The 82225-nt window shown below is 71.5% G+C and carries 89 protein-coding genes; 46 read left to right on the plus strand and 43 right to left on the minus strand.

Translation table 11 applies throughout. The features are described 5' to 3' along the window. The 5 genes from QM638_RS17355 to QM638_RS17375 all read right to left on the minus strand — a co-directional run. Positions 1-423, minus strand: a 423-nt coding sequence (locus QM638_RS17355) for an ATP-binding cassette domain-containing protein (RefSeq protein WP_415143917.1), incomplete at its 3' end; no start/stop codon positions are given. 2 nt (positions 424-425) lie between these two features. Continuing rightward, the gene (locus QM638_RS17360) at positions 426-1208 is read right to left on the minus strand and encodes an ABC transporter permease (protein ID WP_415143919.1); all 783 of its coding nucleotides are present in this window, start codon (positions 1206-1208) and stop codon (positions 426-428) included. Continuing rightward, positions 1205-2014: a molybdate ABC transporter substrate-binding protein gene (modA, locus tag QM638_RS17365; protein ID WP_415143921.1), complete on the minus strand. Its 810-nt coding sequence runs from the start codon at positions 2012-2014 to the stop codon at positions 1205-1207. The genes QM638_RS17360 and modA overlap by 4 nt, the downstream gene beginning before the upstream one ends. 11 nt (positions 2015-2025) lie before the next feature. Beyond that, complete coding sequence (locus tag QM638_RS17370; RefSeq protein WP_415143923.1) at positions 2026-2415, minus strand: TOBE domain-containing protein; 390 nt, start codon at positions 2413-2415, stop codon at positions 2026-2028. A gap of 25 nt (positions 2416-2440) precedes the next feature. After that, entirely contained in the window at positions 2441-3742 is a 1302-nt protein-coding gene (locus QM638_RS17375; RefSeq protein WP_415143925.1) for an SLC13 family permease, read from the minus strand. A gap of 126 nt (positions 3743-3868) precedes the next feature. Here QM638_RS17375 and QM638_RS17380 point away from each other — a divergent pair, with 126 nt between their 5' ends. After that, entirely contained in the window at positions 3869-4597 is a 729-nt protein-coding gene (locus QM638_RS17380; RefSeq protein ID WP_415143927.1) for a DUF4245 family protein, read from the plus strand. On the opposite strand, the gene QM638_RS17385 is transcribed toward QM638_RS17380, so the two are convergent. Then, on the minus strand, positions 4570-4848 hold the full coding sequence (locus QM638_RS17385; protein WP_415143929.1) for an exodeoxyribonuclease VII small subunit: 279 nt from the start codon (positions 4846-4848) through the stop codon (positions 4570-4572). The two genes, QM638_RS17380 and QM638_RS17385, sit on opposite strands and share 28 nt — an antisense overlap. 2 nt (positions 4849-4850) lie before the next feature. Then, positions 4851-6089 (minus strand): exodeoxyribonuclease VII large subunit, encoded by a 1239-nt coding sequence (gene xseA, locus QM638_RS17390; RefSeq protein WP_415143931.1) that lies wholly within the window; start codon positions 6087-6089, stop codon positions 4851-4853. A gap of 440 nt (positions 6090-6529) precedes the next feature. On the opposite strand from xseA, the gene QM638_RS17395 reads away from it, so the two are divergent. Further along, positions 6530-7528, plus strand: coding sequence for a 4-hydroxy-3-methylbut-2-enyl diphosphate reductase (locus tag QM638_RS17395; protein WP_415143933.1), 999 nt, complete (start codon positions 6530-6532; stop codon positions 7526-7528). Positions 7529-7548: 20 nt separating this feature from the next. Beyond that, positions 7549-8172 (plus strand): L-threonylcarbamoyladenylate synthase, encoded by a 624-nt coding sequence (locus tag QM638_RS17400; protein WP_415143935.1) that lies wholly within the window; start codon positions 7549-7551, stop codon positions 8170-8172. A 45-nt stretch (positions 8173-8217) separates the two neighbouring features. Here the strand turns inward: QM638_RS17400 and QM638_RS17405 are convergent, their stop codons facing one another. Then, on the minus strand, positions 8218-8688 hold the full coding sequence (locus QM638_RS17405) for a DUF6542 domain-containing protein (RefSeq protein WP_415143936.1): 471 nt from the start codon (positions 8686-8688) through the stop codon (positions 8218-8220). After that, positions 8685-9746 carry a DNA recombination protein RmuC gene (locus QM638_RS17410; protein WP_415143939.1) on the minus strand — a complete coding sequence of 354 codons (1062 nt, stop codon included), beginning with the start codon at positions 9744-9746 and terminating at the stop codon, positions 8685-8687. Before QM638_RS17410 ends, QM638_RS17405 begins: the two co-directional genes overlap by 4 nt. A gap of 148 nt (positions 9747-9894) precedes the next feature. On the opposite strand from QM638_RS17410, the gene QM638_RS17415 reads away from it, so the two are divergent. After that, positions 9895-10506: a LysE family translocator gene (locus tag QM638_RS17415; RefSeq protein ID WP_415143941.1), complete on the plus strand. Its 612-nt coding sequence runs from the start codon at positions 9895-9897 to the stop codon at positions 10504-10506. Between the two features lie 90 nt (positions 10507-10596). On the opposite strand, the gene QM638_RS17420 is transcribed toward QM638_RS17415, so the two are convergent. From QM638_RS17420 to QM638_RS17430, 3 genes are all read right to left on the minus strand, one after another. Beyond that, the gene (locus QM638_RS17420; RefSeq protein WP_415143943.1) at positions 10597-11472 is read right to left on the minus strand and encodes a diacylglycerol/lipid kinase family protein; all 876 of its coding nucleotides are present in this window, start codon (positions 11470-11472) and stop codon (positions 10597-10599) included. A 104-nt stretch (positions 11473-11576) separates the two neighbouring features. Then, positions 11577-12491, minus strand: coding sequence for an NADP-dependent oxidoreductase (locus QM638_RS17425; protein ID WP_415143945.1), 915 nt, complete (start codon positions 12489-12491; stop codon positions 11577-11579). Between the two features lie 84 nt (positions 12492-12575). Next, entirely contained in the window at positions 12576-13349 is a 774-nt protein-coding gene (locus tag QM638_RS17430) for an exodeoxyribonuclease III (RefSeq protein ID WP_415143947.1), read from the minus strand. A gap of 44 nt (positions 13350-13393) precedes the next feature. On the opposite strand from QM638_RS17430, the gene QM638_RS17435 reads away from it, so the two are divergent. The 6 genes from QM638_RS17435 (at position 13394) to QM638_RS17460 (ending at position 18064) form a co-directional block, all read left to right on the plus strand. Further along, positions 13394-14227 carry an ABC transporter ATP-binding protein gene (locus tag QM638_RS17435; protein WP_415143949.1) on the plus strand — a complete coding sequence of 278 codons (834 nt, stop codon included), beginning with the start codon at positions 13394-13396 and terminating at the stop codon, positions 14225-14227. Beyond that, complete coding sequence (locus QM638_RS17440; protein ID WP_415143951.1) at positions 14224-14997, plus strand: ABC transporter permease; 774 nt, start codon at positions 14224-14226, stop codon at positions 14995-14997. Before QM638_RS17435 ends, QM638_RS17440 begins: the two co-directional genes overlap by 4 nt. Positions 14998-15020: 23 nt before the next feature. Beyond that, on the plus strand, positions 15021-16112 hold the full coding sequence (locus tag QM638_RS17445) for an ABC transporter substrate-binding protein (protein WP_415143953.1): 1092 nt from the start codon (positions 15021-15023) through the stop codon (positions 16110-16112). A gap of 58 nt (positions 16113-16170) precedes the next feature. After that, positions 16171-17244 carry a redox-regulated ATPase YchF gene (gene ychF / locus QM638_RS17450; protein ID WP_415143955.1) on the plus strand — a complete coding sequence of 358 codons (1074 nt, stop codon included), beginning with the start codon at positions 16171-16173 and terminating at the stop codon, positions 17242-17244. 131 nt (positions 17245-17375) lie between these two features. Then, entirely contained in the window at positions 17376-17657 is a 282-nt protein-coding gene (locus QM638_RS17455; RefSeq protein ID WP_415143957.1) for a type II toxin-antitoxin system Phd/YefM family antitoxin, read from the plus strand. After that, a complete protein-coding gene (locus QM638_RS17460; protein WP_415143959.1) occupies positions 17654-18064 on the plus strand; it encodes a type II toxin-antitoxin system VapC family toxin in 411 nt (136 codons plus the stop codon). The genes QM638_RS17455 and QM638_RS17460 overlap by 4 nt, the downstream gene beginning before the upstream one ends. Here QM638_RS17460 and QM638_RS17465 read toward each other — a convergent pair. After that, positions 17982-18221, minus strand: a complete 240-nt coding sequence (locus QM638_RS17465) for an NUDIX domain-containing protein (RefSeq protein ID WP_415143961.1) — start codon at positions 18219-18221, stop codon at positions 17982-17984. The two genes, QM638_RS17460 and QM638_RS17465, sit on opposite strands and share 83 nt — an antisense overlap. Before the next feature lie 62 nt (positions 18222-18283). Here QM638_RS17465 and QM638_RS17470 point away from each other — a divergent pair, with 62 nt between their 5' ends. The 3 genes from QM638_RS17470 (at position 18284) to QM638_RS17480 (ending at position 20329) form a co-directional block, all read left to right on the plus strand. After that, positions 18284-18523: an AbrB/MazE/SpoVT family DNA-binding domain-containing protein gene (locus QM638_RS17470; RefSeq protein ID WP_415143963.1), complete on the plus strand. Its 240-nt coding sequence runs from the start codon at positions 18284-18286 to the stop codon at positions 18521-18523. Further along, positions 18520-18951, plus strand: a complete 432-nt coding sequence (locus QM638_RS17475) for a type II toxin-antitoxin system VapC family toxin (RefSeq protein ID WP_415143965.1) — start codon at positions 18520-18522, stop codon at positions 18949-18951. Before QM638_RS17470 ends, QM638_RS17475 begins: the two co-directional genes overlap by 4 nt. Before the next feature lie 682 nt (positions 18952-19633). After that, a complete protein-coding gene (locus QM638_RS17480; protein ID WP_415143967.1) occupies positions 19634-20329 on the plus strand; it encodes a class I SAM-dependent methyltransferase in 696 nt (231 codons plus the stop codon). 88 nt (positions 20330-20417) lie between these two features. Here the strand turns inward: QM638_RS17480 and QM638_RS17485 are convergent, their stop codons facing one another. After that, positions 20418-20873, minus strand: a complete 456-nt coding sequence (locus QM638_RS17485) for a winged helix-turn-helix transcriptional regulator (RefSeq protein WP_415143969.1) — start codon at positions 20871-20873, stop codon at positions 20418-20420. Positions 20874-21006: 133 nt separating this feature from the next. Between QM638_RS17485 and QM638_RS17490 the strand changes: the two genes are divergently transcribed. The 4 genes from QM638_RS17490 to QM638_RS17505 all read left to right on the plus strand — a co-directional run bounded on the left by QM638_RS17490 (position 21007) and on the right by QM638_RS17505 (position 25376). Then, complete coding sequence (locus QM638_RS17490; protein ID WP_415144085.1) at positions 21007-21651, plus strand: dihydrofolate reductase family protein; 645 nt, start codon at positions 21007-21009, stop codon at positions 21649-21651. Between the two features lie 308 nt (positions 21652-21959). Further along, on the plus strand, positions 21960-22463 hold the full coding sequence (locus tag QM638_RS17495; protein WP_415143971.1) for a HEAT repeat domain-containing protein: 504 nt from the start codon (positions 21960-21962) through the stop codon (positions 22461-22463). 131 nt (positions 22464-22594) lie between these two features. Further along, positions 22595-23842, plus strand: coding sequence for an MFS transporter (locus QM638_RS17500; protein ID WP_415143972.1), 1248 nt, complete (start codon positions 22595-22597; stop codon positions 23840-23842). 148 nt (positions 23843-23990) lie between these two features. Continuing rightward, on the plus strand, positions 23991-25376 hold the full coding sequence (locus QM638_RS17505; RefSeq protein ID WP_415143974.1) for an NAD-dependent succinate-semialdehyde dehydrogenase: 1386 nt from the start codon (positions 23991-23993) through the stop codon (positions 25374-25376). Between the two features lie 79 nt (positions 25377-25455). Here QM638_RS17505 and QM638_RS17510 read toward each other — a convergent pair whose 3' ends face one another. Continuing rightward, entirely contained in the window at positions 25456-25896 is a 441-nt protein-coding gene (locus QM638_RS17510; protein ID WP_415143976.1) for a DUF6918 family protein, read from the minus strand. 68 nt (positions 25897-25964) lie between these two features. Further along, positions 25965-26309 (minus strand): cupin domain-containing protein, encoded by a 345-nt coding sequence (locus QM638_RS17515; protein ID WP_415143978.1) that lies wholly within the window; start codon positions 26307-26309, stop codon positions 25965-25967. Positions 26310-26411: 102 nt separating this feature from the next. On the opposite strand from QM638_RS17515, the gene QM638_RS17520 reads away from it, so the two are divergent. The 3 genes from QM638_RS17520 to QM638_RS17530 all read left to right on the plus strand — a co-directional run bounded on the left by QM638_RS17520 (position 26412) and on the right by QM638_RS17530 (position 30207). Next, entirely contained in the window at positions 26412-27737 is a 1326-nt protein-coding gene (locus QM638_RS17520; protein WP_415143980.1) for a TIGR01777 family oxidoreductase, read from the plus strand. Positions 27738-27827: 90 nt separating this feature from the next. Then, entirely contained in the window at positions 27828-28172 is a 345-nt protein-coding gene (locus QM638_RS17525) for a non-heme iron oxygenase ferredoxin subunit (protein ID WP_415143982.1), read from the plus strand. A gap of 352 nt (positions 28173-28524) precedes the next feature. Further along, positions 28525-30207, plus strand: a complete 1683-nt coding sequence (locus tag QM638_RS17530) for an FAD-binding dehydrogenase (RefSeq protein ID WP_415143984.1) — start codon at positions 28525-28527, stop codon at positions 30205-30207. A 45-nt stretch (positions 30208-30252) separates the two neighbouring features. On the opposite strand, the gene QM638_RS17535 is transcribed toward QM638_RS17530, so the two are convergent. After that, positions 30253-30579 carry a DMT family transporter gene (locus QM638_RS17535; protein WP_415143986.1) on the minus strand — a complete coding sequence of 109 codons (327 nt, stop codon included), beginning with the start codon at positions 30577-30579 and terminating at the stop codon, positions 30253-30255. A gap of 76 nt (positions 30580-30655) precedes the next feature. On the opposite strand from QM638_RS17535, the gene QM638_RS17540 reads away from it, so the two are divergent. Together QM638_RS17540 and QM638_RS17545 are read left to right on the plus strand one after the other, a co-directional pair. Then, positions 30656-31216 (plus strand): TetR/AcrR family transcriptional regulator, encoded by a 561-nt coding sequence (locus QM638_RS17540; RefSeq protein ID WP_415143988.1) that lies wholly within the window; start codon positions 30656-30658, stop codon positions 31214-31216. Between the two features lie 10 nt (positions 31217-31226). Further along, positions 31227-31931: a YoaK family protein gene (locus QM638_RS17545; RefSeq protein WP_415143990.1), complete on the plus strand. Its 705-nt coding sequence runs from the start codon at positions 31227-31229 to the stop codon at positions 31929-31931. A 32-nt stretch (positions 31932-31963) separates the two neighbouring features. On the opposite strand, the gene QM638_RS17550 is transcribed toward QM638_RS17545, so the two are convergent. From QM638_RS17550 to QM638_RS17630, 17 genes are all read right to left on the minus strand, one after another. Continuing rightward, positions 31964-32662 (minus strand): aspartate/glutamate racemase family protein, encoded by a 699-nt coding sequence (locus QM638_RS17550; protein ID WP_415143992.1) that lies wholly within the window; start codon positions 32660-32662, stop codon positions 31964-31966. Between the two features lie 7 nt (positions 32663-32669). Next, positions 32670-34226 (minus strand): NCS1 family nucleobase:cation symporter-1, encoded by a 1557-nt coding sequence (locus tag QM638_RS17555; RefSeq protein WP_415143993.1) that lies wholly within the window; start codon positions 34224-34226, stop codon positions 32670-32672. Between the two features lie 138 nt (positions 34227-34364). Continuing rightward, complete coding sequence (locus QM638_RS17560; protein WP_415143995.1) at positions 34365-35243, minus strand: GntR family transcriptional regulator; 879 nt, start codon at positions 35241-35243, stop codon at positions 34365-34367. Between the two features lie 411 nt (positions 35244-35654). Further along, a complete protein-coding gene (locus QM638_RS17565; RefSeq protein WP_415143997.1) occupies positions 35655-36134 on the minus strand; it encodes a nucleoside deaminase in 480 nt (159 codons plus the stop codon). Then, positions 36131-38995: a molybdopterin-dependent oxidoreductase gene (locus QM638_RS17570; protein ID WP_415143999.1), complete on the minus strand. Its 2865-nt coding sequence runs from the start codon at positions 38993-38995 to the stop codon at positions 36131-36133. Before QM638_RS17570 ends, QM638_RS17565 begins: the two co-directional genes overlap by 4 nt. After that, positions 38992-39828, minus strand: a complete 837-nt coding sequence (locus tag QM638_RS17575) for an FAD binding domain-containing protein (protein ID WP_415144001.1) — start codon at positions 39826-39828, stop codon at positions 38992-38994. The genes QM638_RS17570 and QM638_RS17575 overlap by 4 nt, the downstream gene beginning before the upstream one ends. After that, the gene (locus QM638_RS17580) at positions 39819-40667 is read right to left on the minus strand and encodes a MurR/RpiR family transcriptional regulator (protein ID WP_415144003.1); all 849 of its coding nucleotides are present in this window, start codon (positions 40665-40667) and stop codon (positions 39819-39821) included. The genes QM638_RS17575 and QM638_RS17580 overlap by 10 nt, the downstream gene beginning before the upstream one ends. Positions 40668-41007: 340 nt before the next feature. Continuing rightward, a complete protein-coding gene (locus tag QM638_RS17585) occupies positions 41008-42300 on the minus strand; it encodes an allantoate amidohydrolase (RefSeq protein WP_415144005.1) in 1293 nt (430 codons plus the stop codon). After that, a complete protein-coding gene (locus tag QM638_RS17590; protein WP_415144007.1) occupies positions 42297-43583 on the minus strand; it encodes a pyridoxal-phosphate-dependent aminotransferase family protein in 1287 nt (428 codons plus the stop codon). Before QM638_RS17590 ends, QM638_RS17585 begins: the two co-directional genes overlap by 4 nt. After that, positions 43580-44917 carry an allantoinase AllB gene (gene allB, locus QM638_RS17595; protein ID WP_415144009.1) on the minus strand — a complete coding sequence of 446 codons (1338 nt, stop codon included), beginning with the start codon at positions 44915-44917 and terminating at the stop codon, positions 43580-43582. The genes QM638_RS17590 and allB overlap by 4 nt, the downstream gene beginning before the upstream one ends. 2 nt (positions 44918-44919) lie before the next feature. After that, positions 44920-46479: a nucleobase:cation symporter-2 family protein gene (locus QM638_RS17600; protein WP_415144011.1), complete on the minus strand. Its 1560-nt coding sequence runs from the start codon at positions 46477-46479 to the stop codon at positions 44920-44922. Between the two features lie 136 nt (positions 46480-46615). Further along, a complete protein-coding gene (gene pucL, locus QM638_RS17605; RefSeq protein ID WP_415144013.1) occupies positions 46616-47506 on the minus strand; it encodes a factor-independent urate hydroxylase in 891 nt (296 codons plus the stop codon). After that, a complete protein-coding gene (gene uraH, locus QM638_RS17610; RefSeq protein ID WP_415144015.1) occupies positions 47506-47823 on the minus strand; it encodes a hydroxyisourate hydrolase in 318 nt (105 codons plus the stop codon). Before uraH ends, pucL begins: the two co-directional genes overlap by 1 nt. Continuing rightward, the gene (gene uraD / locus QM638_RS17615) at positions 47820-48362 is read right to left on the minus strand and encodes a 2-oxo-4-hydroxy-4-carboxy-5-ureidoimidazoline decarboxylase (RefSeq protein WP_415144017.1); all 543 of its coding nucleotides are present in this window, start codon (positions 48360-48362) and stop codon (positions 47820-47822) included. Before uraD ends, uraH begins: the two co-directional genes overlap by 4 nt. A gap of 70 nt (positions 48363-48432) precedes the next feature. Next, the gene (locus QM638_RS17620) at positions 48433-50076 is read right to left on the minus strand and encodes an AtzH-like domain-containing protein (RefSeq protein WP_415144019.1); all 1644 of its coding nucleotides are present in this window, start codon (positions 50074-50076) and stop codon (positions 48433-48435) included. Continuing rightward, positions 50073-51170, minus strand: a complete 1098-nt coding sequence (locus QM638_RS17625) for an acetamidase/formamidase family protein (RefSeq protein ID WP_415144021.1) — start codon at positions 51168-51170, stop codon at positions 50073-50075. Before QM638_RS17625 ends, QM638_RS17620 begins: the two co-directional genes overlap by 4 nt. Positions 51171-51300: 130 nt before the next feature. Beyond that, a complete protein-coding gene (locus tag QM638_RS17630; protein WP_415144022.1) occupies positions 51301-51690 on the minus strand; it encodes a YidH family protein in 390 nt (129 codons plus the stop codon). 51 nt (positions 51691-51741) lie between these two features. On the opposite strand from QM638_RS17630, the gene QM638_RS17635 reads away from it, so the two are divergent. The 5 genes from QM638_RS17635 (at position 51742) to QM638_RS17655 (ending at position 56444) form a co-directional block, all read left to right on the plus strand. Further along, a complete protein-coding gene (locus QM638_RS17635; RefSeq protein WP_415144024.1) occupies positions 51742-52602 on the plus strand; it encodes a thioesterase family protein in 861 nt (286 codons plus the stop codon). A gap of 41 nt (positions 52603-52643) precedes the next feature. Continuing rightward, the gene (locus QM638_RS17640; protein ID WP_415144025.1) at positions 52644-53339 is read left to right on the plus strand and encodes a (deoxy)nucleoside triphosphate pyrophosphohydrolase; all 696 of its coding nucleotides are present in this window, start codon (positions 52644-52646) and stop codon (positions 53337-53339) included. A gap of 65 nt (positions 53340-53404) precedes the next feature. Then, positions 53405-54328, plus strand: a complete 924-nt coding sequence (gene mshB, locus QM638_RS17645) for an N-acetyl-1-D-myo-inositol-2-amino-2-deoxy-alpha-D-glucopyranoside deacetylase (RefSeq protein WP_415144027.1) — start codon at positions 53405-53407, stop codon at positions 54326-54328. Then, a complete protein-coding gene (locus tag QM638_RS17650; RefSeq protein WP_415144028.1) occupies positions 54325-54681 on the plus strand; it encodes a DUF6113 family protein in 357 nt (118 codons plus the stop codon). The genes mshB and QM638_RS17650 overlap by 4 nt, the downstream gene beginning before the upstream one ends. A 26-nt stretch (positions 54682-54707) precedes the next feature. Further along, positions 54708-56444, plus strand: coding sequence for a VanW family protein (locus tag QM638_RS17655; protein ID WP_415144030.1), 1737 nt, complete (start codon positions 54708-54710; stop codon positions 56442-56444). Between the two features lie 48 nt (positions 56445-56492). On the opposite strand, the gene QM638_RS17660 is transcribed toward QM638_RS17655, so the two are convergent. Further along, positions 56493-57038: a YbaK/EbsC family protein gene (locus tag QM638_RS17660; protein WP_415144032.1), complete on the minus strand. Its 546-nt coding sequence runs from the start codon at positions 57036-57038 to the stop codon at positions 56493-56495. 249 nt (positions 57039-57287) lie between these two features. On the opposite strand from QM638_RS17660, the gene QM638_RS17665 reads away from it, so the two are divergent. After that, positions 57288-58628, plus strand: coding sequence for a hypothetical protein (locus tag QM638_RS17665; protein ID WP_415144034.1), 1341 nt, complete (start codon positions 57288-57290; stop codon positions 58626-58628). Between the two features lie 22 nt (positions 58629-58650). Here the strand turns inward: QM638_RS17665 and aspS are convergent, their stop codons facing one another. Both aspS and QM638_RS17675 read right to left on the minus strand, forming a co-directional pair. Next, positions 58651-59964, minus strand: a complete 1314-nt coding sequence (aspS, locus tag QM638_RS17670; protein ID WP_415144036.1) for an aspartate--tRNA(Asn) ligase — start codon at positions 59962-59964, stop codon at positions 58651-58653. A gap of 350 nt (positions 59965-60314) precedes the next feature. After that, on the minus strand, positions 60315-61157 hold the full coding sequence (locus tag QM638_RS17675; protein ID WP_415144038.1) for a GNAT family N-acetyltransferase: 843 nt from the start codon (positions 61155-61157) through the stop codon (positions 60315-60317). Positions 61158-61275: 118 nt separating this feature from the next. Here QM638_RS17675 and fdxA point away from each other — a divergent pair, with 118 nt between their 5' ends. The 4 genes from fdxA (at position 61276) to QM638_RS17695 (ending at position 64888) form a co-directional block, all read left to right on the plus strand. After that, entirely contained in the window at positions 61276-61605 is a 330-nt protein-coding gene (gene fdxA / locus QM638_RS17680) for a ferredoxin (RefSeq protein WP_415144040.1), read from the plus strand. Then, positions 61602-62714 (plus strand): succinyldiaminopimelate transaminase, encoded by a 1113-nt coding sequence (dapC, locus tag QM638_RS17685; RefSeq protein WP_415144042.1) that lies wholly within the window; start codon positions 61602-61604, stop codon positions 62712-62714. The genes fdxA and dapC overlap by 4 nt, the downstream gene beginning before the upstream one ends. 130 nt (positions 62715-62844) lie before the next feature. Further along, on the plus strand, positions 62845-63756 hold the full coding sequence (locus QM638_RS17690; protein ID WP_415144044.1) for a LysR family transcriptional regulator: 912 nt from the start codon (positions 62845-62847) through the stop codon (positions 63754-63756). A 190-nt stretch (positions 63757-63946) separates the two neighbouring features. Further along, positions 63947-64888 (plus strand): TauD/TfdA dioxygenase family protein, encoded by a 942-nt coding sequence (locus tag QM638_RS17695; RefSeq protein ID WP_415144046.1) that lies wholly within the window; start codon positions 63947-63949, stop codon positions 64886-64888. 48 nt (positions 64889-64936) lie between these two features. Here the strand turns inward: QM638_RS17695 and QM638_RS17700 are convergent, their stop codons facing one another. From QM638_RS17700 to QM638_RS17710, 3 genes are all read right to left on the minus strand, one after another. Next, positions 64937-65791, minus strand: coding sequence for a hypothetical protein (locus tag QM638_RS17700; RefSeq protein ID WP_415144048.1), 855 nt, complete (start codon positions 65789-65791; stop codon positions 64937-64939). A gap of 24 nt (positions 65792-65815) precedes the next feature. Then, positions 65816-66754, minus strand: coding sequence for a 2,3,4,5-tetrahydropyridine-2,6-dicarboxylate N-succinyltransferase (gene dapD / locus QM638_RS17705; RefSeq protein WP_415144050.1), 939 nt, complete (start codon positions 66752-66754; stop codon positions 65816-65818). A 200-nt stretch (positions 66755-66954) separates the two neighbouring features. After that, positions 66955-67518, minus strand: a complete 564-nt coding sequence (locus tag QM638_RS17710) for a DinB family protein (protein WP_415144052.1) — start codon at positions 67516-67518, stop codon at positions 66955-66957. 360 nt (positions 67519-67878) lie between these two features. On the opposite strand from QM638_RS17710, the gene ileS reads away from it, so the two are divergent. The 7 genes from ileS to QM638_RS17745 are packed head-to-tail and all read left to right on the plus strand — an operon-like array spanning position 67879 to position 74989. Next, positions 67879-71202 carry an isoleucine--tRNA ligase gene (gene ileS / locus QM638_RS17715; protein ID WP_415144054.1) on the plus strand — a complete coding sequence of 1108 codons (3324 nt, stop codon included), beginning with the start codon at positions 67879-67881 and terminating at the stop codon, positions 71200-71202. Positions 71203-71209: 7 nt separating this feature from the next. Beyond that, positions 71210-71947, plus strand: a complete 738-nt coding sequence (locus tag QM638_RS17720; protein WP_415144056.1) for an AzlC family ABC transporter permease — start codon at positions 71210-71212, stop codon at positions 71945-71947. Next, a complete protein-coding gene (locus QM638_RS17725; protein WP_415144058.1) occupies positions 71944-72255 on the plus strand; it encodes an AzlD domain-containing protein in 312 nt (103 codons plus the stop codon). Before QM638_RS17720 ends, QM638_RS17725 begins: the two co-directional genes overlap by 4 nt. 56 nt (positions 72256-72311) lie before the next feature. Then, positions 72312-73379 (plus strand): succinyl-diaminopimelate desuccinylase, encoded by a 1068-nt coding sequence (gene dapE / locus QM638_RS17730; RefSeq protein ID WP_415144060.1) that lies wholly within the window; start codon positions 72312-72314, stop codon positions 73377-73379. Next, entirely contained in the window at positions 73376-74101 is a 726-nt protein-coding gene (locus tag QM638_RS17735; protein ID WP_415144062.1) for a TIGR00730 family Rossman fold protein, read from the plus strand. Before dapE ends, QM638_RS17735 begins: the two co-directional genes overlap by 4 nt. Continuing rightward, positions 74098-74562: a DivIVA domain-containing protein gene (locus QM638_RS17740; RefSeq protein ID WP_415144064.1), complete on the plus strand. Its 465-nt coding sequence runs from the start codon at positions 74098-74100 to the stop codon at positions 74560-74562. Before QM638_RS17735 ends, QM638_RS17740 begins: the two co-directional genes overlap by 4 nt. Positions 74563-74569: 7 nt before the next feature. Continuing rightward, positions 74570-74989 (plus strand): hypothetical protein, encoded by a 420-nt coding sequence (locus QM638_RS17745; protein WP_415144066.1) that lies wholly within the window; start codon positions 74570-74572, stop codon positions 74987-74989. A gap of 71 nt (positions 74990-75060) precedes the next feature. Here QM638_RS17745 and QM638_RS17750 read toward each other — a convergent pair whose 3' ends face one another. Then, on the minus strand, positions 75061-75372 hold the full coding sequence (locus tag QM638_RS17750) for a hypothetical protein (protein ID WP_415144067.1): 312 nt from the start codon (positions 75370-75372) through the stop codon (positions 75061-75063). 77 nt (positions 75373-75449) lie between these two features. Here QM638_RS17750 and QM638_RS17755 point away from each other — a divergent pair, with 77 nt between their 5' ends. The 3 genes from QM638_RS17755 (at position 75450) to QM638_RS17765 (ending at position 77841) form a co-directional block, all read left to right on the plus strand. Next, on the plus strand, positions 75450-75638 hold the full coding sequence (locus tag QM638_RS17755) for a hypothetical protein (RefSeq protein ID WP_415144069.1): 189 nt from the start codon (positions 75450-75452) through the stop codon (positions 75636-75638). 484 nt (positions 75639-76122) lie between these two features. Next, the gene (locus QM638_RS17760; protein WP_415144071.1) at positions 76123-76290 is read left to right on the plus strand and encodes a DUF3117 domain-containing protein; all 168 of its coding nucleotides are present in this window, start codon (positions 76123-76125) and stop codon (positions 76288-76290) included. Positions 76291-76335: 45 nt separating this feature from the next. After that, positions 76336-77841: a leucyl aminopeptidase family protein gene (locus QM638_RS17765; protein WP_415144073.1), complete on the plus strand. Its 1506-nt coding sequence runs from the start codon at positions 76336-76338 to the stop codon at positions 77839-77841. A gap of 64 nt (positions 77842-77905) precedes the next feature. Here QM638_RS17765 and QM638_RS17770 read toward each other — a convergent pair whose 3' ends face one another. Then, positions 77906-78553: an O-methyltransferase gene (locus QM638_RS17770; RefSeq protein WP_415144087.1), complete on the minus strand. Its 648-nt coding sequence runs from the start codon at positions 78551-78553 to the stop codon at positions 77906-77908. A gap of 244 nt (positions 78554-78797) precedes the next feature. On the opposite strand from QM638_RS17770, the gene sigE reads away from it, so the two are divergent. Together sigE and QM638_RS17780 are read left to right on the plus strand one after the other, a co-directional pair. Continuing rightward, positions 78798-79394 carry an RNA polymerase sigma factor SigE gene (gene sigE / locus QM638_RS17775; RefSeq protein ID WP_415144075.1) on the plus strand — a complete coding sequence of 199 codons (597 nt, stop codon included), beginning with the start codon at positions 78798-78800 and terminating at the stop codon, positions 79392-79394. Further along, complete coding sequence (locus tag QM638_RS17780; RefSeq protein ID WP_415144077.1) at positions 79391-79882, plus strand: hypothetical protein; 492 nt, start codon at positions 79391-79393, stop codon at positions 79880-79882. The genes sigE and QM638_RS17780 overlap by 4 nt, the downstream gene beginning before the upstream one ends. 45 nt (positions 79883-79927) lie before the next feature. On the opposite strand, the gene QM638_RS17785 is transcribed toward QM638_RS17780, so the two are convergent. Further along, complete coding sequence (locus tag QM638_RS17785; RefSeq protein WP_415144079.1) at positions 79928-80173, minus strand: helix-turn-helix domain-containing protein; 246 nt, start codon at positions 80171-80173, stop codon at positions 79928-79930. 99 nt (positions 80174-80272) lie between these two features. Between QM638_RS17785 and QM638_RS17790 the strand changes: the two genes are divergently transcribed. After that, positions 80273-80938, plus strand: a complete 666-nt coding sequence (locus QM638_RS17790) for a hypothetical protein (protein ID WP_415144081.1) — start codon at positions 80273-80275, stop codon at positions 80936-80938. Next, a partial coding sequence (locus tag QM638_RS17795; RefSeq protein WP_415144083.1) for an AAA family ATPase occupies positions 80935-82225 on the plus strand: 1291 nt, incomplete at its 3' end. The genes QM638_RS17790 and QM638_RS17795, both read left to right, overlap by 4 nt.

Here is an 82225-nt window from a genome sequence, read left to right on the forward strand (position 1 = left end):
CCGCTGGGCCTGGCCGCCGGAGAGCTGGGCGGGGCGGCGGCGAGCGAGGTCGCCGACACCGAGCGCGTCGAGCCGCTGTCGGGCCGCGGCGCGGGCCGCCGCCCGGTGTACTCCTGCGGCGCGGGGGGCGAAGGCGACGTTGTCCAGCGCGCTGAGATGCGGGAACAGCAGCGCCTCCTGGGCCAGCAGCGCGACCCCACGCGCGTGCGGAGGTACGCCGGCCAGCGACCGCCCGCCGAGCACCACCTCGCTCTGCGCCGGTCTCAGCAGTCCGGCGAGCACGCCGAGCACGGTGGACTTCCCGGCGCCGTTCGGGCCGAGCAGTGCCACCGTCTCGCCGGCGGCGATCTCCAAGGCGACGTCGACGTGCCGCTCGGGGACGACCGCATGCGCGCGCAGTCGGGCGGGGGGCGGGGTCGGCACTCTCACACCGCCGACCGGGACTGCCGGGCCAGGCCGATCACGACCACCGCGACCACCACCAGCACCAGGGAGAGCGCGACGGCGGCGTCCGGGTCGGTGACGCGCTGCAGGTAGATCTGGATCGGCAGGGTGGCGGTGGTGCCCTGCAGGCTGCCGGCGAAGGTGATGGTGGCGCCGAACTCGCCCAGACAGCGGGCGAAGGCGAGCACCGCGCCGGAGAGCAGGCCGGGCAGCACCAGCGGCAGGGTGACCCGGTAGAAGATGGTGGTCGGGCGCGCGCCGAGGGTCGCCGCGACCACGTCGTAGCGCTGGCCCGCGGTGCGTAGGGCACCCTCGAGGCTGATCACCAGGAACGGCAGCGCGACGAAGGTCTGGGCCATCACCACCGCGGTGGTGGAGAAGGCGATCTCGATGCCGAGCACGTCGAGGGTGTGCCCGAGCAGGCCACGCCGGCCGAAGGTGTAGAGCAGCGCGATGCCGCTGACCACCGGCGGTAGCACCAGCGGAAGCAGCACCAGCGAGCGCACCACCGACTGGCCGCGGAAGTTCGTCCGGGCGAGCACCATCGCCATCGGTGTGCCGAGCACGATGCAGACACACGTGCTGGCCGTCGCCGTACGCAGGCTCAGCCAGAGCGCGTCGAGGGCGGAGGAGGAGGTGATCAGCGAGCCGAAGCTCGACCACTCCACCCGGCTGATCATGGCGACCAGCGGCAGCAGGACGAACGCCCCGCCGACCGCGGCCGGGAGCCACAGCCAGCGGGGCAGACCCAGCGGTGGGGTCACGGCTTGCCGAAGCCGGCGTCCTGCAGCACCTTCTGCCCGGCGTCGCTGAGCACGAGGTCGACGAACTCGGAGCCCAGCTCGCTCTGCTCGGAGTCGGCGACGGTGGCGATCGGGTAGGTGTTGACGACCTTGTCGGCCTGGGAGATCTCCACGCCCTCGACCTTGTCGCCGGCGGCCTTGACGTCGGTGACGTAGACGACGCCGGCGTCGGCCTCACCGGACTCGACCTTGCCGAGTACGTCGGTCACCGACTGCTCCTCGCTGACCGGGTCGATGGTCACCCCGGTCGCGTCCTCCATCTGCTTGGTCGCCGACCCGCAGGGCACCTCCTCGGCGCAGATGACGACCTTGGTGCTCGACTTGCCGAGGTCGGCGAAGTCCGTGACCCCGGCGGGGTTGTCCGGCGGGGTGGCGATCTCGAGCACGTTGGTGGCGAAGTTCTGCGGGTCGACCGCGTCGTCGCCGAGCTTGTCCATGTTGTCGGTGTCGGCCGAGGCGAACACGTCGGCGGGCGCGCCGGCCTGGATCTGCGCGACCAGGTCGGAGGAGCCGCCGAAGCTGAACTTGACGGTGACACCGCTGTGGGCGGCCTCGAACTCCTTGCCCAGTTCGGTGAAGGTGTCGGTCAGGGAGGCGGCGGCGAACACGGTCAGCGTCCCGGTGGCGCTGCTCGTGCTGGCGCTGCCGCCGCTCGAGGAGGAGTCGCCGGAGTCGTCGTTGCTGCCGCAGCCGGCGAGCGGTAGGGCGAGCAGCGCGGCCACCACGGCGGCGGTGCGAGCGACCCTGATCTGTTTCACTGTCTTCACTTCTGTCTCCTTCACGGTCGCTCTACGACGACGTTGGTGGACTTGATCGAGGCCACCGCCGTGACCCCGGGCTCGAGCCCGAGGTCATCGGCTGCCTCGCTGCTCATCAGCGAGACGATCCGGTACGGACCGCAGATCAGCTCGACCTGCGCCATCACGGTGTCCTTGGTCACCTTGGTGACCAGGCCGAGCAACCGGTTGCGAGCACTGACCGACTGTGCCCGTTGTGGATCGGGGGCGGTGGCGAGCTCGGCCGCGAGGCGGGCCAGGTCGGCACCGGCGACGACCGTCCGCCCCTCCTCGCTGAGTGCGGAGATCCGACCCGCCTCGACCCAGCGTCGCAACGTGTCGTCGCTGACCCCGAGCAGGTCGGCTGCCTCCGCGATCCGGTAGCTCGCCATGCGGCGGATCATGCCGCAACTGCGGCTAGGTTGTCAGCCAAAGCGCCGCAGTTGCGGCAAACAGCGCGACCGGGGTCAGGGTGAGCGAGACCCGATGGAACTGACGCTGGCTCGGTTCGATGCCGCCGGCGACCAGCGTGCGCCGCCACAGCAGGTTCGCCAGCGAGCCGGTCCAGGTCAGCCCCGCGCCGACCGTGAGGCCTACCAGCGCGGCCAGCACGGCGTCGGTGCCGAGCGGGGCGACGGCGGGCAGCAGCAACAGGGTCGCGGAGAGATTGGTCAGCGCGGTCGCCGCGACGCTCGCCAACGCCGCGACCACCAGCATGTCCCACAGCCCCGTGCCGCCGGGCAGCAGCCGGCCGACCAGATCGCCGAGGAAGCCGTCGGTCAGCCCCGCCACCACCACGCCGAGCCCGAGCACCAGCAGCAGGAAGCCGGGGTGGGCGGCTCTCACCTCGCCGCGCACCGTGACCAGACCGCGGCGCCGGCCCCACCAGACGAGGGTGACGGCGGCGGCCGCGGCGGGCCAGAACGGCTCGATCCCGAGCGGAGAGCCGGCGGCGAACGCCGCGAGCATGGCGAGTACGACGAGCAGTGGAACCCGCTTCGCCGGCGAGGGCTGCGCCGGGTCGGTCGAGTCGACGAGTGCCGGGTCGGCCGGGTCGGTGTCGACGAGCCGTCGGGCCGCCGGCGGGGCGGGCGGCACCAGATCCGCGGCGAAGAGCAGTCGCAGGCCGGCGTACTCGACGACCAGGACGGCCAGCAGCGGCAGCGCCATCCGGGCGGCGAAGCCGGTGAAGCTGAGGTGCAGGTAGGGCATCGCCAGCAGGTTGGTCAGGTTCGAGACCGGCAGCAGCAGCGAGCCGGAGTTCGCCAGCCGAAGACAGGCGTAGGCGGTGGGCCGTGGCGAGAACCGCAGCCGGCGGGCGGCGAGCACCGCGACCGGCGTCAACAGCACCACGGTGGCGTCCAGGCTGAGCACGGTGGTCACCACCACGGCGAGAGCGAAGACGCCACCGAACAGGACGCCCGGACGCCCGGTCGCGCGCGCCTCGATGGCTCGGGCGGCGAGGTGGAACAGCCCCGCGCGGCCGCAGACGCCGGCGACCACGACGATCATGGCCAGGAAGCCGACCACCGACAGCAGCGGACGCACCGCGTCCCAGGCCTGGTGCGGGCCGAGCGCACCGACGGCGATCGTGACCGCCGCTGCGAGGACACCCGCGGCGGCCTCGGTCCGCGGCCGCGGATGACGATGTGCGACCACGAGCAGCAGGGCCAGCATCGCCAGGGTGACGGCATCGCTCACTGCCGAGGGGAGGGGCACCGGGCCATTGTCCGACAGCTCCGACAGCATGGACGGGACGGTTCGACGGCGCCACCCGACAACACCGCCGAGAGCGCCGTGCCCCGCGATGTCCGGCGGGCTGGGGCGGGATGGGACCATGAGGGGGTGAACCACCCCACCGACGAGTCCACCGATCGGCAGGAGGGCGAGGGTGCCGGAGCTGCCGGCCGACCCGGCGAGCCCGCCGGGCAGGAGCCCGAGCAGGGCAGCCGGCGCTATCCGAGGACCTTCGGCGGACTGATCGGCTCGATGATCGTGCTGGTGGCGCTGGTGGTGCCGATCGTGTTGGTGACGCACTGGTGGGGGGACGCCAACCGTGACCAGGCCAACCGCGAGGCCGGTGTGAGCGGTCCCGGCGAGGACTGGCGCAGCGCCGTGCTCGCCGTACAGCAGGCCCGGTCCGAGGACGACGGCAGCACGGTGCTCACCCCGGTCTATCCGCGCAGCCTGCCATCGGGCTGGTATGCCAACACGGTGCCGTCGTACTCACCCGGCACCCATCCCTCGTGGGGGATGAACTTCACCGACGGCTCCTCGGGGTACGTCGGGCTGGTGCTCGCCCACGGCAGCGCGCGCAACGTCGCCACCGGGACCATCGACGCCAACCCGGTCAAGGGCCGGACCGTGACCATCGACACCGAGGTCGGCTCGACCTGGACGACCTGGTCCGACGGGGGCGGCGACCACGGATACTCCACCACGGTGGCGGGCGACACCCTGCTGCTGTGGGGCCCCCGCGAGGCCGATCTGCGCACGTTCCTCGGGCTGCTCACCACCGAGCCGCTGGCCGATGCCGGCCGGTCCGCTCAGCCGTCCGCGTCGGCCTCCGGCTGAGCCTCCGGATCTGTGTCTGGGCCCGCATCGTCGGGGTCGGGGTCGGGGTCTGGGTCGATCGCCGCGTCCAGCCGGCGGCGGGCGCCGTCCAGCCAGCTCTGACACAGCGTGGCCAGCCGCTCGCCGCGCTCCCACAGGGCCAGTGACTCCTCCAGGGTGGTGCCGCCGGTCTCCAGGCGGCGGACCACCTCGATCAGATCCTCGCGGGCCTGCTCGTAACCGAGCTCCTGGGAAGGCCCCTGGTCGCTCATCCTCACGCCTCCTCGATCGTCTCGATCTGCTCAACCTGCTCGACGTCCGCGTGGATCCTGCCATCGGCGACCCGGACGCTGACCCGGGCGCCCGGGCTGACCTCGTGCGTCGTGGTCAGCACGTGGCCGTCGGCGTCCTGCAGCACCGCGTAGCCGCGCCGCAACGTCGCGTACGGCGAGAGCGCGCGGGCCCGGGCACGGTGGTGTCCGATGTCGTCGGCGGCCCGGTCGAGCAGGTGGGCGATGGACCGTCGGGCGCGGTCGCGCAGGCCAGCCACCTGCTCGCTGCGCTCGACGATCAGCGACCGCGGGTCGGCCAGTGCGGGCCGGCTGCGCAGTGCGTCGAGCCCGGCCTGTTGCTGGGTCAGGTAGCCGCGAAGCGCGGCCCGGGCTCGCTCCCGGACGGTGGCGAGGCCGCGCAGCTCCTCGGCCATGTCCGGCACGACCAGCTTGGCGGCATCGGTAGGCGTGGAGGCCCGGACGTCGGCCACCAGATCCAGCAGCGGGCTGTCCGGCTCGTGGCCGATCGCGGAGACGACCGGAGTGGTGGCGGCGTGCACCGCCCGGATCAGGTGCTCGTCGGAGAACGGCAGCAGGTCCTCCACCGACCCGCCGCCCCGCGCGATCACGATCACGGCCACCGCCGGGTCGCGGTCGAGGCGCTGCAGCGCCTCGACGACCTCGCCGGCGCTGCGTGGCCCCTGCATGGCGGCGTACGCCGTGGTGAGGGTGACGGCGGGCCAGCGGCGCCGGGCGTTCTCGGTGACGTCACGCTCCGCCGCGGATCCGGGCGCCGTGACCAGACCGACCGCGCTGGGCAGGAACGGCAGCCGGCGCTTGAGCTCGGCGGCGAACAGGCCCTCGGCGGCGAGCAGCTGCCGCCGTCGCTCCAGTCGGGCCAGCAGCTCGCCGAGGCCGACCATCCGCAGCTCGCGGGCCTGCAGCGAGAAGGTGCCGCGGTTGGCGTAGTACGACGGCTTGGCGTGCACCAGCACGCTGGCACCCTCGACCAGCGGCGGGTTGAGCGAGTCGACCACGGCGCGGTTGCAGGTCACCGTGACCGAGATGTCGGCCACCGAGTCGCGCAGCGTCAAGAAGACCGTCGCCATGCCCTGCCGCCGATTGATCTGGGCGACCTGTCCCTCGACCCAGACCGCGCCGAGCCGGTCGATCCAGCCGGCCACCGCGCTGGCGATCTGCCGCACCGGGGCGGGCGCGTCCGGCGAGGTGAGTAAGGCCATGGCCTCGACCCTAGCGACCCCGAGCGCCGCTCGGCGGAGCGTCCGCTGCGTTGCGGGCGCTCGAGGACCGCTTCGCTCTCAAGGTCGCCTTCGCGCCCGCGCCTTGCGGCCGCACGCGCCGGGCGACGCTCGGACCTGGGGAGTGTCGGCTGCGTTGCGGGCGCTCGAGGACCGCTTCGCTCTCAAGGTCGCCTTCGCGCCCGCGCCGACCGCGCTTCGCGCGGTTGCTCTCTCGCTCGGCACACGTGATCGAGCAAGCTCGCCACGCGGCCTCGCTCGGTCGCCTTGCGGCCGCACGCGCCGAGCGACGCTCGGACCTCGGGGGCTGCCGACCCGTTGAACGCTACGCTGCTGCGCAGCCGTTGGTTCCGACGCGCGGGGCACCGCCCGTCTCATCGGTGCGCCCCACACGGACCACGCTCGATCCGTAGACTGGCCACATGAGCACCGACCTGGGCACGCCACGCGTTCTCTCCGAGACCGAGAAGGCGGTCCTGCTCGCCTCTCCGCGTGGCTATTGCGCCGGGGTGGATCGTGCGGTGATCACGGTCGAGCAGGCGCTGGAGCTGTACGGGCCGCCGGTCTACGTGCGCAAGGAGATCGTGCACAACAAGCATGTGGTCGACGACCTGCGCGACCGCGGCGCCATCTTCGTCGACGAACTGACCGAGGTGCCGGAGGGATCCACCGTCGTGTTCTCCGCGCATGGGGTCGCGCCGACGGTGCACCAGGAGGCGGAGCAGCGTCGGCTCAAGGCGATCGACGCCACCTGTCCGCTGGTCACCAAGGTGCACCAGGAGGCGCGCCGCTTCGCCCGCGAGGACTTCGACATCCTGCTGATCGGGCACGCCGGTCACGAGGAGGTCGAGGGCACGATGGGCGAGGCGCCGGGCCGGATCCAGCTCGTCGAGAGCCCCGAGGACGTGGACCGCATCGTGGTGCGCGACCCGGCCCGGGTCTCCTGGCTGTCGCAGACGACGCTGTCGGTCGACGAGACGCTCGCCACCGTCGAGGCGATCCGGGAGCGGTTCCCGGAGCTGATCGACCCGCCCAGCGACGACATCTGCTACGCCACCCAGAACCGACAGCTCGCGGTCAAGGAGCTCGCCGCCGGCGTCGACCTGGTGCTGGTGGTCGGGTCCGGCAACTCCTCGAACTCCGTCCGGCTGGTGGAGGTGGCCAAGGAGGCGGGGGCCCGCACGGCGTACCGGGTCGACGACGCCTCCGAGATCCAGGACGAGTGGTTCGATGGCGTACGCCGAGTCGCGGTGACCTCCGGCGCGAGCGTGCCGGAGCGCCTCGTCGATGGTGTGTTGCTCCAGCTCGCCGAGCGTGGCTATCCCGATGCCCGGGTCGTGCGCAGTGCGGAGGAGTCGCTCATGTTCGCCCTGCCCAAGGAGCTGCGGCGCGACCTGAAGGCCGCCACGGCCCGATCCTGAGGACGCAAGGAGAGCATGGGATGGCTCGCTATCTCGACGTTCACCCGGTCAATCCGCAGCCCCGACTGATCCGCCAGGTCGTTGAGGCGCTCGGTGAGGACCAGCTGATCGCCTATCCGACCGACTCCGGCTACGCCCTCGGCTCCCGGGTCGGGAATCGATCAGGCCGGGACCGGATCCTCGCCATCCGGGGCCTTGACGAGCGGCATCACTTCACCCTGGTGTGCAAGGACTTCAGCCAGCTCGGTCAGCTGGTGCACGTGAACAACAGCGCGTTCCGGGCGATCCGGGCCGCGACGCCCGGCCCGTACACGTTCATCCTGCCCGCCACCCCGGAGGTGCCGCGACGGCTGCTGCACCCGAAGAAGCGCACGGTCGGCGTGCGCATCCCGGAGCACGCGGTGGTTCGGGCGCTGCTGGACGAGCTGGGCGAGCCGTTGCTGAGCTCGACCCTGATCCTGCCCGGCGACTCCGAGCCGCAGACGCTCGGCTGGAACGTCAAGGAGGAGCTCGACCATCAGGTCGACATCGTGATCGAGGCGGGGGAGACCCCCGCCGAGCCGACCACCGTCATCGACTGGTCCGAGGGCGATCCGGTGGTGGCGCGGGAGGGGGCGGGGGACCCCGCCCGCTTCCTCTCCTGACCCGCCGAGCGCCGCTCGGCGGAGCGTCCGCGGCGTGGGCGCCCCTCAGACCGACAGAGCGTCGTCGGGCTCGGTCCTGGAGTACGCCGGAGCCGCGGCAGCGCGCTCGGCAGCGGCTCGCCCGGCCAGGACATGACGGCGCATCGCCAGGCAGCCCAGGCAGAGCCCGTAGCCGACGAACAGGCTGATGCTGTGATGCCCCAGGCCGCTGACCACCGCCTGCACCACGCCGTCGTCCGGCAGCGCGATCGTGGCGGGCTGGGTGATGGCCAACAGGATGAAGAGCGCCACCATCAGCAGTGGCGGGAGCACGCCGACGACGAAGAAGTCGATGGCGTCGACGAGCAGGGCCAACAGCACGCAGACCACGACGAAGCCCAGGTCGAAGACGACACCGACCCGGTCACCGATGAACAGGTCGATGCAGGCCAGGCTGAGGGTGAGCGCGACACCGAGCACGACCACCCGGCGACCGGGTTCGTGCCCTTCCTCCCACACCGTGCGTGCATGGCTCATGTCGACTCACAGTCCTCAAGTTCCACGCTCACCGTAGAGCCAGCCTCCGGGCCACTGTCGGCGACGCGCCGATCGACCGCACGAAGCGTGACCGGTCGGGGTGAGCCGAGCTCGTCCTCGCTGACCCCCAGCTCGGCCAGCCGCCGCGCCGGGACCAGCACTCGATGCTCCAGCGACCCCAGCGACTGGTTGAACCGGGTCACGGTGGCGTTCAGCGACCGCCCGAGGGCATCGAGGTGGCCGGAGAAGGTGAGCAGCCGCTGATGCAGGTCCCGTCCGAGCTGGTGGATCTCGCCGGCGCGCTCGGCGAGCGCCTCGTGTGACCAGCCGTGCGCGATGGTGCGCAGCAGCGCGATCAGGGTGGTCGGCGTGGCCAGCACGACCCGCCGCGCCGCCGCATACTCGATCAGGCCGGGGTCACCGTCCAGCGCCGCCGCCAGCACCGACTCCGCCGGCACGAAGAGCACCACGAACTCGGGGCTCTCGCTCAGCGCGCGCCAGTAGGCCTTGGAGCCGAGCTGGTCCACGTGGCCGCGCAGCTGGCGAGCATGGCGAACCACCAGGGCCGCCCGCTCGGCCTCGTCGGTGCTGGCCTCGGCGTCCAGATGCGCGTCCAGCGGCACCTTGGCGTCGACCACGATCTGCCGTCCGCCGACCAGGTGGACCACCAGGTCGGGTCGCTGCTCGCCGTCGCGCAGCTGCATCTGCTCGGTGAAGTCGCACCGGTCGACCAGGCCGGCCAACTCGACCGCACGCCGCAGATGCAACTCGCCCCATCGGCCGCGGACCTGGGGCTTGCGCAGCGCCGTCGAGAGCGACCGGGTCTCGGTGCGCAGCTGGTCGACCTGGGTGTCGAACTGACCCTGCCAGCGAGCACGGGCCGCCTCCAGATGCTGCATCTGGTCGCTGAGCCGATCCAGGCCGAGCATGACCTCGGCCTGGTCGACGAGCCCCGCGGTCGCGGCATCGACGGTCCGGGCACGCCACCACAGCGCGCCGAGGAGCGCACCCAGCACGAGGCCGATGAGCAGACCGAGCAAGACGCCGACAGTGAGCATGTGCTCACCCTCGCAGCCGGCACCGACAGTATGGATGGGGATAGCCACCGAATGGGATGGGGATAGCCACCGACTCGCCGCTGGAGACGGCTCATCGGCACCGCGATGAGCCTTGTCGGTCGCGTCCACCGCATGGCACCCTCGCGCCATGGGACCGACCTTCCTGATGACCTCGCTCATCGTGGTGCTCCTCCCCGGGGCAGGGACGATCTACACGCTGGCTGCGGCGCTGGGCAGGGGCACCCGGGCCGGCGTCCTGGCGGCGTTCGCCTGCACGCTCGGCATCGTGCCGCACCTCCTCGCCGCCATCACCGGCCTCGCTGCGCTGCTCCAAGCGAGCGGGGTGGCCTTCACCGCCCTCAAGTACGCCGGCGTCGCCTACCTCCTCTACCTGGCCTGGGGGACCTGGCGCGACACGGGAACGCTTCGGCTCGAGCCGGCGGCGGCCCCGCGCTCGGTGGCTCGGGTGCTGGCCACCGGGATCACCGTCAATCTCCTCAACCCGAAGCTGACGGTGTTCTTCTTCGCCTTCCTGCCGCAGTTCGTTCCTGCGGGATCGGCGAACGCACTGCCGCACATGCTCGTCCTCAGCGGCGTCTTCATGGCCATGACCTTCGTCGTCTTCGCCGGGTACGCCGCGGTCGCCGGCGTGCTGCGTGAGCGGGTGCTCGGCAGCGCGACGCTGATGCGCCGGCTGCGCAGGCTCTTCGCCGCCGGATTCGCCGGCCTGGCCGCGCGTCTCGCCGTAGAGCCGAACTGAGTCCGGACCCGCGACCTGCTCGATGGGTTCGATGACCGCGAGAGGCATCGGCTCCGGACGGTGGGAGCGCCGTACGGTCGGCGGCGTAGGTCAGGGCACGATCAGTCGGTACGCCGCCGGCCGGATCCGCCACTCGGCCGCGCGGACGGGTCCGCTGACCTCGCCGTCGGCGCTGCACCAGAACTCCTCGCCGCTGACCGTGACCTCCCTCGCCCGCAGGGAGAGCACGTCGTCCCTGCTCGGATGCCGGCCCCGGACGAGGTCGGTGAGGTAGCCGGTCAGTCCGCGGAGGCCGCGCGGGGTGGAGAGCACCACGTCGAACCGGCCATCGTCCGGACGCGCGTCGGGGGCCAGTTCGGTGCCGCCACCGACCTGGTCGGCGTTGCCGACGACGAGCTGGCGTACGCCGGGGCCGTCGTGCAGCAGCCGTGCGTCGGCCTCTACGCGCAGCCGAAGGGACGGTGGGCGGACGGCGCTGCGCACCGCGCCGATCGGATAGCCGATCCGGCCGAATCGCTCCTTCCAGCGCTCGCCGCGGCGGGCGGCCTCCGCGCCCAGACCGAGATGGACGCTGTTGACCACGATGCCGTCGTCGGCGTCCACGACGAGATCGGTCGGCCGCTCCCGTCCGGCCAGGACGACCCGGGCGGCCTCGACGACGTCCAGCGGGATCCGGTTGCCGCGCACGAAGTCGTTCCCGGTCCCCATCGGCAACAGGCCGATGCGCCGGCGGTCGAGCTCTCCGCGGCGGTGCAGGGCGGCGAGGGTGGCGTGGACGGTGCCGTCGCCGCCGGCGATGACCAGGGTGGGCTCGTCGCACCGATCGAGGACCTCGTCGAGCTCGTCGGGCGAGGAGGTCTGCTCGACCCGTACGGACGCGCTGCGGCGCAGGATCTCCAGCGCCTCGTCGAACTCGTCGCCGGCCGAGCCGGCGTCGGGCTGGGTGAGCACCACCAGGTCCGTCATCCGAGCACCCTAGCCTCGGTCTGCGGCTCGCGCCGGAGGCGGTCCGGACCTCACGTCGCGGCGACCGCGTCTGACCGGGTTCCACCGCTCCCGGGCGGAGCGGATCAGGGAATGACGACGATCTTGCCCGGGGCGTGGGACGACTCGACCGCCTCGAACGCGGCGACGATCTGGTCGAGTGGGAACGTGCGAGCCACCGGGAACCGCAGGCGCCCGGCGGCGATCTCCTCGGCCAGGCCGGCGAGGTTCTCGGCGGTACGCGCCTCCCGCTCGGCGTTGCCCACGCCGAGCTCGTCCACCGCGTCGTAGGCCGCGATGGCGACCATCCGATCGGCCGGGACGCTCAGTTCGACACCGGCGTCCAGCGCGTCGCGCCCGTGGCAGTCATAGACGACGGTCACCGCACCGAGTGCGCGCACCCGATCGGCCAGGCCGGCACCGTAGGCGACCGGCACGACGCCGACGGAACGCAACAGATCGTGGTTGGCCTCGGAGGCCGTGCCGATCACCGTCGCCCCGGCGGCCACGGCGAGCTGTGCGGCCACGAAGCCGACGCCACCGGCGGCGCCACCGACCAGCACGGTGTCGTCCGCACCGACCGGCGCGGTTCGCAGGATCGAGACCGCGGTGAGTCCGGCGACGTTCAGACCACCGGCCGCCTCCACGGGCAGCCCGGAGGGGCGGCGGGTGAGATCGGACGCGTGTGCCACGACCTCGTCCGCGGCGGCACCGGCGGCGCGGCCGAGGACCTCATCACCGACCTGCACCGCCGAGCCGTCCCAGTAGGTCGCGCCCGGGCCGAGGGCCGTCACGGTGCCCGCGACATCCGAGGCGATCCGGCGCGGGAACGGGGCGTCGGTGGGGATCGACCCGCTGCGGACCTTGGCGTCGAAGGGGTTCAGCCCCGCCGCGTGCACCTGCACGACCACGTCGCCCGGCCCCGCCGAGGCCGTCGGGACCTCGGCGACGTGAAGGACCTCCGGTCCGCCGTACTGGTCGTACTGAGCTGCCCGTGCCATGCCGTCTCCTTCGCTCGGTTCCTCTGTGCAGGCTACGTCGGCACTCCCACCCGTCCGCGACTCCGATCGGGATCTCTGATGGGTCTAGTCCAGGTCGACGACCACCGGTGCGTGGTCCGAGGCGCCCTTGCCGGCCCGCTCCTCACGGTCGATGAACGCCCCCGTCACCCGCTCGGCGAAGGACGGTGAGCCGAGCACGAAGTCGATCCTCAGGCCCCGGTTGCGCTCGAAGCGCTGACGGAAGTAGTCCCAGTAGGTGTAGACCTCGGGACCGGGCGCATAGGGCCGCACCACGTCACGGAAGTCCGCCTCGATGGCGAAGAAGGCCGCTCGCTCCGCGGGCGTGAGGTGGGTGGAGTTCTTGAACTGGCTGGGGTCGAAGCAGTCCTCGTCGTACGGGCAGACGTTCCAGTCGCCGACCAGTGCGCTCGGCTCGTCCTGCCAGGCCCGGGCCGCCTCCTTGAGCGCGGCCAGCCAGTCCAGCTTGTAGGCGTAGTGCGGATCGTCGGGCTTGCGGCCGTTCGGGACATAGAGCGACCAGATCCTCAGCCCGCCGCAGACCGCACCCACCGCGCGCGCCTCGGACTCGGCCGGCTCGCCCCAGCCGGGCATGCCGTCGAAGCCGACCTGGACGTCTTCGATCCCCACCCGGGAGATGACGGCGACTCCGTTCCACTGGTTCACCCCGGCGGCTGCCACCTCGTAGCCGAGCGCCTGCAGGCCCATTGTCGGCAGCTGGTCGACCTTGGCCTTGGTCTCCTGGACCGCCAGCACGTCGACTTCGTGCCGAGTCAGGAAGGACTCGACCCGATCGATCCGGGAGCGGATGGAGTTCACGTTCCACGTTGCGATGCGCACCCCACGCAGCCTAGTGGTGGCCACCGACAGGCAGACTTGCCCCCATGACCGAGACCGCCGCCGCATGTGCCATCGAGGTCAGCGGCGTACGGCGGGTCTACGCCGAGCCCGGTCAGCCCAGGCTCCGCGACGGACTGGTCGCGCTGGCCGACGTCGATCTGCGGGTCGGTGCGGGCGAGTTCGTCAGCATCATCGGTCCCAGCGGCTGCGGGAAGTCCACGCTGTTGCGGTTGGTGGCGGGCCTGGAGCGGCCCGATGCCGGCAGCATCAGGCTCGGCGGGCGTACGCCGCAGCAGGCGGCGGAGGCGAAGATGCTCGGCTTCGTCCCGCAGACCCCGGCGCTGCTGCCCTGGTTGAGCGTGCTCGGCAACGTGACGCTTCCGGGGAAGATCAACCGGCGCGCCAACACCCGCGGGGCACCCGACACCCGGCGCGCCGAGATGGAGAGGCTGCTCGTGCGCGCGGGGTTGGGCGAGGCGATGCACAAGCGCCCGGCCGAGATCTCCGGCGGCATGCGGCAGCGGACCGCGATCGTGCGGGCGCTCGGCCTGCGTCCCGACGTCCTGCTGCTCGACGAGCCGTTCTCGGCGTTGGACGAGTTCACCCGGGAGTCGCTCCAGCTCGAACTGCTGCGGTTGTGGGACGAGCTCGGCGCGACCGCGCTCTTCGTCACCCATTCGATCAGCGAGGCCGTCCGGATGGCCGATCGAGTGGTGGTGATGGCGCCCAAGCCCGGCCGGATCACCGACATCGTCGAGGTCGACCTGCCCCGGCCGCGTACACCGGAGCTGATCGCCTCGGCCAGGTTCCACGAGCTCGAGCTGCGACTGCGCGAGCTCCTCGCCGACGCCTTCCGCGCCGGCCAGGAGGTCCGGTGAGCAGGTGGCGGTGGCTCCGGCCGGCGTACTGGCTGCCCCTGGTGGTGATGCTGGTCGTGCTCGGCGTCGGCTGGCACTTCGGCGCCCGGCGGTGGCCCTATCTGCTGCCGCCGCTGCGCGAGGTCGGCACCGAACTGCGCCAGGATCCCGGGTTCTTCCTGCGCAACGCGCTCGTCACCCTGCGCGAGGCGGTGGCCGGACTGGGCATCGGTTTCGGGGCGGCCTTCCTGCTGGCGGTGGTGGTCAGCGAGCTGCCGCTGGCCCGCCGGGCGATCATGCCGGTGGCGGTGGTGCTCAGCGTCACCCCGCTGGTGGCGATCGCGCCCGTGCTGGTGGTCGCCTTCGGCTTCGGGATCATGCCCAAGCTGGTGTTGGTCGCGCTGATCTGCTTCTTCCCGATCCTGATCAACGTCGCCACCGGGCTGCGCGCCGTGCCGGAGCCGATGCTGCAGGTCTACCGGACCATGCACGCCTCGCGCTGGGAGCTGTTGCGCCATCTGCGGGTCCCGAACGCCCTGCCGTATGTCTTCGCGGCCCTGCAGATCGTCTTCCCGCTCTCGGTGATCGGCGCGGTGGTCGCCGAGCTGTCCGCGGCCGGGTATGCCGACGGCCTGGGTACGACGATCCAGGTAGCCTCGTCTCGCAACAACCTCCCGTTGGTGTGGGCGGCGATCGGAGTTCTCGCCGTCATGGGTGCCCTCCTGCTGCTGCTCGTCACGGTCGTCGAGCGGCGTGTCCTGACCTGGCACGACTCCGGCCGCGCCAGGTGACCGACTCGTCCAAGGAACCTGCGATGACGCTTCTTCGACCCCTGCGCGCTGCCGCCGCCGTCCTGCTGCTGACCGTGCTCGCCGGCTGCGGCTCCTCCTCGAGCCAGGAGTCGGCCGGCACCCACGGCTCGGCCGTCTCGACGAAGCGCTGCGCCGAGAACGAGAAGGCCGGCGCGCTGACCTATCTGACCAGCTACAGCTACCAGGCCTCGGCCTCGATCCTGGAGGTGCTGGCAGCCAAGGAGCTCGGCTACTTCGACGACCTGTGCCTCGATGTCGCGATCAAGCCGGGCTCCGGTGACACCCCGCAGAACGCCAAGCTGCTCGCCGCCGGGAAGGTGCAGTTCACCGGCCTGGCCGAGCAGGACGTGATCGACGCCAACGCCACCGACACCCCGGTACTCGGGCTCGCCTCGTACGCCGATGCCGGGCTCGACGTGCTGATGACCGGCAAGGACATCAGCGACCTGACCCAGCTCGACGGAGCGACGCTGGGGGAGAAGGGGTCGGTCCCGGTCTCGGTGCAGGCGATGATGATCAAGGAGGCCGTCGACTGGTCGAGCTTGAAGCTGGTCAAGGTGGGCTATGACCCCTCGGTGCTCGCCCGCGGTCAGGTGGACGCGCTGACCGGGTTCGCCTCGAACGAGCCGCTGCAGCTCGAGGCCGATGACTACCCGGTCAAGGTGTGGCAGCCGGCCGACTTCGGCGTGCCCGGCTCCATCGTCACCCTGGCCACCAGCCCGGACTTCGCCTCGGCGCACCCCAGCGTGGTGCAGGACTTCCTGCGGGCTGCCTTCCGCGCCTACCGGTACTGCGCCCAGAAGGCGCACGTCGCGCAGTGCGTCGGCTTCGTCGGCGACTACGAGGGCGAGCAGAGCTTCGATCGGACACACGAGACCAAGGTGTGGCAGACCGAGGTCAAGGTCGGCGTCGACAACCCGGTGCCGGGGCGGTGGGGGAGCGTCGACCTCGGCAACGTCCGAGCGCTGGCGGGGATCATGCGCACCTACGCCGACTCCTCGGCCTCCGACGCGGACGCGGTGGCGGGCTTCGACAACTCCTACGCCGCCTCGGTGGTGCGCAAGGACGGGTCGGTGATCTGGCCGGCCGGGTGAGCAGCGCCGCCGGTGAGGGTTTCGGCCGGGGCGGCGTACGCACCTAGGATCGTCCCTCGTGGCGCTCACCATCGGCATCGTGGGACTTCCCAACGCGGGCAAGTCGACCCTCTTCAACGCACTGACCAGGAACGACGTACTCGCGGCGAACTACCCGTTCGCCACCATCGAGCCCAACGTCGGCGTGGTCGGGGTGCCCGATCCGCGGCTGGCCACGCTGGCCGAGATCTTCGGCTCGGAGCGGATCCTGCCGGCCACCGTGGAGTTCGTCGACATTGCCGGGATCGTGCGCGGCGCCAGTGAGGGCGAGGGGCTGGGCAACAAGTTCCTCGCGCACATCCGGGAGTCGTCGGCCATCTGTCAGGTGACCCGGGTCTTCCGGGACGAGGACGTCACCCATGTCGACGGCGAGGTCAACCCGGGCAACGACATCTCCACCATCTCCACCGAGCTGATCCTGGCCGACCTGGAGACGGTGGACAGGGCGATCCTTCGGCTGGAGAAGGAGTCCCGCAAGGTCAAGGAGCTGGCCGCGAACCTGGAGGCGGCCAGGGCGGCCAAGGATGCCCTGGAGGCCGGTACGCCGATCATCGCCACCGACATCGACCGCGCGCTGCTGCGCGAGCTGTCGCTGCTGACCGCCAAGCCGTTCATCTACGTCTTCAACTGCGACTCCGACGAGCTCGGCGACGAGGAGCTCAAGGCGAGGATGCGCGAGCTGGTGGCTCCGGCCGAGGCGATCTTCCTGGATGCCAAGTTCGAGTCCGAGCTGATCGAGCTCGACGAGGACGAGGCGACCGAGTTCCTCGCCGAGGCGGGCATCGCCGAGCCAGGGCTGGAGGTGCTGGCCCGGGTCGGGTTCGACACCCTCGGGCTGCAGACCTACCTGACCGCCGGCCCCAAGGAGTCCCGCGCCTGGACCATCCCCAAGGGCGCCACCGCGCCCGAGGCGGCCGGTGTGATCCACACCGACTTCCAGAAGGGTTTCATCAAGGCCGAGATCGTCTCCTTCGAGGATCTGGTGGAGGCGGGCTCGATGCTCAAGGCGCGCGAGGCCGGCAAGGTCCGGATGGAGGGCAAGGACTACGTGATGGCCGACGGGGACGTCGTGGAATTCAGGTTTAACGTGTAGCTGAGCTCCGGTTCGAACTCTGGGTGATTCGTTGCTCGACTCTTGGGGGCGGCGTACGGGCATTTTTCGCTCGGTCTGGGGGTGGGCCAATGACGCCGTCTGGCCGTAGCGCGCGTACTACGTTTGGTGGTATGGGCATCAACGAGCCCCGGACCGAGAGTCTGTCGCAGCGCGAGTTGCGCAACGAGTCCGGTCGGGTCCTCCGCGAGGTGAGCGAAGGTCGGTCCTTCGTTCTGACCAACAGCGGCGTACCGGTGGGTCGGATCGTGCCGATCGACGCACCCGCGCCTGCGCTGACCATTGCTCGTCCGGCGAGGCGTGAGGGCGGATGGGCGGCACTCGCCATTGAGCGGAAGGCCGCCACGCGGAGCCTTGCTGAGACTCTCGACGACTTGCGCGAGGACCGACTGTGACCTCGAGCTCGGTCGTCTACGTCGATACCTCTGCTCTCGGTGCGCTGCTGATCGACCGGCCCGAGAGCCTTGCCCTGGTGGACTGGCTCGATCAGGCAACGGCCACGCTTGTCTCAAGCGATCTGCTCGAGATCGAGTTGCGCCGTATCGCCGTCCGCGAGAGTCTCGACCAAGCCGACGTGACCCGTGTACTCGACGGAGTCGCCCTCGCGGCCCTCGACCGAGCCGTCTACCGTGGCGCCGGATTCCTACCCATGCCGTACCTGCGAACCCTCGACGCCCTGCATCTGGAGGCCGCCATGCGGATAGATGCCGATGCCATCCTCACCTACGATCGCAGGCTCGGTGAGGCGGCCCGGTCCGCCGGGCTCGATGTGATTGCCCCCGGCACGACAAACGCGCGCTGATCCAGACAGCCCTACGTGCGGGCACGCGCCCGACCTCTTCTTGCATCTCTCGGAGAACTGCCTTCGTTGGATCGGCTGCCTCATCCGGCTCGATGTGACCGCCGATTCCTCCCCACGAGTCGTTGACCGCGCGCGAACCTCGGCGATACAGCAGCACGTGCTCGGAAGGAACAGGTGCCCCCGACTCCGCGGATGGGACTCGAGTGGTAGGATAATCCCATGGAGGCCACGATCGATTCCGGAGGGCGGCTTCTGTTGCCCAAGAGCATTCGTGACTCGTTGGGGCTCGTCCCGGGTTCGAAGGTGGATGTCTCGCCTTACGGCAGCGGTGTGCAGATCACGCCGGGCGGTCGAACCGCCCGACTGGAGCGGGATGCTGGTGGTCGACTGGTCTCTCGTGCTGAGACCGTCGTCACGGACGACCAGATGTTCGCGCTGATCGATTCGGGACGACGTTGACCGACGAGTCGCGTTGTGCCGTCGACACGAGCGTGGCCGTACCGCTGCTCGTCGCATCGCATGAGGCGCACGAGGCGGTCAGGCGGTGGGCGACGGAACGTTCCCTCCTCCTCAGTGGGCATGCCCTTGCCGAGACCTACTCCGTGCTGACTCGTCTGCCTGGCGATGCACGCGTGAGTCCCTCGGATGCCGTGGTGCTGATCGACGAGAACTTCGTGGGGAACCTCGCGCTTCCGCCCGACGCGGCCTCCGGGACCCATCGGGACCTCGCTCGTCTTGGCATCTCGGGCGGGGCGACGTACGACGGCCTGGTCGCATTGGCCGCTCACCAACACGATCTCGTGCTCGCGACGCGGGATGCGCGCGCCCGATCCACCTATGAAGCCGTCGGCGTGCGGGTCACGCTGATCGCTGGCGGCCCAGAGTGAATGGCGACGTGGTGGAATTCCGCTTCGGAAGGTCGTGACGTTCGCGCGCTACGACGGCTGGCGTGACGCCTGCATCGCCGCGGGTTCGGCTCCGGTTTCTAAGATCCTGACGTGGAGCGTCCGAGCAAAGAACACATCCTCGGTCAGATCCGCCGCCTCGCCGCGGAGAATGCAGGCAGGCCGCTTGGCAGGGAGCGCTTCGAGGCCGCCCGAGTAGCGCGGTCGGCTCGGTGCAGGTCACCGCGGCCAGCGCCAGGATCTCGCTGACGGGGTCCTTCGTGCCGCCTACACTCTGGTAGGCAACGACCACTTCGTGACCGAGTTGGATTGAGAGGGGCACGACGATGATCCAGAGCGACGGGCCGTGCGGGTTCTTCCGTCAGCTCAGCCGGCAGCGGGTGGAGCAGCACGGGCGCACCGTTCTGCCCGCCAAGGTCCTGGCGTAGCTGTCCGCAGATAGTCCGCAAGGCGTTCGGTGGCAACCCGTGTCTGCCAACTCCAGTCGTCAGGGCCCTACGGCGATCGTGCCGGGGCGGTTCGACTCGACGGCCGGCGACGCGGCCGCTCTCGGTCTCGCGGCCAGCCATCCATCCGTCCGCTTCGGTCGCCGTGATTGCCGGCGCCGGTCACGTGCTGCCTTCTGAGCAGCCGGACACTCGGCGTGCCTTGACCATGGAGTGGCTTGCCCGCGTCGATCGGAGGACTCGATCTGCTGCCGGTGTGGTGGGTTCGACCGATGTCTGAGGACTGGCTGTCGGACACGCGGACGTCGTACGACGCCGACGCCGCCGGCCATGTCGAGAAGGTACGAGGCCTGCTGGACGGCAATCCGTACCTTCGCGCGAGCCTGGCCCTGTTCGCCGAGTTGGTGCGAGATGCCGGAGGCGGACTCGTCGCCGACGTCGGCTGTGGCCCGGGTTACGTGACTCGGCACCTCCGAGGCCTCGAGGTGGAAGCGTTCGGCGTGGATCTCTCGGCCGAGATGATTGCCATCGCTCGGCGCGAATATCCTGACCTGCGATTCGAGGTCGGCACGATGACCGACCTGGGTTGGGACGAACACTCGATAGCCGGACTCCTGGCGTTCTGGTCGGTGATCCACGTACCTGACCAAGCCATCCCCGGCGTGTTCGGGCAGTTCCATCGTGTCCTGCGACCTGGAGGTCCATTGTTGGTCGGCTTCCATGCCGGACGAGGCAAGTCCCATACGTCCCGCGGCTACACGGGGCGGGCGATCAACGTGGACAGCTACCGACGGGAGCCGCGCGAGGTCTCCGCCTGGCTGCGAGATGCGGGCTTCGTCATCGAGGCCGAGCTCGTCTTGAGACCTGATGACGAGCTTCCGGGTGCCGTGGTCTTCGCGCGCAATGGCGGTTGACCCGGGGTGCCACTGGCCCATGCCATGGGAAGGTGGTCGAGTTCGGTCGCGGCGCTCGGGTGTCGGTGCGTCGGCCCTGGCGCCAGGATCATGGCCCGCTTGCCTCCATGGCAGCCTCGAACGCCTGTTGGAGGCGTGCGGAGGCGAGCGGGCGCTCGGGGTGGGGTCGGGGGACGCCGAGGTGGATCTCCCTGAGCTGGTCGATGAGATCGTCGACGAGATCCGGAGACTCGGCCAGGATGCGGGCTCGGACGGTCAAGGCGTGCGACGTAGGGCGGTGATGCATGCCCCAGGTCCCCAGCGCCACCATCACGGGGACGGTCTGAATACCCGCCTCGGTCAGTGAGTACGTTGCCCGCTGGCCCCGCGTCGCGCCGTCCCGAGTGAGCAGCTCGTTGTCGACCAGATTCCGCAGGCGGGAGGCGAGGACGTTCGAGGCGATGCCCTCATCGTTGCCGGCCAGGAGTTCACGGAAGTGTCGGCGACCGCCGAACACGATGTCGCGGAGCACGATGAGGCTCCACGCGTCGCCCAGCACCTCCACCGCCGCATTGATGGCGCACCCCGATCGCGGCTCTCCCCTCGCCAACTGACCTCCCAAGTGGTTGCAGATAAGGATCACTCTACGTTACGGTTCGACTGCTCTCATTTTGCAACCACATGCCTTCGGAGTCGTCATGTCCCGTACTCGAGTCCACAATCTCTTCGTCTCCTCGGATGGGTACGCCGCCGGTGACCACGTGACGCTCGAGAGGCCGATTGGCGGAGCCGAGGCGCTCTTCGGCAAGTTCGACGGACGCGTCATCCACGGTGTTCACGGAGTCGATGAGCCGGTGACCGTGGACCGCGCCATGTTCAGCATGTGGGGCCAGGGTGTCGGGGCCGAGATCATGGGTCGCCGTAAGTTCGGACCGCAGGCGGACGACTGGCCCGACGACGGGTGGCAGGGCTGGTGGGGAGACGCGCCACCCTTCCGTACGCCGGTGTTCATCCTGACCCACTACCCCCACGACACGCTGGAGTTCGCCAACGGCACGCGCTTCCACTTCGTGGATGCGCCGCCGGAGGAGGCGCTTCGTCTAGCCCGGGAGGCGGCCGGCGGGTTGGATGTCCGGATCGGCGGTGGCCCGTCGACGGTGCGCGAGTTCTTGCAGGCCGATCTCATCGACTTCCTGCACCTGGTGATCGTTCCGATCGTGCTCGGCTCCGGTGTTCGGGTCTGGGATGATCTCGTCGGCCTGGAAGAGCGGTTCAGCGTTGAGTCGATCAGTGCGTCCAGTGGGCTGACGCATCAGTTGTGGAACAGGAATCGCCAGGTGTGAGGAGCTCGCGGTGGCGCGTGTGCGTCGCGCTGACCGAGGTTGCTCCGTACCCGGAACTCGATGGAGCTCCGCATCAACGTATGACGACCCGACCGCCGCGCCACGACGTCTACGATCGGGCTCATGGCCGGGCGGAGGAGGGAGTACGCCGACCTGTCGGACCTGGCACCGGCCGACTGGCCCGGCTATCTCGAGGAGCGTTCGGGGCTGCCCGGCCCGCGGGCGAATCTTGCCCTCGCGGCCGCCGTCGCTGCTCGCGCGGACCAGCCGAGCATCAGCGCTCTCGTCGCCGATGGGGCGAGTATCAGATGCTCTGTGCTGCGACCGCGTTGGCGAGCCGGGCCGACGAGGCGTCCTGCGAGTCCCGTTCGCGTGCTCTCGCCGTCGACGGGCGTTGGCGGGTGCGCGAGGGGGTGGCCACCGGGCTGCAGCTCCTCGGAGATCGCTCGCGGGCGGCGCTGACCAGGATCGTGCTCGATTGGGTCGGTGATCCCCATCCCCTGGTTCAACGCGCGGCGCTCGCCGCCATCTGCGAGCCTCGATTGCTCAAGGACCCGGGGGCCGCTGCGGTCGCGCTGCAGGTCTGCGACCTCGCCACGAGGAGGCTTCGATCGCTGTCCGCCGACCGTCGCAGGCAGCCGGATGCACGCACGCTTCGGCAAGCGCTCGGCTATTCCTGGAGTGTTGCGGTGGCCGCAGCGCCCGAGGACGGACTACGGCTGTTCCGGAGGCTGGACACCGGCGATCCCGACGTCGCCTGGATCGTCCGTGAGAACGGCCGGAAGAAGAGGCTGGCCACGCTTCTCACCTGAGCCGTCTCTCGGGATCACCCTGCCTCGGGTCGGAATCGTCGCCGGGATCACCTCAATTGTGGAGAACGGGTTGCCGGTTGGCCTGAGGGCACCTACCGTTCCGCCATGGCCGTCCTCGGGGGGTTCAGGTCGTGAACGCGTCGGCGTTCGGTCGCGACCGGCAGGTCCAGGGTTTCATCGCGTGCGCGGCGTTCTCGCGTGCCGGTGACGCCGCCTGGACCGTTGCCCTGATCTGGACTGCTGTCCACCTGGCCTCGCCGGCCACCGCGGGCGCCGTCCTCGCGGCCGGAACGATCCCACGCGCGCTCGTCCTGCTCTACGGCGGGGTGGTGGCGGACCGGGTCGACTCGTTGCGGCTCCTGCGGATCACGAACCTCGCCTGCGCGACCGTGCTGGGGGTGCTGGCCGTCGTCGCGTGGACCAGCGGGCTGACGGTGCCGGTGCTCGTCCTCGGTGCGGTGCTCTTCGGCATCGCCGACGCACTCGCCAACCCGGCGTTGTCGACCGTGCCGCGCCAGCTCGTCGCACCGGAGGAGCTGGCGGAGTACTCCGGTGTGTCCTTGGGCGTGCAGCGCACCGGGGCGATGATCGGGGCGGCGCTCGGCGGCATCCTCGTCGCCACCTGGGACGCGGGTGTCGGTGCCGCCGTCGACGCGGTGAGCTTTCTGGCGATGGCCGGCCTTCTCGCCGTGGTGCGGCCACGCTATCCGCTGAGCCGCAGCACCGGCGGGTCGGCCTGGCAGGGCATCGTCGCGGGCTTCCGTCATCTCGCCGAGTCACCGGCCACGCGAACGGTGGTGCTCAGCCTGATGGGCCTCAACCTCGCCGTCGACCCCGCCCTGGACCTCGGCATCGGTCTCCGTGCCTCGCACCAAGACTGGGGTGCCCATGCGGTGGGCTTCTCCGAGGCGCTCTTCGGTGTCGGCGCGATCCTCGGGTCCCTGGTGATGGTCCGGATCAAGCCGCGGCGGATCGGCCTGTGGGGCTTCGGCCCGATGGTCGCGCAGGGGCTGGCGATCATGGCCCTGGGATACGGGGGCCGAGCGTTCCTCTTCGGCGTGTGTGTGCTGATCGGCCTGCTGGTCGGCGCATCCTCGGTCTCCCTCAACGCGCTCTTCCAGACCGTCGTCGACCAGGCCTATCTCGGTCGGATGTCCGCCATCCAGTCGCTGGGCGACGACGTGTTCATGCCGGTGGCCAACGTCGGCTTCGGTGGGCTCGCCGGGGTCTCGATGGCGACCCCTTTCGTCGTGTTCGGTGCCGCGATGGCCGCCGTGATGTCGCTGGCGCTCGGCAGGCCGGCGATCCGCGGCGCGCGCATGCCCGACGCCGATCCCCAGGACGAGGCCGGGGAGGAGCAGCCTGCCCCGACGGGCTGACCCGCGCCAGTCGCCGGGCTGCCAGGATAGCCACGGCCACGCCTCGGGGCTCGACCCCCTGGCAGCCCGGTTGTCCGGCAGGGCAGAGTTGGCCTGGGGCCGTCAATGAGGACGGCCGCTTCAGCACAGGCAGCAGAGCGAGGGAGCCATGAGCACACAGACCACCACGCCGACGTACCAGATCACCAACCCAGCCACCGGCGAGGTCGTCGAGACGTTCGACTTCGCCACCGACGCGGAGGTGGAGCAGGCGCTGGCCGACTCACAGAAGGCCTTCGCGCAGTGGCGCGAGCGTCCCATCGAGGAGCGCGCCGCCATCACCAAGCGGGTCGGCGAGCTGTTCATCGAGCGCTCCGGTGAGCTCGGCGAGATCATCCTGCTGGAGATGGGCAAGCGACTCAGCTCCGGCGTCGGCGAGGCCGAGTTCAGCGGCGAGATCTTCGGCTACTACGCCGACAACGGGCCCGCGCTCCTGGCCGACACCGACCTGCCCGGCCACGAGGGCAAGGCCCGGGTGCAGCGACTGCCGATCGGCACGGTCGTCGGCGTGATGCCGTGGAACTACCCCTACTATCAGGTGGCCAGGTTCGCCGCCCCGAACCTGGTGGCCGGCAACACCATCATCCTCAAGCACGCCGAGAACTGTCCACGCTCGGCGCGTGCCATCGCCCAGATCATGGCCGATGCGGGTGTGCCGGAGGGCGTCTACATCAACCTGTACGCCACCCACGAGCAGATCGCCTCCATGATCGCCGACAAGCGGGTGCGCGCGGTCTCGCTGACCGGCTCCGAGCGGGCCGGCACGGCAGTGGCCGAGAACGCCGGACGCAACCTGAAGAAGGTCGTCCTCGAGCTCGGTGGCTCCGATCCGTACATCGTCTTGGACAGCGACGACGTGGCCGGCGCCGCCGAGGTCGCCTGGGAGACCCGGATGGAGAACACCGGCCAGGCCTGCAACTCCAACAAGCGGATGATCGTGATGGACGAGGTGTACGACGACTTCGTCTCGGCCCTGGTCGAACGTGCCTCCGCGATGACGCCGCGCACCGGCCCGGACGACGGCGACACCGCCTACAGCCCGATGGTCTCGCGCAAGGCCGCGGAGAACCTGCGTGCCCAGCTCCAGGACGCGGTCGACAAGGGGGCGACCCTGCACATCGGCGGTGAGCTCGGCGACGGTGCCTTCTTCTCGCCCGCCGTGCTGACCGGGGTGACGCCCGAGATGCGGGCCTACACCGAGGAGCTGTTCGGTCCGGTCGCGGTGGTCTACAAGGTCACCAGCGACGAGGAGGCGGTCGACCTGGCCAACGTGGTCGACTTCGGCCTCGGTGGCGCGGTGTTCAGCCGCGACGAGGAGCGTGCGGCGAAGGTCGCCGAGCGGCTCGAGGTCGGCATGGCGAACGTGAACACCCCCGCGGGCGAGGGTGCGGACCTGCCCTTCGGCGGCACCAAGCGCTCCGGCTTCGGTCGTGAGCTCGGCCCGCTGGGCATCGAGGAGTTCCTCAACAAGCGACTCTTCTACATCGAGCGCTGATCCTCGAACCGGTCGCGCTGGGGAGATCCGTAGCGGTCCACCCAGCGCGACCGAGGTCGGCGCTCAGCCCGACTGGTGCTCAGGAGGCGTGTCGCTGCAGCGCCCGGCCGAGTCGCGGGAGCGCCGCCTCGACATGGCCGCCGGCCTTGCCGCGCAGGGCGCCGTACGCCTTCTTGAGCGGCTCCTTCGAGCTCGACTCGGCACGGGCGTCGGTGACGGCGAGCAGGGCCGCCGCGGCCTCCGGTCCGCGGCCGGCGAGGTAGCCGCCGAAATCGCCGCCGCCCGAGCTCTGGAACCCATCCCAGAACGGGTCGAGCGCGGCGGCGAAGCCGGGCAGCAGGCTGCCCACCGCACGCGGAGCCAGGTCGGGCACGACCTTGCGGGCCGCGGCGTAGGCCGCCTTGACGGCGGTGCCGGAGATGCCCTTCTTGTCGCCGACCTCCTGACCGACGACCTCGACGAGGTCGGCGGTCACCGCGGGTCGGACGTCGTCGGCAAGCAGCTGGTCGGACAGGCTCATGGTTCTCCTCGCGAGTGGGTGGACGGCGGGGACAAACCTAGAGCACCGACCTAGGTCGTGCGGTGGGATCAGGGCGCCAGGTAGACCTTGCGCAGGGTCTCGGTGATGGTCCAGGTGGTCCGCTCGCCGGCATGGAGCCGTACGACGACCCCGGGGGCGAGCGCAACCCGCTCGCCGCCCTCGAAGGTGACGCTCCCGCGGCCGGCGACGACCACGAACACCTCGTCGACCTCGGTGTCGGTCACGGTGCCCTCGGTCAGCGACCAGACCCCGACCTCGATCCCGGTCAGCGCATCCCCGATCTCGCCGAGCTCGACGGCGGCCGCGGCCGGCGTACCGGCCAGCACCGTGTCCGGGTCTAGCGGCAGGTCGTCGAGGGAGATGGCCAGGGCGTCGACATAGCGGTCGGTCATGGGCCGAATCGTGTCATCGGGGTGGGCCGTCGGTCGAGTCGGCCGGCCGCACCCGGCCGCACCCGGGTCGAGGCTCGGGAGCGCTGTGCCATGCTGGCGGACGTGCAGGTTCACCAGCGCAGCACTCATGTCGAGGTCCCGTTCGCCGAGGTGGCCGAGTGGCATCGGCGGCCGGGTGCGCTGTCGCGGCTGCTGCCGCCGTGGCAGCCGGTGCGGGTGCTGGCCGAGACGGCCGACCTGCGCGGTGGTCGAGCCGTGCTGGGTCTGCCGGGCGGCGTACGGTGGCTGGCCGACCACGACCCGGCTGCGTACGCCGAGTCGTCGCAGATGCTCACCTTCGTGGACCGGGCCACCACCTGGCCGCGATGGGTGCACTGGGTGCACCGGCATGCGCTGACCGCCACCCCGGACGGCACCCGTGTCCTCGACACCGTCGAGACCAACCTTCCGGGCCGCCTGGTGCGGCCGACTCTGCGCTACCGAGCCACCGAGCTCGCCGATGACCTGGCCGCCCACGCCAGGCCGTACGCCGACCGGCGGCTCACTGTCGCGCTGACCGGTTCCTCGGGGCTGGTGGGGAGCGCGCTGACGCCGTTCCTGACCGGTGGCGGGCATCGGGTGATCCGGCTGGTGCGCCGGTCTCCGCGTGGCGCCGACGAGCGCTACTGGGACCCCGCGGAGCCGGCCGCGGACCTCTTCGACGGAGTCGACGTCGTCGTCCACCTGGCCGGCGTGAGCATCGCCGGACGGTTCACCGCCGCGCACAAGGAGGCCATCCGGGACTCGCGGATCGGGCCGACCGCGGCGCTGGCCCGACTGGCGGCGACCTCGGGGCTGACCGGGTTCGTCTCCGCCTCCGCGGTCGGGATCTACGGCGCCGACCGGGGCGATGAGGAGCTCACCGAGAAGAGCGAGCGCGGCCAGGGTCTTCTCGCCGACGTGGTCGCGGACTGGGAGGCCGCCACCGAGCCGGCGACCCGGGCGGGCCTGAGGACGGTGCAGGTGCGCACCGGGATCGTGCTCTCGCCGCGAGGCGGCGTGCTGCGGCTGCAGCGGCCACTGTTCGCGCTGGGTGTCGGCGGGCCGCTGGGGTCGGGCTGGCTGCCGTGGATCGGCATCGACGACCTGGTCGACGTCTACCACCGCGCGATCCTCGACCAGACCCTGACCGGACCGGTCAACGCGGTGGCACCGTATCCGGTGCGCGGCACCGAGTACGCCCGCGCGCTCGGCCGGTCGATGCACCGGCCGGCGGTGCTCGCCGTACCCTCCATCGGGCCGCGGCTGCTGCTTGGCGAGGAGGGCGCCCGCGAGCTGGCCCTGAGCAGCCAACGAGTGCGGCCGACGGCGTTGGAGGCGGCCGGGCATCCGTTCAGGTCGCCGGATCTGGACCAGACGTTCGGCCATCTGCTCGGCACCGCACGATGAGGGCGACGGAGCGTCTCGGTTGCGCCCGCTCCGGCGCCTGGCGGGGCTCCACTACCCTTGGTCGTTGTGCCATCTGTTCAGGAGGAACCCGTGACCGAGCCCGATGGCGGGATCCGCGTCGCCGCACTCGATGACATCTCCGAAGGCGAGGGACTGGCGATCTCCAGCGAGATCACCGGCACCGAGGACGACATCGCCATCCTGCGCGATCTGGACGGTTCCTGCTGGGCGCTGAACGACACCTGCACCCATGCGCAGGCCTCGCTCGCCGACGGGTGGGTGGAGGACGGGTACGTCGAGTGCCCGGTGCACTCCTCCCGGTTCTGTCTGCGCGATGGCCACGTCGACGGTCCGCCGGCCACGGTGGACACCGTGCCCCATCGGGTCGAGGTCCGTGAGGGCGAGATCTACCTGTTCCCCAACCAGCGGCCCTGACCTCCATCCTCACGCCTCGCACCACCGCGCTCCCGCGCCGACGGCCGAGCAGAGGCAAATGGTTCTGGCTGGCCGGCCGAGCAGAGGCAAATGGCCCCGGCGGACCGGGCGAGCAGAGCCAAATGGGCAGGCAAGAGCCACCCGGCTGCGTCTGTAGCAGCCGTTTGGCTCCGCTCGCTGTCTGTGGCGCGACCGTTTGGCTCTGTTCGCCGGGTGTGGGGGCGACCGTTTGGCTCTGCTCGCCGGGTGTGGGGTGACCACTTGGCTCTGTTCGGCGCTCTTGCTGGGTGCTTCTGGTTGTTGCTCTTGGTTGGTGCTTCTGTTGGGTGGTGGGTGCCCCTAGGATCGGCGCATGCCGGTGACTGAGGGGTCAACCAAGGCCGACGTCGTGGTGGTGGGGGCCGGGCTGGCCGGGCTGGCTGCCGCGGCGGAGGCGGCCGACGCCGGCAGGAGCGTCGTGCTCCTCGACCAGGAGCCGGAGCAGAGCCTGGGCGGGCAGGCGTTCTGGAGCCTGGGCGGCCTGTTCTTCGTCGACAGCCCGGAGCAGCGCCGGATGGGGATCAAGGACTCCGTCGAGCTCGCTGGTCAGGACTGGATGGGCAGCGCCCAGTTCGATCGCGAGGAGGACTACTGGCCACGGCAGTGGGCGCATGCCTATCTCGACTTCGCGGCGGGGGAGAAGCGGGCCTGGCTGCGTGAGCAGGGTCATCGGGTCTTCCCGGTGGTCGGCTGGGCCGAGCGCGGCGACGGTCGCGCGGACGGCCATGGCAACTCGGTGCCCCGCTTCCACATCACCTGGGGCACCGGGCCGGGGGTGGTGGCGCCGTTCGAGCGACGGGTGCGGGCGCACGCCGACGGCGGTCGGCTGCGGTTCGGCTTCCGGCACCGGGTCGACGAGGTGCTCGTCGAGGACGGTACGGCGGTCGGGGTCCGCGGCGCCGTACTCGAGCCGGTGCCGGAGACCTTCGAGCGTGGCCGGGCCAGCTCCCGGATCGAGGCCGGCGAGTTCGAGGTGCGTGCCCAGGCGGTGATCGTGACCAGCGGCGGCATCGGCGGCGACCACGATCTGGTCCGCAGGGCCTGGCCGGCCCGTCTCGGTACGCCGCCGACCTCGATGGTCTCCGGCGTGCCCGCCCACGTTGACGGCCGGATGCTCGCGATCAGCGAGGCCGCCGGCGCCCGGATCATCAACAGCGACCGGATGTGGCACTACGTCGAGGGTGTCCGCAACTGGGACCCGATCTGGGCCAACCACGGCATCCGCATCCTCCCCGGCCCCTCCTCGCTGTGGCTCGACGCCGCCGGCAATCGGCTGCCCGCCCCGAACTTCCCGGGCTTCGACACCCTGGGCACGCTGCGGCACCTGCGCACCACCGGTTACGACTACTCGTGGTTCGTGCTGACCGAGAAGATCATCCGCAAGGAGTTCGCGCTCTCCGGCTCGGAGCAGAACCCCGACCTCACCGACAAGGACGTGCGCGGCGTGATCGACCGGGCGCGCAAGGGTCCGGGGCCGGTGGAGGCGTTCAAGCAACACGGCGAGGACTTCGTCGTCGCGGGCGACCTGACCGAGCTGGTGGCGGGGATGAACCGGCTGGCACAGGTCGAGCCGACCGGACCGATGATCGACGAGCAGGCACTGCGCCGGTTGATCGAGGCCCGCGACTCCCAGATCGCCAACTCCTACGCCAAGGACGCCCAGATCACCGCGATGTACGCTGCCCGGCACTACCGCGGCGACAAGCTGTCCCGGGTCGCCGCTCCGCACCGACTGCTCGACCCCAAGGCCGGCCCGTTGATCGCGGTCAAGCTGCACATCCTGTCCCGCAAGACCCTGGGCGGCCTGGAGACCGATCTGTCCGGCCGCTGCCTGCGAGCCGATGGCTCGCCCTTGCCGGGGCTCTACGCGGCCGGTGAGGTCAACGGCTTCGGTGGCGGCGGGATGATGGGCTACAACGCACTGGAGGGCACCTTCCTCGGCGGCTGCCTCTTCTCCGGGCGTACCGCGGGCCGGGCCGCCGCGGCCGCGCTCTGAGCGACGCGGTGGGGCGGAGCGCCGGGGGAGAGGCGGCGACCGGGATCAGTGCGCGCCGGTGAGGTTGAGGCCGACCACGCCCAGGATGATCAGCGCCACCGAGGCCATCTTGACCAGCGACATCGGCTCGTCGAGGAAGATCGCGCCGACGACGGCGACCGCTGCGGTGCCCAGGCCCGCCCAGATCGCATAGGCGACCGAGACCGGCATCGCCTTGACCACCACGGTCAGCAGCCAGATGGAGAGCCCGTAGCCGACCAGCACCACGACGCTCCAGCCGACGTCGGTGAAGCCCGCGGTGCGAGGAAGGACGGTGGTGGCCGCGACCTCGGCCGCGATCGCGACGAAGAGCAGGGGAATGGCGAGCAGCATGGGAATGACCTCGGTGGCGTAGCGATTGCTACAGCCAAATGTAGCACTCGCTACACCCGCTTGGCATACTGGTTCCATGACGCGACGCGAGGAACTGCTCGGGCAGGTCACCGACCACGTCTTGGAGCACGGCCTGATCGGGCTGACGCTGCGGCCGGTGGCGACCGCGATCGGCACCAGCGACCGGATGCTCATCTATCACTTCGGCAGCCGGGACGAGCTCGTCGCGGCGGTGGTGGTCGAGGCGAGCGAGCGGGGCATCGTCGCCGTACGACGCCTGCCGGCCGCGGCCGACGTGCGCTCCGGCGTCAACCGGCTCTGGCAGGCCTATCAGGGCGGCGTGCTGCACGACTGCCTTTCGGTCTACTGCCAGGCCGCGGCCACCGGCCTGATCGGGATCGAGCCCTACCTGTCGACCGTGCGGGCGTCCAACGGCCGCTGGGCCGCCGCGCTGGCCGAGTATCTGGTGGCCTGCGGTGCTCCGGCCGACCGGGTGGGCCGCATCGTGACCCTGGTCGACTCCGGCCTGTACGGCTTCAAGCTCGACCTGACCACCGACCGGCCCGACGAGCTCGCCCGCGGTGTGGACGATCTCGCCGTCGCGGCCCAGGCCATCGCCGACGACACGACTCGGTGAGAATGGCTGCGTGACCCGACGACTGCGCGCCGTTCCGGCCGAGCGAATGCACCTCTGGCTGATGCTGGTGCTCACCTTCACCACCGGCATCAACGACGCGGTCGGATATCTGGGCCTGGACAAGGTCTTCACCGGGAACATGACCGGCAACGTGGTGGTCCTCGGGATGGCGTTGGCCGGCGGCAGCGGCCTTCCGGTGCTCGGTCCGGCGCTGGCGCTGGTCGGCTTCATGGCCGGGGCGGCGCTGGGCGGCCGGGTGCTGAGCCGGGCGCCGGCGTGGGATCGGCGCACGACCGGGCTGTTCGCGCTGGTCGCCGTCGTCATGGTCGCGCTGTCGGTGCTGCTGTTCGCCGCCGGCGCCGAGCCCGGCCGCGGGGTCATGGTGACCACCACCACCATCGCCGCGGTGGCGATGGGGACGCAGGCGGCGGCCGCGCGTCACCTCGCGGTGAAGGACGTGACGACGGTGGTGGTGACCAGCACCATCACCGGGCTGGCCGCCGACAGCCCGTTCGGCTCGGGCAAGGCGCCCTGGCGCGGCGGTGGCACCCTGCGCCGACTCGGCGCGGTGGTGTTGATCCTGCTCGGCGCGCTGTTCGGGGCGCTGCTGCTCAAGTCCCACCTCGGGCTGGGCCTGCTGGTGGCCGGAGTGGTGATCGGCGGCGCCACCCTGCTCGGCGCCTGGCATGCCCGGGTGGCCGCCGAGCCGTCGTGAGCGGCCGCGGGTCGCCGGAGGCCGGGCGGAGATCAGGCGAACGACTTCCCCGGCGGTGCGGCGTACTCACCGGAGCTGCTGGTGGTCAACCCGAGGCGCACCAGCTTCTCGACCTCCGCGGTGGCGGCCGCGACGCCGTCGACCACCGGCACCCCGAGCTCGGCCTGTAGCTTCGCGCACAGGTCCGCCATCCCGGCGCAGCCCAGGACCACCGCCTCCGAGCGATCCTCTTCGAGTGCGACGCGGCAAGCGGTCGCGATCCGCTGGTACGCCGCCGGGTCGCTGTCCAGCTCCACGACCGGGATCTCGCACGCGTGGACGCCGCCGATCAGCTCGGCCACCCCGTAGTCGCGCGCGATCGACCAGGTATGCCCCACCACCCGCGACAGGGTGGTGACCACCGAGAACCTCCGGGCCAGGTAGCCGGCCGTCCGCATCGCCGCCTCGGCGATCCCGACCACCGGAGCGGTGACCAGCTCGCGGGCGGCGTGCAGGCCGGGATCGCCGAAGCAGGCGATGACGTAGCCGTCGTAGGCCCGCAGCGAGCCGAGGGTGGCCAGCAGGTGCGGGGTGGCGACGGCCTCGTCGTAGTGACTCTCGATCGACTCGGGCCCGGCGGCGGGGTTGACCGCGTCGACGAGCACGCCCGGGCTCACCGAGGCCCGGGCGCACTCGCCGATCAGCGTGGTCATCCGTGCCGTGGTGTTCGGGTTGACGACCAGGATCCGCACCGTCGGCTCACGCCTCCGCCGCGCTCGGGCCGAGGCGCGCGGCCCGGCGCGTGCCGCTGCCGGCGACGTCGAAGGCGAGCGCGATCAGGTAGTACGCCGCGAACCCGGCGCCGCAGCCGACGAACCAGCTGTACTTGCTCAGCCAGTCGATCGGGGAGGAGCCGTCGCCGAGGAGGCTCCACACCTTCGGCACCACGACCGAGCCGATGGACAGGACGGCCGCGACGATCAGCGCGCGGACCGCTGCCGGGTTGGTGCCGTTGCGATACCAGTACTCACCGTCGGGCTCCATGGTGAACAGGTCGTCGACCACGATCCGCTGCTGCCGGATGAGATAGAAGTCGGCGATCAGGATCCCGAACAGGGGTCCGATCAGCGCGCCGAGGATACCGAGGGTCCAGAAGATGGCGTCGTCGTTGTTGTACCAGTTCCACGGGGTCAGGATCACCGAGCCGACCGCGGCGATCATGCCGCCCATCCGCCACGAGATGCGCTGCGGACTGACGTGGGAGAAGTCGAAGGCCGGGCTGATGAAGTTCGCCACGATGTTGATCCCGATGGTGGCGATCACGAAGGTCGCGCCACCCAGCACGATGGCGAAGGTGCTGTCGATCCTGCTGACCGTGTCGATCGGGTCGGTGATCAGCTCGCCGTACAGCGGCACGGTGGCGGCCGCGGTGAGCACGGTGAGGAGGGAGAAGAGGATGAAGTTGACCGGCAGCCCGAGGAGGTTGCCGCGCCGCACCGAGCCGAAGCTCTTCGCGTAACGGGAGAAGTCGCCGAAGTTGAGCATCGGCCCGGAGAAGTAGGACACCACCGCCGCGACCGCGCCGCACAGCGCCCACACCAGGGACCATCCGGTGAGCTGGTCGGCGGAGAGGTTCAGGTCGATGTTGAAGTCGACCTTGAACAGCATGTACACGCACAGCGCCATCATCACGACGTAGACGGCGGGCCCGGCGAAGTCGACGAACCGGCGGATCATGTCCATCCCGCGCCAGAAGAGCAGTGCCTGCAGGATCCAGAGGATCGCGTAGCTGAGGTAGCCGAGCAATGACAGACCGAGGAAGGTGTGCTCGGTGAGCGGCTGGGCGAAGCCGGGCCACAGCTTGAGGAAGACGATGTTGAGCGACTCCGCTGCCAGGTAGGTCTGTACGCCGTACCAGGCGACCGCGATGAGCCCGCGGACGATGGCCGGGATGTTGGCGCCCAACACCCCGAAGGAGGCTCGGCTCGCGACCGGGTAGGGCACCGCGGCGAGCTGGCTGGGCTTGGCGACCAGGTTGCAGAAGAACTGGACGATCACGATGCCGGCGATCAGGCAGCAGAAGACCTGCCAGGCGTTGAGTCCGATCGCGAAGAGCGCGCCCATGGTGACGTAGCCGCCGACGCTGTGCACGTCGGACATCCAGAAGGCGAAGATGTTGTAGCTCCCCCAGGTCTGCTCCTCGAGCGGCGCGAGGTCCTCGTTGGTGAGTCGGGGGTCGTAGGCACGCTTGCCGACGCCGCGGCCGGGCGGGTAGCCGGCGGCCTCGACGAGATCGGCGTCCGGGGGCTGGTTCATGGCCACTCCTGCGGGTGAGGGGATCGATGCGCAGGAGGCTAGGAACGCGGTGTTTCGCCTGACCGGCCGCCGTGTCAGGGCGGTGTGACGGGAGAAATATAGTTCCCGGGCCGAGGGGGCGGTGAGGCGACGCGGCCGTCACGAGCCGGGTTGGCGGAAGACCTCCGGGTCGTCGCGGAAGGTGGCGATCGCCCTCTTGAGGTGCTCGTAGTGCCGTGCCGACTCGACTACCAGGCGGTCGGCGTCGCGGGCCATGAACGAGTCCAGCATCCGGTCGTGATCGTCGTGGAACATCTGTCGTCCCTGGGTGGAGACACGGGACATCGGCCGGGCCGGCTCGGTGATGTTCCACGCCCCCTCGTACATGTGCAGCAGCCGTTCCATCCCGGCCGGCGCGATCAGGTGCATGTGGAAGTGACGCGACTCCGCGTGATAGCCGCGCTCGTCTCGCTCGGCGACGGCCCGGGCGAGCGCGGCGTGGGAGCGACGCGCGCGGTCGTCGTCCTCGGTGGTGGCGCGAGGTACGGCGGCCCGCAGCGCCGCCGCCTCCAGCGCTGCTCGCACGTCGTAGAGCTCGCGGAACTCCGAGAAGGTCACCTTGGCCACCGAGTAGCCGACATGCGGCACATGGTCGACCAGTCCCTCGCCGTGGAGCGTCTTGAGCGCCTCGCGCACGGGGATCTGACTGACCCCGAAGAAGGAGGCGACGGCCTCGATCGGGATGAGTGTTCCCGGCGGCTCGTCGCCGCCGAGGATCGCTCGGCGCAGGTCCTCGATCACGCGCGGCTGCTCGCCCGCGCCGGCCGAGTTGACCAGTCGCGCGGTGAAGATCGACCGACGACGTGCGCCCTGCATCGTCGTCAGCTCCCGCCGCCGGTGGGGACGGTCGACGCTGGCGGTTGGGCGGCGTCGGCCGCGATCGATGGGGCCGCGATCGATGGCGCCGCGCGGGTCGGGAGAGCGGTCGGTGAGATCATCGAGCTCCTTCCCGGCGGCGTTGCGTGCCTGAGTCGGCACCGTAGGAGGCGGCCGTTTCGGTCGCCATGGCGTGGGTGTTTCGGTGCGGTTAAGCCGGGTCTCGACACGCTCGGCTCGCTACTCGACCACGGGGATCTTGCTGGCTCGCTGCTCGCCGGGTCAGGCTGTCGTCGGTCGGGTAGCCCTCGTGCGGGACGAGCGAGGGCGTATCGAGACCGCGCCACTTCGCCTGCGGGGTGCCGGGGGCGTACGGCGTGCCTGGGGCTCGCTACTCGACCGACGGAGGAGACCCCGCTTGGTGGAGCCGGTGAGGCCATCACGACAAGGTCTCGAAATGATCACGAAACGATAACGACGGCCCTCCGGTCGCTGCGGGTCCGAGGGGACACCGCTGGTGCGCCGTGCGCGAAGCTATCACGTCTCGGCGCCGCGCGGATCCCTGGGCGGGGCTCAGTAGTCGGTCCGGTCCGCGTGGGCGCGCCAGGCCTCGAACGGCGTCTCGCAGCCGGGCAGCCGAAGCTCCTCGACCCGGGTGGGCCAACCGGCGGTGTCCGAGTGCGGGCCGAGGCCGAACAGGTCGTAGAACGCCCGGTCGTCGAAGCCGCCGGCGGCGGCGTCGTCCCGGTCGGCTGCGTACACCACCCGGTCCAGACGCGCCCACAGGCTGGCGGCGAGACACATCGGGCACGGCTCGCAGGAGGTGAACAGGCTGCAACCGGCCAGGGAGAAGTCGCCGATCGCCGTACCGGCCGCGCGGATCGCCACCACCTCGGCATGGGCGCTGGGGTCGAGGGTGGCGGTCACCAGGTTCCGTCCGGTCGCCACCAGGTCGCCGTCGCGGGCCACCACCGCGCCGAACGGGCCGCCGCCGGCGGCGACGTTCGCCTCGGCCAGCTCGATCGCCTGGGTCAACCACTCTTCGTCGGTCATGCTCGCTTCCTCACCTCTCCGGTTCTCTGCACCACGTCGATGCCGCTCTCGATGTCGCTCTCGGCGTCCATCCCCGTGTCTACCTCGTTGTCTGGCGCAGACCGTGCCGACGGACGCCGGTCCGCGCGTCGGTCCCGCTCTCGCAGCAGGCGCCAGAGCCGGTCACGGGTGATCGGCAGCTCGGTGGGTCGGACTCCGGTCGCATCGGCGATCGCGTTGGCCAGCGCCGGCGCCACCGGGTTGTACGGCGCCTCCGACATGGACTTCGCGCCACGCGGCCCGAGCCGGTCATAGGTGTCGGCGAAGAGCACCCGCGTCGGCGGCACGTGGCCGATCTGGGGGAGCCGGTAGTTCCGGAACGACCGGGTGAGCACCTCGCCGTCCTGCACGACCAGCTCCTCGGCCAGGGCGCTGCCGAGGGCCTGGGCGACACCGCCCTCGACCTGGCCGCGGAGCTGCTCGGGGTTGATCACCGCACCGGCGTCGACCGCCTGCACCGAGGTCAGGATCTCTACCTCGCCGGTGCGCGGGTCCACCGCCACCCGGAATCCGTGCACGTTGAAGGCCACCGATCGGTTGCTGCCGTCCTGGCGGGCGGTCGCGGTGGCCGGCAACGGCTTGCCGGTGTCCAGATCGGCCCGGAGAGCGGCGGCGGCCTGCTGCACCGCCAGCCCGGCCACCACCGATCCGGCCGAGCCGAAGGCGCCGGTGTCGTAGTCGCACGCATCGGTGTCGCCGGCCTCCAGCCGGATGCGCGCGGGGTCGACGCCGAGCTCGGTCGCGGCCAGCTGGACGTGCACGGTGGCGGTGCCGTTGCCGAACTCCGCGGTGCCGGCGCGCACGGTGAAGCTGCCGTCGGGATGCGCGGTCACCGAGGCGGCGGCGTGGTGACCGCGCGGTGGGATGGTGGCGATCATCGCCAGCGCCGTACCCTCGCCGACCAACCAGCCGGCCGGCGTCGCGGCCCCGTCGTCGGCCTCCTCGTCGGCGCGGGCCTCGGCGAGGGCGTCGGCCACCAGGTCGAGGCACTCCGCCGCGCCGTAGCTGCCGAAGGACAGGTCGTCGTCGGCGGGGCCGTTGACCACGAACTCGTCGCCGGGGGTGACCACGTTGCGCCGGCGCAGCTCCATCGGGTCCAGGCCCAGCCGGCCGGCCAGCTCGTCGATGGCCGACTCGATCGCGAACATCACCTGGCCGAGCCCGTAGCCGCGGAACGCGCCGGACGGCAGGTTGTTGGTGTAGACGGCCTCGGCGTCCACCCGCTTGTTCGGGCAGCGGTAGCCGGCCACGGACTCGTGGACGCCGTGGAACATCACCCCGGGCGCGTGGTTGCCGTAGGCGCCGGTGTCGGTGGTCACCTCGAGCCGTACGGCGCTCAACCGTCCGGCCTCATCGGCCCCGAGCTCCACCTCGACCCGCATCGGATGCCGGCAGGGGGTGGCCGCGAACTGCTCCTCCCGGGTCAGCTGCCACTGCACCGTGGCGTCGACGCCCTGCTCGGCCAGCCGCAGTACGGCGAGCGCCACCACGTCCTCGGTGAGCAGCTCCTGCTTGCCGCCGAAGCCGCCGCCGACCCGGCCGGCGAGGACCCGGACCCGATCGGTCGGCAGGTCGAGGAGCCGGGCCAGCTCGGCGCGCACCAGGAACGGCACCTGGGTGCTGGTGCGCACCACCAGCCGGCCGTCGGCGTCCAGGTGCGCCCGGGCGGCGAGCGTCTCGAGATAGGCATGACTGACCCGGGCGGTGCGCCATACGCCGCGCACCCGGGCGGTCGCCCGTGCCAGGCCGCCCGCCACGTCGCCGACCTCGCCGTGGGTCTGCGCCGCCACGTTGCGTCCCGGCTCGCTGATCCGGGATCCGACCGGGTCCTTCTCGCCGTGCAGCAGCGGAGCGCCCGGACGCCTGGCCTCGTCCGGGTCGAAGACCGCCGGCAGCGGCTGGTAGCTGACCTCGACCAGCCGGGCCGCCGCCCGTGCCGCCGCGAGCGTGTCGGCCACCACCACCGCCACCCGCTGGTCACGGTGACGCACCACGTCGTCGAGCATCCGGGTGTCGTCGGGGTCGTCGAGCCGGTTCTCATGGCGTGCGGTGGAGTAGAGCGTGGCCGGCACGTCGCGATGGGTGAGCACCAGCCGCACGCCGGGATGGGCGAGCGCTGCGCGCGTGTCGATGGCGGTGATCCGGGCGTGGGCATGCGGCGAGCGCACCACCGCCACGTGCAGCAACGGCCTGTCCGTCGGCGCCGGCTCATCGAGGGTGAAGGGCTCGCGGCCGGCGACGATGCGGTCCGCGGCCGGGGCCGGCAGCGCGGCGCCGAAGGCAGCCCCGGTGGCATCCGACCCGACGTTGGTCACCCCGGCCAGGGCGTCGCGTACGGCGCGGTAGCCGGTGCAGCGGCACAGGTTGCCCTTGTAGGTGCGCTCCACCGGGGAGCGCGCCTCATCGGTCGCCCCGTCGGTCGCCTCATCGGTCGCTCCATCGGTCGCTCCATCGGTCGCTCCATCGGTCGCTCCATCGGTCGTCCGGTCGATTGCCGCGCGCGCCGCGGTCGCGGTCACCACGAACCCCGCCGTGCAGTATCCGCACTGGAAGCCGGCCGCCGACCGGAACGCCCGCTGCACCTCGGAGAGCTCGCCGGAGGGAGCCAGGCCGGCGGCGGTGACGACGTCGTGTCCGACCGCCCGCATCGCCGGCGTGATGCAGGAGTGCACCGCGCGGCCGTCCAGCAGCACCGAGCAGGCGCCACAGTCGCCGGCGTCGCAGCCCAGCTTGACGCTGAAGGTGTCCTGCTCGCGGATCCAGGTGCGCAGGCACTGGCCCGGGCGAGGCAGGCCCGGGACCGGGACCGAGTCGAGTCTCATCGGCGCGGCCCCGAGTGTTGCGCGGCCAGGTCGGCGACGACCCGCTCGACGAGCAGCCCGGTCATCGCGGCCCGCCAGTCCGCGGCACCGTGCTGGTCGTCGTACCACGCGACGGCGCGGAGCGCCTCGGTGAGGGCTGCTGGGGTGATCGCCGCCTCGCCGCCCTGGACCGGGAGGCGAAGGAGCACCGGTCGTGGTGTGCTCGCGGTCAGGGTCAGGACGACCGCGTCCGGGTCGCGCCGGCCGACCACCACCGCCGCCGAGCGGCCCCGTTCGGTCAGCGAGGTCCGCGCGAAGGCGACCGGAGCCCGCAGCGCGCTCGCCGGCACCTCCACCGCGCGGAGCAGCTCGCCGGTCGCCAGGCGGGTGCGGCCCGGGCCGCTGACGAGACTCGCGACCGGCTCGGTGCGCTCGGCGGCGAGGCCGGGTCCGGTCCGGATGACCGCCGACGCCCCGAGCCCGGCGAACAGCGAGATCATCGCCCCGGCCGGCAGCCCCAGGCAGATGTTGCCGCCGACGGTGGCGGACTCCTGGACCTTCGGCGACATCAGCAGCGCATCGGCACAGGAGCGGACCACGTCCGCCGTCGCCGGAGGCCAGGGGGCACGTTGCAGGGTGGCGATGGTGCAGGTGGCGGCGATCCGCAGCCCACCGTCGGGCAGCGGCTCGACGTCCGGCCAGCCGAGTGCGGTGAGGTCGACCAAGCCGCGCAGGTGCTCCTGCGGCTCGCTGAACAGCCAGGTGCCGCCGGCCAGGAAGGCCTCGCCGGTCGCGAGCTCGAGGTCGGTCTCCCCGCGCGGCGTGCGCCAGTCGGTCACGGTGGTCAGGTCCACGTCTCGACCTCCCGCAGCCGCTCGTAGCTTCCGCTGATCGCCGAGACCCGGTCCCGGCCGGCGCGGCCGAGCTCGTGCAGCACCCCGTCGGCGATCACCCCGACCAGGCTCATCGCCGCGGCGTAGGAGTCGAAGGCGAGCAGGCCCTGGACCGGACAGGTCAGGGCGACGTCGGCGCGGGCCAGATGCATGGTGGCGGTCGGATCGGCGATCAGCACGACCTCGGCCCCGGCGGCACCCGCGGCGGTGACGAAGTCGCCGAACTCACGAGGCCGGCGGCGGAAGCCGATGGCCACCACGACATCACCGGTCCCCAGGTCGGCGAGCTCCTCGCCGACCATCTGGCCGGGCAGCGGTGCCAGCGCCACCGCCGGTCGTGCCTGGACCAGCTGCTGGCGCAGGTGCAGCGCGACCGGGTGGCTGTTGCGCCAGCCGGCGACGAGCACTCGGCGGGCGGAGGCGAGCGCGGCGACCGCGTCCGGGAGTCCGGGCTGGGTCAGCGCAAGACGGATCGAGTCCGCCTCGGCCCGCACCTGGGCATGCAGGTCCGGTGCTCCGTCGACCCGGCGCGGCTCGCCGGCGGTGCGCAACGAGCGCAGATGGTCGCGGACCTCGTCGAAGTCGACGAATCCGAGTGAGCGGAAAAGCCGCGACATCGTCGCCTTGGAGACCCCGGCCAGCACCGCCAGCTCGGCGGCGCGGTAGGTGGCCAGATCGTCGAGATGCTCCAAGAGCGTGTCGGCGGCCCGACGCTCCTGCGGCGAGAGCCGGTCGTGGTGCGCGGCTATCCGCTGGTCGATCCGGCCGCTCGGCGGCGGCGTGGCGTACGGCGCGCTCATCGCGCCCCCACCGGCACCGGCTCGCTGGTCGAGCAGCCGTCGCGAGGGACCAGCGACGGCGTATCGAGTCCGTGGGCGTGGTGGGTGGTCTCGATACGCTCGCTGGCGCTCGCTACTCGACCAACGGCAGTCGCCGCGCGGTTCGCGCTCGCTGCTCGACCAACGGCAGTCGTCGCGTGGTTCGTGCTTGCTGCTCGACCAACGGCAGTCGTCGCGTGGTTCGTGCTTGCTGCTCGACCAACGGCAGTCGCCGCGTGGTTCGCGCTTGCTGCTCGACCGAGGGTGCCTTCGCTGGTCGAGTAGCCGTCGCGAGGGACGAGCGACGGCGTATCGAGACCGCTCATCGGCGCTCCCGGACGATCCGGGCGACCTCGAGGACCGCCTGCTCGAAGGCGTCCAGCCCCCGTGCGACGTCGATGGACCGCACGTCCTCGGCCGGGTGATGGCTGATCCCGTCGTGGCACCGCAGGAACAGCATCCCGATCTCGGTGACCGCGGCCATCGCCATCGCGTCGTGGCCGGCCCTGCTCCACAACCGGATCGGCTCCGCCCCGGCCGGATAGCTGTCGTCGGCGGCGACGATCCCGGCGGCGACGGCCGCCTGCAGCCAGGGCGCACAGGGCGCGGCGAAGGCGCGGTGGTGCTCATGGGCCTCCAGCCGCAGTCCGCGTGCGGTGCACGACCGCTCGATCTCGGCGTACATCCGCTCCCACATCGCGTCCCGCTCGGCGTCGGTGGCCGCGCGCAGGTCGAGGCTGAAGTCGGCGCGGCCGGGGATGACGTTGACCGCTCCGGGCCGGACCTCGATCCGGCCGACGGTCGCCACCACCCCCTGGGGGCCGGTGGCACGGGCCAGTCGTTCGATCAGGGTGATCGCCTCGCTGGCGCCGACCAGCGCGTCCCGGCGACGGGCGTACGGCGTCCCGCCCGCGTGCCGAGCCTCGCCGAGGACGCTCACCCGGAACCGCCGCGCGCCGGCGATGGTGCTGACCACCCCGAGCGACCGGTCGGCCGCCTCCAGTTCGGGGCCCTGCTCGATGTGTGCCTCCAGGTAGCCGACCAGCTCCTCGGGCCGTCGAACCGCCTCGCCGACCCGGCGCGGATCGAGGCCGAAGTCGCCGAACGCGGCGTGCAGCGTGGTCCCGTCCTTGTCCCGCAGGTCCCACCAGTCCGGATCCCACTGACCCGAGGCGGCCTGGGAGCCGAGCAGCGCCTTGCCGAACCGTGCGCCCTCCTCGTCGCTGAAGCCGTAGACCTCGAGCGCGAACGGGAGCTCGGCCGAGCGCAGCCGGTCCGCGACCGCGACGGCCATCACCACGCCGAGCATGCCGTCGTAGGAGCCCGCGTCCGGCACGGTGTCGAGATGGGAGCCGAGCACCAGCGCCGGCAGCCCGTGGCGCGGCCCCTCCCGGCGGCCGACCAGGTTGCCGGCCGCATCCGTGCGCGTGGTCAACCCGGCCTGTCGCATCCAGTCGGCGACCCGGCCGTTCGCCTGTCGGTGCTGTGGCGAGAGGTAGACCCGCTCCAGGTGGTGCGGACTGGCCGAGTACTGGTCGAGCTCGGCGCAGCGGTCCAGCACCGCCTGAGCGGCGTCGATCCGGTCGGTCGGTGGGGTGTGTCCGGTGGTCGTCATCCGGCGTACACCTCGCTGGCCGCGGCCACCCCGCCGCCGGCGCTCACCGGCACGCCCTCGGCCCGCAGCACCTGCTCCAGCGCCGCGAGGGTGAGCAGTACGGCGTCCTGGCGGGCGTTGTAGCCCATCGTGCCGATCCGCCACACCCGTCCGGCCAGTGGGCCGAAGGAGGTGCCGATCTCGATGCCGAAGCAGGTCAGCATCGCCGCCCGCACCCGGTCGCCACCGGTGCTGCCGAGCGTCTCGGGGATCTCCACCGCCACCACGTTGGTCATCTTGTGGGCCACGTCGCCGAAGACCCCCAGGCCGAGGCCGCGTACGCCGGCGAGCATCGCCTCGCCGTGCCGCCGATGGCGGTCGATCGCCGCCGGCAGGGTCTCGGCCACCAGCAGCCGCGCCGCCTCCCGGGCGGCGTACAGCATGGTGGTCGCCTCGGTGTGGTGGTTGAGCCGCCGGGGACCCCAGTAGTCGATGATCTGGGCGAGGTCGAGGTAGTTCGACGCGATCGGCGTACCGGCCGGCGGCGCCGAGTCGTCGTCGGCGGTGCGGATCCCGGCCTCGACCCGCTTGCGCCGTTCGATCGCTGCCACCGCGGCCGGGGAGAGGGTGATCGGGGCGCTGCCGGACGGTCCGCCGAGGCACTTCTGCAGACCCGCGGTGGCCACGTCGATGCCCCAGGCGTCGGTCTCGAACGGGTTGCCGCCGATCGACGCGGTCGCGTCGACGTAGAGCAGCGCCTGGTAGCGGTGGGCGAGCTCACCGAGATCGGCCAGCGGCTGGCACATGGTGGTCGAGGTGTCGCCCTGGACCACGGCGATCAGCCGCGGCCGGACCCGCCGGCAGGCCTCCTCGACCAGCTCGACCGGCACCACCTCGCCCCAGGGCACCTCGACGGTGTGCACCCGCGCCCCGCAGCGGCCGGCGATCTCGACCAGCAGCTGGCCGAATCGGCCGAAGACCACGACGAGCACGTCGTCGCCGGGCTCGATCAGGGAGACCAGCGCCGCCTCGATGCCGGCTCGGGAGGTGCCGTCGACCAGGAAGGTCTGCTCGTTCTCGGTGGCGAAGACGGTGCGGTAGAGCGCCATCACCTCGGTCATCGCGGCGGTCATCGCGGGGTCGAACTGGCCGACCATCTGGGTGGCGGCGGCGTGCAGCACGCGCGGGTCCACCGTGATCGGCCCCGGGCCCATCAGCAGGCGGGCCGGCATCGAGATCGGCATCGAGATCGGCGGCGAGATCGGCGGCGTCGGGTCGGTCGGCACGGCACTCACAGGGCTCACAGGGGCGTCCTCCTCAGTTGCTGACCCCAGTCGTGGTCGGGGCGCTCGACGTCGATGGCGTTCCCGCGGACGATCGACCGAGTGACCCGGCCGCCGTAGCGCAGGCCGTCGTAGGCCGAGATCGGGTTGCGGTGGGCGAGCCGGGTCGCCTCGATGCGGAACTCCACACCGGCGTCGTAGATCGCCAGGTCCGCGTCGGCGCCGGCCTCGATCCGGCCCTTGTGTCCCAGGCCGACCAGGTCGGCGGTGTTCCGCGACATCCACCGGCTCACCGCGTCCAGCCCGATGTTGCGCCGGCGCGCCTCGGCGGCTACCGCGGAGAAGCCGACCTGGAGCCCGGAGACGCCGCCCCAGGCCTGCTGCAGGTCGCCGCCGCCGGCGGACTTCTCCGCGGCGGTGGCCGGGGAGTGATCGGAGACGATGGTGTCGATCACCCCGGCGCGCAGGCCGGACCAGAGCTCCTCCCTGTTGCCGGAGTCCCGGATCGGCGGGCAGCACTTGAACTGGCTGGCGGCGTCCGGGATCGTCTCGGCGGCGAAGCAGAGGTAGTGCGGGCAGGTCTCCACGGTGACCGGCAGTCCCTCGTCGCGAGCCTGCTGGATCATCTCCAGGGCCCGTGCGCTGGACAGATGCAGGATGTGCACCCGGCAGCCGGTCTCGCGGGCGCCGTCCAGCACCCGCCGGATCGCGACCAGCTCGACGTGGTCGGGCCGGGAGACGAGGAAGTCGGCGTACGCCCGCGACGCCGGATGCGGCGCCGCGGCCAGCGCCGCCGGATCCTCGGCGTGCACGATCATCAGCCCGCCGAAGCGCGCCACCTCGCCCAGCGCGGCGGTGAACTCGGGCGGCTCCAGCGGCGGGAACTCCTCGACCCCGGAGTGGGCCAGGAAGCACTTGAACCCGAACACACCCGCCTCCCAGAGCGGCTCCAGGTCGGCGAGGTTGCCGGGTACGGCGCCTCCCCAGAAGCCCACGTCGACCATCAGCTCGCCGCGGGCGGCGGCCTGCTTGATCGCCAGGTTCGCCGGCGTGGTGGTCGGCGGGATCGAGTTGAGCGGCATGTCGATCAGGGTGGTGGCGCCGCCGAGGGCCGCGGCCTCGGTGGCCGAGACGAAGCCCTCCCACTCGGTGCGGCCCGGCTCGTTGATGTGCACATGGGTGTCGACGACGCCCGGGACGACGTAGGCGGTGTGGGGGGCCTCGAGCACCAGCCCCTCCACGTCGGCGTCGAAGGGCTCGACCGCCTCGATGCGACCATGGTGGAGTCGCACGGTGGCTGGTTCGAACCGCTCTCCCAGGAGTACCCGGCTTCCGCGGACGGCGTCGACACGCATCGTTACTCGTGCACCTCTTCCTTCTTCTCCGCCGTCTCCGCCGTCTCCGCCGTCTCGGCGTCCCGGGTGGCTGGGGTGGCTGGGGTGGCTGGGGTGTCTTGGATGTCTTGGGTGTCTTGGATGGCCCCGACGCCCGGGGCGCCCGGGACCGGACGGCCGGCGACGAAGGCCCCGTCGCGCTGCAGCACCTCGGCCTCGTCGCGCCGCACCTGGACCGCCGGCCCGGCCGTCTCGGGCAGGCTGCCCGCCGGCGGAGCGCCGGGCAGGAGATGGTTGAAGAACAGGTTGAGGGCGAAGGCCATGATCGCGGCGGCGCTGATCTCGGAGTCGAAGATCGTCTGCCACCAGGCGGGGAAGGAGCCCCAGAAGTCGGGGTAGGCGATCGGGATGACGCCGAAGCCGATCGAGACCGCCACGATGATCAGGTTGTTGTTGCCGTCGTAGGCGACCTTGCCCAGGGTCCGGATGCCGCTGGCCGCCACCGTGCCGAAGAGCACGACGCCGGCGCCGCCGAGGACGGCGGAGGGCAGCACGTTGACGACCGCGGCGAGCCAGGGCGAGAGACCGAGGACGAAGAGGACGAGGCCGCCCGCGGCGACCGCGAACCGGCTCTTGATCCCGGACATCGCCACCAGCCCGACGTTCTGGGCGAAGGCGGTCGCGGGGAAGGAGTTGAAGATCGGCGCGATGGCCGAGGAGACCATGTCGGCGCGCAGGCCGTCGCCGATGCGGCGGTTGTCGACCCGGGTGCCGACGACCTCGCCGACGGCGAGGATGTCGGCGGTGGTCTCCACCATGATCACCAGGACGACGATGACCATCGAGACGATCGCGCCGGCATCGAGGATCGGCGAGCCGAAGTGGAACGGGGACGGGATGGCCACGACGTCGGCGTCGCCCAGTCCGTCGAAGCTGGTCTTGCCAGCGATCAGCGCCACGACGGTGCCGAAGACCAGGCTGAGCAGGATCGCCATCCGGGATGCCCGGCCGGACTTGGAGAGCACCAGGACGGCGGCGAGGGTGATCGCGGCGAGCACGATCGCCGAGGTGGCCGCGGAATCACCGCTGTCGGTCACCCAGCCGGCCGCGGTCGGCAGCAGCGAGATCCCGATGACGGTGATCACCGAGCCGGTGACCACGGCCGGGAAGAACCGCACGATCTGGGAGAAGAACGGGCTGATCGCGAAGCCGACGACGGCGGCCACGATGATCGCGCCGAAGACGACCCGCAGCCCGCGCTCGCCGCCGCCGTGGTCGCCGATGATGGTGGTCATCGTGGAGACCGAGGCGAACGAGATGCCCTGCACCAGCGGGAGCTGCGAGCCGACGTACGGCACGCCGAGGGTCTGCAGCATGGTGGCGAGGCCGGAGATGAACAGTGCGGAGGCGACCAGCAGCGCCTGCTCGCTGCCGGAGAGGCCGGCGGCGCTGCCGATGATGTAGGGCACGGCGATGACGCCGCCGAACATGGCGAGGATGTGCTGGATGCCGTAGCCGAACAGGGTCGGCAGCGGCAACGTCTGGTCTTCGGGCCTGGTCGGCTCGACGAGATGGGCGGACATGGCGGCTCCTGGTGGAGGCGTGGGACGCGGTGGGGGAGAGGAGGCGTCGCTGCCTCGTGAAGGATGCGGCGGGCCGGTCGGCGGCGTGGCCTGACCGGGGAACGGCGACGGGGACGGGGACGGGGTGGGCGGTGGCTCAGGCGAAGGCGGGCACGCTCGCCCAGGCGCGCGGCTCGGCGGGTGCGCCGTCGCGGCACAGGGTGGCCTCGATCAGGCCGTAGGGCCGGTCGGCGGCGTGGAAGACCTGGCCCGGGTTGTCCAGGCCGAACGGATCCAGGTCGACGAGGAAGTGATGCTTGTTGGGGCAGCTGATCTTGAACTCGGCGATGCCGTCGAACTTCTCCATCACCGCCCTGCCCATCGCGTGGATGGTCTGCTGCAGGGCGAGCGAGTGTACGTCGGCGAAGGTGCTCAGCAGGATCTCGCCGATCTGTGCGTAGGCGTCGTTCCAGTCCGCGGGTGGCTCACTCCACCGCCACCAGGCGGTGATGCTGGTGGCCAGGATCCGATCGGTGGTCTCGGCAAGGGTGGTGTAGCGGTCCCGGGGGAACCCGGTGAACTCGCTGCCGGTGGACTTGAGCACCACCAGACCGGTGATCCCGGAGACGACCAGCCGCTCGGTGCCGACGCTGTTGACCACGGCGGTCCGGACCGACTGGCCGGAGCGGACGAAGGAGTGGTCGTTGGTGGGGATCCGGTCCCAGGCGTACTGCTCGGCCTTCATCACCGAGCCCTCCACCCAGGGTTGCTCGGCCCAGTAGTCGGCGAGCGCGATCAGGAAGGCCTCCGGGGAGCCGACGCCGAGCTCGCGGGCCTTGGCGTAGACGACGTTCTTCTGGGTGTCGGTGGCGTGCACGTGGGCGTTGTCGCCCTCGGTGAAGGCGCTGGCGAAGTCGCCGCGAAGCTGCGAGGAGACGTTCAGGTCCTCGATCGCGTGCGCGCCCTCGGCCGCGCCGGTCGCGGGACGGGTGACGTGGACGAGGCGGACCTCGGCCTTGCCGTGCTGGTTGGTTCCCAGTGTGATCATCAGCTGCCTCGATACGTGGTGTAGGCGAACGGGCTGAGCAGCAGGGCGACGTGATGGTGCTCGTCCTGCGTGAGATGGAAGCTGACCGTCACCTCGGGGTAGAAGGTCTCCCGCGACTGTGCGGCGAACCAGGGCCCGGTGGCGAAGGTGAGGGTGTGGATCCCGGGCCCGAGCCCGTCGGTGACCCGGGCGCGACCGTCGGCGTCGGTCTTCCCGGTCTTGGTCGAGCCGTCCGGCAGCGTCAGCGTCACCTGGAGGCCGATCGCCGGGCGCCCGAGCGCGGCGTCGAGGATGTGGGTGCTCACCGAGGTCGTCACGAGAAGATCCCTCTCAGTCTCAGCAGGGCGATCTCACCCAGCTGGGCGGCGGTCACCGAGGACTCGGTGACCGGGTCGTTGCCCAGCCGCTGCTCGAGGATCTCGACGAGCTCCGCGGTGCTGCGGCCGGCGGCGCGGACCAGGTAGATCCTGCCGAACCGCTCCTCGTAGGCCCGGTTGCCGCGGCGCAGCCGGGCGGCGAGATCCTCGTCGGTGAGGTCCACGCCCGACTGCTCCGAGCTCGACATGGCCACGCTCGCCGCGGCCGGTGCTCGCTCCGATGAGTCCGTTGATGAGCTCTCTCGTGACCCCTCTCGTGACAGGGACTCGCCGATCCGGGGGTGGTCGGCGAGTGCGGAGTCCACCTCGGCCATGGTCCAGGTCGCCGCCTGGGCCTCGGCCGTCGCGAGGAGGGTCGCCAGGTCGGCGTACGGCCGTGCGGCGAGGAGCGCGTCGACGAACGAGTCGATCGCGGCACAGGGCCTGATCAGCGCCTCAGCCGCTCGATCGCTCATCTCGTTGAACTCCGTGACATCCATCGGTGTGCCTCCGGAGAACGACGCTAATGAAACGATCGTTCGGGAAGATGAAACCGGCGTTTCTTTCCTGTTACGCAAGCCCCGGCGTGGCGAGCTCGACCGCGAGATCGAGCAGGTCCGCGTCGCGCCCGGGTGCCGCCAGCAGACAGGCCCCGGCGGGCAGCCCGGTCCCGGTGTGCAGTGGGATGCTCACCGTCGGCAGGCCACCGAGTCCGGCCAGGCAGGTCAGCCGCAGGGTGGCGTCGCGGGCGAGCTGGACCTCGGCCGGGGTGGCGGTCGTCGCCGGTGCGACCGAGCCGGTGCTGGGCAGCAGCCAGATGTCCTCGCCGACCAGGTCGCGGATCCGGGCACCGGCCTCGGCGGCCGCCCGGCCGGCACGGGCACCCTGCTCGGCGTCGATCCGGGCGGCGGTCTCGAACCGGCCGCGCACGTCCGCGCCGACCGTGTCCAGCCGGGTCGCCAGCCACGAGCCGTGACTCTGCCAGGCCTCGTAGGCCTGCCGGGTGGTGAACGCGGTCAGCCAGTCGGTCAGCTGCTCGGCGAGGATCGGATCGTGCTCGGTGGTCGGCGCGAACCGGTCCCCGGTGGTCGTCCGCCACTCCTCGAGGGTACTGGCCACCGACGACTCGGCGAGCTCGAGCAGGCCGGTGACGGCGAGCAGCCGGCCGCCGGTCGGTGACGCCCCCGCCGCGGGCAGCAGCGCTCCACCGACCGCGCGCAGCTCGTCGGCCGATCGGGTCAGCCAGCCGATCGCGTCGAAGCTCGGCGCCAGCGGCAGCAGTCCGGCGCGGTCGATCGCGCCGTGCGTCGTACGGATGCCGTACAGGCCCTGGTAGGCGGCCGGGACGCGGATCGAGCCGCCGGTGTCGGTGCCCAGTCCGATGCTCGCCTGTCCCAGGCTGACGGCGCTCGCCGAGCCGCTGGAGGAGCCACCGGAGATCCGGTACGGCGCCTTCGGGTTCGGCGGCGTCCCGTAGTGGACGTTGGCGCCGGCCAGGCTGTAGGCGAACTCGTCGGTGCGGGCGATGCCGCGGATCGAGGCTCCCGACTCCAGCAGGGTGCGCACCGCCGCGGCGTGCACCGGCTCCGGCCTCGCCTGGGCGAGCCAGGCCGGGTTGCCGGCGCCGATCGGATGTCCGGCCACGGCGTAGAGGTCCTTGACCGCCACGCTCTCCCCGGCCAGCGGGCCGTCCTCGGCGCCGGCGAGCAGCGGATCCCCGACCACCCGCCAGATCCGGGTGTCGAGAGCCGGCGCCGGCACGCTGACGTGCGCGGCGGTGACCTGCCAGCCGCCGTACTCGATCCGGATCGGGTCGCGCGACCACAGCTGCGTCTGGAGCCCGCGCCCGCCACGCTCGAGCTCGGTGACCGCGACGATCAGGGCGTGGTCCTCGTCGATCACCTGGACGTGGGTCTGCACCAGCCGCCGGCGCGGCGCGCCGCCGCGCGCGCCCCGGAACGCGGCGATCGCGTCGTGGCCCACCAGCAGGCCGGCGGCGTCTCCGCGCAGCGTGGTGCGGGAGTCGGCGAAGAGCCGGTCCAGGGCGGCGAGGTCGTTGCTCATCAGGGCGCTCTCGTAGGCCCGGAACGCCTGCAGCAGCCCGTGCGGGATCGGCCGGAGCTGTCCGCTCGCCTGGCTGGACGACTGGCTGGACGACTGGCTGGACGGCCGGCTGGACGGCCGGCTGGACGGCTGGCCCGGTGCCTGGTTCATAGGCTGAAGTCTGCCTTCCGGATCGTGGCGTGCACGCCCTTGACCTGGTCGACGACCTGGGAGATCCGGAAGTCGGTGGCCGCCGACAGGTAGGCGTAGGCGTCGCCGGCCGACATCGCGAACCGTGCCTGGAGGAGCGCGATCGAGGCCCGCACACAGTTCTGGACGGCGACGTCGAGGTCGGGGTCCAGGCCGGTGGGCACCAGGAACTCGGTCGTCTCGGCGAGCGGGCCGACGATCTCGCCGTAGGCCGCCACCGCCTGCTCGCGGGCGATCACGTCCAGCCGGACGGTGGCCCGCAGACTCGCCTCGAGGGCGGTCAGACTCACCTCCCCGTCACCCTGGGCGAAGTGCGGGTCACCGAGATAGGCGAGCGCCCCGGCGACCTGGACCGGCAGGTAGAGGGTCGCGCCGGCGGTGAGCAGCCGGATGTCCAGGTTGCCGCCGTGCGTGCCGGGCGGGACGCTGTGCGGGCGGGCGCTGCCCGGGACTGCCACCCCGAGGATGCCCAGGAACGGGGCGAGCTCGAAGCGGGCGGTGCCGATCCGTGCCCGGTCCACGCCGTCGGGGTCGGTGTGGACCGGGGTGAAGACGCTGTGCAGCGGCACGCCGCCGAGCGGATACGCGTCCGGTAGGGCACCGCGGCCGTGCCGGTTGGAGACCACGCCGTACGGCACCCGCGGGAGGGTCTCGACGACGGTGATCGCCAGCAGGTCGCCGGGCTGGGCGCCGTCGACGGCGATCGGCCGGGAGACCACGTGCGGGCCGTCGACGCCGACGGTGTGCGGGTGATCGCCGGCCGCGAGCGCCACCGCATCGGTGAGCACCTCGGTCACGCCGTGGCGGCCGAAGAACGCCTCCGGGTCGCGGCCCTGGTCCTCCAGGATCCCCTCGTGGCTGATCGTGTCCACGGTGACCTCGTCGCCGGAGGCCACGGTGAGCACCGGGGAGTCGGCGGCACAGGGCAGCCGTCCCCAGAGGACCGCCTCGGGATCGGCCGGCAGGTACGCCCGGGCGCGGATCGGTCCGACGCCGGGCTGCAGCGCCGACCGGGCAGGCCGGCCCGGCGTCGGCTCGATCGCTGGGGCGCTCATGTGGCGAAGCCTATGGAACGTGTGTTTCAGCCGCGTTCCACGCCGAGTCGGCGCATCTTGCACGCCGTACGACGCCGAGTCGGCGCTTGCTGGACCAAGAAGCGCCGACTCGGCGTCTGTCTTGGGTCGGTCAGAAGGCCAGCGAGACGCCGAGCAGGATCCCGATCACGACCAGCGCACCGGCGAGGACGAAGCCGGCGGCGAACGACGGCAGCTGCTGGCCGAGTCGCATCGCACGCTCGATCCGGGCCCAGCGCACGATCGACATCACCGCGCAGCCGACCGCCAGCAGCACCAGCAGCACGATCACCGAGCTGCGCAGCCAGCCCAGGCGCGGCACCTCCAGGGAGTGCAGCGCGACCGCGCCGGCGAGGATGCCGAGCGCGGTGCGTGCCCAGGCCAGGAAGGTGCGTTCGTTGGCCAGGGAGTAGCGCGGATCCGGTTCGTGCCCGGGCCGGTACACCCATTGGGGTCGGCGGCGGTCAGGGTCGCTCGCGTTGGGCTCCTCCACGTCTGTCATCCTGCCGCACCCGCCTCGGATGGCGTCATTACCGAGCGGTAGGTTTCCGGTGTGACGATCGCCGAGTTCGACCGCGACATCGAGGTGTGGCGCGCCGCCCCGGACGCCCCCGGCGCCTCCGACATCTCTGGCGCCTACGACGCCGAGCTGCCGGCCGGCTGGGTGGTCGGTGGCGGCGTGAACGGCGGATTCCTGCTCGCCGTCGTCGGCAGCGCGGTGCGTGCGCAGCTGCCCGACAAGCCGGACCCGGTCACGATGAGCGCCGCCTACTGCAGCGCCGCTCGTCCGGGGCCGGCCCAGGTCCGGATCCGGGTACGCCGGGACGGCGGCTCGCTGGCGGTGGTCACCGCCGAGCTGTGGCAGCCCGGCGAGCGTGGGGACGAGCTCCGCCTGACCACGCTGTCGACCTACGGCGACCTGGCCCGGCTGCACGCCACCGCCAACCCCTTCGAGCGGGTCGGTGCCGTCGAGCCCGCGCTGCCGGCGCGGGCCGCGTGCCTTCCGGCGACCGCGGCCCCCGACGCCGTACGCCGGGCCGCGCCGATGATGGCGCGCTTCGAGATGCTCTTCCCGCCGGACCAGGCGGGCTTCGCGGTCGGTCGGCCGACCCATCGCGGCGAGCTGAGCGCGTGGTTCCGCCACCACGACCGCGACCCCGACCCGATCGCGCTGCTGCAGGTGCTCGACGCCCTCCCGCCGGTCACCTTCGACCTCGGCATGCCCGGCTGGGCGCCGACGCTGGAGCTGACCTGTCACCTCCGGCACCGCCCGGCGCCCGGCTGGCTCAAGGTCAGGCACGAGACCCGCAACGTCTCCGGCGGGATGTTCGAGGAGGACTGCGAGATCTGGGACAGCGCCGGCCGGCTGGTGGCGCAGTCCCGACAGCTGGCCCGGCTGCCTCGGGCAGAGTGACCCCGCGGCCACGCCGGAGCGCCCACGACGATAATCGGGGCATGCCCCGGACCGTCGTCGCCGCCGCGATCCTCGAGCGCGGCCGCGTGCTGGCCGCCCGCCGTACCTCGCCGCCGGCCGCGGCCGGTCGCTGGGAGCTGCCCGGCGGGAAGGTGGAGCCGGGCGAGGACCCCGCCGTCGCGCTGGTCCGCGAGATCGGCGAGGAGCTGGGCTGCCTGGTCGAGGTGCTCGACTGGCTGCCCGGACGCAGTCCGATCGGCGGCACCGAGACGACCGCGGAGCTCGTGGCCGCGACCGCTCGGATCAGCGCCGGCGAGCCGCGGCCGCGTGAGCACGACCAGCTCCGCTGGCTGGGGGCCGACGATCTCGACTCCGTCGACTGGCTGGAGCCCGACCGGCCGTTCCTGGAGCCGCTGCGGCGACTGCTCGCCCCCGAGCCGGACGCGGCGCAGGCCAGGCGGGCGATCCTCTTCTCCGAGTCCGATGCCGACGCGGTGGCCGCCGCCCTGATCGCCGCCGGCTGGCGGGCGCGGGTGCGGCGGGAGCGCTATCAGGGTGAGGACGACGACGAGGACCACCCCTGGGCGGTGGAGACCGACGCCGCCGAGCTGGTCCTCGAGCTGCTGGTCGACGAGTACGACGGCTGGCTCGACGTGGCGCCGGAGGAGCCCGACGCCTCGCGCGCTCCGGAGCCGATCGACCTGCCGACGCAGCCGAAGCGGATCACGCGGGAGTGATCACGCGGGAGTGATCACGCGGGAGTGAGGGCCGAGACTCCTCGCGCACGTCCTAAAATTCATCCGTGACGACACCGACCCAGCGCCTCCTCCTGGTCCATGCCCACCCCGACGACGAGTCGATCGCCACCGGGGCGACGATGGCGAGGTACCTGGCCGAGGGGCGCGGGGTCACCCTGGTGACCTGCACCGCCGGCGAGCTGGGGGAGATCCTGGTCCCGGAGCTGGAGCACCTGGCCGCCGACCGGGACGACGGTCTCGGCGAGCATCGCCGAGGCGAGATCGCCGACGCGATGGCCGCGCTCACCGCGCCGGACGGCAGCGCCGTCGACCATCGCTGGCTGGGCGGCTTCGGCGCCTACCGTGACTCCGGGATGCAGTGGCACGCGGACGGCTACGCGATCCCGGCCGACGACGTCCACGACAACGCCTTCTGGAAGGCCGACCTCACCGCCGCCGCCGACCATCTGGTCGCGATCGTCCGGGAGGTCAGGCCGCAGGTGCTGGTCACCTACGACCAGTTCGGCAACTACGGCCACCCCGACCACATCCAGGCCCACCGGGTGGCGATGTACGCCGCCCAGCTGGCGGCCGTGCCGTCGTACAAGAAGGAGCTCGGCGAGCCGTACGAGATCGCCAAGATCTACTGGACGGCGATGAGCGAGAGCCGGATGCGGGAGGGTCTGCGCCGGCTCCGCGCGGCCGGCGACGAGACCTTCTTCGAGGGGGTCGACCCCGAGGGGCCGTTGCCGATGACCACACCGGACGCCGACCTCGCCGCCTGCGTGGACGCGACCGCGTACGCCGAGCAGAAGATGGCGGCAATGCGCGCCTACCCCACCCAGATCACCCTGGACGGGCCGTTCTTCGCGCTCTCCAACAACCTCGGCTCGCAGGTATGGGGGGTCGAGCACTACCGGATCGCCAAGGGCAGGCTCGGTCCGGTCGGCGCGGACGGCCTGGAGTCGGATCTCTTCGCCGGGTTGTGAGCGTGGGCCCGGCCGGCCGCGCCCGGATGCGTACGGCGGCCTGGGCGGTCGGCGGCCTGGTGCTCGGGTTCGTGGTCGGGCTGGCCGCGGTCGCCGTGCACTCCTGGTGGTGGGGGCTGGTGCTCGGCCTGGCCGCCACCCTGGCGGCGCTGGTGGCGATGCGTCCGGGCTGGGGCCGGGTGGGGTTCGCGGCCGGCTGGCTGACCCCGGTCGCGCTGGCCACCATCCCGCGGCCCGAGGGCGACTACGCCATCGGCACCGACGTGACCGGATACGGGATCCTGGCCGGCGCGGTGGTGGTGCTGGCGGTGGCGCTGGCCACCGTGCCGGTGGCGCCGCGGACTCGGAAGTAGCACCGACGGTCTCCTAGGCTCGGGCCATGCCCAGCAGCCCCCCAGTCAAGGAGCGTGCCGGCAAGGAGCGCGCCGGTGGAGGACTCGTCGCGCTGATCGTGCTGGCGCTGGCGCTCGTCATCGGCGGCGCCTGGGTAGCTGCCTACCTGTTCGCCGGCGACAGGCTCCGGCACGGCACCACCCTGGCCGGGGTGGAGATCGGCGACAAGACCCCGGAGCAGGCGGTCGAGGCCCTCGATGACGCGCTCGCGGACCGCATCGATGAGCCGATCACCGTCACCGCGGGGACCAGGTCGATCAGCGTCGATCCCGCCGACGCCGGCCTCTCCTTCGATGCCGACGCCAGCCTCGCGCAGGGCTCGGCGACCCGCAGCTGGAACCCGGCCACGCTCTGGCAGCACTACACCGGCGGCGGCGAGCTGGACCCGGTGATCGGCCTCGACGACGCGAAGCTGGCCGAGCTGACCGTCACCGTCAACGCGAAGGTCGGCACCGCCGCGACGAACGGCACGATCCGGCTCCGCGGCGGCCAGGTCCGGGTCGTCGACCCGGTGGCCGGCCGCGGCGTCGAGGCCGATGAGCTCGGCGAGGCGCTCCGCTCGGCGTACCTCTCGACCAGCCGGAAGGTCACCCTCGACCTGCACGCCGTCGCACCGGCGATCGACGACGACGCGGTCGCGGCCGCGGTCGACGAGATCGCCAACCCCGCGATGTCCGGCCCGGTCACGCTGGTCTTCGGCAAGTCCCCGGTGAGGCTCTCGCCGGCCGCCTTCGGCCGGGCGATCACCTTCACCGCCGACGGCGGGAAGCTGACCCCGACGGTGGATCGCGCCATCCTGGCGCATCTGCTGAGATCGCGGCTGGCGGCCGACGCCAGCGAGCCGGTGGACGCGACGGTCACGCTGGTCGCGGGCAAACCGCGCGTTGTGCCGGCCAAGCCGGGCGTCACCTTCGAGCCGGCGCGGGCCGCCGACGCGCTGCTGACCGCGATGGTCGGCGACGACGGGCACCGCAGGGTCCGGGTCAAGGCGAGCGTCGCCGAGCCGGAGGTCACCACCGCCGACGCACGCGCCTGGGGGATCACGCAGAAGGTCTCCGAGTTCACCACCTACTTCCCCTACGCCGAGTACCGCAACATCAACATCGGCCGCGCCGCCGAGCTGGTCGACGGCACCGTGCTGAAGCCCGGCGAGACCTTCTCGCTCAACCAGACGGTCGGCGAGCGGACCCGGGAGAACGGCTTCACCGAGGGCTGGACCATCCAGGGCGGCATCTTCCGCTCCGACCTCGGCGGCGGGGTCTCGCAACTGGCCACCACCACCTTCAACGCGATGTTCTTCGCCGGCCTGGCCGACGTCGAGCACAAGCCGCACTCGCTCTACATCGACCGCTACCCGATCGGACGCGAGGCGACCGTGGCCTGGCCGACGGTGGACCTGAAGTTCCGCAACGACACCTCCTACGGCGTCCTGATCCACTCCTGGGTGGACAAGGCCACGCCGAGCTCCCAGGGGTCGGTGACGGTGCAGATGTACTCCACCAAGGTCTGGGACATCACCACCAAGACCGGTGAGCGCTACGACTACACCGGATACGGCCAGCGCACCGTGACCGACGGCAACTGCGAGACCACCTCCGGGGCCTCCGGGTTCTCCATCGACGTGTGGCGCTACTTCCACAAGCCGGGGAGCTCCGCGGTGGCGAAGACGGAGAGGTTCCACACCGTCTACACCCCGCAGGACCAGGTCACCTGCACGGGCTGATCGCCGCGAGTCGGTCCTCCGGCCGGCCGAATCGTTCGTTCGGACCGATCAATCGGTCGTTGGGGTCGCCAGATCGTCGATCAGCTCGACCCCGGGGAGCTTGCCGAGCACCTCGCCGGGCAGCACCAGCTTCGCGGCTCGTACGCCGGCACCGATGATCGCCGCGTCCACGTCCCACACCCGGGAGTCGACCAGGATCCGCCAGTCCGCCGGCAGTCCGATCGGGGTGATGCCGCCGTACTCCATCCCGGTCAGCGCCACCGCCTCCGCCATCGGTGCGAAGCTCGCCTTGCGGGCACCGAGCAGCCTGCGCACCGTCTTGTTCACGTCCGCTCTGGTGGTGGCCAGCACCACCAGAGCGGCGTACGTGGTCGCCTCGCCGCGCCGCCCGGCGACCACGATGCAGTTCGCCGAGTCGTCGAGCCGCCGGCCGTACGCCGCGCAGAACTCGGCGGTGTCGGCGAGGCCCGGGTCGATCGGCGCCGCCGAGATCCGGGCAACCAGCGCCGGATCCATCGCGGTGAGCGCGGCGGCCACCGGAGGTGCCAGCAGCTCGGGCGTCGCGGTGACGGGGGAGAGACTCAGCTCGGGCATGGGCCGACCATAGCGAGCGGCGCACGCGCCATTCGTGGGCGCCGTGGTCGGAACGAATCGGCGCTGGGGCGAGGTGAGCAGCGGCGAAGTCCGACGAGGGCGTGCCGGCGCAGGCGAAGGGGGAGGAGGTCGTCCTAAGATTCCGTGACACGTCTCGTGCTAGGAGGCCGAATGGCTCTCTTCGATCCAGGCGCAACCCCCGTCGCGGCAGCGCCGCGGTGGGTCCGGCCGAGCTCTGGAGCATGGTGAGTGAGCGCCCACGGTCACCCGGGTGGCGGCACCCCCGTCGGTGGTGAGGTCCGCGTCTCGGCGGACGAACGGGATCACCTGGTGATGCGAGCGCTGGTGGCGGCCGTGGTCGCCATGGTCGTGCTCGCCGGGTGTGGCTCGTCGAGTGGTGGTAGCGGAGGGTCGGCCGGGGCAACCGCTACCACCACGGCAACGGCCGCGGCCAACGACGTCAGTAGCACGGCGGCCGCGTCGACGCCCGCCGCTGCCGGCGACACACTCGGCGTCGGCGGAGTGAGTTCGGTGACCACCATCACCAACGTCCTGCGATCATTCACGCCGTCGAAGAGGTTCGAGAGTTCTCCGGCTGCGATCGCTGCCGACGGGTCGGCGGTCGTGGCCCGATTCCGTGTGGCGGACCCGGACCATCCGTTGAGGCTGTCCCAGACACGTCTCTATCTCACCGACGTCCGCGATCAAGATGCTGCCAACACCCTGATTCCGCTGGGCGGTGCACGTCGGAAGCCGACCCAACTCATCGGCGTGTCCATGAACGACAACTGGGTGGTGTGGATGGAGACGCCGTCGACCAGCGCGACGGTCCAGCCGTGGACTATGTATGCCTACAACCGGGCGACCCGGACCACGACACGACTGACCTCGTCCCGCAAGATCAAGGGTGTCCCGGCGCTGGTCGCGCCTGGCTACACCGGACCGTCGCTGCACGGCGGCATGGTGATCTGGGCCGAGGTCGCCAAGGGAGGGGCGGCGCCGCGGGTCGACATCGTCGGTTGTCACCTCGCCGACTGCCGGCGCCGTACGCTGATCCGCGGGGCTGCCTATCCGGCAGTGACCTCCAATGCCATCTATGCCGTCACCGCTCCTGGTTATCGTGGCATCGCCGGCCGCAAAGGCCATCGCGACTTCCACAATGTCGCCATTGAGGCTTACAAGTTCGGCACCGACCGGGTGGTCCGGGTGCGCACGCCGGCCCTGCCGGGATCGACCACCATCATCGGGCTCGCCGCGCATGGCGGCACACTCGCCTGGACGATCAACGGTCGACGACCCCAGTTGGTCATCGACACCGGTGACAACAAACCCACAACCATCACTGGCGACAAGGGCGGTGGCTTCTCCTACCCTGTTGTCACCGCACGCACCGTGGTCTGGGCTGAGTCGTCGGGTGACTCGCCGGCCAATGTCGGCGGCTACCTGTACCGACTCCAGGAGCACGACGTGTATTCACTCGGCAACAAGAGCGGCCTCTACGGCGTGGATGCGGCCGGAGACTATGTGTCGTGGCAGGACGCTGGGTTGAATAACACCACCTCGATCAACCGGGTGGGCCGGCTTCGATGATCCCCGGTCGGGCGCACGCCGCCTACGGCGCCAGTCGGTGCAGGTCCCGCGGGAAGAGCGTGACCTCCCGGATGTTGGCCGCCCCCACCAGCCGCGCGACCCAGCGCTCCAGGCCGATGGCGAAGCCGCCGTGCGGCGGCATCCCGTGCCGGAAGGCCTGCAGGTAGGCCGCGTAGGCGTCTGGGTCCTCGCCGCGTGCCCGGATCGCCGCGTCGTAGTCACCGGGCCGATGCAGCCGCTGCCCGCCGGTGACCAGCTCCAGGCCGCGGAAGAGCAGGTCGAAGCTGTTGCTCCACTCGCCGTCGTCGGTGTGCGTCGATCCGGTCCAGCCGTGGGTGTAGAACGGCCGCTTGCGCAGCGGGAATCCCTCGACGGCGAGGAAGTCGCTGTCATGCTCCGCCTCCGCCCACGCGCCGAGCGCCCGCTCGTGCTCCGGCCCCAGGTCCGGCTCGTCGGCCGGGGCGCCCACCAGGGCCAGTGCGTCGGCGAAATGGATCACCGGGATCTGCTCGGGCACGCGCGGCAGCACCGGTCGCAGCCGCTCGAGTGCCCCGGCGGCGTACGCCTCGATGCCGGCGACCATCCCGGCGAGCACCCCGCGCAGCATCGCCAGCACCTCGCGGTGGTCGGCGACGAACCCGAGTTCGGCGTCCAGCGAGACGTACTCCGCGAGGTGTCGCACGGTGTCGTGCGGCTCGGCGCGGAAGACCGGTCCGACCTCGTAGACCCGCTCGAAGATCCCGACCAGCTGCTGCTTGTAGAACTGCGGGCTCTGCGCCAGGTAGGCGCCTCGCTCGAAGTAGTCGACCTCGAAGAGGTTCGCGCCGGACTCGGTCGCCGACTCGACGAGCTTGGGGGAGCACACCTCGGTGAAGCCGGCCGCGTCCAAGGTGGCGCGGAAGCCACGCAGCGAGGCCGCCGCGAGCTCCCACCGCGCCCGCTGGACCGGGTGGCGCCAGGCGAGAGGGGCATGGTCGAGCAACGTCGGCAGGCTCGCCGCCGGCGTCGGTCGCCACAGCTCGATCGGTGGAGTCTCGGCCGGCTCGGTGAGTGCGGTGATCCGCGGATCGGTGATCTCGACGCCGGCGGCGGCCTGCGGGTTCGCCGTCAGCACGCCGGTGACCTCGACGGTCGTCTCCTCCGGCGGCAGCTCCGCCTCTCCCGGTCGTACGACGACCTGGGCGAGTCCGGAGCGGTCGCGCAGGATCAGGAAGCTCACCGAGGCGAGCTCGCGGCGGCGGTGCACGTGTCCACACAGTGTCACGGTGCGGCCGGCCTCAGCGCCGACCAGGGTGGGCAGCTCGGCGGCGAGGGTGCGGTCGGGAATGGGTCTCATGTCTCCTCCAGGTCGTGGAAGCCCTGGAGGTGTGGGCGGGGGCCAGATCGCGGTGCCACCACACCTTCGCCGGCAGTCTCCTCAGCCGGCCTCTCGTCGGTCTCGCCGTACGCGCGGCTGCCGCTCGCCGAACCCGGCCGAGGGGCGTCACTCCCTCGCGGTCACCGCCGCGACGCTACGTGGGGCCGCCCCGGGTGCGCAACTGACTTCGGCAGGTTTGCCGGCCGCAGGTCTGCCGGCCGGCAGTTTCACCGGTTCACCGGCGAAACTGCCACTTCTTGCGGGTTGCAACGCGCAGGAAGTGGCAGAAACACCGGTGAACCGGTGAAACATCCCGGAGGGAGGCGGTCTCACCGCGAGTAGTAGCGGCAGCGGTGGTGCTCGCTGAACTCCAGGGAGTCGTACAGCGCCCGGGCGGGGGAGTTGTCCGTCTCCACGTGCAGCCAGACGGTCCTGGCGCCGCGTTCGGCGCCCCACTCGGCCAACGCCGCCAGCGCGGCCCGCGCCAGCCCGCGGCGTCGGTGTGCGGGCTCGACCTCCAGGCCGTGGATGCCGAGCCAGTCGCCGTCCAGCACCGCTTCGGCACGGAACGCGGCGGTCCGCACCCGCACGGTGGAGCCGTCGGTCGTGACTCCGTCGGCCGGGAGGTCGCGCGCGACCGGAGCGAGCAGCCGCGCGATCCGACCCAGGCCGGCGACCAGGAAGACCGAGTCGCCGGGCACGGATCTCCAGCCGGCGGCCGCCACGTCGACCTCGATCGAGGAACCCTGCTCGACCTGCACCAGCGCGCGCCGGCCGCGCGCGGCGTAGAACTCCTCGACGGCGGCCAACGAGGCACCCACCGAGGAGCGTGGCGCCGTCATCGCCAGCGCCGAGTTGGCCCGCTTGCGCAGCCGCCCGGGCGGCGTAGGCTCCCACCGCGCCGACCAGCCGGCCACCTCGACCACCTCGACGCCGGCGAAGAGGGTCGCCGTGTGCGCCTCTGCGTCCGCGGTCGAGACCCGCAGCCGCACGGCCGGCCGTGCGGGCACCGGTTTGCCGGACACGATCGTCTCGATCGGGATCCGGACGGGCTCACCGGAGGCCGGCTGCACCACCACGACATCGTCCTGCCACGCCGTACAGATGCCGAGCACGTCGGTGAAGGCGGGGCCGCCGCTGGGTCCGCGCCGCCCGGGCAGCACGCGTCGCACGACGATGCGGGTACCGACAACATGTGGTCCCAGGCGATGGGCGGGCACCCGGGGATACTAGGCTGAACCGCGTCGTGACGCCCCGCGCCGGGCGGGTTCAGCAGATGGAGGATCGGAAATGACTTACGTCATCGCGCAGCCCTGTGTCGACGTCAAGGACCGGGCGTGCGTCGACGAGTGTCCGGTGGACTGCATCTACGAGGGCAAGCGGATGCTCTACATCCACCCCGACGAGTGCGTCGACTGCGGCGCCTGCGAGCCGGTCTGCCCGGTCGAGGCGATCTTCTACGAGGACGACACCCCGGAGGAGTGGAAGGACTACTACGACGCCAACGTCACCTTCTTCGACGGCCTCGGCTCGCCCGGCGGCGCGGCGAAGATGGGCGAGATCGACAAGGACGCCCCCATGATCGCGGCCCTCGAGCCACAAAACCAGGAAGAGGCGTGACGCCGGTTTCGGCGAGACTGCCCGACTTTCCCTGGGACAAGCTCCAGAGGTACGCCGCGACGGCCCGCGCCCATCCGGACGGGATCGTCGACCTCTCCATCGGTACGCCGGTCGACCCGACTCCCGCCGTCGTCCAGGATGCGCTGCGGGCGGCCGCCGACTCGCCGGGATATCCCGCCACGGTCGGGACCGAGCGGACGCGGCAGGCGGCCGTCGACTGGCTGACCCGGCGCCACGGCGTGACCGGCCTCGGCCTGGACGGCGTGCTGCCGACGATCGGCTCGAAGGAGTTGGTCGGCTCGCTGCCGCTGCAGCTCGGGGTGGGACCGGGCGACCTGGTGGTCTATCCCGAGCTCGCCTACCCGACCTACGAGGTGGGCGCGCGGCTGGTCGGGGCGGACACGCTGGCCAGCGACAGCCTGACCGCCCTCGGGCCGCGGGTGCCGCGGGTGCTGTGGCTCAACAGCCCGGCCAACCCGACCGGTCGGGTGTTGCCGGTGGAGCACCTCAAGAAGGTCGTCGACTGGTGCCGTGAGCGGGGCACGCTGCTGGTCTCGGACGAGTGCTACCTGGAATGCGCCTGGGACGACGCCGAGCCGGTCTCGGTGCTGCACTCCAGCGTCACCGGGGGCGACCACACCGGCGTCCTGGCGGTCCACTCGCTGTCGAAGCGGTCGAACCTGGCCGGCTACCGCGCCGCCTTCGTGGCGGGCGACGTGGCGGTGGTGGCCGAGCTGTTGGCGGTCCGCAAGAATCTCGGACTGATCATGCCGGGTCCGGTACAGGCGGCGATGGCCGCCGCGCTCGACGACGACGAGCACGCGGTCGAGCAGCATGCACGGTACGCCGCTCGCCGTACCAGGCTGCAGGCGGCGCTCACCCGGGCCGGGTTCGCGATCGATCACTCGGAAGCCGCGCTCTATCTGTGGTGCACCCGCGGCGAGAGCTGCTGGGACACCGTGGGCTGGTTGGCCGAGCGCGGCATCCTGGTGGCTCCCGGCGACTTCTACGGCGCCGCGGGCCGCGAGCACGTCCGGGTCGCGTTCACCGCGACCGACGAGCGCGTGGACGCGGCGGTGGACCGCCTCCTCGGGGTGGACCCGGGCTGAGACCGGTCGCCGAGTCGGCGTCTGTTGTACGTCGGGGAGCGCCGAGTCGGCGTTTATTGGACCATCAAGCGCCGACTCGGCGTCGTACGGCGAGCAGTTTGCGCCGACTCGGCGTCGGTACGATGCGGCGGTGGAGCGCCGCCAGTTGGAGTTCTTCCTCGCCATCGCCGAGGCCGGCAGCTTCACCCGGGCCGCCGGCCGGCTCAACATCGCCCAGCCCTCGCTGTCCTACGCCATCCGGTCCCTGGAGCACGAGCTCGGGGTGGAGCTCTTCGAGCGGCACGGGCGTGGGGCGCGGCTCACCCCGGCCGGTGCGGCGCTGGTGCGGCCGGCTCGGCACTCGTTGCGTGCGTTCTCGCTGGCGACCGGAGCGGTACGGGCCGCGGCCGAGGGCGATCTGGGCCGGATCACCATCGTCGGCAACACGCTGTGGGCGATGGACCCGCTGGTCGCCATCCTGAGCGCGTTCCGCCGGCTCCAACCGGCGGTGCAGTTCGCGGTCGGCGACCCGCCGACCCGGTCCGACGCGCTGGACCAGGTGCGGTCGGGTGGCGCCGACTTCGCTCTGGTCGACGGTCCGGCACCCGGTGGCCAGCTGGAGAGCATGCGGCTGCTCGAGCACGAGCTGGTGGCCCTGCTGCCGGCCCGGATCGGTGCCGACGAGCTGGCCGAGCCGGCCGGCTCGGTGATCACGCTCGCCGAGCTGGTCCCGTGGGGCCTGATCAGCACCCCCGTGGGCACGCCGTTGCGCGAGCTGCTCGACGAGGCGCTCGACGCCGCCGGGCTCGCGCGCGAAGTCGCCGTGGAGACCGCCCATGTGGTGACCGTCGTCCCGCTGGTGCTGGGTGGCGCCGGAGTCGCCCTGCTGCCCGAGGGCATGGCGGCCGATGCGGTGACGAAGGGAGCCAGGATCGCCCGGCTCACCTCGCCGGCACGCGCCGAGGTGCACCTGGTCTGGCGGCGCGGGCGGCTGGGTGCCGCCGCCGATCACTTCGTGCAGGTGGCTGCGGAGGTCCTCGGCAATCCGACCGATCATCCATAGATGATCTTGATCGCTAGATCTGAATACCGGTCTAGCTCGCCGTGTGTATCGGCTTGTCTCCACCGTTCTGTTTGTTTAGCGTAGAACTCATATATAGCACTGCCCGATCGCCGTCGACCGATCGTCCCCGATAGCCGATCGCCGCCGACAGGTCGTGATGACCGATCGACCGCCGTACCGAAGGAGCATCATGAGTGTCGCCGAACTCGTCGAGACCGCCGGAGCCATGCAGCGCATCCGGGTCGAGCAGCTGGGCGGGCGTCTCGGCGCCCGGATCCACGGGGTCCGGCTGGGCGGCGGCCTGCCGGCGAGCACCGTCGCGACGATCCGGGAGGCGCTGCTGCGGCACAAGGTGGTCTTCTTCGGTGACCAGGAGGGTCTCACCGACGAGGAGCACATCGCCTTCGCCGAGCGATTCGGACCGCTCACCACCGCGCATCCGACGGTCAACACCGGCAGCGCCCGGATCCTGCGGGTCAGCGCCAACAAGGGGATGGCCGCCAACGCCTGGCACACTGATGTCACCTTCGTCGACCGGGTGCCGGCGATCAGCGTGCTGCGGGCGGTCACCCTGCCGCCGTACGGCGGCAACACGGTGTGGGCCAACACCGCCACGGCGTACGACGAGCTGCCGGACTCGCTCAAGGCGCTGGTCGATCGGCTCTGGGTGGTGCACACCAACAGCTACGACTACGCCCAGCGCGACGAGGAGCACGAGCAGCCGGACGCCAACTACACCCGGGAGGACTTCGTCTCCCAGCTCTTCGAGACCAGGCATCCGGTCGTGCGGGTGCACCCGGAGACGGGCGAGCGGTCGCTGGTGCTCGGTCACTTCGTGAAGGGCTTCGTGGGCTACAACGCCTCGGAGTCGGCCGAGCTCTTCCACCTGCTGCAGCAGCGGATCACCCGGCTGGAGAACAGCATCCGGTGGGCGTGGCGGCCGGGCGACGTGGCGATGTGGGACAACCGGGCCACCCAGCACTACGCGGTGGCGGACTTCGACACCCACCCCCGCGAGATGCGGCGGATCACCGTCGCCGGGGACGTCCCGGTCTCGATCGACGGTCGGCGCAGCGAGGTGATCCACGGCGACGCGCGCGCCTACTCCCGTCTCGACGAGCTGATCAGCTGAGCCACGGATCCGCCGGGTCGTGCGGATGAGGTCGGGTGCGGAGTGGGCTCATGCCAGGGAGATGGTGACCCGGCGCGAGCCGGCGTCGTCGTCGCTCACCCAGCCCTTCGCGGAGTCGGCCGTCCAGCGACGACCCGCGTAGGAGACCGAGGCGACGCGCAGCGTCTTGGCCCGGGCCACCGAGTACTGCGCCAGCGACCAGCCGTCGATCCGGCCGGACTTGCCGGCCGGGATGGCGACGGTGAGCGTCGAGCCGTGCAGCGTGGGCGACCCGACCAGGTCGCCGTACAGCCGCTGGAGCTGGGTGCGCAGCGCGCCGCCGCGGCCGCTGCCGGTCTTCTGCTCGTCCAGTCGACAGCTGAAGGTGTGCGGCGACCAGCCGGTCAGTGAGGAGGCCAGCGACCGGGCGTCCGGCTCGTGCTGGGCGTACGCCTCCGGATAGGCCGAGTGCTGGACCTCCTGGGCCGCCTTGGTGATCTCCATGGTCTCGTAGCCGTCGATCCGCACCAGCGCGTCGTAGAACGCGTTGATCGCGTACGTCGGGTTGAGCACCTGCTTCGCCGAGCCCCATCCCTGCGAGGGCCGTTGCTGGAAGAGGCCGAGGGAGTCGCGGTCACCGCTGGCGAGGTTGTAGAGCTTGGACTCCTGCATCGCGGTCGCTATCGCGATGGTCGCGGCCCGGGCCGGAAGCCCGCGCTGTACGGCGATGGCGGCGATCAGCCCGGCGTTGCCGGCCTGCTCCGGGTCGAGGGTGGCGGTGTGCTCCGCGACGGTCGCGGTGCACTCCTCCGGATCCGGCAGCAGCGAGTCGATCTTGTGGGTCGCCTTCCGGATGCCGATGACCACGGCGACGACCACCAGCGCGGTCACGACCAGACCGATTCCGGCTTTCCGTGCTGACATGGGCGGTCGCGATCCGGTGCTGCGTCAGTTGGCGTGCAGCGCCGCGTTGAGCTCGATCCCGGTACCGACCCGGTCCCGGGCCTCGACCGCACCGGTCTGGCTGTTGCGCAGGAAGAGGACGTTGGTGGCCCCGGACAGCTCGGCGGCCTTGACCACGGAGCCGTCGGGGAGGGTGACCTTGGTGCCGGCGGTGAGGTAGAGGCCGGCCTCGATCACCGAGTCGTCGCCCAGCGAGATGCCGCAGCCGGCGTTCGCGCCGATCAGGCAGCGCTCGCCGATGCTGACCCGGTGGGTGCCCCCACCGGACAGCGTGCCGAGGATCGAGGCGCCACCGCCGATGTCGGAGCCGTCGCCGACCACCACGCCCTGCACGATGCGGCCCTCGACCATCGAGGTGCCGAGCGTGCCGGCGTTGTAGTTGACGAAGCCCTCGTGCATCACGGTGGTGCCCGCGGCCAGGTGGGCGCCGAGGCGCACCCGGTCGGCGTCGGCGATCCGGACACCGCTCGGCACGACGTAGTCGAGCATCCGCGGGAACTTGTCGACGCCGAGCACCACCACCTGGTGTCCTGCGCCGGCCAGGCGGGCGCGGGTGAGCTCGAAGCCGTCGACCGAGCACGGGCCGAGATTGGTCCACACCACGTTGGCCAGCAGCCCGAAGACGCCGTCGAGGTTGATCGAGTTCGGCACCACCAGCCGGGCCGAGAGCAGGTGCAGCCGCAGCCAGACGTCCTGGGCGCTGGCCGGGGCGGCGTCGAGGTCGGCGATCTCGACGAGCTCGAGCCTGCGGGTGACCCCGCGCAGCACCTCGGTCCCGTTCGGCTCGGTGAGAGCGGTCAGCTCGTCGGGTGCGGTGACGCCGTCGGGGGCGTTGCCCAGCGTCGGGCTCGGGAACCAGACGTCGAGGACGGAGTCGTCGGCGGCGTACGTCGTCAGGCCGAAGGCCCAGGCAGCGGAGGTCACGATCGAGGAGTCTAGATGCTGGGTCCGACCGACCACCCGTGCACAGGTGTCGCACCGTCCGCGGGCATCGCTCGAGGAGAATCGTGACGTCGGTGGGTGGCACGAGTCTGGCCGACCTGGCCACCACGATGAGGAGTCTGCCGAGGTGCTCTCGCCGTCGCGCTCCGAGGACGCCCCTGCGCCCCGAGGGCGCACCGGGTCTATTGGCCGGCGCGACCGTCCACGCATTCGCGGAGCAGGTCGGCGTGGCCGCAGTGCCGGGCGTACTCCTCGATCATGTGCACGACCAGGTCGCGGATGCTCACCGTTCCCTCGCCGTCCGGGAACGGCAGCTCGGTGCCGAGGTCGCTCTCCGGCACGGCGGCGAACCAGCGCTCGGCCTCGGCGATCTCGCGCTTCCAGCACGCGAAGGCGTCGTCGACGCACTCACCGGTGCCGACCGCGCCGTTGAAGTCCAGGTCATGGTCGGCCTCGGTGCGGTAGAGCCTCGGCTCGCCGGTCGCCTGGGCGACCCGCCGGAACCAGTTGTGCTCGACCGCCGCCATGTGCCGGACCAGTCCGAGCAGGCTCATCGAGCTCGGCGGCACGCTGCGGGTGGCCAGCTGCTCGGGGGAGAGGCCCTGGCACTTCAGCTCCAGTGTCAGCCGGTAGTTGGCCAGGTACTCCACATAGGTCGCCTTCTCGCCCTGGGGGTTCCCGTAGGTGCGGGGATCGGTCGCCTCGGGGACCCACTGGCCGGCGTACCCGACCGGAGAATCGCTCATGGCCCTAGCCAACGCGATGGGTGCCCCCGAAGGCAACGCGAATTCCGGTCAGCCGTCGCGGACAGCGATCTGGTCCGGCACCGAGGGTGTCGACCGGGGCTGTTCGGTTTCTGGATCGGCGGGTGCCCGCCGTACCATCACCACTACAGACGCCTGAGCCGTCATCAGCGGCGAGTCCCCGGAAGAAAGCGCGAGTGAGTAGAACCGGGCGGGTAGGCCCGTCATAGCCGTGAACGAGTGGCTTGGTCTCGACAGGCTCGACCGCCGAGACCGGGCAAGCAGGGTGGTACCGCGGCGCGAGCCGTCCCTGTGGTTTCGACAAGCTCAACCACCGAGATCGACACCGCAGGAGCAGCCCGCATGACGTACCCCAAGGTCACCACCGACCCGTCGAACTCGGTGCCGTCGACACCGCGCTTCCCCCAGATCGAGAAGCGCATCCTCGACTACTGGGCCGCCGACGGGACCTTCGAGGCCTCGGTCGAGCAGCGTCCGGCGGGGAAGAACGGTGGCGGTGAGTTCGTCTTCTACGACGGCCCGCCGTTCGCCAACGGCCTGCCGCACTACGGCCATCTGCTCACCGGCTACGTCAAGGACATCGTGCCGCGGTTCCAGACCATGCGCGGCAAGCGCGTCGAGCGTCGCTTCGGCTGGGACACCCACGGCCTGCCGGCCGAGCTCGAGGCGATGCGCCTGAACGGGATCAAGACCACCGACGAGATCGTCGAGATGGGCATCGACAGGTTCAACGACGCCTGCCGTGCCTCGGTGATGAAGTACGCCGACGAGTGGCGGGCCTACGTCACCCGGCAGGCTCGCTGGGTCGACTTCGACAACGACTACAAGACCCTCAACCCGTCCTACATGGAGTCGGTCGTCTGGGCCTTCAAGCAGCTCTACGACAAGGGCCTGGTCTACCAGGGCTTCCGGGTGCTGCCCTACTGCTGGAACGACGAGACCCCGCTGTCCAACCACGAGCTGCGGATGGACGACGACGTCTACCAGATGCGCCAGGACCCGGCCGTCACGGTCGGCTTCACCGTCACCTCGCCGGGTCCGTTGGAGGGTGCCAAGCTGCTCATCTGGACCACGACGCCGTGGACCCTGCCCAGCAACCTCGCGGTCATGGTCGGCACCGGGATCGAGTACGTCGCCGTGGAGTCCGACCACACCGGCACCGTGGAGCGCTACGTCATCGCGGCGGCCCGGTTGGCGGCGTACCGGCGCGAGCTCGGCGACGACCCGCGAGTGGTCTGGCGCGGGACCGGCGCCGACCTGCTGGGGCTCACCTACGCGCCGCCGTTCGGCTACTACCGCGACCACGCCCACGCCTTCAGGGTGGTGGCCGCGGACGACGCGGTCACCACCGAGGACGGCACCGGACTGGTGCACAGCGCCGGGGCCTTCGGTGAGGTCGACAAGGAGGTCACCGACCGCGAGGGCATCGCCCCGGTGATGCCGGTCGGCAAGGACGGGAGGTTCACCGCGCCGGTCGACGAGTACGCCGGCATGCTGGTCTTCGACGCCAACCTGGCGATCATCGACGACCTCCGGGCGGCGACCAGGGGTGGTCGCGATACGTCCTCGCCCGGCGGCTCGGACTCCTCGACCGACGAGCGCAGCGAGGAGGCGTGTCGAGACCACGGCTCGGTCACGCCCGGCACCGTGCTGCTGCGCCGCGAGACCTACGACCACTCCTACCCGCACTGCTGGCGCTGCCGCGAGCCCCTGATCTACAAGGGGGTGGAGTCGTGGTTCGTCGAGGTGACCGCGTTCAAGCAGCGGATGGTCGAGCTCAACGAGCAGATCACCTGGGTGCCCGAGCACGTCAAGCACGGCCAGTTCGGCAAGTGGCTGGAGAACGCGCGCGACTGGTCGATCACCCGCAACCGGTTCTGGGGCAGCCCGGTGCCGGTGTGGAAGTCCGACGACCCGGCGTACCCGCGGATCGACGTCTACGGCTCCTTCGAGGAGCTCGAGCGCGACTTCGGTCGCCTCCCGCGCAACGCCGACGGCGAGCCCGACCTGCACCGGCCGTGGATCGACGACCTGACCCGGCCGAACCCCGACGACCCGACCGGACGGAGCACCATGCGCCGGGTCGCGGACGTGCTCGACGTGTGGTTCGACTCGGGCAGCATGAGCTTCGCGCAGGTGCACTATCCGTTCGAGAACGCCACGTGGTTCCAGGACCACTTCCCGGCCGACTTCATCGTGGAGTACATCGGCCAGACCCGCGGCTGGTTCTACATGCTGCACATCCTCGCCACCGCGATCTTCGACCGGCCGGCGTTCTCCTCCTGCATCAGCCACGGCATCGTGCTCGGCTCGGACGGCCTCAAGATGAGCAAGTCGTTGCGCAATTACCCCGACGTCAACGAGGTCTTCGACCGGGACGGGGCCGACGCGATGCGGTGGTTCCTGATGGCCAGTCCGATCCTGCGCGGCGGCAACCTGGTCGTCACCGAGCAGGGCATCCGGGACTCGGTGCGCCAGGTGATGATCCCGCTGTGGAACAGCTGGTACTTCTTCCAGCTCTACGCCAACACCGCCGGCGTCGAGGCCAGCCGGTCGACGGCGTCGACCGACCCGCTGGACCGCTACGTCCTGGCCAAGCTGCGCGACTACGTCGCCGAGATGACCGAGGCGATGGAGCGGTACTACATCGCCGACGCCTGCGAGACGACCCAGCGCTTCCTCGACGTGCTGACGAACTGGTACATCCGGCGCTCCCGGGACCGGTTCTGGCGGGAGGAGCAGGCGGCCTTCGACACCCTCTACGTCGTCCTGGAGACGGTCTGCCGGGTGGTCGCGCCGCTGCTGCCGCTGGTCGGCGAGGAGATCTGGCGTGGTCTGACCGGTGGTCGCTCGGTGCATCTGACCGACTGGCCCGACGCCGCGGAGCTGCCGGCGGATGCGGAGCTGGTGGCCAGGATGGACGCGGTCCGCGAGGTCTGCTCGGCCACCTCGGCGCTGCGCAAGGCACGACAGCTGCGCAACCGGCTGCCGCTCGCCGAGCTGACCGTGGTGGGCGTCGACCTGGGCGGCTTCGAGGCGATCGTCGCCGACGAGGTCAACGTCAAGAGCGTGCGGGTGCTCGCCGAGGACGACCCGGCCGCAGCCGGCTATGGCGTGGCACAGCGACTGACGGTGAACGCCAGGGCCGCCGGACCGCGGCTGGGACGCGACGTCCAGCTCGCCATCAAGGGCTCGAAGTCCGGGGACTGGTCGGTCGCCGAGGACGGCACCGTGACCTCGGGAGGCCTGAGGCTGGTCGAGGGCGAGTACACCCTGGAGACGGTGGCCGGTTCGGCCAGCGACACCGCCGCCGTCGGGGTGCTGGGCTCCGCCGGATCCGGGGAGGGCGGGTTCGTCGTCCTCGACACCGCCATCACTGCCGAGCTCGCCGCCGAGGGACTCGCCCGCGACCTGGTCCGGGCGGTCCAGCAGGCGCGCAAGGACGCGGGTCTCCACGTCGAGGACCGGATCAGCCTGGTCGTCGGCGGCGACCAGGCGGTGCTCGCCGCCGCCCGGACCCACCAGGAGCTGATCGCGCGGGAGACCCTGGCCACGTCGTACGACGTCCGGGCCGGTGGCGCGGACCAGGAGCTCCCGGGCGAGCCGGGGACGCGCGTCGCCCTGGGCGACGGCGCCCACGCGGTCATCGCGCTGACCCGGGCGTGACGTCGGCGTGACCCGGAAGGTCGTCGCCGACTCGCTCGGGGTCGGCGTGGCGACGGGCCTGTACGGCGTCTCCTTCGGGGCGCTGGCGACCACCTCCGGCCTCGACGTGTGGCAGGCCTGTGCGCTCTCCCTGCTGGTCTTCACCGGCGCCTCCCAGTTCGCCTTCGTCGGCGTGGTCGCCAGCGGCGGTGCGCCGCTGGCCGGCGCGCTGACCGCCACCCTGCTGGGCAGCCGGAACCTGTTCTACGGCATCACGCTGGCGCCGAGGCTCGGCCTGTCCGGCTGGCGCCGATGGCTGGCGGCGCAGGTGGTGATCGACGAGTCCACCGCGATGAGTCACGGCCAGCCCGACCCGGACGACGCCCGGCTGGCCTTCGGCTTGACCGGCTGGTCGGTCTTCGTGCTGTGGAACCTGATGACCCTCCTCGGCGCCCTGGCCGGTACGGCGATCGGCGACCCCGCCAGCTATGGCCTGGACGCCGCGGTCGGTGCCGCGTTCCTCGCGCTGCTGTGGCCGAGGCTCACCGCCCGGCCGGCGCGGCTGGTGGCCCTGATCGGCGCGGCCGCCGCGAGCGGGCTGGTCCCGCTCACCGCGGCCGGCGTGCCGATCGTCCTCGGCGGTGCCGTCGCGGTCGCGCTCGGCTCGGTGCTCGGCTCGGGGCCCGGCTCGAGCCTCGGCCCTGCGGTGCCGAGCACGCACGCTCCATCAGACGGAGACGGTGATGGAGACGGGGGCGGGGGATGATCTGGCTCGCCCTCCTGCTCACCGCGGCCGGCTGTTATGCCTTCAAGCTCGCCGGTCTCAGCGTCCCCGAACGGGTGCTCAGCCATCCGCTCACCGACCGGATCGGCGTACTGATCCCACCGGCGCTGCTGGGGGCCCTGATCGCCGTCCAGGTGCTCGCCTCCGGCCGGAGCCTGGTGGTCGACGCCCGAGTGGCGGCGCTCGGGGTCGCGGCGGTGCTGCTCTGCCTGCGGGCACCCTTCCTGGTGGTGGTCTGTGCCGGTGCCGCCGCGGCCGCCGTCCTGCGTGCGCTGGGCTGGATGGGGTGAACGGGTTGAGCGGGTTCGATGGGCTCGGAGTGGGGTCCGGCTGGTTGACTACTCCCGTGCCATCCCTCGATCTGAGTGCCGACGTGGTCGCGCTGACCCAGCAGCTGGTCGACATCGAGTCGGTCAGCCTCGACGAGCAGGCGATCGCCGACGCGGTCGAGCAGGCGCTCGCGGTCCACGACCATCTCACCCTCACCCGGATCGGCAACTCGATCGTGGCCCGGACCGAGCTCGGTCGCGCCGAGCGGGTGATCCTGGCCGGCCACCTCGACACGGTGCCGGTCAACGACAATCTGCCCTCGCGCAACGACGGGACCTATCTGCACGGCCTCGGCAGCACCGACATGAAGGGGGGCGACGCGGTCATCCTCAAGCTCGCCGCCGAGTTGCGCGAGCCGAACCGTGACCTGACCTACGTGCTCTACGAGGCCGAGGAGATCGCCGCGGTCCACAACGGCCTGGGCATGCTGACCACCGAGCGACCCGACCTGCTGACGGGTGACTTCGCGATCCTGATGGAGTCCTCGTGCGCCGAGGTCGAGGCGGGCTGCCAGGGCACCCTCCGGGTCGAGGTGCGCACCCGCGGGGAGCGGGCCCACAGTGCACGCGCGTGGACCGGCAGCAACGCGATCCACGCCGCCGAGCCGATCCTGGCCACGCTGCGCGACTACGCACCGCGCCGGCCGGTGATCGACGGGCTGGAGTTCCACGAGGGGCTCAACGCCGTCTTCATCTCCGGCGGCGTCGCCGGCAACGTCATCCCCGACGAGTGCGTGGTGACCATCAACTACCGCTTCGCCCCGGATCGGGACGAGGCCGAGGCCGTGGCGCATCTCGAGCAGCTCTTCGACGGATACGAGATCACCGTCACCGATTCCTCACCGGGCGCGCTGCCGGGCCTGGAGCGGCCCGCGGCACGGGAGTTCCTGGCCGCCGTACGGGCCGAGGTCCGGCCGAAGTTCGGCTGGACCGATGTCGCCCGGTTCAGCGCCCTGGGCATTCCCGCGGTCAACTACGGGCCCGGGGATGCGGCGTACGCCCACAAGCAGGACGAGAAGGTCCTGATCTCGCGGATCGAGCAGTGCGAGAGCGCATTGCGTGAATGGCTGGGAGGAACAGCGTGACACGTCGTAGCGGCTCCGGGCCGCGCCCCACCCAGGGGCGCCCGGCGGGCAGCACCACCGACCAGCGGCTGCTCGACGATCGCGGTCCCAGCGAGTGGGTGCACACCGACCCGTGGCGGGTGATGAAGATCCAGGCCGAGTTCGTCGAGGGCTTCAACGACCTCGCCGAGATCGGCCCGGCGATCTCGGTGTTCGGCTCGGCCCGGACGCCGGTCGACCACCCGACCTACCGGCTCGGGGTGCGGATCGGCGCGGCTCTGGCCGAGGCGGGTTTCGCCGTCATCACCGGCGGCGGCCCGGGCGCGATGGAGGCGGCCAACAAGGGCGCCCGTGACGCCGGCGGACAGAGCATCGGGCTCGGCATCGAGCTGCCCTGGGAGGCCCAGCTCAACGACTTCGTCGACTTCGGGCTCAACTTCCGCTACTTCTTCGTCCGCAAGACGATGTTCGTCAAGTACTCCCAGGGCTATGTGGTGTTGCCCGGCGGGGTCGGCACCATGGACGAGCTCTTCGAGGCGATGACGCTCTCCCAGACGCGCAAGATCACCCAGTTCCCGATCGTGCTGATGGGCGTGCGGCACTGGCAGGGTCTGGTCGACTGGATGCGGACCACGATGCTGCCCGACGGCCGGATCAAGCAGTCGGATCTGGAGATGCTGACCCTCACCGACCACGTCGAGGAGGCCGTCGAGCTGATGGTGAAGGCTCGGGACTCGGCATGATGTGGCTCTTCGCGATCCTCATCGTGCTCGCGCTGGGCGGGGTCGCCCTGGTCGCGGCCGGCGTCGGCTCGCCGCTGCGCGAGGAGTACGGCGACCGGCCCGACGTCTTCGTGCCCGCGGACCGTCCGCTCGGCTCGGCCGACCTCCGCCGGGTCCGGTTCAACGTGACCCTGCGCGGCTACCGGATGAGCGAGGTCGATGCCTTGCTGGCTCGGCTGGCCACCGAGGCCGAGCACATCGAGCAGGTGTCCAGGTTCGCCGCGTCGAGCGCCGACCCGGAGCTGGACCGCGACGGGCAGCACGAGGGGCAGCACGAGGGGCAGCACGACGGGCAGGACGTCCAGGAGCTCCAGGACGCGCAGGCCGTCGAGGAGGAACAGGAGCCGGGGAAGGACATCGGGCAGGCTCCCGACCCGGGTCAGGCATCGGACTCGGGACCGGGCTCGGCGACCGACGGCTGAGCGCACGATGAACACCGACACACTCCTGGTCGCCGTCGCGACCGGCGTACTCGCGCTGGTCGTCGTCGCCACCTATCTCCGGCTGCGGCGGCCGCACGCCACCCGCCGCAGCCTGGTCAGCCCGTTCGTGCGACGACTGCACACCGGCGCGGGTGTGATCGGGGTGCTGGCCTGGATCGCGTTCCTGGCGGCACCACCGAGCTCGCCGCTGGGCACGTCGCTGGCCGGCGTGATCGCGCTGTTCTTCTGCTGGCTGATGGTGATCGCCGGGTTCTACCTGCTCGGCCGGTGGCGGGAGAGCAGGGGTCGACATGCCGGCGAGCTCGGCCCGCGGGGCACCGGGCCGGTCCTCTCTGCCCTCGGCCAGGTCATCGCGCTGGCCGCGGTGCTCTGGCTGACCTGGGCCTACCTGAACTCGATGGTGTGAGGCCGAGACCTGCCGGAGTCCTGGCGACAGCCGAGACCCAGGGGATGAGTCCACAGCCGGGGAGAGATGGCCTAGCTGTCGAAATCGATCCGTAGCGAACTCTCGTAGGGGATGCCGGCGTCGGAGCCATTGTCAAGGTCGTCGGGACGGGCCTGTCCGAACTTCCAGAGGACGGTCGCACGATAGGCGTATCCGTCCTGGTCGCTCTTCTCGTATTCGAAGGAACACGGTCTATCTATCGCCATGTCTTCGAAACGAAGTCCCCTCAGCATCGACGCATGAAACCACGCCTGGGACGGGAGCGAGTCCGACGAGACGGAGCCCGTCCCCTCCTCAGCGTTCCATGAGGCGACCTTGCCGAGGATGGCCCGTCGATCGTTCATGGCGTGACAGCACGATTCACCTCGGATCGAGGTGAATCGCCTCCGGTGTCGAGTCGTGTGCCTTACCGAGCGTGCCCATGGCCGAAGCGCCCGTGAGGGCACGCGACAAGTTCGACGACAGTGCTCTCGCGACCGATGGCGGCGAGGACGGATCCTCGGTCGATCTCGCGCCCGATGAGGTCCCCGCCGAGATCTTCACGGCAGCGAGAGACGCTGCCGGAGCCACGATGATCGAACACATGTTGATGTCGCCCCGCTTGCCGTGAACAACCCACTCTTTCCGGTCGGCAGTTTGTCACCGGGTCAGGGGGACCACAAGGAGTTCGGCCCAGCGTTCCCGACATCCGGTCGTCCCCTGATCGAAGGTCTCGTTCGGGCACCTCACGGCCAGTGCGTCCGGAATACGGCTGTGGATGCGTGGCGCCCGTCGTCGACAGCGAGCGCCAGGGAGAGGACCCTGTTCCTCGGCCGTAGGTGTCGAGCACCTTCTCGGTGAGGTCAGCTGGTAGCGAAACGTTCCTGGTGCCGGGCTGCGGAGGCAGGTCGGATGCTCAGGGACTCCCACCCCCCAGGCGTTCGCGGCAGCTTCGCGCAGGGCGTCGGCGGGGCGGTCGATCGCCACTGCCTGTGGACCGCGCAGCGGCGGTGTCGGAGCTGTCGGCTCGATGAGGGATAATGAAGCTCACACGATGCGATCCGGGTCGCCTCGACCCGGCAAGCCACAACGCGAGACACGGAATGAGGTGCCGCATGGCGGCGATGAAGCCACGGACGGGAGACGGTCCGCTCGAGGTCACCAAGGAAGGTCGGGGCATCGTGATGCGCGTCCCGCTCGAGGGAGGCGGTCGCCTGGTCGTCGAGCTCAACGCCGACGAGGCCGCGGACCTGGGCAACGCCCTCAAGGAGGTCGTCGGCTGACCCGGCCACCGGTCCGTCGCCCGCTGTGAACTCTCGGTGATCTCGATGAACCAGCTTCCGCCGCAACCGACCCCGCCGACCTTCGAGCTCGATAGCACCGCGCCGGACCCGGCGACCGCGGAGATCATCGCTCTGCCGGTCGCGGCCGAGGCCGGCGGCCTGGTGCTCGGCCCCGGCGCCGACGAGCTCGACGCCCGCTACGGGCTGCTCGACCAACTGGAGTTCGCCGGTGCGACCGGCAAGGCGGGCGAGGTCACCGCCTGCCCGGTGGCCGGCACCGACCACACCGGTGCGTTGCGGCAGGTGCTGCTGGTCGGCATCGGCGCCGGCCGGCGTACCGACTTCCGGCGCGCCGGCGCCGCTCTCGCCCGGGCCACCCGAGATCGGACGGCGGTGGTCACCACCATCCCGGCAGCCGACCCGGGGATCGCGCTGGAGCCGTTCGTCGCCGGTGCCACGCTCGGCAGCTTCGTCTTCCACTGGCGCTCCGAGGGCCCCGAGTGGCAGCCGGTAGGCGCCCTCGTACTGGCCGAGCTGGGAGCCGAGCACGGCGACCGTCTCGACCGTGCGGTGGCGATCGCGCACGCCTCCTGGCGCGCCCGCTTCCTGGCCACCGTCCCGGCCGGACTGGAGAGCCCGGCCTGGCTCGCCGAGCAGGCTGTCGCCCTCGATGCCCAGACGCGGCTCAAGGTCCGGGTCTGGGACGAGGACCAGTTGGCCGAGGGCGGGTTCGGCGGCATCCTCACCGTCGGTCAGGGGTCCGCGACCCCGCCCCGCCTGATCCGACTGGACTACACCCCCGCCCGGTCCTCGCGACGCACGCCGACCGTCGCCCTGATCGGCAAGGGCATCACCTTCGACACCGGTGGCCTCAACCTCAAGCCGGGCCAGGGCATGGCGACCATGAAGCGCGACATGACCGGTGGCGGGGTCGTGCTGGCCACCATGGCGGCGCTGGCGGCCGTCGACTGCCCGGTCAAGGTGGTCGGCCTGATCGCCGCCGCCGAGAACGCCGTCTCCGGATCGGCGATGCGACCCGGGGACGTGATCACGCACTACGGCGGCCGGACCTCGGAGGTCAACAACACCGACGCGGAGGGCCGGCTGGTGCTGGCCGATGCCATGGCCTACGCGGTGGCCAAGGTCAAGCCGGCGGCACTGGTCGACATCGCCACCCTGACCGGTGCGATGAAGGTCGCGCTGGGTCAGCAGCTGGGTGGCTTCTTCGCCACCGACGACCGTCTCGCTGCCCGGATCGGGGAGGCCGGCGAGACTGCCGGCGAACCGGTGTGGCGGATGCCGTTGGCGGAGGTCTACGAGCCCAAGGTGAGCTCCCAGGTCGCCGACGGCGACAACGCCGCCGGCGGTCCCGGTGCCATCACCGCGGCACTCTTCCTCCAGCACTTCACCGGTGGGCTGCCGTGGGTGCATCTGGACATCGCCTCGGTGGGCGACGCGCCCACCGACACCTTCGAGTGGACCCCGGGCCCGACCGGGTACGGCGCCCGGCTGTTGCTCACCTGGCTCGGCTCAGCCGACCCGCTGGGCTAGCGTCGCCGGCGAACCTCGTATCGCCCCGGGGTCGCACCGAGGTCCGCATCGCCGGTGAGGACGGTCAGGCCTCCGGTGCCCATTCCTTCTTGGCCACCAGCAGGCCGTCGCCGATCGGCAGCAGCAGCGGCACCAGGTCGTCGCGCTCGGCGACGGTGCGGCCGAGGTCGCGCACCGTCACCGTCTCCTCGTCGCGCTGAGCGGGGTCCGCGACCCGGTCGTGCCACAGGGCGTTGTCGAAGGCGACCACGCCGCCGGGGCGCAGCAGGCGCAGCGCCTCGGTCAGGTACTCGCCGTACTCGGTCTTCTCGCCGTCGCAGAAGACCAGGTCGTAGTGCCCGTCGGTGAGCCGCGGGAGCACCTCGAGCGCGCTGCCCGCGATGGTGCGGGCGCGCTGGGTGGGGATTCCGGCCTCGGTGAAGGTCTGTCGCGCCAGACGCTGGTGCTCGGCCTCGATGTCGACCGTGGTGAGCACGCCGTCGGCGCGCATTCCGCGCAGCAGCCACAGCCCGGAGACCCCCGTGCCGGTGCCGACCTCGACCACCGCCCGGGCGTCCAGCACGGAGGCCAGGAAGCGCAGTGCGGCGCCGCCACCCTGGCCGATCGGGGTGACGCCCACCTCCTCGGCGCGCGCACGAGCCGCGGCGAGGAGGTCGTCCTCGGCGACATAGGAGTCGGCGTAGGTCCAGCTGGCGGTCGACGGTGCGGTGATCACGACACGACCCTAACGGTTCGCGGGCCCGCCGTCGGTGCGGAACACCGTGGACCCCGTCCGGCGACCCGTGTCGACCCCGTGTCGACCCGGGCCGACCCCGGTTGATCGGCGGCGATCCGGTCGGAACATCCGGGCCAGGTGGTTCGTTGACCAATCACAGGGACCTCTCAGACCCGAGGTCTAGGTTTGGTTACCAAGGAGTTCGACGGGCTCGATGCCACCCCCGATGAGGAGTACGCCGATGACCGACCAGCAGACCCGACCAGCCCCCGAGTCCGAGGGCAGTCTGCGCTGGGAGGAGATCGTCGAGCGGCATTCCGACCGGGTCTTCCGGCTCGCCTACCGCCTGACCGGGAACCGTCCGGACGCCGAGGACCTCACCCAGGAGGTCTTCGTGCGGGTCTTCCGGTCGTTGGACAGCTACAGTCCCGGCACCTTCGAGGGCTGGCTGCACCGGATCACCACGAACCTCTTCCTCGACCAGGCCCGGCGCAAGCAGCGGATCCGGTTCGACGCGCTCTCCGACGAGCGGGCGCAGCGACTGACCAGCACCGGTCCCACGCCGGACGCGGCGTACGCCGACCAGCGATTCGACGACGACATCGAGCGAGCCCTGGCCACGCTGCCGCCGGACTTCCGCGCGGCGGTGGTGCTGTGCGACGTCGAGGGGCTCTCGTACGAGGAGATCGCCCAGATCCTCGACGCCAAGCTGGGCACGGTGCGCTCGCGGATCCATCGCGGCCGGGCGATGCTGCGCGACGCGCTGGCCCACCGCGCCCCGCGCGGCGGCCGGCTGCGCTACTCCGGGCCGAAGGTGCTCTGGGGCGGAGCCTCATGAGCCTGCTCGGCGGCTCGCTGGGCGGACACCTCGGTGCTCGCGCGAGCGCGCTGTTGGACGGCCAACTGCCGGCTGAGGAGGAGTCGCGGGCCTGGGAGCACGTGCACGAGTGCTGTCAGTGCCAGCACCAGGTCGAGCGTGAGGGCTGGTTGAAGAACCGGCTGGCCGGCCTCGGTGTCGAGCCCGGACTGGGCGCCTCGGAGTCGCTGAAGGGCTCACTGCTGGGCGGGCCGAGCGATGCGGGCGGCCTGGGCGGCGCGCAGGCGTACGTCGGCGTCGGCGTGTCCCGGCTGCGGCGCAACATCGTCGCCGCCGCGTTCGGAGGCGGCGCGGTCGGCGCCGCCATGATGGGCATCATCGCCGTCGGCGCGGGCCCGGCCGACGCACCGACCTTCCAGCGGCACACGCCGGCCTCCGCCGTCACCAACGCGCCGGCCGCCACCTCGGCGACCATGAGCGTGAACCCGGTGAGCAGCCGCCGGCGCTGAGCCTCGAGCCATCGAGGGCCGAGCCCGCTGCACCGGGTCGTCGGGTCACAGGTCGACGGCGTCGGTCTCGTTGTCCAGGAACGGGTGCTCGGCCACGAACGCCTTGGTGTCGGCGTACATCTTGGTGATGAACTCCTCGAGCACGCTGGCCTCCACCCGCCACTGGCCCCGCCCGCCGATCTTGATCGCCGGCAGCTCGCCGCGACGCACCAACGCGTAGACCTGCGCACTGGAGGTGTTGAGCACCTCGGCGACATCGGCGAGGGTGAGGAAGCGGGGGGCATCGGGCATACCGCCATCCTCCCAAATCGGCATCCGGCTGACATCTCGCCCACGCGGGCTGTGGAAAGCGGGGGTGACAGACGGGGGCGATGCGCTGATGATGAGGTGGTGGTCAGAGATCTCGGGACCGATGGCGGTGCGCCGTCCGCCGTGCGTGCCACCCGTCCGGGCTGGCGCGATCCCCGGCTGTGGCTGGGGGTGGCCATCGTGGCCGCCTGCGTGGTGGCCGGCGCCCGGATCATCGGCGCCGCCGACGACTCGGTCGAAGTGTGGTCGCTGCGCGCCGGGGCCGCGCCGGGCAGCCAGGTCGACCAGGCCGATCTGGCGCGCACCAGGGTCCGGTTCGCGGACGCCGATGACCTGGCCGGATACTTCCCGGTCGGCGAGGAGCTGCCCGACGAGCTGGAGCTGGTCCGCGCGGTGGGCGCTGGCGAGCTGTTGCCGCGCTCCGCGGTCGGCACGGTCGGCGACAGCGGTCTGCTGCAGCTGCCGGTCTCGGTCGACCCGGGCCAGCTGCCGCCCGCGATCGCCACCGGGTCGGTGGTGGACCTCTACGTCGGGGCCGGCTCGGGCACCGACGGGCATGCCCGAGGGACGCCGTTGATCGGCCGAGCGCCGGTGATCGCCGTGGTCTCGGCCGCCGAGTCGCTCTCCGGCTCCGGCCAGGCACAGGTCACGGTCGCGGTCAGCGATACCGACGCTCACCGCTACTTCCGGGTCGTCTCGGGTCTCGACTCGCCGGTGATCACCGTCGTGGGCCGGCCGAGTCGATGATCGTCGTACTCATCCTGGCGGCCGGGGCCGGCTGGGAGCCTGAGGCGCTGGCGGTGATCGAGGCCCATCCGGGCCTGGTCGCGCTGCGTCGCTGCGTGGACGTGGACGACCTGCTGGCCGCGGCCTCCTCCGGGCAGGCCGAGGCGGCGGTGCTCGCGGTGGACGCGCCCGGCCTCGACCCGCTCGCCGTCGACCAGCTGCGCCACCACGGCGTGCGTCCGGTCGGGGTGGTGCCCGCCGGCCTCGGGGAGGACCCGGCGCGGCTGCGGGCGCTGCGCGCGGGCCTGTCCCAGCTGCTCGCCGAGGACGAACTGGACGCGTTGCCCGCGGTGTTGGCCGAGCCGACGCCCGCCGGCAGGACCGACGGACCGGTCGGGGATGGACCGCTCGGGGACGGGCCGGACGACGGACCGGTCGATCACCGGGCGGGGCGCGCGGGCCCTGCCGGAGCGATGGCTCGGCCGGGCCGAGTGATCACCGTGTGGGGGCCGGCCGGTGCCCCGGGCCGCACCACCGTGGCCGCCGGCGTCGCCGCCGAGCTCGCTCGCCGTGGGGAGACCGCGCTGCTGCTCGATGCCGACCCGTACGGCGGCGCGATCGCCCAGCAGCTCGGCGTCCTCGACGAGGTCTCCGGTCTGCTCCAGGCGGCGCGTCTGCAGTCCTCCGGCGAGCTCGCCCACCGGGTCGTCACCGCGGTGCGCAGCATCGGTCCCGGGCTCGGCGTGGTGACCGGCCTGCCGCGGCCGGATCGGTGGAGTGAGATCCGGATCGGGCTGGTCGAGCAACTGGTCGCCGTCGCGCGACGGCATGGGCACGTGGTGATCGACACCGGATTCAGCCTGGAGGAGGAGCCCGCGGCCGATCTGACCGGTCGGGCCGGCCGCAATCAGCTCAGCATCGAGGCGGTCCAGGCCGCCGACCAGCTGGTGGTGGTCGGCGGCGCCGATCCGGTCGGCCTGACCCGACTGGCTCGCGCACTGGCCGATCTGCGCGAGCGAGGCACGACGCCTGCCGCGCATGTGGTGGTGAACCGGATGCGTCCCACCCTCGGCTGGACCGAGCAGGACATCACCGGGATGATCCTGGCGATCACCCGGCCGGCCGGGTGTGACTTCCTCCCGGAGGATCGCGGTGCGGTGGATCGTGCGCTGGTGGCCGGGAGGACCCTTCTGGAGACCGCCCCGGACTCGGCCCTGACCAGGGCGATCGCCGCACTGGTCGACGGGCTGGCCGGTGGCGCGGCCGAGGAGCCGCGCGAGGTGGGTGCCGCGGCAGCGGCCGCCGCGC

The organism is Nocardioides sp. (assembly GCF_047606145.1).
Taxonomy (GTDB): domain Bacteria; phylum Actinomycetota; class Actinomycetes; order Propionibacteriales; family Nocardioidaceae; genus Nocardioides.

Excerpts from the sequence above, each read along its gene's own strand:
- QM638_RS17415 (WP_415143941.1), top strand. The coding sequence starts at position 9,895 with ATGGGACCGACCTTCCTGATGACCTCGCTCATCGTGGTGCTCCTCCCC.
- QM638_RS17535 (WP_415143986.1), bottom strand. The coding sequence starts at position 30,579 with ATGCTGCTCGCCATTCCCCTGCTCTTCGTCGCGATCGCGGCCGAGGTC.
- QM638_RS17725 (WP_415144058.1), top strand. The coding sequence starts at position 71,944 with ATGATCTGGCTCGCCCTCCTGCTCACCGCGGCCGGCTGTTATGCCTTC.
- QM638_RS17530 (WP_415143984.1), top strand. The coding sequence starts at position 28,525 with ATGCCGGTGACTGAGGGGTCAACCAAGGCCGACGTCGTGGTGGTGGGG.
- uraD (WP_415144017.1), bottom strand. The coding sequence starts at position 48,362 with ATGGATGTCACGGAGTTCAACGAGATGAGCGATCGAGCGGCTGAGGCG.
- QM638_RS17540 (WP_415143988.1), top strand. The coding sequence starts at position 30,656 with ATGACGCGACGCGAGGAACTGCTCGGGCAGGTCACCGACCACGTCTTG.
- QM638_RS17580 (WP_415144003.1), bottom strand. The coding sequence starts at position 40,667 with ATGAGCGCGCCGTACGCCACGCCGCCGCCGAGCGGCCGGATCGACCAG.
- xseA (WP_415143931.1), bottom strand. The coding sequence starts at position 6,089 with ATGGCCTTACTCACCTCGCCGGACGCGCCCGCCCCGGTGCGGCAGATC.
- QM638_RS17570 (WP_415143999.1), bottom strand. The coding sequence starts at position 38,995 with ATGAGACTCGACTCGGTCCCGGTCCCGGGCCTGCCTCGCCCGGGCCAG.
- QM638_RS17555 (WP_415143993.1), bottom strand. The coding sequence starts at position 34,226 with ATGAACCAGCCCCCGGACGCCGATCTCGTCGAGGCCGCCGGCTACCCG.
- QM638_RS17765 (WP_415144073.1), top strand. The coding sequence starts at position 76,336 with ATGAACCAGCTTCCGCCGCAACCGACCCCGCCGACCTTCGAGCTCGAT.
- QM638_RS17385 (WP_415143929.1), bottom strand. The coding sequence starts at position 4,848 with ATGAGCGACCAGGGGCCTTCCCAGGAGCTCGGTTACGAGCAGGCCCGC.
- QM638_RS17435 (WP_415143949.1), top strand. The coding sequence starts at position 13,394 with ATGACCGAGACCGCCGCCGCATGTGCCATCGAGGTCAGCGGCGTACGG.
- QM638_RS17455 (WP_415143957.1), top strand. The coding sequence starts at position 17,376 with ATGGGCATCAACGAGCCCCGGACCGAGAGTCTGTCGCAGCGCGAGTTG.
- allB (WP_415144009.1), bottom strand. The coding sequence starts at position 44,917 with ATGCGTGTCGACGCCGTCCGCGGAAGCCGGGTACTCCTGGGAGAGCGG.
- QM638_RS17370 (WP_415143923.1), bottom strand. The coding sequence starts at position 2,415 with ATGGCGAGCTACCGGATCGCGGAGGCAGCCGACCTGCTCGGGGTCAGC.
- QM638_RS17655 (WP_415144030.1), top strand. The coding sequence starts at position 54,708 with ATGCCCAGCAGCCCCCCAGTCAAGGAGCGTGCCGGCAAGGAGCGCGCC.
- ileS (WP_415144054.1), top strand. The coding sequence starts at position 67,879 with ATGACGTACCCCAAGGTCACCACCGACCCGTCGAACTCGGTGCCGTCG.
- fdxA (WP_415144040.1), top strand. The coding sequence starts at position 61,276 with ATGACTTACGTCATCGCGCAGCCCTGTGTCGACGTCAAGGACCGGGCG.
- sigE (WP_415144075.1), top strand. The coding sequence starts at position 78,798 with ATGACCGACCAGCAGACCCGACCAGCCCCCGAGTCCGAGGGCAGTCTG.
- QM638_RS17410 (WP_415143939.1), bottom strand. The coding sequence starts at position 9,746 with ATGCTCACTGTCGGCGTCTTGCTCGGTCTGCTCATCGGCCTCGTGCTG.
- QM638_RS17630 (WP_415144022.1), bottom strand. The coding sequence starts at position 51,690 with ATGACAGACGTGGAGGAGCCCAACGCGAGCGACCCTGACCGCCGCCGA.
- QM638_RS17620 (WP_415144019.1), bottom strand. The coding sequence starts at position 50,076 with ATGAACCAGGCACCGGGCCAGCCGTCCAGCCGGCCGTCCAGCCGGCCG.
- QM638_RS17505 (WP_415143974.1), top strand. The coding sequence starts at position 23,991 with ATGAGCACACAGACCACCACGCCGACGTACCAGATCACCAACCCAGCC.
- QM638_RS17695 (WP_415144046.1), top strand. The coding sequence starts at position 63,947 with ATGAGTGTCGCCGAACTCGTCGAGACCGCCGGAGCCATGCAGCGCATC.
- QM638_RS17445 (WP_415143953.1), top strand. The coding sequence starts at position 15,021 with ATGACGCTTCTTCGACCCCTGCGCGCTGCCGCCGCCGTCCTGCTGCTG.
- QM638_RS17755 (WP_415144069.1), top strand. The coding sequence starts at position 75,450 with ATGGCCGAAGCGCCCGTGAGGGCACGCGACAAGTTCGACGACAGTGCT.
- QM638_RS17585 (WP_415144005.1), bottom strand. The coding sequence starts at position 42,300 with ATGACGACCACCGGACACACCCCACCGACCGACCGGATCGACGCCGCT.
- QM638_RS17740 (WP_415144064.1), top strand. The coding sequence starts at position 74,098 with ATGATGTGGCTCTTCGCGATCCTCATCGTGCTCGCGCTGGGCGGGGTC.
- QM638_RS17750 (WP_415144067.1), bottom strand. The coding sequence starts at position 75,372 with ATGAACGATCGACGGGCCATCCTCGGCAAGGTCGCCTCATGGAACGCT.
- QM638_RS17400 (WP_415143935.1), top strand. The coding sequence starts at position 7,549 with ATGGCTCGCTATCTCGACGTTCACCCGGTCAATCCGCAGCCCCGACTG.
- QM638_RS17495 (WP_415143971.1), top strand. The coding sequence starts at position 21,960 with ATGCTCTGTGCTGCGACCGCGTTGGCGAGCCGGGCCGACGAGGCGTCC.
- QM638_RS17660 (WP_415144032.1), bottom strand. The coding sequence starts at position 57,038 with ATGCCCGAGCTGAGTCTCTCCCCCGTCACCGCGACGCCCGAGCTGCTG.
- QM638_RS17395 (WP_415143933.1), top strand. The coding sequence starts at position 6,530 with ATGAGCACCGACCTGGGCACGCCACGCGTTCTCTCCGAGACCGAGAAG.
- QM638_RS17510 (WP_415143976.1), bottom strand. The coding sequence starts at position 25,896 with ATGAGCCTGTCCGACCAGCTGCTTGCCGACGACGTCCGACCCGCGGTG.
- QM638_RS17490 (WP_415144085.1), top strand. The coding sequence starts at position 21,007 with ATGTCCCGTACTCGAGTCCACAATCTCTTCGTCTCCTCGGATGGGTAC.
- QM638_RS17405 (WP_415143936.1), bottom strand. The coding sequence starts at position 8,688 with ATGAGCCATGCACGCACGGTGTGGGAGGAAGGGCACGAACCCGGTCGC.
- QM638_RS17625 (WP_415144021.1), bottom strand. The coding sequence starts at position 51,170 with ATGAGCGCCCCAGCGATCGAGCCGACGCCGGGCCGGCCTGCCCGGTCG.
- QM638_RS17640 (WP_415144025.1), top strand. The coding sequence starts at position 52,644 with ATGCCCCGGACCGTCGTCGCCGCCGCGATCCTCGAGCGCGGCCGCGTG.
- pucL (WP_415144013.1), bottom strand. The coding sequence starts at position 47,506 with ATGATCACACTGGGAACCAACCAGCACGGCAAGGCCGAGGTCCGCCTC.
- QM638_RS17600 (WP_415144011.1), bottom strand. The coding sequence starts at position 46,479 with ATGTCCGCCCATCTCGTCGAGCCGACCAGGCCCGAAGACCAGACGTTG.
- QM638_RS17745 (WP_415144066.1), top strand. The coding sequence starts at position 74,570 with ATGAACACCGACACACTCCTGGTCGCCGTCGCGACCGGCGTACTCGCG.
- QM638_RS17700 (WP_415144048.1), bottom strand. The coding sequence starts at position 65,791 with ATGTCAGCACGGAAAGCCGGAATCGGTCTGGTCGTGACCGCGCTGGTG.
- QM638_RS17565 (WP_415143997.1), bottom strand. The coding sequence starts at position 36,134 with ATGACCGACGAAGAGTGGTTGACCCAGGCGATCGAGCTGGCCGAGGCG.
- QM638_RS17420 (WP_415143943.1), bottom strand. The coding sequence starts at position 11,472 with ATGACGGACCTGGTGGTGCTCACCCAGCCCGACGCCGGCTCGGCCGGC.
- QM638_RS17780 (WP_415144077.1), top strand. The coding sequence starts at position 79,391 with ATGAGCCTGCTCGGCGGCTCGCTGGGCGGACACCTCGGTGCTCGCGCG.
- QM638_RS17785 (WP_415144079.1), bottom strand. The coding sequence starts at position 80,173 with ATGCCCGATGCCCCCCGCTTCCTCACCCTCGCCGATGTCGCCGAGGTG.
- QM638_RS17760 (WP_415144071.1), top strand. The coding sequence starts at position 76,123 with ATGGCGGCGATGAAGCCACGGACGGGAGACGGTCCGCTCGAGGTCACC.
- QM638_RS17515 (WP_415143978.1), bottom strand. The coding sequence starts at position 26,309 with ATGACCGACCGCTATGTCGACGCCCTGGCCATCTCCCTCGACGACCTG.
- QM638_RS17425 (WP_415143945.1), bottom strand. The coding sequence starts at position 12,491 with ATGGCACGGGCAGCTCAGTACGACCAGTACGGCGGACCGGAGGTCCTT.
- QM638_RS17470 (WP_415143963.1), top strand. The coding sequence starts at position 18,284 with ATGGAGGCCACGATCGATTCCGGAGGGCGGCTTCTGTTGCCCAAGAGC.
- aspS (WP_415144036.1), bottom strand. The coding sequence starts at position 59,964 with ATGAGACCCATTCCCGACCGCACCCTCGCCGCCGAGCTGCCCACCCTG.
- QM638_RS17710 (WP_415144052.1), bottom strand. The coding sequence starts at position 67,518 with ATGAGCGATTCTCCGGTCGGGTACGCCGGCCAGTGGGTCCCCGAGGCG.